General features: G+C 63.1%; 107 protein-coding genes (1 of these 107 cut by a window edge). 37 read left to right on the top strand and 70 right to left on the bottom strand.

All coding sequences use genetic code 11. The features are described from left to right. The 3 genes from NDB2M1_RS00695 to NDB2M1_RS00685 all read right to left on the bottom strand — a co-directional run. Nucleotides 1–1,413: the 5' portion of an ATP-dependent helicase gene (locus tag NDB2M1_RS00695; RefSeq protein WP_072378680.1), read on the bottom strand. The gene continues 876 nt to the left of window position 1, outside the view; 1,413 of the gene's 2,289 nt are visible here — the first part of the coding sequence; its start codon is at nt 1,411–1,413; its stop codon lies off the left edge, out of view. A gap of 59 nt (nt 1,414–1,472) precedes the next feature. Further along, on the bottom strand, nt 1,473–1,709 hold the full coding sequence (locus NDB2M1_RS00690) for a hypothetical protein (protein ID WP_143146570.1): 237 nt from the start codon (nt 1,707–1,709) through the stop codon (nt 1,473–1,475). A 183-nt stretch (nt 1,710–1,892) separates the two neighbouring features. Then, nucleotides 1,893–2,891, bottom strand: a complete 999-nt coding sequence (locus tag NDB2M1_RS00685; RefSeq protein WP_253185735.1) for a methyl-accepting chemotaxis protein — start codon at nt 2,889–2,891, stop codon at nt 1,893–1,895. 130 nt (nt 2,892–3,021) lie between these two features. Here NDB2M1_RS00685 and NDB2M1_RS00680 point away from each other — a divergent pair, with 130 nt between their 5' ends. After that, the gene (locus NDB2M1_RS00680) at nt 3,022–4,305 is read left to right on the top strand and encodes an MFS transporter (RefSeq protein ID WP_054122433.1); all 1,284 of its coding nucleotides are present in this window, start codon (nt 3,022–3,024) and stop codon (nt 4,303–4,305) included. 134 nt (nt 4,306–4,439) lie between these two features. Here NDB2M1_RS00680 and rsmD read toward each other — a convergent pair whose 3' ends face one another. Genes rsmD through NDB2M1_RS00665 form a run of 3 tightly spaced genes read right to left on the bottom strand, consistent with a single transcriptional unit; the run spans nt 4,440 to nt 7,263 of the window. Next, on the bottom strand, nt 4,440–4,988 hold the full coding sequence (gene rsmD / locus NDB2M1_RS00675; protein WP_072378676.1) for a 16S rRNA (guanine(966)-N(2))-methyltransferase RsmD: 549 nt from the start codon (nt 4,986–4,988) through the stop codon (nt 4,440–4,442). Then, nucleotides 4,988–6,076: a pseudouridine synthase gene (locus NDB2M1_RS00670; RefSeq protein ID WP_083554654.1), complete on the bottom strand. Its 1,089-nt coding sequence runs from the start codon at nt 6,074–6,076 to the stop codon at nt 4,988–4,990. Before NDB2M1_RS00670 ends, rsmD begins: the two co-directional genes overlap by 1 nt. Before the next feature lie 35 nt (nt 6,077–6,111). Next, a complete protein-coding gene (locus NDB2M1_RS00665; RefSeq protein ID WP_072379968.1) occupies nt 6,112–7,263 on the bottom strand; it encodes an aromatic ring-hydroxylating oxygenase subunit alpha in 1,152 nt (383 codons plus the stop codon). Between the two features lie 221 nt (nt 7,264–7,484). Between NDB2M1_RS00665 and NDB2M1_RS00660 the strand changes: the two genes are divergently transcribed. Then, complete coding sequence (locus tag NDB2M1_RS00660; protein ID WP_072378674.1) at nt 7,485–9,191, top strand: AmpG family muropeptide MFS transporter; 1,707 nt, start codon at nt 7,485–7,487, stop codon at nt 9,189–9,191. A gap of 73 nt (nt 9,192–9,264) precedes the next feature. On the opposite strand, the gene NDB2M1_RS00655 is transcribed toward NDB2M1_RS00660, so the two are convergent. From NDB2M1_RS00655 to NDB2M1_RS00590, 14 genes are all read right to left on the bottom strand, one after another. Next, nucleotides 9,265–10,572, bottom strand: coding sequence for a bifunctional folylpolyglutamate synthase/dihydrofolate synthase (locus NDB2M1_RS00655; protein WP_072378672.1), 1,308 nt, complete (start codon nt 10,570–10,572; stop codon nt 9,265–9,267). Nucleotides 10,573–10,733: 161 nt separating this feature from the next. Further along, complete coding sequence (gene accD / locus NDB2M1_RS00650; protein ID WP_072378670.1) at nt 10,734–11,582, bottom strand: acetyl-CoA carboxylase, carboxyltransferase subunit beta; 849 nt, start codon at nt 11,580–11,582, stop codon at nt 10,734–10,736. Then, nucleotides 11,579–12,394, bottom strand: a complete 816-nt coding sequence (gene trpA, locus NDB2M1_RS00645; protein ID WP_072378668.1) for a tryptophan synthase subunit alpha — start codon at nt 12,392–12,394, stop codon at nt 11,579–11,581. The genes accD and trpA overlap by 4 nt, the downstream gene beginning before the upstream one ends. Further along, the gene (locus NDB2M1_RS00640; RefSeq protein WP_072378666.1) at nt 12,391–12,702 is read right to left on the bottom strand and encodes a cupin domain-containing protein; all 312 of its coding nucleotides are present in this window, start codon (nt 12,700–12,702) and stop codon (nt 12,391–12,393) included. Before NDB2M1_RS00640 ends, trpA begins: the two co-directional genes overlap by 4 nt. Continuing rightward, the gene (gene trpB, locus NDB2M1_RS00635) at nt 12,699–13,913 is read right to left on the bottom strand and encodes a tryptophan synthase subunit beta (protein ID WP_072378664.1); all 1,215 of its coding nucleotides are present in this window, start codon (nt 13,911–13,913) and stop codon (nt 12,699–12,701) included. The genes NDB2M1_RS00640 and trpB overlap by 4 nt, the downstream gene beginning before the upstream one ends. Before the next feature lie 46 nt (nt 13,914–13,959). Continuing rightward, nucleotides 13,960–14,610 carry a phosphoribosylanthranilate isomerase gene (locus tag NDB2M1_RS00630; protein WP_072378662.1) on the bottom strand — a complete coding sequence of 217 codons (651 nt, stop codon included), beginning with the start codon at nt 14,608–14,610 and terminating at the stop codon, nt 13,960–13,962. A 149-nt stretch (nt 14,611–14,759) separates the two neighbouring features. Continuing rightward, the gene (locus tag NDB2M1_RS00625) at nt 14,760–15,521 is read right to left on the bottom strand and encodes an SIMPL domain-containing protein (RefSeq protein ID WP_072378660.1); all 762 of its coding nucleotides are present in this window, start codon (nt 15,519–15,521) and stop codon (nt 14,760–14,762) included. 80 nt (nt 15,522–15,601) lie between these two features. Next, nucleotides 15,602–16,117: a GNAT family N-acetyltransferase gene (locus NDB2M1_RS00620; protein ID WP_072378658.1), complete on the bottom strand. Its 516-nt coding sequence runs from the start codon at nt 16,115–16,117 to the stop codon at nt 15,602–15,604. 11 nt (nt 16,118–16,128) lie between these two features. Further along, nucleotides 16,129–16,803, bottom strand: coding sequence for an orotidine-5'-phosphate decarboxylase (pyrF, locus tag NDB2M1_RS00615; protein WP_072378657.1), 675 nt, complete (start codon nt 16,801–16,803; stop codon nt 16,129–16,131). Then, complete coding sequence (locus NDB2M1_RS00610; RefSeq protein ID WP_054120474.1) at nt 16,800–17,096, bottom strand: DUF1049 domain-containing protein; 297 nt, start codon at nt 17,094–17,096, stop codon at nt 16,800–16,802. The genes pyrF and NDB2M1_RS00610 overlap by 4 nt, the downstream gene beginning before the upstream one ends. A gap of 64 nt (nt 17,097–17,160) precedes the next feature. Then, on the bottom strand, nt 17,161–18,474 hold the full coding sequence (gene purB, locus NDB2M1_RS00605; protein WP_072378655.1) for an adenylosuccinate lyase: 1,314 nt from the start codon (nt 18,472–18,474) through the stop codon (nt 17,161–17,163). Between the two features lie 72 nt (nt 18,475–18,546). Further along, nucleotides 18,547–19,251 carry an NRDE family protein gene (locus NDB2M1_RS00600; protein WP_072378653.1) on the bottom strand — a complete coding sequence of 235 codons (705 nt, stop codon included), beginning with the start codon at nt 19,249–19,251 and terminating at the stop codon, nt 18,547–18,549. Continuing rightward, entirely contained in the window at nt 19,251–19,994 is a 744-nt protein-coding gene (gene radC / locus NDB2M1_RS00595) for a RadC family protein (RefSeq protein ID WP_072379966.1), read from the bottom strand. Before radC ends, NDB2M1_RS00600 begins: the two co-directional genes overlap by 1 nt. Nucleotides 19,995–20,058: 64 nt before the next feature. Further along, nucleotides 20,059–20,565, bottom strand: a complete 507-nt coding sequence (locus NDB2M1_RS00590; protein WP_072378651.1) for a MarR family winged helix-turn-helix transcriptional regulator — start codon at nt 20,563–20,565, stop codon at nt 20,059–20,061. Between the two features lie 130 nt (nt 20,566–20,695). On the opposite strand from NDB2M1_RS00590, the gene NDB2M1_RS00585 reads away from it, so the two are divergent. The 11 genes from NDB2M1_RS00585 to NDB2M1_RS00535 all read left to right on the top strand — a co-directional run bounded on the left by NDB2M1_RS00585 (nt 20,696) and on the right by NDB2M1_RS00535 (nt 30,215). Beyond that, the gene (locus NDB2M1_RS00585) at nt 20,696–21,178 is read left to right on the top strand and encodes a DUF417 family protein (RefSeq protein ID WP_072378649.1); all 483 of its coding nucleotides are present in this window, start codon (nt 20,696–20,698) and stop codon (nt 21,176–21,178) included. A gap of 61 nt (nt 21,179–21,239) precedes the next feature. Beyond that, a complete protein-coding gene (locus NDB2M1_RS00580; RefSeq protein WP_143146569.1) occupies nt 21,240–21,545 on the top strand; it encodes a hypothetical protein in 306 nt (101 codons plus the stop codon). Nucleotides 21,546–21,611: 66 nt separating this feature from the next. Continuing rightward, the gene (locus NDB2M1_RS00575; RefSeq protein WP_072378645.1) at nt 21,612–24,788 is read left to right on the top strand and encodes an intermembrane phospholipid transport protein YdbH family protein; all 3,177 of its coding nucleotides are present in this window, start codon (nt 21,612–21,614) and stop codon (nt 24,786–24,788) included. A gap of 134 nt (nt 24,789–24,922) precedes the next feature. Then, nucleotides 24,923–25,066 (top strand): YnbE family lipoprotein, encoded by a 144-nt coding sequence (locus tag NDB2M1_RS00570; RefSeq protein WP_171955320.1) that lies wholly within the window; start codon nt 24,923–24,925, stop codon nt 25,064–25,066. A gap of 1 nt (nt 25,067) precedes the next feature. Beyond that, on the top strand, nt 25,068–25,457 hold the full coding sequence (locus tag NDB2M1_RS00565; protein WP_072378641.1) for a YdbL family probable chaperone protein: 390 nt from the start codon (nt 25,068–25,070) through the stop codon (nt 25,455–25,457). Nucleotides 25,458–25,660: 203 nt separating this feature from the next. Then, the gene (locus NDB2M1_RS00560; RefSeq protein ID WP_054122333.1) at nt 25,661–25,978 is read left to right on the top strand and encodes an AtpZ/AtpI family protein; all 318 of its coding nucleotides are present in this window, start codon (nt 25,661–25,663) and stop codon (nt 25,976–25,978) included. 66 nt (nt 25,979–26,044) lie between these two features. Next, nucleotides 26,045–26,830, top strand: coding sequence for a F0F1 ATP synthase subunit A (locus NDB2M1_RS00555; RefSeq protein ID WP_072378639.1), 786 nt, complete (start codon nt 26,045–26,047; stop codon nt 26,828–26,830). A gap of 55 nt (nt 26,831–26,885) precedes the next feature. Then, entirely contained in the window at nt 26,886–27,113 is a 228-nt protein-coding gene (locus NDB2M1_RS00550) for a F0F1 ATP synthase subunit C (RefSeq protein ID WP_054122335.1), read from the top strand. 89 nt (nt 27,114–27,202) lie between these two features. Then, a complete protein-coding gene (locus tag NDB2M1_RS00545) occupies nt 27,203–27,694 on the top strand; it encodes a F0F1 ATP synthase subunit B family protein (protein ID WP_054122336.1) in 492 nt (163 codons plus the stop codon). Further along, nucleotides 27,687–28,244: a F0F1 ATP synthase subunit B family protein gene (locus NDB2M1_RS00540; RefSeq protein ID WP_072378637.1), complete on the top strand. Its 558-nt coding sequence runs from the start codon at nt 27,687–27,689 to the stop codon at nt 28,242–28,244. Before NDB2M1_RS00545 ends, NDB2M1_RS00540 begins: the two co-directional genes overlap by 8 nt. A gap of 162 nt (nt 28,245–28,406) precedes the next feature. Further along, nucleotides 28,407–30,215, top strand: coding sequence for a hypothetical protein (locus tag NDB2M1_RS00535; RefSeq protein WP_171955287.1), 1,809 nt, complete (start codon nt 28,407–28,409; stop codon nt 30,213–30,215). Here the strand turns inward: NDB2M1_RS00535 and NDB2M1_RS00530 are convergent. The 9 genes from NDB2M1_RS00530 to ribB all read right to left on the bottom strand — a co-directional run bounded on the left by NDB2M1_RS00530 (nt 30,196) and on the right by ribB (nt 39,310). Beyond that, entirely contained in the window at nt 30,196–31,086 is an 891-nt protein-coding gene (locus tag NDB2M1_RS00530; protein ID WP_072378633.1) for an ATP-grasp domain-containing protein, read from the bottom strand. The genes NDB2M1_RS00535 and NDB2M1_RS00530 overlap by 20 nt on opposite strands. A 142-nt stretch (nt 31,087–31,228) precedes the next feature. Then, nucleotides 31,229–32,281: a LacI family DNA-binding transcriptional regulator gene (locus tag NDB2M1_RS00525; RefSeq protein WP_253185733.1), complete on the bottom strand. Its 1,053-nt coding sequence runs from the start codon at nt 32,279–32,281 to the stop codon at nt 31,229–31,231. Further along, on the bottom strand, nt 32,281–33,045 hold the full coding sequence (gene gloB, locus NDB2M1_RS00520; RefSeq protein ID WP_072378631.1) for a hydroxyacylglutathione hydrolase: 765 nt from the start codon (nt 33,043–33,045) through the stop codon (nt 32,281–32,283). Before gloB ends, NDB2M1_RS00525 begins: the two co-directional genes overlap by 1 nt. 77 nt (nt 33,046–33,122) lie before the next feature. Beyond that, nucleotides 33,123–33,401: a BrnA antitoxin family protein gene (locus tag NDB2M1_RS00515; protein ID WP_054122341.1), complete on the bottom strand. Its 279-nt coding sequence runs from the start codon at nt 33,399–33,401 to the stop codon at nt 33,123–33,125. Next, the gene (locus NDB2M1_RS00510) at nt 33,394–33,642 is read right to left on the bottom strand and encodes a BrnT family toxin (protein ID WP_072378629.1); all 249 of its coding nucleotides are present in this window, start codon (nt 33,640–33,642) and stop codon (nt 33,394–33,396) included. Before NDB2M1_RS00510 ends, NDB2M1_RS00515 begins: the two co-directional genes overlap by 8 nt. A gap of 100 nt (nt 33,643–33,742) precedes the next feature. Continuing rightward, a complete protein-coding gene (gene rpsA / locus NDB2M1_RS00505; RefSeq protein ID WP_072378627.1) occupies nt 33,743–35,446 on the bottom strand; it encodes a 30S ribosomal protein S1 in 1,704 nt (567 codons plus the stop codon). 213 nt (nt 35,447–35,659) lie between these two features. Beyond that, entirely contained in the window at nt 35,660–37,399 is a 1,740-nt protein-coding gene (locus NDB2M1_RS00500; protein WP_072378625.1) for a methyl-accepting chemotaxis protein, read from the bottom strand. Nucleotides 37,400–37,615: 216 nt separating this feature from the next. Next, entirely contained in the window at nt 37,616–38,035 is a 420-nt protein-coding gene (gene ribH, locus NDB2M1_RS00495; protein WP_072378623.1) for a 6,7-dimethyl-8-ribityllumazine synthase, read from the bottom strand. A gap of 6 nt (nt 38,036–38,041) precedes the next feature. Beyond that, on the bottom strand, nt 38,042–39,310 hold the full coding sequence (gene ribB / locus NDB2M1_RS00490) for a 3,4-dihydroxy-2-butanone-4-phosphate synthase (protein ID WP_072378621.1): 1,269 nt from the start codon (nt 39,308–39,310) through the stop codon (nt 38,042–38,044). A gap of 260 nt (nt 39,311–39,570) precedes the next feature. Here ribB and NDB2M1_RS00485 point away from each other — a divergent pair, with 260 nt between their 5' ends. Together NDB2M1_RS00485 and NDB2M1_RS00480 are read left to right on the top strand one after the other, a co-directional pair. Continuing rightward, nucleotides 39,571–42,522, top strand: a complete 2,952-nt coding sequence (locus NDB2M1_RS00485) for a TonB-dependent receptor (protein WP_072378619.1) — start codon at nt 39,571–39,573, stop codon at nt 42,520–42,522. Nucleotides 42,523–42,638: 116 nt separating this feature from the next. Continuing rightward, complete coding sequence (locus NDB2M1_RS00480) at nt 42,639–43,031, top strand: DUF1801 domain-containing protein (protein WP_072378616.1); 393 nt, start codon at nt 42,639–42,641, stop codon at nt 43,029–43,031. Nucleotides 43,032–43,138: 107 nt separating this feature from the next. Here NDB2M1_RS00480 and NDB2M1_RS23340 read toward each other — a convergent pair whose 3' ends face one another. Further along, nucleotides 43,139–51,355, bottom strand: a complete 8,217-nt coding sequence (locus NDB2M1_RS23340) for a choice-of-anchor I family protein (RefSeq protein ID WP_072378614.1) — start codon at nt 51,353–51,355, stop codon at nt 43,139–43,141. Nucleotides 51,356–52,071: 716 nt separating this feature from the next. On the opposite strand from NDB2M1_RS23340, the gene NDB2M1_RS00470 reads away from it, so the two are divergent. The 4 genes from NDB2M1_RS00470 (at nt 52,072) to NDB2M1_RS00450 (ending at nt 56,056) form a co-directional block, all read left to right on the top strand. Continuing rightward, on the top strand, nt 52,072–53,034 hold the full coding sequence (locus NDB2M1_RS00470; protein WP_072378612.1) for a carbon-nitrogen hydrolase family protein: 963 nt from the start codon (nt 52,072–52,074) through the stop codon (nt 53,032–53,034). Between the two features lie 23 nt (nt 53,035–53,057). Next, complete coding sequence (locus tag NDB2M1_RS00465; RefSeq protein WP_072378610.1) at nt 53,058–53,483, top strand: VOC family protein; 426 nt, start codon at nt 53,058–53,060, stop codon at nt 53,481–53,483. Nucleotides 53,484–53,888: 405 nt separating this feature from the next. Beyond that, complete coding sequence (locus tag NDB2M1_RS00460) at nt 53,889–55,133, top strand: tyrosine-type recombinase/integrase (protein WP_082731127.1); 1,245 nt, start codon at nt 53,889–53,891, stop codon at nt 55,131–55,133. Between the two features lie 392 nt (nt 55,134–55,525). Further along, nucleotides 55,526–56,056, top strand: coding sequence for a helix-turn-helix transcriptional regulator (locus NDB2M1_RS00450; protein ID WP_066528256.1), 531 nt, complete (start codon nt 55,526–55,528; stop codon nt 56,054–56,056). A 228-nt stretch (nt 56,057–56,284) separates the two neighbouring features. Here the strand turns inward: NDB2M1_RS00450 and NDB2M1_RS00445 are convergent, their stop codons facing one another. Next, on the bottom strand, nt 56,285–57,220 hold the full coding sequence (locus NDB2M1_RS00445; RefSeq protein ID WP_066528263.1) for an AraC family transcriptional regulator: 936 nt from the start codon (nt 57,218–57,220) through the stop codon (nt 56,285–56,287). Between the two features lie 186 nt (nt 57,221–57,406). On the opposite strand from NDB2M1_RS00445, the gene NDB2M1_RS00440 reads away from it, so the two are divergent. Then, nucleotides 57,407–57,928, top strand: coding sequence for a carboxymuconolactone decarboxylase family protein (locus NDB2M1_RS00440; RefSeq protein ID WP_082731126.1), 522 nt, complete (start codon nt 57,407–57,409; stop codon nt 57,926–57,928). A gap of 23 nt (nt 57,929–57,951) precedes the next feature. On the opposite strand, the gene NDB2M1_RS00435 is transcribed toward NDB2M1_RS00440, so the two are convergent. From NDB2M1_RS00435 to NDB2M1_RS23375, 3 genes are read right to left on the bottom strand one after another with little or no spacing between them, the layout of a single operon-like run. Further along, nucleotides 57,952–59,511: an IS66 family transposase gene (locus NDB2M1_RS00435; protein ID WP_072378606.1), complete on the bottom strand. Its 1,560-nt coding sequence runs from the start codon at nt 59,509–59,511 to the stop codon at nt 57,952–57,954. Between the two features lie 31 nt (nt 59,512–59,542). Next, complete coding sequence (tnpB, locus tag NDB2M1_RS00430) at nt 59,543–59,899, bottom strand: IS66 family insertion sequence element accessory protein TnpB (RefSeq protein ID WP_062346370.1); 357 nt, start codon at nt 59,897–59,899, stop codon at nt 59,543–59,545. Beyond that, nucleotides 59,896–60,252 carry an IS66-like element accessory protein TnpA gene (locus tag NDB2M1_RS23375; protein ID WP_371328175.1) on the bottom strand — a complete coding sequence of 119 codons (357 nt, stop codon included), beginning with the start codon at nt 60,250–60,252 and terminating at the stop codon, nt 59,896–59,898. Before NDB2M1_RS23375 ends, tnpB begins: the two co-directional genes overlap by 4 nt. Between NDB2M1_RS23375 and NDB2M1_RS23005 the strand changes: the two genes are divergently transcribed. The 4 genes from NDB2M1_RS23005 (at nt 60,187) to NDB2M1_RS00405 (ending at nt 62,603) form a co-directional block, all read left to right on the top strand. Then, on the top strand, nt 60,187–60,897 hold the full coding sequence (locus tag NDB2M1_RS23005; RefSeq protein ID WP_253185732.1) for a nuclear transport factor 2 family protein: 711 nt from the start codon (nt 60,187–60,189) through the stop codon (nt 60,895–60,897). The genes NDB2M1_RS23375 and NDB2M1_RS23005 overlap by 66 nt on opposite strands. Before the next feature lie 87 nt (nt 60,898–60,984). Further along, a complete protein-coding gene (locus NDB2M1_RS00415) occupies nt 60,985–61,578 on the top strand; it encodes a ferritin-like domain-containing protein (protein ID WP_072378602.1) in 594 nt (197 codons plus the stop codon). A gap of 1 nt (nt 61,579) precedes the next feature. Then, nucleotides 61,580–61,993: a c-type cytochrome gene (locus NDB2M1_RS00410; RefSeq protein ID WP_066649002.1), complete on the top strand. Its 414-nt coding sequence runs from the start codon at nt 61,580–61,582 to the stop codon at nt 61,991–61,993. 31 nt (nt 61,994–62,024) lie between these two features. Further along, nucleotides 62,025–62,603, top strand: a complete 579-nt coding sequence (locus tag NDB2M1_RS00405) for a uracil-DNA glycosylase family protein (protein WP_318254616.1) — start codon at nt 62,025–62,027, stop codon at nt 62,601–62,603. Between the two features lie 866 nt (nt 62,604–63,469). Here NDB2M1_RS00405 and NDB2M1_RS00400 read toward each other — a convergent pair. After that, nucleotides 63,470–64,282, bottom strand: coding sequence for an AraC family transcriptional regulator (locus NDB2M1_RS00400; protein WP_058456591.1), 813 nt, complete (start codon nt 64,280–64,282; stop codon nt 63,470–63,472). 95 nt (nt 64,283–64,377) lie between these two features. Between NDB2M1_RS00400 and NDB2M1_RS00395 the strand changes: the two genes are divergently transcribed. Further along, the gene (locus NDB2M1_RS00395; protein WP_072378598.1) at nt 64,378–64,923 is read left to right on the top strand and encodes a carboxymuconolactone decarboxylase family protein; all 546 of its coding nucleotides are present in this window, start codon (nt 64,378–64,380) and stop codon (nt 64,921–64,923) included. A 69-nt stretch (nt 64,924–64,992) separates the two neighbouring features. Beyond that, complete coding sequence (locus NDB2M1_RS00390) at nt 64,993–65,364, top strand: SPW repeat domain-containing protein (protein WP_072378596.1); 372 nt, start codon at nt 64,993–64,995, stop codon at nt 65,362–65,364. A 287-nt stretch (nt 65,365–65,651) separates the two neighbouring features. On the opposite strand, the gene NDB2M1_RS00385 is transcribed toward NDB2M1_RS00390, so the two are convergent. Beyond that, entirely contained in the window at nt 65,652–66,209 is a 558-nt protein-coding gene (locus tag NDB2M1_RS00385) for a cytochrome P460 family protein (protein ID WP_066528270.1), read from the bottom strand. Between the two features lie 116 nt (nt 66,210–66,325). Here NDB2M1_RS00385 and NDB2M1_RS00380 point away from each other — a divergent pair, with 116 nt between their 5' ends. Together NDB2M1_RS00380 and NDB2M1_RS00375 are read left to right on the top strand one after the other, a co-directional pair. After that, entirely contained in the window at nt 66,326–67,252 is a 927-nt protein-coding gene (locus NDB2M1_RS00380) for an AraC family transcriptional regulator (RefSeq protein WP_072378594.1), read from the top strand. A gap of 348 nt (nt 67,253–67,600) precedes the next feature. Next, the gene (locus NDB2M1_RS00375) at nt 67,601–68,494 is read left to right on the top strand and encodes a LysR family transcriptional regulator (RefSeq protein ID WP_072378592.1); all 894 of its coding nucleotides are present in this window, start codon (nt 67,601–67,603) and stop codon (nt 68,492–68,494) included. Here the strand turns inward: NDB2M1_RS00375 and NDB2M1_RS00370 are convergent. The 11 genes from NDB2M1_RS00370 to trbB all read right to left on the bottom strand — a co-directional run bounded on the left by NDB2M1_RS00370 (nt 68,482) and on the right by trbB (nt 78,011). After that, nucleotides 68,482–68,709, bottom strand: a complete 228-nt coding sequence (locus NDB2M1_RS00370; RefSeq protein WP_066528277.1) for a DUF2274 domain-containing protein — start codon at nt 68,707–68,709, stop codon at nt 68,482–68,484. The two genes, NDB2M1_RS00375 and NDB2M1_RS00370, sit on opposite strands and share 13 nt — an antisense overlap. Beyond that, nucleotides 68,706–69,878 carry a TraB/TrbI/VirB10 family type IV secretion system protein gene (locus NDB2M1_RS00365; protein WP_066528280.1) on the bottom strand — a complete coding sequence of 391 codons (1,173 nt, stop codon included), beginning with the start codon at nt 69,876–69,878 and terminating at the stop codon, nt 68,706–68,708. Before NDB2M1_RS00365 ends, NDB2M1_RS00370 begins: the two co-directional genes overlap by 4 nt. Continuing rightward, entirely contained in the window at nt 69,875–70,756 is an 882-nt protein-coding gene (trbG, locus tag NDB2M1_RS00360) for a P-type conjugative transfer protein TrbG (RefSeq protein WP_371328181.1), read from the bottom strand. Before trbG ends, NDB2M1_RS00365 begins: the two co-directional genes overlap by 4 nt. Nucleotides 70,757–70,836: 80 nt before the next feature. Beyond that, nucleotides 70,837–71,520, bottom strand: a complete 684-nt coding sequence (gene trbF, locus NDB2M1_RS00355; RefSeq protein WP_066528281.1) for a conjugal transfer protein TrbF — start codon at nt 71,518–71,520, stop codon at nt 70,837–70,839. 5 nt (nt 71,521–71,525) lie between these two features. Further along, nucleotides 71,526–72,845, bottom strand: a complete 1,320-nt coding sequence (trbL, locus tag NDB2M1_RS00350) for a P-type conjugative transfer protein TrbL (RefSeq protein WP_066528283.1) — start codon at nt 72,843–72,845, stop codon at nt 71,526–71,528. Nucleotide 72,846: 1 nt separating this feature from the next. Beyond that, the gene (gene trbK-alt, locus NDB2M1_RS00345) at nt 72,847–73,173 is read right to left on the bottom strand and encodes a putative entry exclusion protein TrbK-alt (RefSeq protein ID WP_066528285.1); all 327 of its coding nucleotides are present in this window, start codon (nt 73,171–73,173) and stop codon (nt 72,847–72,849) included. Between the two features lie 4 nt (nt 73,174–73,177). Continuing rightward, nucleotides 73,178–73,936, bottom strand: a complete 759-nt coding sequence (gene trbJ / locus NDB2M1_RS00340) for a P-type conjugative transfer protein TrbJ (protein ID WP_143146568.1) — start codon at nt 73,934–73,936, stop codon at nt 73,178–73,180. A gap of 5 nt (nt 73,937–73,941) precedes the next feature. Next, nucleotides 73,942–76,419: a conjugal transfer protein TrbE gene (gene trbE / locus NDB2M1_RS00335; protein ID WP_066528290.1), complete on the bottom strand. Its 2,478-nt coding sequence runs from the start codon at nt 76,417–76,419 to the stop codon at nt 73,942–73,944. A gap of 4 nt (nt 76,420–76,423) precedes the next feature. After that, complete coding sequence (locus tag NDB2M1_RS00330) at nt 76,424–76,699, bottom strand: VirB3 family type IV secretion system protein (RefSeq protein ID WP_066528291.1); 276 nt, start codon at nt 76,697–76,699, stop codon at nt 76,424–76,426. Further along, the gene (locus NDB2M1_RS00325) at nt 76,699–77,031 is read right to left on the bottom strand and encodes a TrbC/VirB2 family type IV secretion system protein (protein ID WP_066528292.1); all 333 of its coding nucleotides are present in this window, start codon (nt 77,029–77,031) and stop codon (nt 76,699–76,701) included. The genes NDB2M1_RS00330 and NDB2M1_RS00325 overlap by 1 nt, the downstream gene beginning before the upstream one ends. After that, nucleotides 77,028–78,011, bottom strand: a complete 984-nt coding sequence (gene trbB / locus NDB2M1_RS00320) for a P-type conjugative transfer ATPase TrbB (protein WP_072379960.1) — start codon at nt 78,009–78,011, stop codon at nt 77,028–77,030. The genes NDB2M1_RS00325 and trbB overlap by 4 nt, the downstream gene beginning before the upstream one ends. A gap of 273 nt (nt 78,012–78,284) precedes the next feature. Here trbB and NDB2M1_RS00315 point away from each other — a divergent pair, with 273 nt between their 5' ends. Genes NDB2M1_RS00315 through NDB2M1_RS00305 form a run of 3 tightly spaced genes read left to right on the top strand, consistent with a single transcriptional unit; the run spans nt 78,285 to nt 82,392 of the window. Next, nucleotides 78,285–78,593, top strand: coding sequence for an XRE family transcriptional regulator (locus NDB2M1_RS00315; RefSeq protein ID WP_253185731.1), 309 nt, complete (start codon nt 78,285–78,287; stop codon nt 78,591–78,593). Continuing rightward, nucleotides 78,590–81,727, top strand: a complete 3,138-nt coding sequence (locus tag NDB2M1_RS00310; RefSeq protein WP_223806841.1) for an HsdM family class I SAM-dependent methyltransferase — start codon at nt 78,590–78,592, stop codon at nt 81,725–81,727. Before NDB2M1_RS00315 ends, NDB2M1_RS00310 begins: the two co-directional genes overlap by 4 nt. Then, complete coding sequence (locus NDB2M1_RS00305) at nt 81,727–82,392, top strand: hypothetical protein (protein WP_240884045.1); 666 nt, start codon at nt 81,727–81,729, stop codon at nt 82,390–82,392. The genes NDB2M1_RS00310 and NDB2M1_RS00305 overlap by 1 nt, the downstream gene beginning before the upstream one ends. A gap of 69 nt (nt 82,393–82,461) precedes the next feature. Here the strand turns inward: NDB2M1_RS00305 and NDB2M1_RS00300 are convergent, their stop codons facing one another. Next, nucleotides 82,462–83,589 (bottom strand): DUF3800 domain-containing protein, encoded by a 1,128-nt coding sequence (locus NDB2M1_RS00300; protein WP_072378584.1) that lies wholly within the window; start codon nt 83,587–83,589, stop codon nt 82,462–82,464. Nucleotides 83,590–83,627: 38 nt separating this feature from the next. Between NDB2M1_RS00300 and NDB2M1_RS00295 the strand changes: the two genes are divergently transcribed. Further along, nucleotides 83,628–85,208 (top strand): endonuclease NucS domain-containing protein, encoded by a 1,581-nt coding sequence (locus NDB2M1_RS00295; protein WP_072378582.1) that lies wholly within the window; start codon nt 83,628–83,630, stop codon nt 85,206–85,208. A 49-nt stretch (nt 85,209–85,257) separates the two neighbouring features. Here NDB2M1_RS00295 and NDB2M1_RS00290 read toward each other — a convergent pair whose 3' ends face one another. Together NDB2M1_RS00290 and NDB2M1_RS00285 are read right to left on the bottom strand one after the other, a co-directional pair. Further along, nucleotides 85,258–86,640 carry a hypothetical protein gene (locus tag NDB2M1_RS00290; protein ID WP_143146567.1) on the bottom strand — a complete coding sequence of 461 codons (1,383 nt, stop codon included), beginning with the start codon at nt 86,638–86,640 and terminating at the stop codon, nt 85,258–85,260. Nucleotides 86,641–86,742: 102 nt separating this feature from the next. Beyond that, nucleotides 86,743–88,188: a caspase family protein gene (locus NDB2M1_RS00285; protein ID WP_082745539.1), complete on the bottom strand. Its 1,446-nt coding sequence runs from the start codon at nt 88,186–88,188 to the stop codon at nt 86,743–86,745. Between the two features lie 468 nt (nt 88,189–88,656). Here NDB2M1_RS00285 and NDB2M1_RS00280 point away from each other — a divergent pair, with 468 nt between their 5' ends. Together NDB2M1_RS00280 and NDB2M1_RS00275 are read left to right on the top strand one after the other, a co-directional pair. Further along, nucleotides 88,657–92,115 (top strand): Eco57I restriction-modification methylase domain-containing protein, encoded by a 3,459-nt coding sequence (locus tag NDB2M1_RS00280; protein ID WP_143146566.1) that lies wholly within the window; start codon nt 88,657–88,659, stop codon nt 92,113–92,115. A 187-nt stretch (nt 92,116–92,302) separates the two neighbouring features. Further along, nucleotides 92,303–92,800 carry a hypothetical protein gene (locus NDB2M1_RS00275; RefSeq protein ID WP_072378579.1) on the top strand — a complete coding sequence of 166 codons (498 nt, stop codon included), beginning with the start codon at nt 92,303–92,305 and terminating at the stop codon, nt 92,798–92,800. A 69-nt stretch (nt 92,801–92,869) separates the two neighbouring features. Here the strand turns inward: NDB2M1_RS00275 and NDB2M1_RS00270 are convergent, their stop codons facing one another. From NDB2M1_RS00270 to NDB2M1_RS00210, 14 genes are all read right to left on the bottom strand, one after another. Next, a complete protein-coding gene (locus tag NDB2M1_RS00270; RefSeq protein WP_066531904.1) occupies nt 92,870–93,259 on the bottom strand; it encodes a CopG family transcriptional regulator in 390 nt (129 codons plus the stop codon). Beyond that, nucleotides 93,256–95,244 carry a conjugal transfer protein TraG gene (locus tag NDB2M1_RS00265; protein ID WP_066531901.1) on the bottom strand — a complete coding sequence of 663 codons (1,989 nt, stop codon included), beginning with the start codon at nt 95,242–95,244 and terminating at the stop codon, nt 93,256–93,258. The genes NDB2M1_RS00270 and NDB2M1_RS00265 overlap by 4 nt, the downstream gene beginning before the upstream one ends. 112 nt (nt 95,245–95,356) lie before the next feature. Next, entirely contained in the window at nt 95,357–96,058 is a 702-nt protein-coding gene (locus tag NDB2M1_RS00260) for an RES family NAD+ phosphorylase (RefSeq protein WP_066531899.1), read from the bottom strand. Then, nucleotides 96,045–96,482, bottom strand: coding sequence for an antitoxin Xre-like helix-turn-helix domain-containing protein (locus NDB2M1_RS00255; protein ID WP_066531908.1), 438 nt, complete (start codon nt 96,480–96,482; stop codon nt 96,045–96,047). Before NDB2M1_RS00255 ends, NDB2M1_RS00260 begins: the two co-directional genes overlap by 14 nt. Before the next feature lie 79 nt (nt 96,483–96,561). Next, nucleotides 96,562–98,307, bottom strand: coding sequence for a relaxase/mobilization nuclease domain-containing protein (locus NDB2M1_RS00250; RefSeq protein WP_066531898.1), 1,746 nt, complete (start codon nt 98,305–98,307; stop codon nt 96,562–96,564). 247 nt (nt 98,308–98,554) lie between these two features. Continuing rightward, nucleotides 98,555–99,256, bottom strand: a complete 702-nt coding sequence (locus NDB2M1_RS00245) for a lytic transglycosylase domain-containing protein (RefSeq protein WP_066531897.1) — start codon at nt 99,254–99,256, stop codon at nt 98,555–98,557. A gap of 3 nt (nt 99,257–99,259) precedes the next feature. After that, a complete protein-coding gene (locus NDB2M1_RS00240; RefSeq protein WP_066531896.1) occupies nt 99,260–99,589 on the bottom strand; it encodes a DUF736 domain-containing protein in 330 nt (109 codons plus the stop codon). Between the two features lie 4 nt (nt 99,590–99,593). After that, entirely contained in the window at nt 99,594–100,172 is a 579-nt protein-coding gene (locus NDB2M1_RS00235) for a S26 family signal peptidase (protein WP_066531894.1), read from the bottom strand. Continuing rightward, nucleotides 100,169–100,858 (bottom strand): DUF2840 domain-containing protein, encoded by a 690-nt coding sequence (locus NDB2M1_RS22835; RefSeq protein ID WP_253185730.1) that lies wholly within the window; start codon nt 100,856–100,858, stop codon nt 100,169–100,171. Before NDB2M1_RS22835 ends, NDB2M1_RS00235 begins: the two co-directional genes overlap by 4 nt. Further along, nucleotides 100,855–101,748, bottom strand: coding sequence for a replication initiator protein A (locus NDB2M1_RS00225; RefSeq protein ID WP_066531892.1), 894 nt, complete (start codon nt 101,746–101,748; stop codon nt 100,855–100,857). The genes NDB2M1_RS22835 and NDB2M1_RS00225 overlap by 4 nt, the downstream gene beginning before the upstream one ends. An 8-nt stretch (nt 101,749–101,756) precedes the next feature. After that, the gene (locus NDB2M1_RS00220) at nt 101,757–102,029 is read right to left on the bottom strand and encodes a helix-turn-helix transcriptional regulator (protein WP_066531890.1); all 273 of its coding nucleotides are present in this window, start codon (nt 102,027–102,029) and stop codon (nt 101,757–101,759) included. Between the two features lie 130 nt (nt 102,030–102,159). Further along, entirely contained in the window at nt 102,160–102,663 is a 504-nt protein-coding gene (locus NDB2M1_RS00215; RefSeq protein ID WP_072378575.1) for a DUF2285 domain-containing protein, read from the bottom strand. Then, nucleotides 102,641–102,934 (bottom strand): transcriptional regulator domain-containing protein, encoded by a 294-nt coding sequence (locus NDB2M1_RS23000; protein ID WP_233999622.1) that lies wholly within the window; start codon nt 102,932–102,934, stop codon nt 102,641–102,643. The genes NDB2M1_RS00215 and NDB2M1_RS23000 overlap by 23 nt, the downstream gene beginning before the upstream one ends. A 157-nt stretch (nt 102,935–103,091) precedes the next feature. Then, nucleotides 103,092–103,358 carry a DNA -binding domain-containing protein gene (locus NDB2M1_RS00210; protein ID WP_072378573.1) on the bottom strand — a complete coding sequence of 89 codons (267 nt, stop codon included), beginning with the start codon at nt 103,356–103,358 and terminating at the stop codon, nt 103,092–103,094. 220 nt (nt 103,359–103,578) lie between these two features. Here NDB2M1_RS00210 and NDB2M1_RS00205 point away from each other — a divergent pair, with 220 nt between their 5' ends. Beyond that, nucleotides 103,579–103,803 (top strand): helix-turn-helix domain-containing protein, encoded by a 225-nt coding sequence (locus NDB2M1_RS00205; RefSeq protein ID WP_072378565.1) that lies wholly within the window; start codon nt 103,579–103,581, stop codon nt 103,801–103,803. 49 nt (nt 103,804–103,852) lie between these two features. On the opposite strand, the gene NDB2M1_RS00200 is transcribed toward NDB2M1_RS00205, so the two are convergent. The 3 genes from NDB2M1_RS00200 to NDB2M1_RS22490 all read right to left on the bottom strand — a co-directional run bounded on the left by NDB2M1_RS00200 (nt 103,853) and on the right by NDB2M1_RS22490 (nt 105,499). Further along, entirely contained in the window at nt 103,853–104,173 is a 321-nt protein-coding gene (locus NDB2M1_RS00200) for a DUF736 domain-containing protein (RefSeq protein WP_066479338.1), read from the bottom strand. Nucleotides 104,174–104,785: 612 nt separating this feature from the next. After that, nucleotides 104,786–105,190 (bottom strand): hypothetical protein, encoded by a 405-nt coding sequence (locus NDB2M1_RS00195; protein WP_072379954.1) that lies wholly within the window; start codon nt 105,188–105,190, stop codon nt 104,786–104,788. Nucleotides 105,191–105,334: 144 nt separating this feature from the next. Next, nucleotides 105,335–105,499, bottom strand: a complete 165-nt coding sequence (locus NDB2M1_RS22490) for a hypothetical protein (protein ID WP_156443486.1) — start codon at nt 105,497–105,499, stop codon at nt 105,335–105,337. A gap of 641 nt (nt 105,500–106,140) precedes the next feature. Here NDB2M1_RS22490 and grrM point away from each other — a divergent pair. Then, entirely contained in the window at nt 106,141–107,214 is a 1,074-nt protein-coding gene (grrM, locus tag NDB2M1_RS00190) for a cyclophane-forming radical SAM/SPASM peptide maturase GrrM/OscB (protein WP_171955286.1), read from the top strand. Nucleotides 107,215–107,236: 22 nt separating this feature from the next. Further along, entirely contained in the window at nt 107,237–108,070 is an 834-nt protein-coding gene (locus tag NDB2M1_RS21875; protein ID WP_143146565.1) for a hypothetical protein, read from the top strand. 148 nt (nt 108,071–108,218) lie between these two features. On the opposite strand, the gene NDB2M1_RS00185 is transcribed toward NDB2M1_RS21875, so the two are convergent. From NDB2M1_RS00185 to NDB2M1_RS00175, 3 genes are all read right to left on the bottom strand, one after another. Further along, nucleotides 108,219–109,136, bottom strand: coding sequence for a DUF2493 domain-containing protein (locus tag NDB2M1_RS00185; RefSeq protein ID WP_066531875.1), 918 nt, complete (start codon nt 109,134–109,136; stop codon nt 108,219–108,221). A gap of 305 nt (nt 109,137–109,441) precedes the next feature. Then, nucleotides 109,442–110,500 carry a DUF7146 domain-containing protein gene (locus NDB2M1_RS00180; RefSeq protein ID WP_066531873.1) on the bottom strand — a complete coding sequence of 353 codons (1,059 nt, stop codon included), beginning with the start codon at nt 110,498–110,500 and terminating at the stop codon, nt 109,442–109,444. 1 nt (nt 110,501) lies between these two features. Then, a partial coding sequence (locus NDB2M1_RS00175; protein ID WP_253185729.1) for a strawberry notch C-terminal domain-containing protein occupies nt 110,502–112,426 on the bottom strand: 1,925 nt, incomplete at its 5' end.

Genomic DNA, 112,426 nt, shown 5'->3' with positions numbered 1-112,426 from the left:
CAGGCTGGCGAGCGTGGCGCGGGCGCGGGCGGGGAGTTCGTCGGTATCGCAAAGTTCGATCGCGGCGGCGGCCAGCGGAATCGCGCGCGCGCGGGCGTGGCGGTGGAGCTTTTCCAGCGTCTTGTCACCCAGCCCCCGCTTGGGGGCGTTGTAGATGCGCTCGAACGCGAGGTCGTCCTGCGGGGAGGCGATGACGCGCAAGTAGGCGAGCGCGTCGCGAATTTCGGCGCGTTCGTAGAAGCGGAAGCCGCCGACGATCTTGTAGGCGAGGCCGATCTGGATGAAGCGGTCTTCGAACTCGCGCGTCTGGAACGAGGCGCGCACGAGGATGGCGATGCGGTCGAGCGGCGCGCCTTCGCGCTCCAGCCGCTCGATCTCCTCGCCGACGCGGCGGGCTTCCTCGGGGCCGTCCCATACGCCGATGACGCGGACCTTGTCGCCGCCATTGACCTCGGTCCACAGCGTCTTGCCGAGGCGCTGGCTGTTCTCCGCGATGACCCCGCCGGCAGCGGCGAGGATATGCGGGGTGGAGCGGTAGTTCTGCTCCAGCCGGATCACCTTGGCGCCGGGAAAATCCTTTTCGAAGCGCAGGATATTGGCGACTTCTGCGCCGCGCCATGAATAGATCGACTGGTCGTCGTCGCCCACCACGCAGATGTTCTTGCGGCCCTGCGCGAGAAGGCGGAGCCAGAGGTACTGGACGGCGTTGGTATCCTGATACTCGTCGACCATCACGTACTTGAAGCGGTTCTGCCAGCTCTCCAGCACTTCGCGGTGCTGCTTGAAGATGGTGAGCATATGCAGCGTGAGATCGCCGAAATCGCAGGCGTTGAGCGCGCGCAGGCGGTCCTGATAGAGGGCGTAGAACTTCGCGCCCTTGCCGTTGGCGTAAGCCTCGTTGTCGAGTGCGTCGAGGTCCTTTGGGCCAAGCCCGCGGTTCTTCCATCGGTCGATCAGACCGGCCAGCTGGCGCGCGGGCCAGCGCTTTTCATCAAGGCCTTCCGCGACGATGAGCTGTTTCAAAAGCCGCAGCTGGTCATCCGTATCGATGATCGTGAAGGTGCTCTGCAGGCCGACGAGTTCGGCATGGCGGCGCAGCATCTTCGCGGCGACCGAGTGGAACGTGCCGAGCCACGGCATGCCCTCGACCGCCGGGCCGATCATGTGTCCGACGCGCTCGCGCATTTCGCGCGCGGCCTTGTTGGTGAAGGTTACGCAGAGGATTTCCGACGGCCAGGCGAGGCGCGAACGCAAGAGGTTCGCAAGGCGCGCGGTGAGCGCGGCGGTCTTGCCGGTGCCCGCCCCCGCGAGCATGAGCACGGGGCCTTCCGTCGTCAGCACGGCTTCGCGCTGCGGCGGGTTCAGGCCATCGAGCCAGGCATTTGCGGATTCGGTCGAAGGGGGCGCATGCATTCGAGAACGATTAGGGAACAGCGTCCCTCGCCGCAAGAGGCGGCGCGCCTCGGTTCGACTTATTTGTCCATGTACTCTTCGTAGTAATCATCGCGCGTATGGTACGAGGCCGCGCGGTTGTCCCGATCGTTGTGCTCCTGGAGCTCCCGCTCGCGCGCCTTGCGGGCAATCTTCTTGGCGGCTTCGGAGTTGGCGAGCGAGTTCACCATCACCGTGGTCCCGTAGCCAAGCATGGCGCAGGACGCGACAGTGAACAGCCAAACCATCAGGCATCCGGCAAACATGATCTTGATCACTTGCACCGGGACAATACTCCATATCAGTATTGCCTAATGAGCATGATGTGGTTGCAGATCGATTAACGGCTTGCTGCAAGAATATTCCAGCCATGACCAGATGCGGTGGTGGGGACGTGCGTCAATTCATCGATATGGCGCAATCTATGCCATCAGTTTAGTCCGGATTGGTTGAAAATTGTTCTAGAACTCGGCCCAGTCCTCGCTGCCAACAGGTTTGAGAGCCAGATTGCCGCTGACCGGCAGCGGTGCAGTCTTGCGCCGGGGACGGGCCGCCGGTGCCGCGTCGCGCGCATGGGCCGCCTTGGTGGCACCGGTCTGGAACCGGGTCGTCTGCGCCCGGAGCTGTTGGGCCACGGTGGCAAGCGTACGGGCGGCTGCCGTGCTCTGCTCCACCATGGCCGCATTCTGCTGGGTCATGCGATCAAGTTCGCTGACCGTGCCGGAGACTTCGGAAAGCATCAGCGACTGACGCTGGGCGGATTCGGTGATGCCCTCGACCAGCGTGCTGACTTCGGCGACACGTCCGACGATGTGGCGCAGGACTTCTCCGGTTTCGCTGACCAGTTGCACTCCGCGTTCGACGTGGCCGGTGGAGGAGGAGATCAGTTCACCGATCTCGCGCGCCGCCGTGGCGGAGCGTTGGGCCAGCGCGCGCACTTCGGTGGCAACGACCGCGAAGCCGCGACCGGTTTCGCCGGCGCGGGCCGCCTCGACCCCGGCGTTCAAGGCGAGCAGATTGGTCTGGAAGGCAATGCCGTCGATCACGCTGATGATCTGGGAAACGGCTTGCGAGGATTGCTGGATCGCGGTCATGGCTTCGACCGCACGTTGCACCACGGTGCCGCCATTGGCTGCCTCGCCGTTCGCTTCGGAGACGGCGCGATTGATCTCGGCGACCTGATGGGTGCTCTTTCTGACCAGCGTGGTGACCTGCTGCATGGCCGCGCTTGCTTCTTCGAGCCGGGCAGCAGGATCGCAGATCATCCGCTTGGCCGCGCTCATCACAAGCGCCATCAGCACGATCGCTAGTGCCGGAAACATCAGGGCAACGGAGGTGGCGAGGCCCCCCAAAGGCAGCAAGGCGCCTAGACTTGAAAGGCAGACGAGGAACAGCGTGATCAACCGCAGCGTGTCGAGCTTCTGGCGGATCGGGGCCTTTTTCTCGAACCATTCGAACATCATGGTTCCCTTTGCTTGCACTCCTGCTCACGCCTTCGCTAGCAACGCTTGTTGACGATAACCCTGCTCCTGACCTAGCGGCTTTTCCCAAAGCCCGGCGTTATCCTCCCATTGATCGGATGCTTGCCCGATGCCACCTGCCGACCTTCTGTCTGGCCAAGCCCATCCGGTGCGCACCCACGCGCGCGTGCTGCTGGCGAGCCTCGTCGGCACGGCGGTCGAATTCTACGATTTCTATATCTTCGGCACTGCGGCCGCGCTGGTGATCGGACCGCTGTTCTTCCCCGAGAAATCAGCGACGGCGCAGACGCTGCTGGTGTTCATGACGCTTGGGATCGCGTTCTTTGCGCGGCCGGTGGGGGCTGTGGCGTTCGGCCATTTCGGCGACCGGATCGGGCGCAAGTCAACGCTGGTGGCCTCGCTGCTGCTGATGGGCGTCTCGACGTTTCTGGTGGCGTTTCTGCCCGGCTACGCGGTGGCGGGCTGGGTGGCGCCGGCCCTGCTTTGCCTGCTGCGGTTCGGCCAGGGCTTTGGCCTGGGCGGCGAGTGGGGCGGGGCATCGCTGCTCGCGGTGGAAAACGCGCCGAAGGGCTGGGATGCGCGGTTCGGCATTGCCGCGCCGCTCGGGGCCCCGCTCGGGTTCCTGTTTGCCAATGGCCTGTTCCTCCTCCTGGGGCTCGGCCTCAGCGAGGCGGATTTCCTCAGCTGGGGCTGGCGTGTGCCGTTCCTGGCAAGTTCGCTGCTGGTGATCCTCGGGCTGTGGATCCGTCTGCGTATTGGCGAGACGCCGGCGTTCAAGGCCTCGCTCGAAGCTGCGCCGCCGCCGCGCGTGCCGCTGGGCAAGCTGCTTGCCGAACATCCCGGCGCGGTGCTGGCGGGCACCATGGGCGTGATCGCGTGCTTTGCGCTGTTCTACCTCGCGACGACCTTCGCGCTGGGCTTTGCCACGAAGACGCTCGGCTACCCGCGCGAGACGGTGCTGGCGATCCAGCTGGGCGCGGACGTGGTGTTTGCCATCGGCATCGTGGTTTCCGGCTGGTGGTCGGATGCCACCACCCCGCGTACGGTGATGGCGGTCGGCGCGGCGCTCACGGGGCTGGTCGGTCTCGGCTTTGGCAGCGGGCTGGCGGCGGGATCGCTGCCGGTGCTGTTCCTGACGCTCTCGGCCGCGCTGTTCGTGATGGGGCTGTGCTATGGCCCGATCGGTGCGTGGCTGCCGTCGCTCTATCCGGTCGAGGTGCGCTACACCGGTATTTCGCTGGCGTTCAACCTGGGCGGCATCGTCGGCGGCGCGCTGGCGCCGCTTGGCGCGGCGTGGCTGGCAGCGCAGGGCGGCGTGATGTGGACGGGGCTGGTGTTGACGGCGGCGGGCGTGGTGACGCTGGTCGGCGTGCTGGCGGCGCCGCGTCAGTAAGAACCCCTCCGACCCGCTTCGCGGGCCACCTCCCCGTTTGTCCCTTCGGGAAAAACAGGGAGGATCGTTTCATTCCTCCCCATTTTTGCGAAGCACAAATGGGGAGGTGGCCTGCCGAAGGCAGGTCGGAGGGGTTATTCCGCCACTCGCATCAAGGTCAGCCTTGCCTTGCCGACCTTGCGCTCCGCATCGATTCCGAGCGTGCGCACGCCGGATGGCTCGTCCGCATGCGTTTCAAGGCTGACCCACGTGCCAGGGCCGATCCAGCCGAGGCGCTGCAGCCGGTCGATAGCGACAGCGCCCGCGCCCGAGCCATAAGGCGGATCGAGCAGCACGACATCGAGCGGCGCCGGCGCGGGGCCGAGCGCGAGGACCGAGGCGGCGCGCACGTCGCACTGCGCCTGCGCATGGAGCGCGGCGATATTGGCACGAAGCGCGCGGATGGCGGCAGGGTCCTGCTCGACGAACAGTGCCTTGGCCGCGCCGCGCGAGAGCGCTTCGAGGCCGAGCGCGCCCGAGCCCGCGAACAAGTCGGCCACGGTCAGGTCTTCCCAGCTGCCGAGGCGGCTGGTGAGCATCGAGAACAGCGTCTCGCGGGTGCGGTCCGCAGTCGGCCGGGTGGTGTCGCCTGCCGGGGCCTGCAATTTGCGGCCGCGCCAGGTGCCGGCGATGATCCGCAGCATCAGCGCTTCCCCTGCGGTCGGTTGCCGGGACGTGGACCCGGGCGGCCACCCGGTCTTTGCGGGCGCTGCGGCTTCGAGACCAGTTGCCCTGCTTCAGGCGAGAGGCGCTTGCGTTCGGGGCGGGCGCGGCCTGCGGGCGCGGACTTGGCCACAGGTTCAGGCGCAGGCTTCGGCGCGCGCGGGGCTGGCGCGCGTCCGGCATGGATCGCCTGCTGGTCACGCGTTGCCTTGTCGCTCGCAAGGCCCTTGCGGAAGCGCTCTACAACGACTTGCGGCACTTCCTCCGCCGCGCCGCGCGGCAGTTCGCCGAGATCGAACGGACCATAGCGCAGCCGCAGCAGGCGCGAGACTTCGAGGCCGAGATGCTCGAGCACGCGGCGGACTTCGCGGTTCTTGCCTTCGGTGAGCGTCAGCTCGATCCACTTGTTGCGGCCCGCGCTGCGTTCCATGTTGGCGTTGATCGGGCCGTAGCGCACGCCTTCGATCTCGATGCCGTCCATCAGGCCATCGAGCATCTCCTGCGTGACATCGCCGAAGGTGCGCGCGCGGTAGGTGCGCGGGACGGCATTGGCGGGGAGTTCCATCGCACGCTTGAGCTCGCCGTCATTGGTAAGGAGCAGCAGGCCCTCGGTGTTGATGTCGAGCCTGCCGACCGGCATCACGCGGCCCGCGCCCGGCGGCAGGGCATTGCGCAGCGCGGTGTAGATCGTCGGGCGCCCGGTCGGATCGCGCTCGGCAGTGATCAGCCCGGATGGCTTGTGGAACATGAACAGGCGCGGCGGTTCGGCGGCGGCGACGGGATTGCCATCGACCGTGACGCCCTTGAGGTTCTTGAGGATCGTGGCCGGGGTGGTGATCGCCTCGCCGTCCAGCGCGACGCGGCCCTCGGCGATATAGCGCTCGATCTCACGGCGGCTGGCGACCCCGGCGCGGGCGAGCAGCTTGGCGATGCGATCGCCTTCGCGCGGGGTGCCGTCGTCGGCTGGGGCGCGGGTCTGCGGCGTGGCTGCTGCCTTGGGCGTCTTGTAAGGTTTGGGAGCCGCGGGCCTTCCCGGGCGGCCGCTCCTGTCTTTGGGGGGAAATGCCATGGCTTGCCCCTTACGCTGCGCGTGCCCGCGCGTCATCAACCTTCATGCAGGGCAATCTCGCGCTGGCAGATCTCGTGGAAGCGGCGGATACCGCCTTCCAGCGTGCCAAGTGTAAGCTGGGGCACGGCGCCGGTTGCGAGGCCCTGCTGGCCGAGTTCGGCGGCGCGGAAGTCTTCGGAGCCGAACACCTGCCCGTCGAGCAAGTCCCAGCTGCGGCGCCAGTGGTCTTCGGCCTTTTCCGTCTGCGGTGCCTCGGCGATCAGCATGAAGTCCTCGACCAGCGTCAGGTCGTGGGCCTGCGGCATGATCGTCATCAGGTTCACGTAGTCCGGGCTGATGACGATGACCGTGGCGGGGAACAGCTGGTAGGCAAAGGTGGCGACACGGCGCAGCGCAGGCCAGTCGGCCAGATCGACGCCTTCGAGTTCGGTCGCGCGGCCGACCAGCGAGCGCATGTGCGGCCCGACTTCGTCGCCTGCCGTCACCCCGTCCTTGAAGTAGGGGCCGATGGTGCGGGCGTGGAGGCGCTGCACGTGGTAGCTTTCGAGGAACGCGTCCATGATCAGCTTCCAGTTGGACGCGACCCGGTGCGTGCGGCGAGCGTAGAGGTGATGCGAGGCGAGGTCTGCGGCGGCGAAATCGGCGCTGATTGCTGTCGCAAGAGTGAAGTCGGCCTCTTGCGGCGCGAACCAGATAAGGCCGCCCGCTTCGAGGCTGGGCAATTCGATCAGGCCGTGGGCGGATTGATCGAACGCCGGGAAGGTGTCCGGGCGGGGCAGGGCGAGCAGCTTGCCCTCGGTGCTGTAGGTCCACGCGTGATAGGGGCAGACGAGGCGCTTGGTGCATTGCACCTCGCCGCCTTCGACAAGCCGCGTCCCCCGGTGGCGGCAGACGTTCATGAAGACATGCGCCTTGCCCGCTGCATCGCGGGTGAGGAGCAGGGGCCTGCCGGTCGCGTCGTGCGGGACGGCCATGCCGGGATCGGGCAGCAGCGCGGAAGGCGCGAGGACCTGCGGGAAGCGGTCAAACAGCGCGGCCTTTTCGCGCGCCCAGTGGGCTGGATCGGTATAGACGCTGGCGGGCACGTGGCTGATGGCCGCGCCCTTGCGGCCCGCACCTGCTGCCACCAGCCGCGCGAGGTCCAGCTGGCCATCGGTGGGCCGCTTGGTGCTTTCAGTGGTGGCCATTTCGCGGCTCTCCCCCGGTTTCATCGCTCTCCGGTGCTAGGCATAGCGCAATTTGGCGCTAAGCATGCAGGTAAATGCATGGCCCGATTACGATATCGGATCATTGTTCGGCCAGGGATACCCCAGTCCCGTTCGTGTCGAGCGAAGTCGAGACACCGCACGCCGCGCCCGGTGTCTCGACTTCGCTCGACACGAACGGAGGGGGAAGTGTGAGGAACTGAATGGCATCGAGCGCCGCCGAGGTTGAGAAGCCACCGCGCCCGAAGGGCTTCAAGCTGCTGATGGTGGCGCTGGCGACGCGCAAGTCGGCAACGATGCTGGGCTTCGGCTTTGCCTCGGGCCTGCCTTATGCGCTGCTGCTCGGCACGCTCAACGCCTGGCTGGGCGAAGTGAAGATCGACCTTGCCACCATTGGCGTGCTCTCGTGGATCGGCCTGTCTTACTCGTTCAAGTTCCTGTGGTCGCCGCTGGTGGACCGCATGGCGCTGCCCGGCCTCGAAGCGCTGGGGCGGCGCAAGAGCTGGATCTTACTGTGCCAGATCGTATTGGTTCTGGGCTTCGTGGGCCTTGCGCTGACTGATCCGGCCAAGGCCATCGGCACCTTCGCGCTGTTTGCGTTCCTCGCCGCGCTGGCCTCCGCGACGCAGGACGTGGCGGTGGACGCGTGGCGCATCGATGTCGCGGACGAGGATACGCCGGTCGAGCTGCTCTCCTCGATCTACCAGTTCGGCTACCGCATCGCCTCGATTGTCGGCGGTGCGCTGGCGCTGGTGCTGGCGGGGCGGATGTCATGGCCGCTGGTCTATCTGCTGATGGCAGGGCTGATCGCGCTGATCGGTATTGTGACCTTGCGCGCGCCCGACACACCACGCCCCGAGCAAGGCACGCTCCACGCCGCGCTGGCGCAGCCGGGTGAATTGACGCCGCGCGCGCGAGGTATTGCGCTGTTCATCGTCGGCACCAGCTGGGCCTGGGCAATCGCGACAATCGTGCGCTTCATGGTGATCATGCTGAGCCCGCTGGGGCCGGGCGAGAAACACCCCTCGGTAGGCGATTTCACGCGCCAGATGGGCCCGCTGATCGTGCTGGCGACCGTGGCGGTTCCGCTGCTCGTCGCGGCGGTGACCAATGCGATGCGCACGCAGGGCCGCGCGGTGCTGACGGCGCCTGATACGCGGCATTCGGCGGTGCGCACCGCGGCGAACCACCTCTACGTCGCGCTGATCGCCCCGCTGGCGGAACTGGTGGCGCGGCTCGGCTGGGGGGTGCTGGTGGTGATCGGGATGATCCTCACCTACACGCTGTGCTACAACGTGTGGTCGAGCTTCGCCTTCCCGTTCTACCTCGATTTCCTGCACTATTCGAAGGACGAGGTGGCGTTTGCCTCCAAGCTCTTCGGCATCTTCATGACCATCGCGGGGATCAGCCTCGGCGGCTATCTGTTCCTGCGGCTGGGGCGCATGCCGACGATCCTGATCGGCGCGATCCTCCCGATGTTGGGCAACTTCGTCTATGCCGACCTCGCCGAAGGCGCGGTGCATATCGATGCGGTGGGCAAGGCGGTGGGCCTGCACGCGCTGTTCGGCCTGTTCGGCTTCGATCCGCGCATGATCCGGCTGCTGCTGGCGATCAGCTTCGAAAACATCTCGACCGGTATCGCGGGTGCGGCCTTCGTGGCGTACCTCTCGGGCATCGTCTCCAAGCGCTATACGGCGGTGCAATATGCGCTGATGTCTTCGCTCACCTTCCTGATCGGCTCGCTGGGGCGCGGGATCGCGGGCGAGGCGTTCGATCTCTACGGCTATGCCACGGTGTTCCGCTGGACGGCGGCGGCGGGGCTGGTGGCGGTGCTGTTCGTGTGCCTCGAATGGGTGCGCGTGGTGCGGGAGGCTGGCGCTGCGCGCGATCCCTCGACAAGCTCAGGATGAGCGAGGTTTTTGATTTTCCAGTTGAACCACCCCCGCTCGTGCTGAGCTTGTCGAAGCACGCTGGCGCCCCGTCTCAGTCCGGCGCTTCGTCGTTGCGCCTGAGCACATCGCCCGCGAGGTAGAGCGAGCCGGCGATCAGGACATCGCCTTTGCCTGGCAGTGCGGCGAGGGCGTCCGCGACATTGGCAAAGCTCGCCACAGGCAGCGCGGTGAAGGGGGCGAAGTCTGCGGGCGTGTGTGCATCGTGGCCGGGGGCGGGGACTATGGAGACCGAGGCGAGCTTGCCTTCCAAGGGGCGCAGGATGGCGCTGGGGTCTTTGCTGGTCAGCATGCCCATCACGAGGTGGAGCGGCGGGCTGTCCGCGAAGTGGCGGGCGATGGCTTGGCCTGCATCGGGATTATGGCCGCCGTCGAGCCAGACGGTGCGGTTTCCGGCGAGTGCGGTGAGCGGGCCAGCACCGAGGCGCTGGAGGCGGGCGGGCCAGCGGGCAGCGCGGATGCCGCTCGCCATGGCTTCGGGGGAGACCGGAACCGCGCTCTGGTGGCGAAGCATGGCGATGGCGAGGGCGGCGTTGTCGGCCTGATGGGCGCCGGCGAGGGTGGGGAGCGGTAGGCTCAAGCTGCCCTTGGCGTCGCGGTACGCGATGGTTTCGCTGGTTTCTGCCCACCAATCGCGACCGCGCAAGGCAACCGGCGCGCCGATATGGCTGGCAGTGGCGAGAACGCTGGCGAGCGGGCTGTCCGCATAGCTCTGCACCACCAGTGGCGCGCCGGGCTTGGCGATGCTGGCCTTTTCGAAGGCTATGCGGGCGAGGGGCTCTTCCGGCGTTCCGGCTTCGGGGACGAGGAGGAAGGCCTCGTGATCTATGCCGAGGGTCGCGATGCCGCAGACGGCAGGGTTTTCGAGGACGTTGGTGGCATCGAGCCTGCCGCCGAGGCCGGTCTCGATGACGCAGGCATCCGCCGGGGTTTCCGCAAAGGCGAGGAACGTTGCGACGGTGGTGACTTCGAAGAAGCTGGGGCCAAGGTCTGCGGACGCATCGAGCACGCGTTCGAGCAGGTCGGCGAGGCTTTCGTCGCTGATGAGCTTGCCCGCGACGCGGATGCGTTCGTTGTAGCGCACGAGGTGCGGCTTGGTGGCGGTGTGGACGACGAGGCCCTGCGCTTCGAGGATCGCGCGCAGGTACGCGCAGGTCGAGCCCTTGCCGTTGGTGCCCGCGACGTGGAATACCGGTGGCAGGCGGCGCTGCGGATTGCCGAGGCGGGCGCAGATATCGCGCACGGTATCGAGGCCGAGACGGCCCTGCGGGAGCGAGAGCGCGCCGAGGCGGTCCAGTTGCGCCTGGACGCGGGGGTTTTCGGAAATGGCGAAATCGCGCAATTACCCCTCCGTCAGCCCTTCGGGCTGCCACCTCCCCATTTGCCCCTTCGACAAGCTCAGGGGAAAATGGGGAGGGCGAAGAAAAGTCTGTCTGTTTTAGGTCCTCCCCATTTTTGCGAAGCACAAATGGGGAGGTGGCCCGCGCCAGCGGGTCGGAGGGGTCAAGCCGCCTGCGCGGCCATCAGATAGCCGATGGTGCGGGCGAGGGTGGCCTTCAGCATATGGCGGCTGACCACCATGTCGATCATGCCGTGCGCGTGGAGGTATTCGGCGCGCTGGAAGCCTTCGGGGAGCTTTTCGCGGATCGTGTCCTGGATCACGCGCTGGCCGGCAAAGCCGATGAGCGCGCCGGGTTCGGCGATCTGGATGTCACCCAGCATGGCGTAGCTCGCGGTGACGCCGCCGGTGGTGGGATCGGTGAGAACGACGATGTACGGGAGGCCCGCGGCGCGCATGCGGTTGATCGCGACGGTGGTGCGCGGCATCTGCATCAGGCTGAGGATGCCTTCCTGCATGCGCGCGCCGCCGGCCGCCGTCACGGCCACGAAGGGGCACTTGTTGGCGATGGCGGCTTCCGTCGCGGCGATGAAGGCATCGCCCACGGCCATGCCCATCGAGCCGCCCATGAAGCCGAAATCCTGCACGCCGACGACGGCCTTGTGGCCATCGATCTTGCCGACAGCGGCGGTCAGCGCATCAGGCTGCGGATTGGACGCGCGCGCGGCCTTGAGGCGGTCGGTATAGCGCTTGGTGTCGCGGAACTTGAGCGGGTCTTCGCGCACCTTGGGCGCGGGCAGAATTTCAAAGCCAGCGTCGAGCAGCTGCGCGAGGCGCGTCTCGGCGCCGATGCGGCCGTGGTGATCGCAGCGCGGGCAGACCGAAAGGTTTTCCTCGTACTCCTTGGTGAACAGCATTTCGCTGCACGAAGGGCACTTGATCCAGAGGTTGTCCGGCGTGTCGCGCTTGGGCGCGAAGGGCAGCGAATTGCGGACGCGGGTCAGCCAGCTCATGCTTCTACCTTTCGTGCCGTATGGACGGCCTTGGCTAGCGCGGAAACAAGATCGCGTACAGGTCCGGCCGCGTTCTCGCCGTGCTCGGCGATGAGGTCGATCAGCGCCGAGCCGACGACAACGCCGTCCGCTACCTCGGCGATGGGACCGGCCTGTTCGGGCGTGCGCACGCCGAAGCCGACAGCGACGGGGATCTCAGCCGTCTGCTTGATGCGGGTGACGGCTTCCTCGATCGAGGCGAGCGCGGCCTGCTGCATGCCGGTGATGCCCGCGACCGAGACGTAGTAGAGAAAGCCCGAAGAGCCTTCGAGCACGGCAGGAAGCCGCGCGGCGTCGGTGGTCGGCGTGGCGAGGCGGATCGGCGAGATGCCGTGGGCGCGCAGGTTCGGGCCGAGTTCGCTATCTTCCTCGGGCGGGATATCGACGCAGATGACCCCGTCGACCCCGGCCTTGGCGGCCTCGGCGGCGAACCATTCCGGCCCGCGCGTGATCATCGGGTTGGCATAGCCCATGAGGACCAGCGGCACATCGGGGTGGCGCGCGCGGAAATCGGTGGCCATCTGCAGGATATCGGCAGTCTTGGTGCCGGCGGCGAGGCTGCGCAGATTGGCGCGCTGGATCGCCGGGCCATCGGCCATCGGATCGGTGAAGGGCATGCCAAGCTCGATCACATCTGCGCCGCCTTCGACGAGCGCGTCGAGGATCGCGGGCGTGGCGGCCGGCGTCGGATCACCGGCGGTGACGAAGCAGACGAGGGCGGGGTGGCCCTTGGCGAAGGCGGCGGAAAGCCGATTTGGGGCGAGGCGGGTCATTCAGAGTCCTTGCGTTCGACCACGAGTATGCGCGCGTCCCCGATGGGGTGCGCAACATGCTCGTCCCCGGATTCCACGCTCACACCCTGGCCTGCAGCGAGCCGGACAATGTGTTCGCCTGCCGCATCGCGGTAATGCATGTCCACTTCACCGTCGAGGACGACGAAGACTTCCGGACCGGTATTGCGGTGCCAGCGATAGGGCTGATCGGTCCAGTGGAGCCGCACGGTCACGTCGCCGAAATCGCTGAGCAACTGGCTGGCCCACGCACGTTCACCCACGAAATCTGTGGCGGCGAAGGGCTTCACAGCTTCACCCCCAGATGCTCCGCGACCGAGAAGATGTCCTTGTCGCCGCGTCCGCACAGGTTGGCGAGGATGATCGCGTCCTTGTCCATGGTCGGCGCGATCTTCTTCACCGCGGCGATGGCGTGGGCGGGTTCGAGCGCGGGGATGATGCCTTCGGTGCGGCAGAGCAGCTGGAAGCCGTCGAGTGCTTCGGTGTCGGTCACCGAGGTATACTGGACGCGGCCGGTTTCCTTGAGCCAGGCGTGTTCGGGGCCGATGCCTGGATAATCGAGGCCCGCCGAGATCGAGTGGCCTTCGAGGATCTGGCCGTCCTCGTCCTGCAGCAGGTAGGTCTTGTTGCCGTGGAGCACGCCGGGGCGGCCGCCCGCGAGGCTGGCCGCATGGAGCTGGTCGAGCCCGTGGCCTGCGGCTTCGACGCCCATCATTTTGACGCTGGGATCATCGAGGAAGGGGTGGAACAGGCCGATGGCATTGCTGCCGCCGCCGATGGCCGCGACGAGGAGATCGGGGAGACGGCCGACGCGGGAGAGCATCTGGGCGCGGGCTTCCTTGCCGATCACGCTCTGGAAATCGCGGACGAGCTCCGGATAGGGGTGCGGGCCGGCGGCGGTGCCGATGATGTAGAAGGTGTTGTGGACGTTCGCGACCCAGTCGCGCAGCGCCTCGTTCATCGCGTCCTTGAGCGTGGCGGCACCAGCAGTGACGGGGACGACTTCGGCGCCCAGCAGCTTCATGCGGAACACGTTGGGCTGCTGGCGGGCAACGTCGGTCGCGCCCATGAAGATCGTGCAGGGCAGGCCGAAGCGCGCGCAGACGGTGGCGGTGGCGACGCCGTGCTGGCCCGCGCCGGTTTCCGCGATGATCCGCGTCTTGCCCATGCGGATGGCGAGCAGGATCTGGCCGATGCAATTGTTGATCTTGTGCGCGCCGGTGTGATTGAGTTCGTCGCGCTTGAACCAGACTTGCGCGCCGCCAAGCTCTTCCGTCAGCCGGGGCGCGAAATAGAGCGGGCTGGGGCGGCCGACATAGTGCTCGAGGAGGTCGTCGAACTCGGCATGGAAGGCGGGATCGGCCTTGGCCTTGCGGTATTCCGCTTCCAGATCGAGGATCAGCGGCATCAGCGTTTCGGCGACGTAGCGACCGCCGAACTGGCCGAAATGGCCCTGTGCGTCGGGCTGGTTGCGGAAGCTGTTGGGGATGGGCGCGTTCATGGCGCCTCGCTTGGCAGAGGGGCGCGCGCTTGTCCAGATTCGTGGGCTAAAGGGTAGCGCAGCGCGCCGCTTCGCAGAAGGCGCGGATCAGGGCCACGTCTTTCACCCCCGGTGCGCTTTCGACGCCCGACGAAACATCGACCAGCGGAGCCTTGGTTGCGCGAATGGCTTCGGCGACATTGGCGGGAGAGAGTCCGCCAGCAAGCCCCCACGGCAGCGGGCCCTTGTGCGCGGCAAGCAGCGTCCAGTCGAACACGAGGCCAAGGCCGCCGGGCATCGCGGCGCCCTTGGGGGGCTTGGCATCGAACAGCACGAGATCGGCGGCGCCGGTGAAAGCCTGCGCACGCTCGACATCGGCCTTGGCCGCGACGGGGAGGGCTTTCCAGACGGGGAGGCCGAATGCCTTGCCCACGGCGGCGACGCGCGCCGGGTCTTCCTCGCCGTGGAGCTGGATCACATCGAGACGGGCGGCAGCGACGAGTTCGGCGAGCAGGCCGTCGGTCGGGTCTACGAAAAGGCCGACCACCTTGGCACGTCCTGCAGCGCGGGCGGCGAGCGCGGCGGCATCGGCGGGGGCGAGGTGGCGCGGGGAACGCGGGAAGGAGACGAGGCCGATGTAGTCGGCGCGTGCGGCAATGGCGGCATCGACGGCGGTGGGGGTGGTCAGGCCGCAGATCTTGATGTGGGGGGCGGGCATGGGGTTCGGATAGGGCGAGCGCGTCTGGCGGTCAAATGGCTGTGGGTGCCGGCGTGCCCACCCCCGACCCCTCCTGCGGGGCGGGAGGGGCGATCAAGCGCTGTCCGGCTCCCCTCCCGCTTGCGGGAGGGGTCGGGGGTGGGTTTAGCTTACTGCCCCAGCTCGAACGTCACCGTGACATTTGCGCCCACCTGCACCTCGCCGGCCGCAACCGGGCTCGGTGCGGCCTTGGCCATCATCGCTTCGGCGCGGGCGTACATCACCATCGGCTGCGGGGCATAGCCGCCGCTTTCGCTGATGGTGAGGATGCGCTTGACCGTCAGCCCCGCCGCCTTGGCATAGAGCTCGGCCCGCGCGCGGGCTTTCTTCATCGCCTCGATGCGGGCTTCGTCGCTGGCGGCATCGGGATTGTCGAGCTGGAACGAGGGGCCGCTCACCTGATTGGCACCGGCAGAAACCAGCGTATCGATGGTCTTGCCGTAATTGCCGATCTTGCGCTGCTTCACCTCGACCTGGTTGGTTGCCTGATAGCCGATGATGACGGGATCACCGCTGACGTTGCCGTTCGCATCAGCGCGCGGCTGGCCGTAGACCGGGTTCACCGAGAGGTTGCTGGTCTGTATATCGCGCTCGGCGATGCCCGAGGCCTTGAGCGCGGCGATGACGGCATTCATCTGCTCGGCATTCTGCGAGAGGGCAGCGGATGCGGTCTTGGCCTGCGTGGTGACGCCGGCGCTGAACACGGCAAGATCGGGGGTGCGGGTGGAGCGGCCATCGGCGCTGACCGTGAGAACCGCGTTGCCGGGGGCGACGACCGGGCCGGGCGAGACGGCCTGCGCCATCGCAGGCGTTGCGGCGCCAGCGGCAGCAAGCGCGGCGGCCATCAGCAGCGAGGTGGAGGCAGTGGTCATCGGTTGGTCCCCTTGAAAATCTATCCCGCATGTGGGGGGTGGCGGCTTTCGCAGGGCTGAACCGCGATGACAGGAGTGCTTCAGGCGATGGGCCGAACCAAGCTGCGGGCCAGCACGATCATCGCAAACCGCGTGGGATCACCATAAGGGAAGGGCCTCGCTTCGCCGGTGCGGGCATAACCGCGCCGCTCATAGTAGGCGATCAGGTCCTCGCGCCGGCCGATCACGGTCATTTCCATGGTGTTCGCGCCGAACTCGCGCATCGCGAGCGCCTCTGCCTCGCCGATCAGCCAGCGGCCAAGACCACCGGCCTGGATTGCCGGATCGACGCAGAGCATGCCGAGATAGGCAAGGCCTTCGCTGCGGTCGGTGATCGTGACTGTGCCGACGAGCGTGCCCTCCTGTTCGGTAAGCAGCACGCGTCGCGCGGGATCGGTGAGCGCCTCGGTCAATTCCGCGTCGCTGGTACGATCATCGTCGAAGAGGTCGGCTTCATGCGTCCAGCCCTTGCGGGCGGTGTCGCCGCGATAGGCGCGCTCGATCAAGGCGCGAAAGGCGGGAAGATCGCTGAGCGCGGCCAGTCTCCAGGTACGCATGGCGGCAGGGCTCAGAGCGTGGCTTCGATGGCGCGCGCGGCGGCGACCGGATCATCGGCGCGGCTGATCGGGCGGCCGATGACGAGGACACTGGCACCATCGCGGCGCGCGGCGGCGGGGGTGACGATGCGCTTCTGGTCCGCCGTGTGGCCCGTATCGGGGCGCAGACCGGGGACGACGAAGAAGCCGTTCTTCCAGCGCTTGTGGATCGCGCCGACTTCGTGGCCCGAGCAGACGATGCCGTCGAGCCCGGCTTCCTGCGCGAGATCGGCAAGCCGCAGGGCCTGATCGTGGGCATTGGCGGAAACACCGACGGCGGTCAGGTCGTCATCATCGAGGCTGGTGAGCACCGTGACGGCGACGACCTTGCAATGTTCGCCTGCGGCGGCCTTGGCGTCTTCCATCATCGCGCGGCCGCCGCTGGCGTGGATGGTGACGATGGCGGGCTCCAGCACGTGGATCGACTGCATCGCGGCGGCGACGGTGTTGGGAATGTCGTGCAGCTTCAAGTCGAGGAAGATCGGCAGGCCCAGCTTGGCGACTTCATGCACGCCGTGGTGGCCATGCGCGCAGAAGAATTCGAGGCCGAGCTTCACCCCGCCGATATGGCCCTTGACCTTCTGAACCAGCGCGAGCCCGGCATCGAGGCGGGGCAGATCGAGCGCGAGATAGACGGGGTTGCTCATGATGCTTCGCTTGCTTTCCGGGCTTCAAGGCTGGTTGAGGTGAGCGAGGCGCTGCCCGCCAGCGTGGTTTCGAGGTTGTTGATGCGGCGCTGCAGGCGCCAGCGCATGGTGCGGTGGACCAGCCACATCGGTACGAGGCCAAGGAGAAACGCGGCGATCACCAGCGCAGGCAGCTTGGTATCGAGCACGAGGCCCTGCCACACGACGAGTTCGACCGGCTGCCAGTTCGCCGCCGAAAACGCGGCGAGCGCGGCCACGATCACCAGCCACAGGATCGAGCGCAGCGATTTCATGCGAGGTCCCTCCCGTTCTTGGCGCCCAAGCTAATCCGCTTTGGCGCGCAAGGCGAGTCCCGCGTTATTCCCCGAAAACCCGCGCAAAGATCGTGTCGACAGCCTTGAAGTGGTAATCGAGGTTGAACTTGTCCTCGAGCTCCTGCGCGCTCATCACCGCGCTCACTTCGGGATCGGCCTTGAGCAGTTCGAGCAGCGAGAGCTGGCCATCCGATTGCCACACCTGCATCGCATTGCGCTGGACGAGCCGGTAGGAATCGTCGCGCGTCAGCCCCGCCTGCGTCAGCGCCAGCAGCACACGCTGCGAGTGGACGAGGCCGCCCATGCGGTCGAGGTTCTTCTGCATGCGCTCAGGGTACACGAGCAGCTTGTCGATCACGCCGGTGAGGCGCGCGAGCGCGAAATCGAGCGTGATCGTGGCGTCCGGGCCGATGTAGCGCTCGACCGAGGAGTGCGAGATATCGCGCTCGTGCCACAGCGCCACGTTCTCCAGCGCAGGCGTAACGGCGGAGCGCACGACGCGGGCGAGGCCGGTGAGGTTTTCCGTAAGCACCGGGTTGCGCTTGTGCGGCATGGCCGAGGAGCCCTTCTGGCCGGGCGAGAAGTACTCCTCGGCTTCCAGCACTTCCGTCCGCTGCAGGTGGCGCACTTCGGTCGCGAGGCGTTCAATGCTGCTGGCGATCACGCCGAGGACCGCGAAGAACATCGCATGCCGGTCGCGCGGGATGACCTGCGTGGAGACGGGCTCGACCGCGAGGCCCAGCTTCTCGGCGACATGGGCTTCGACTGCCGGGTCGATATTGGCGAACGTGCCGACTGCGCCCGAAATGGCGCAGGTGGCGACTTCGGCGCGGGCGGAGACAAGCCGCGCACGGCAACGGGCGAACTCGGCATAGGCCTGCGCCAGCTTGAGGCCGAAGGTGGTCGGCTCGGCGTGAATGCCGTGGCTGCGGCCGATCGTGGGGGTGTACTTGTGCTCTATCGCGCGGCGCTTGATCGCCTCCAGCAGCGCGTCGAGGTCGGCGATCAGGATGTCGGCGGCCTGCGTCAGCTGCACGCCCAGCGTGGTGTCGAGCACGTCGGAGCTCGTCATGCCCTGGTGCATGAAGCGCGCTTCGGGGCCGACTTCCTTCGCCACCCAGTCGAGGAAGGCGATGACGTCGTGCTTGGTGACAGCCTCGATGGCGTCGATCGCGGCAACGTCGATCTTTGGACCCGTCGCCCACCAGTCCCACAGAGCCTTGGCGGCAGATGGGGGCACGACGCCAAGTTCGCCCAGCTTCTCGGTCGCGTGGGCCTCGATCTCGAACCAGATGCGATAGCGCGCTTCCGGCTCCCAGATCGCGGTCATCGCGGGGCGGGCGTAACGGGGGACCATCGGCGACTCCTCAAGCAAATGCGTGGGCAGAGCCGCTAGGGGGAGGGGGGCGGGAAGGCAAGAGGGCGCGGGTCAGGCCTTGAAGGCGATTGCGGTCTCGCCCGCTGGTTCGCCTTCCGCAGCGAAGCGGCGCTCGATGATCCGTGCGGTGCCGTCCGAGGCGATCAGCAGCACGGTCGAGCAGCGCGTGCCGTAGACCGGATTGCAGATGAAGACGGGGGAGAAACGCGGTTCCGGTCCGGTGCCGGGAAGCTCGGTGCGGTCGGCCAGCGCGGCGAAGAGGGGGGCCGGATCGTCCTTACCCGCAGCAAGCCAGGCGCCAAGCGCGGCCTCCAGTGCGCGTGTCTTGGCCCATGGCGCGTCATGCGCGCCGTTGGAGAGGCCGTGGATGCCAGGCGCGAGGGGGAGGCGGTGCACGTCCGGGTGGTTGGTGAGATGCCACGCGTTCCCGGCATCGGCCATGAACAGATTGAACGGGTTCATCGTTTCCGGTGCGGCGGGATCGTGCCCGGCCAGCCAATCGGTTACCAACGCCCCGCGCGAGGCAAGCTCGGGCCTTGGATAGCCTTCGACGCGCAAGTTGGTGACGAGGGCGAAACGGCCCGCCGCGTTGACCCCCAGCCACGTTCCGCCCGCCTGCAAGTCACGTCCGGCGATCGCACCATTCGGCCAGCGCGCAAGCGGCGCGGTCGGGCGTTCGTGAAACTCGTCGCGATTGCCGATCACGACAAGGCGCCAGCGCGGATGCGCACGGAAGGCGGCAGCGGCGACGCACATCAGATCAGGCCCTTCGCCTTCAGGCTGACATGGCCCTGCCGCCCGATGATCACGTGATCGTGGACCGTAATGCCCAGCAGTCGCCCGGCTTCGATGATCTTCTGAGTGATCTGGATATCCGCGCGGCTGGGCTCCGGGCTGCCGGAGGGGTGGTTGTGGACGAGGATCAGCGCGGCGGCGCCGATCGCCATGGCCTTGGCGATGATCTCGCGCGTGTAGATCGCCGATTCGTCGAGCGTGCCGTCGCTGACGATCTGGTCGAGGATCAGGCGGTTCTGCGTGTTGAGATAGAGCACGCGCACCCGCTCGTGGTTGAGGTGGGCCATGTCGATGTGGAGATAGTCGAGCAGCGCCTGCCAGCTCGAGAGCACCGGCTCCTCGCGGACAGTCTGGCGGGCGAGCCGGCGGGCGGATACCCCGACAATCTTGAGCGCGGCGGCGGCGGCATCCTTGATGCCGGGCACTCCCATCAGCGTTTGCGCATCTGCGTTCAGGACACCTGCGAGACTGCCGAAGCGCTGGAGCAGCATGCGGGCATGCGGCTTCACATCCTGCCGGGGGATGGCCGTCATCAGCAGATATTCGATGACTTCGTGATCGCCGAGCGCATCGTCGCCGCCATCGAGCAGCCGTTTCCTGAGCCGGGCGCGGTGGCCGGAGGGATCGAGGCCCGCCTCGCGCACGCGGTCCTTCTCCGACTTTTCGCGGCTAGGCTGCGGGAAAAGGCTGGGCGGTTCGTCCATGGTCGCGCCGGACATTGCCCGCGCCGGGTGCAGGGCGCAAGCGCGCCAAATCGACCGATTTGGCTCAGTCGCCCGTCCCGCCGAGGCAGATATCGACCGGGCAGCGCGTGCAGACGTTCTCGTCGCAGAGGCGGCAAACGCGCAGCGCGTCGTCCGGACCCGCGACCAGCGCGGCGAGCAGCTTTTCCGTGGTGCCGATGAAAGCCTCCCGCTCCGCATCAGGCAAAGCGGCAAGCGCCTGCGCGATGGCCTCGTGTCGGCCTTGCGCGATGGCTGCAGCGGCGGTTTCGCCCTGCGCCGTCAGGTGAAGCGCAACGCGTCGGCCATCCTCCGCGCTGGCGCGGCGCTCGACCAGTCCACGCGCCGCCAGCCGGTCCACCAACCGCACCGCGCCGGGGTGCGAGAGGCCGACGCCGATGCGCAGCGCATCGATGCTCATGCCCGGCAGATGCGCGATCAGCTTCAAGGCAGCCGCCGCCGGGCCCGGCTCGGGCGCAGCAGCTTCAGCCGCGCGGGTGATTGCATCGCCGATGGCCACGGCGAGCGCGCCGACGAGATTGGTGTCACGCATGGAACTCATTCCCGCCAGTTATATGCTTCACGCATAGACTTCAAGTGCGAATCGATTTATATGATTGGCGCACACAAAGTGCGCCGACGGGCATCCCGCTCCTCGGCATGATGACCTGAGGAGAGTACCCATGTTCCTGTCCCCCACCTTCGAGGCCCGCCTCGGCAAGACCGGCGCCGGTATCCTGCGCTACAGCCTCGTGTTCTTTTTCCTCGCGTTCGGGCTCTATAAGTTCACCCCGCACGAAGCCGCCGGGATTGCCCCGCTGATGGCGCATTCGCCGTTGCTGTTCTGGGCCGGCCCGACGCTCGGCGAGCAGGGCGCTTCGAACTTCATCGGCGTGATCGAGATCGCGCTGGGCCTGATGGTCGCGACCCGCAGCTTTGCTCCGCGCATTTCGGCGCTCGGCAGCCTCGGCATGGCGGGTGCGCTGGTCACCACGCTGAGCTTCCTGTTCACCACCCCCGGTCTCGATCCGCAGTCGAGCGACGCGGGCTTCCTGCTCAAGGACCTGACCCTGCTCGGCGCAGCGCTGTGGAGCGCGGGTGAAGCCTTCGCGGCGGCGCGCGTTGCACCGATGCAGGGCGGCCGGTTCGCCATGGAGGCGGCCTGACACTGCAGCTCCGGAGGCGGCGACCACGGCGCTTGCGCCGGTCGCCGCTATCCCGGTGTGGGTGCCGTTTCTGGCCGCAGTGGTCACGCTCGATCTGATAGCCGACGTGATATCCAAGGAATTTTCGCTTCATGGCGGCAGTTGGCGGATGGCTCTTGCGGCTTCGTTCGTTGTTGCCGGTAACCTGACCTGGCAATTCATGCTGCGGACAAGCGGGGTCGGGCTGGCCCGGGCGGGCCTGCTGTTCGCGGTCGGCGTCGCGGTCGGCGCGACTTTGATCGGCGTATTCGGTTATGGCGAGGGCCTGACCGACAAGCAGAAGATCGGCGCCGTGCTCGGCGTCCTCGTGCTCTTGCTGCTCGGCTGAACCCGCCACCATGCTTTGCGAGTCCGTGCATTGCGTCGGCCCGCCTGCTGGGCGACAAGGCGGGCAATGGCGGACGAGACCGAGCCTCTGAACGAATCGGCGGGAGGCCTGCCGGATGCCCCGCGCGGCCGCAAGCGCCGCCGGATCGCGCTGGTTTCAGCCGGAGCGCTGGCTGCCCTCGCGATTGGCCTGTGGTCGGCGCGCGAGCAGATCGCGGGCGGTCTGATTGACCGCCAACTGGCGCAACTGAACCTGCATGGGCGCTACACTATCGAAGGCATCGGCGCGGACCGGCAGGTGCTGCGCGACATCGTGATCGGCGATCCGGCCCATCCCGATCTCACCATCGCCCGCGCCGAAGTGCGCATGGCCTATGGCCTTACCGGTCCGCGCATTGGCCAGATCATTCTCGAGCAGCCAAGGCTTTATGGCGCATACCGCCAAGGCCATCTGAGCTTTGGCGCGCTCGACAAGGTGCTGCTCCCCAATGCGCCGGCAGGAACCGCGCCGGGACTGCCCGATCTCGATCTGCGGGTGATCGACGGTCGCGCCTTGCTGGAGACCGACTTTGGTCGGCTGGCCGCGAAAGCGGACGGCGCCGGCAGTCTGGCGGGCGGCTTCAAGGGTACGCTCGCGGCGGTGATGCCCGGCGTTGCGGCAGCCGGCTGCAGCGGCGAGAAACTGAGTGCTTTCGGGCAGGTCTCGGTTTCAGATGGCAAGCCGCGCTTTGCCGGGCCAGTGCGGCTGGCAGGCCTCGATTGCGGGAAACAGTTCGCAACCGGGCCATCGACACTCGCGCTCGATGTGACGGGTGACAAGGATCTCGGCGGCGCGACGATCAAGGGCAAACTCAACACCGGCACGCTGACCGCGCCGGGTTTATCGGCCGCGCACCTCATGCTGGGCGGCGAGCTGGCGTTCAGGCTCGGCATGCTGCGCGGCCATGTGCTGAGCGAAGTGAAGGGCCTGCGCACCGCAGGACTGACCGCCGGCACGCTGGGTGTCGATGGCGATCTCGACATGAAGTCGGGCGGGCAGAACCTCGTCTTCCGGGGTGCCGTCTCCGGTCGCGATCTGGCCCGGGGCGCCGCGACGGAAGAGGCGCTCGCCGGTGCGCAGACCGCAGCGGAAGCGACGCTTGCCGCGCCGCTTCTCGCGAAGATCCGCGGCGCGCTGACCCGCGAGGAACGTGGCAGCCAGCTCGCGGGCGATGTCGTGCTGCGGCATGACGGCGCGCGGTGGAGCCTTGTCGCCCCCAGCGCAGCCCTGCGCGGCGGCAGCGGTGCGGCGCTGCTGTCGGTCTCGCGCCTGCAGGTCGCGTCGGAGCCGGCCAAGTTGCCCACGCTGACCGGCAATTTCGTGATGGCGGGCGAAGGGCTGCCGCCGATCACCGGGCGCATGGAGCCGGGTGCGGGCGGCCGCCCGGCGCTCAAGCTGCGCATGGCGGAGTACCGCGCCGGTGGCAACATGCTGGCGCTGCCGCTGCTGGAAATCACGCAGGAGCGCGGCGGCTCGCTGAGCTTCAGCGGGACGGCGCTGGCTTCGGGCGCGATCCCGAGCGGGGCGGTGCAGGGGCTCAGCCTCCCCATCGCGGGCACAGTCAGTCCGCGCGGCGATCTCGCGCTGTGGCAGCGCTGCATGACGCCTTCGTTCACCAGCCTGCAACTGGGCGCCGTCACGTTCGACAAGCGGCAACTGACGGTCTGCCCGGCGGGCGGACGCGCCATCGTGCAGAGCGGTCCGCGCGGTGTTTCGGCGGCACTCGGCATCAATGCGCTCGCGCTCAGCGGGCGGCTGGGCGAGACGCCGCTGGTGCTGAACAGCGGTCCGGTCGGCCTCGCGTGGCCCGGTACGCTCACAGTGCGCGACGCCACTGTGGTGCTCGGTTCGGCGGACACGGCGACCCGGCTGAAGCTGACCAACCTCGTCGCGCAGCTCGGCAAGGGCTTCGCCGGCACGTTCGACGGGGTGGACGCAAGGCTTGCCGCCGTGCCGATCGACATGGCCGATGCCGCCGGGGACTGGCGCTTTGCCGATGGCGTGCTGACCCTGAGCGGCGTGCGCTTTGCCGCTTCGGACCGCTTCCAGCCCGCGCGGTTCAAGACGCTGGCGGGGGAGGGCGGCGCCCTCTCGCTCAAGGACAACCGCATCCTTGCCAATGCCTTGCTGCGCGAACCGGATTCGCAGCGCGAGGTTTTGCGCATAGCGGTACGGCATGATCTCGGCACCGCGCGCGGACATGCCGATCTGACGGTCGATGGCCTCGTCTTCGATGAGGGCAAGATCGTGCCCGGCAAGGTCGGCGGGTTGCAACTGCGCGATCTGGCGCCGCAGTTCCGCGGTGTGATTGCCGATGCGGATGGCACCGTGCACGGCAAGGGCGTGGTCGACTGGACCGCCGAGAAGGTGACCAGTTCCGGCAGCTTCAGCACCGCAGACTTCGATTTCTCGGCCGCGTTCGGCCCGGTCAAAGGCCTTTCCGGCACGCTCCAGTTCACCGATCTCATCGGCATGGTGACCGCGCCGCACCAGATCCTGCACGTGGCCTCGGCCAATCCCGGCATCGAAGTGACCGATGGAACAATGGATATCGAACTGCTGCCCGAGCAGGTGGTGCGCATCAACAGCGGGCTCTGGCCGTTCCTCGGCGGCACGCTGCGGCTGGCACCCGGCGATCTGCGGCTTACTGTCAACGAGCCGCGCCGGTTCCGCATCGAGATGGACGGGATCGATGCGGGCAAGTTCCTCGAGCGGATGGAACTCGCCAACCTTTCCGCCACCGGCGTGTTCGACGGGCATCTGCCGCTTGAATTCGACGCCAACGGCGGGCGCATCACCGGCGGCGAACTGGTCTCCCGCGCGCCCGGCGGCACGGTCTCCTATGTCGGCGCGCTGTCGTACAAGGACTTGTCCGCGATGGCGAACTTCGCCTTCGACGCGCTGAAGTCGCTCGATTACTCGAAGATGACCATCGGCATGGACGGCAATCTGGCCGGCGATGTCGTGACGCGGGTGGAGTTCACCGGGATCAAGCAGGGCAAGGACGCCAAGCAGAACTTCATCACCCGGCAGGTCGCGCGGGTACCGATCAAGTTCAACGTCAACATCCACGCGCCGTTCTACAGCCTGATCAGCTCGATGAACCCGCAGCCGCCGCCGGGCGCCTTCCGCAGCCTGCCGCCCGGAACCTTTCAGCCTCCTGCCAGCGGCGTTCAGCCCCCGGCAAGCAGCCCCAAGCCATAAGGAGCCAGCAATTGACGCGGTCAAGCAACCCTGCAACCAAGTGGCCCATCCAAGGCGAGGGGCAAGATGGCATGGCGGGGACAAGCAAGCGACTGAGGCGATTGTGCCTTGCGACCGTGGTGGCGCTGGGCTCGATGCTGACGGGGGGCTGCATCACGGTGAAAGCGCCCGAGAAGCCGATCGTCATCGAGCTCAACATCAACATCAAGCAGGAAGTGGTCTATCGCCTGGCCGGAGACGCCAGCCAGACGATCGACAAGAACAAGGACATTTTCTGAGATGGCACGTTTTTCCAGGAACCTCGGGCTCGCAGTGGCCGCCGTCGCGGTCCTCGGCATGATCCCCGCCGCCGCGCTGGCGCAGCGCGATCCCGCCTATGCCGCCGCGCGCGCCGCCGGGCAGGTGGGCGAGAAGGTCGACGGCTACCTCGGCTATGTCACCCCGCCGAGCCCCTCGCTCAAGGCGGTGATCGACGAGCTCAACATCAAGCGCAAGGCGGTCTACGCCGAGAAGGCGGCGGCTGCACATGCCACGGTCGAGGAATATGCGCTGACTTCGGGCTGCCTGCTGATTTCGCAGACGCAGCCGGGCGAGAAGTACCAGGGCCCGGACGGCAGCTGGCAGACGCGTACTTCGTCCCCGCCGCTGCGCGATTCGCGCTGCCCCTGAGGATAAATCGCGCGAATTTTGGAGGGGCCGGAGCCTGCGAGGGCTGCCGGCCCCTTCGCACATGCCGCAAATCTGCGGTTTACAGCCACATCGGGCGCGGTTGACTTGCCAAGCCGCCCTTCCTAAAGGGCCGGTGCCCTTGACGGGGGACCGTTTCCCGCGCCACGCCGTTTGTGCTGCATCTCAGCAAACAGAAGGTTGGCATGGTTGACGACCCCTCCGGTGAGGACCCCAAGGGCGCGGATGCCCGGATCGCATCGCTCGAAGCGCGGCTTGCCGCAGCCAGAGCCAGCGAGGCGGAGCGCACGCGCAGCGGCCAGCAAGGCGCCGACGCGGGCTACCGCCTCGGCAACCGCGTTCTGGCTGAACTGCTGGGGGGAATGATCGGGGGTGCGGCGGTCGGCGTGGCCATTGACTGGTTCGTCGGGCGCGGCCACTGGGGCCTGATGGTGATGCTGTTCCTCGGGATCGCAGTCGCCTTCAGAAACATCATCCGGATTGCGAACCGGCGTTCCGATTGACCCCTTCGTTCAGGGGGCCGCATTGGAAGGCCGTTTTGGCATACTAGTGAAACGGGATTTTCGCGCGTGGCAACCGAAGCCAAAGTTGATCCGATGCACCAGTTCACGATCGAGCCGCTGTTCGGCACCGATCACTGGGCCCTTGGCGGTTTCAACATCGCGTTCACCAATTCTGCGCTGTGGATGCTCATTTCCGCGGTCGTTCTCTACGCTTTCATGCTGGGCGGGATGAAGCGCGAGCTCGTCCCAGGCCGCTGGCAGATGATGGTCGAGAGCATGACCGGCTTCATCGAGAACATGCTCTCGGCGAACGTGGGCAAGGAAGGGCGCAAGTACCTGCCTTACGTGTTCTCGCTGTTCATGTTCATTCTGTTCGCGAACCTGCTCGGCCTGCTGCCGCTCGGTCTCGTCGGCCTGCACCCCTTCACCTTCACCAGCCACTTCACCGCGACGGGCGTGCTTGCCATCCTCTCGTTCTCGATCGTGCTGGTGGTCGGCTTCACCAAGCACGGCCTGCACTTCTTCTCGCTGTTCGTGCCGCACGGCACGCCGCTGCCGATGATCCCGCTGATCTTCGTGATCGAGCTGGTCTCGTTCCTCGTGCGCCCGTTCAGCCTCGGCCTGCGTCTCTTCGTCGCCATGATGGCCGGCCACGTCCTGCTCGAAGTGCTCTCCAGCTTCGTCATCGGCGGCGCCAATGCCGGCGCCTTCTTCATGGGCCTCGTCTCGATCCCCAGCTTCATCCTGATGGTTGCCATCTGCGCGCTCGAGATCCTCGTCGCCGGCATCCAGGCCTACGTCTTTGCGCTGCTCACGTCGCTCTACATCAACGACGCCGAGCATCTGCACTGAGTTTTCAAGTACATCGTCCATCCATCTGAATTTTTGAGAAAAGGGAGTTTAAGTCATGGAACCTGCAAGCGCCAAGCTCATCGGTGCGGGTCTCGCTGCGATCGGCGCCGGCATGGCCGCCATCGGCGTGGGTAACGTCTTCGGTTCGTTCCTCGAGAGCGCGCTGCGCAACCCGGGCGCGGCTGATGGCCAGCAGGGCCGCCTGTTCATCGGCTTCGCGGCCGCCGAACTTCTCGGTCTGCTCTCGTTCGTCGTGGCGATGATCCTGATCTTCGTCGCCTGAACCATGGACAAGGGCGGCGCTCCGGCCTGAGCGCCGGCGCAGCCGCCCTGCCATCGTTTTTTCAGCGTTCAGATCGCCCGGGAACCCCAATGCCCCAGATTTCGCAGCTTGCCGCGACCTACTCCAGCCAGATTTTCTGGATGCTGGTCATTTTCGGCGCCGTCTTCTTCCTCGTCGGCCGGGGCATGGCGCCCAAGGTTCTCGAGACCATGGAAGGCCGCGACCAGAAGATTGCCGCGGACCTCGCCGCTGCCGAAGCCGCGCGCCATGAGGCGCAGGCCCAGGACGATGCGTGGAAGGCAGCCGCTGCCAAGCAGCGCGGGGAAGCCCAGGCGCTGATCGCCGCCGCCAAGGCCGAAGCCGCCAAGGCCGCCGAAGTGCGGCTCGCCGCAGCCGGTGCCGACGCGGATGCCAAGGTCACCGCTGCCGAGGCGCGCATTGCCGCGGCTCGCGAAGGCGCTCTGGCTGAAATCGAAACCGTGGCGGCCGATGCCGCAGCCGAAATCGCCGCCCGCGTTGCCGGGCTGACGGTTGCGGCCGATGCCGCCCGCGCGGCGGTGAAGGACGTTCTCCATGGCTGATTTCGCGCTGCTTGCCCACGCTGCCAACGCGGTTGCCGAACATGGGGCCGAACACGCCGAACCGATGGCCTTCGGGTTCATCACTCCCGGCATGTGGGTCGCACTCTCGATGACCGCGTTCCTCGCGATCGTGATCTGGAAGAAGGTGCCCGCCGCGATTGCCGGTGGTCTTGACGCCAAGATCGTCACGATCCGCCAGCAGCTCGATGCCGCCAAGGCGCTGCGCGCCGAAGCGGAAGCGCTGCGCGCGGAATATGCCAAGAAGATCGCCGGCGCCGAAGCCGATGCCGCCGCGATGGTCGAGCATGCCCGCCACGAAGCCCAGGCGATCATCGCCAAGGCCGAGGCGGACACCACTGTCGTGATCGCGCGCCGCGAGAAGATGGCGACCGACAAGATCGCCGCAGCTGAACGCGCGGCGGTCGACGAACTGCGCGCCCGGGCTGCTGCTGCCGCTGCCACGGCGGCTGGTCAGCTGATCGCCCAGCACCATGGCGCGAGTGCGGACAAGGCGCTGGTCGATACCGCCATCGCCGGTCTCGCCAACTGATAACCACATTGGATCATTCCCCGCCCGGTGCGGCGGGGCATGGTTAACTCTGTCCTAAGGGTTTTCGCCTAGTCCGGCCTTCATGAGAAGGATCGGAACAGGATGCCGGGCATGAGCCGCGGGTTTTTCCGGCAAATTGCGTTGCTGTTTCTGGCGTGTCTGATGCTGAGCCTCGGAGCCGGGCGCGCCGAGGCTGCCAGCTGTTTCTACGCGACATCGCAGGGTTCGACCGGGCCCGCCAACTGGAACTCCTACTGCTGGCTCGATTTTTCCGGCTATAACGACACCGCCGCGCGAAACGGCGGGCAGGCCATGTCGTACACGCTGCCCGACGGCACGGTGATGACCTTCACGCTCACCATCAGCGGCGCGGGAATCACCGGTGCGGGGGCTCCGTCATGGGGTGGGGCCGCGGTCGGCAACACGGCATTCCTCGGCATCGGCGGTCGCCCGATCCTCTATCAGACGGCGGCCGGCACGACGACGGCGACGATCTCAAACATCGTGCTGACCCCGCCCGCCGGTGTCTCGCAGATCACCAGTTACATGTTCGTGGCGGCGGACGGCGAATCGTCGAACGAGGGCGAATCGCTGCGCTTCGTGACCAATGGTGGCAACTGGATCGCGCTCGACAATTCCGGCCCGATCAGCGGCTCAACTTATCCGACCAGCGCCGGGCTCGGCACCAATACCTTCACCGTCACCGGCGTCCCGGGCACCGTCGGCGCCAACATCGTCGGCTCCAGCACGCCGACTTCGCTGACAACCACGATTGTCGGCGGCGGCCTCCAGGGCGTGATGTTCGCGGTGCGCTTCGCCTCGATCCGGCTCAACCTCCAGTTGACCGGTGCGCGCGCAGCCTCGGCGGATCAATTCACCTTCAACATCAATGCTACTTCGGGCGGCGCCACGCTCGCCACCGGCACGTCGAGCGGGACGGGCAACGGCCCGTTCACCGCGGCGACGCTCACCACTGCATCGGCGCTCCCGCTGACCCTGACGCAGAGCATGGCGGCGGGCAGCCTGAACCCGCTCACCGACTACCGCTCCAGCCTGACTTGCACCAATTCCGTGAGTTCCAGCACGCCTTTGCCAAGCGGGGTACTGACCACCAACTACAGCTTCGGCGCATTGCAATTCGGCGATCTCGTCACCTGCACGTTCACCAACACGGTGTTCCCGCACATGCAGCTGACCAAGGCGCTGGGCACTGGCGGGCGGCGGTTCAACACCGACCAGTTCGTGATGAACATCAACCAGGGCTCAACCACGATCGCCACGACGACGACGACAGGGACGACCACGACGGTGACCAACGCCTCCACCCCGCAAGTCATGGGCGCGGCGGGTACGGCCTATACTTTCACCGAACTCGGCGCAGGCTCGACCAGCCTCACGCAGTATACCTCGGCGATGACCTGCACGAACGCGTTCACCGGCTCGTCGACCGCGCTGCCCAATGCGGTCGGTGGCACGGTCACGCCGCAGATGGGTGACGTGATTTCCTGCACGATCACGAACACCCGCCGTGCGACGAATGCCACGCTCACGCTGGTGAAGACATCGAGCGTGCTCTCGGACCCGCTCAACGGCACGACCAATCCCAAGATGATCCCGGGCTCGATCGTGCAGTATTCGATCCTCGTCTCGAACACCGGGCCGACGGCGGTGGACAACAACACGGTGCTGCTGATCGATTCGTTGCCGAGCCAGATGCGCGTCGGCACCGCCGCGACGCCGACTTTCACGCAAGGTTCGCCCACCAGCGGCCTGACCTTCAACGCGACCAACGATATCCGCTACTCGAACGCGGCAACCGCGCCGACGACCTACGCAGGCTGCACTTATACGCCGACGTCGGCCTATGATGCCTCGGTGCGGTTCATCTGCGTCAATCCGAAGGGCACGATGGCGGGATCAACCGGCACGCCGCCCAACTTCACGATCTCGTTCAGGGCGCAGATGCAGTGATCTTGCGCAGCCCGGCGAGCAGGCGCGGCCCAAGCTCCGGGCCCTGCAGCGGATAGAGGAACGGCTCGATCACTTCGGCTTCCATCAGCAGCAGCGCGCCATCGGGCCCGCGTACCAGATCGATGCGTGCATAGAGCGGGGCAGGGAAGGGGAGGCCTGCGATCACCTTCTGCGCAGCGGCCAAGTCGTCCGGCGTCGGCGTGACCGCCGTATCCCACCCGCCATAGAGCGACTGCACGCGGTAGTCGCCGGGGGCCGGGCGCTTGATCAGGCCATGGCTGAACTCACCATCGATGAAGATCAGCGAGTGTTCGCCCTCCTCGACGATGCCGGGGAGGAACGGCTGGACCAGCGCGGCATGGCCCATGCGCCAATCGGCTGCGGGCGGATTGTCGCAGGTGAAATCGAACTGGCCTTCAGCTCCCGCACCGACGCGGCGCTTCACCACGAGGCGGTCGCAGCCGAAGTGGTCGAAGGCCGCGAGGATCTCGTCGCGGCCCGGGTTGTCCAGCAGCAGGGTGGGGATCGTGGCGACACCGCGCTCCGCCAGTTCGGCGAGGTAGCCTTTGTCGATGTTCCAGCGCACGACATCGGGGCTGTTGCACACCGGCACGCCCAGTGCGGCGATGGCATCCAGCTTGGCGAGAAAGGCGTCGCGGTTGTCGAAGTAGTCCCACGGTGTGCCGATCAGCGCGGCATCGAAGGCCGCAAAAGCATCTAGCGGGGCCTGCCAGTCGATGTCGGTCACGCTTTCGCCGGGGCGCAGCGCGGCGACAATGGCGTCCATCTGCTGGTCATGCTCGAAGGCATCGGGGCGGCGGTCTGGGGCGCCGGGCAGCGTGGTGCTGCAGGCGAGGAAGGCGATGTTCATGGGTGAGGCTCTCTCGTTGTGCAATCCCCTGATCCGCTCATGCCGAGCTTGTCGAAGCATCATCCGCGACGCTTGTGCCAGCGCCCTTCGACAAGCTCAGGGTGAGCGGATTTGGGGATTGGAATTCTGGTCTATGGGTGCGTCAAGGCCGCGTCGATCCGCGCACGATAAGCCGAACCGGCACGCGGCGCGGGGTTTCAGGTTCGCCCGACATCGCGGCGAGGAGGCGCTCGACGAGCAGGGCACCGGCGGTTTCGAAATCCGATTCGATCGTGGTCAGCGGCGGGGTCGACCAGGCGCCCGCACGCACACCGTCGAAGCCGACGATGCCGACTTCATCGGGCACATGGTAGCCGCGCTCGCCCAGTTCCTTGAGCGCGCCCAAGGCGATCTCGTCGCTCACTGCGAAAATGGCGTCGAACGCCTCGCCGCTTTCGGCAAGCCGCGCGGCGGCGCGGCGGCCCTGTTCCTCGCGGGGGAGGCCGCGTTCGATGCGCTGGAGCACCGGCGTGCGGCCCGCATCGCGCATCGCGGCGGCATAGCCGTCATAGCGCTCCTTGAACTGGCGCTGCGGCGAGGTTTCCGAGCCGATGCAGACGATCTTCTCATAGCCGCGCACCAGCATGTGCCGCACCGCCAGCGCCGCGCCCGCCTCGTTGTCGCTGCGCACCCAGGGGAAGCTGTCATTCGGCGCGCCCCAGCAGACCCAGTTGGTGGCCGGATCAAGCTCGCCGAAATAGTCCCACGCGGGCGTGTTCTCGCTCGTGCCGATGACGATCATGCCATCGGCCTTGCGGCGCTCCTCGTAGTGGCCCCAGAAATTCTCGGCGCTGTCCTGAAAGCTCACCAGCACTTCGTAGCCGCGCGCGGAGGCGGCGGCGCAAGTGCTGCCAAGGAGAGCGAAGTAGAACGGATTGAGGTCCTTGCGGTCCTGCCCGGCGCGGCAGATCATCACCACCGCGAGCGTGCCGGTCTTGCCCCGGCGCAGGCGCGCGGCGTTCTCGTTGACCTGGTAGTTGAGCCGCGCGGCCGCGGCGATCACGCGCTGCCGGGTCGGTTCGCTGATCGAGGTATCCCCCGCCAGCGCGCGGCTGACGGTCGACTGGCTGACACCGGCTTCCTCCGCCACGTCGAACGAGGTGACGCGGGTGATGCGGCGGCCAGCAGCAGTGGCGGTATCGGTCGTCGGGGCCATCAGCGGAAGTTATCCTTGGCGCTGCGCAGCGCGGCAAAGGTTTCGATAGGCGAAGCGCCGCCCCAGCGTGCCTGCAAGGCCGGATCGTCGGCACGCAGGAAGGGATTGGTGGCAAGTTCGCGGTCGAGCCGGGTGGGAACGGTCCATTCGCTGCGGCTGCGCTTGTCGGCGATCTCGGCTGCATAGGCGGCGAGGGCGGCGTTGTCCGGATCGGCATGGAGCGCGAACTTCGCGTTCGAGGCGGTGTATTCGTGCGCGCAGTAGAGCGTCGTCTCGGCAGGCAGGGCCTTCACGCGCAGCAGGCTGGCCCAGAACTGGTCCGGCGTGCCTTCGAACATGCGCCCGCAGCCCAGCGCGAAGACGGCATCGCCGACGAAGGCAATGGCAGCTTCGGGGAGGTGATAGGCGCAGTGGCCCAGGGTATGGCCGCCGACATCGATCACATGGGCCTGCCAGGCACCGAACGCCACCGTATCGCCTTGTGCCACCGTGCGGTCGATCCCGGCAATGCGCGCGGAGTCGGCTGCCGGCGCGATCACCTTGCACCCCGTCGCCGCCTTGATCGCCTCGTTCCCGCCCGCATGATCGGGGTGCCAGTGCGTGTTCCAGATCTGCGTGATCGTCCAGCCCCTGGCCGCCGCCTCGCGCAGATAGGCTTCGGCGTCGGGCGTATCGATGCACGCCGTCTCCCCGCTCGCGCTGTCGTGCAGCAGATAGCCGTAATTGTCGCTGAGGCAGGCAAACTGGTGGACTTCGAGCGTCATGGGTCCTCTCGGGCGTCTTTTGCCGACGAGCCTAGCGGAGAGTGTGCGGCAATGCAAAAGCCCGCCCGGCGAACGCCTCAGGCTTCCAGCGCGGCCCGCAAGGCCTTGTTCATGCGCGCCTGCCAGCCAGGGCCAGTTGCGCGCCAACCTTCCAGCACATCGGGATCGAGGCGTAGGGTGACCGACTTCTTGGCGTCTGCCTTGGTCGTGCCAACCGGGCGTCCCCGTTTGCCCGGGCCGAAGGCATCCCGGATGGCAGCCGGGATCGCATCACCCTTCAGCGCATGGGCAAAGTCCACCTCGGTCCATTCGGGGTTCTCGTCGTCAAAGAGAACGGTCGGGTTCGGTTCAGACATAACGGCGCATCTCCTTGGCATGGGCACGACGCAAACTGATCACACGGATTGTCTCTCCACGCATCGTTCCGGCCACGCAGCAGGCCTCGCCGTCGATGTAGCCGTAGAGCCGGAAGCGGGGCTCGGAAAAACGGTCATCGGCGATATAGGCCCGAACATCGAGCTCGGCAGCGCGGGCAAGCGACAGGCCGTGCTTGGCAAGGTTCGCCAAATCCTTCGCTGGATCGTACTCGAAATCCACGATTTAATTGTAGTTGCAGTTAAATCAGAATGCAATGCAAAAGCCCGCCCGGATCGCTCCGGACGGGCTTTTGCTTTGCCTGGCGGCGGTAAGCTGAGACTTACTGCTTGGCCTTGAGGGCCGCGCCGAGGATGTCGCCCAGCGAAGCGCCGGCTTCGGACGAGCCGTACTGCTCGACGGCTTCCTTCTCTTCGGCGAGCTGACGCGCCTTGACCGAGAAGTTGGGCTTCTTCGAGCGATCGAAGCCGATGACCATGGCATCGAGCTTCTGGCCGACCTGGAAGCGGTCCGGACGCTGCTCGTCGCGGTCGCGGCCGAGATCGGTGCGCTTGATGAAGCCGGTCGCGCCGTCTTCGCCGGCCTGCACTTCGAGGCCGCCATCGCGGACTTCGAGGACAGTGACGGTGACGACTTCGCCGCGGCGGAGCGAGTTGCCGCCCGCCGAAGCGCCGCCGGCCGCCGGAGCGCCCTTTTCAAGCTGCTTCATGCCAAGCGAGATGCGCTCCTTCTCGACATCGACGTCGAGCACGATGGCCGAAACCTGCTCGCCCTTGCGGTGCAGCGCCAGCGCGTCTTCGCCCGAGATGCCCCAGGCGATGTCCGACATGTGGACCATGCCGTCGACGTCGCCGTCGAGGCCGATGAACAGGCCGAACTCGGTCGCGTTCTTGACTTCGCCTTCCACGGTCGAACCGACCGGGTGCGCTTCGGCGAAGGCTTCCCACGGGTTCTGCTGGGCCTGCTTGAGGCCGAGGCTGATGCGGCGCTTGTCGCTGTCGACTTCGAGCACGAGCACATCGACTTCCTGCGAGGTCGAGACGATCTTGCCGGGGTGGACGTTCTTCTTGGTCCACGACATTTCCGAAACGTGGACGAGGCCTTCGATGCCCGCTTCCAGTTCGACGAAGGCGCCGTATTCGGTGATGTTGGTGACAACGCCGTGCAGCTTCGCGCCGACCGGGTACTTGGCGGCGACGCCATCCCACGGATCGCTTTCAAGCTGCTTCATGCCGAGGCTGATGCGCTGCGTGTCCTGGTTGATGCGGATGATCTGGACGCGCACGGTATCGCCGATCGCGATCACTTCCGACGGATGGTTGACGCGCTTGTAGCTCATGTCCGTCACGTGGAGCAGGCCGTCGATGCCGCCGAGGTCCACGAACGCACCGTAGTCGGTGATGTTCTTGACGACGCCGTCGATGATCTGGCCTTCCTTGAGGTTCTGGATCAGGCCCGAACGCTGCTCGGCGCGGGTTTCCTCGAGGACGGCGCGGCGCGAGACCACGATGTTGCCGCGGCGGCGGTCCATCTTGAGGATCTGGAAGGGCTGCGGCATGTCCATCAGCGGGGTCACGTCGCGCACGGGGCGGATATCGACCTGCGAGCCGGGGAGGAACGCGACGGCGCCGTCGAGGTCGACGGTGAAGCCGCCCTTGACGCGGCCGAAGATCACGCCTTCGACGCGCTTGCCTTCGCCGAATTCGTTCTCGAGCTTGTCCCACGCGGCTTCGCGGCGGGCACGGTCGCGGCTGAGCATGGCTTCGCCGTCGGCGTTCTCGACGCGGTCGACGTAGACTTCGACTTCGGCGCCGACGACGAGGCCGTGCGGCTGGCCGGGCATGGCGAATTCGCGCAGCGGCACGCGGCCTTCGCTCTTGAGGCCGACGTCGATGACGGCCTTGTCGTTCTCGATGGCGGTGACGGTGCCCTTGACGACCCGGCCTTCAAAACCGCCGTTGGCGGCGCCGCCGAGGGTCTCATCGAGCATCGCGGCGAAATCGTCGCGCGTGGGATGGGATGCCATTGGAATAAGTATCCTGTTATCGCTGTTTCCGGCCAGGCGGTTGTATCCGCCGGTCTTTCACCGGATGCCGCCCCATGCGGATCCGGGCCAAGGGGCCGAACCATCTGCCGGGCCGAATGCCGTGGCAGATATCCGAAGCAGAAGGATCGCTCCCGCTGCAGACCGGCGGCCCCTATGTCAGGGATGGGTAAAAGGCAAGCGAAACCGCGCCTCTCAGGCCGCCAAGGAGCGGGGATACTGTGTCGTGGTGCGGGCCGAAGTGCGGAAGCGCGCAACGGCGGTAGCAAGTTCTCCGGCCTCGTCAGCCAGCGAACGGGCGGCCGCAGCCGTTTCCTCGACCATTGCCGCGTTGCGCTGGGTCATCGAGTCCATGCCCGAGACGGAGACGCTGACCTGATCGAGGTTGATCGACTGCGCCTGAGTGGCTTCAGCGATCTCGCTGACAAGGGTGGCAAGTGTATCGACACGTCCGACCAGCGTGTTCAGCGCTTCGCCGGTCCGGCTCACCAGACTTACTCCGCCGGATACCTCGCGCGAGCTGGTCGCAATGAGCGTGCGGATCTCGCTGGCTGCATCGGCGCTGCGCTGGGCGAGGGCCCGCACTTCGTTGGCGACAACGGCAAAGCCCCGTCCGGCATCTCCGGCGCGCGCTGCTTCCACGCCCGCGTTGAGGGCGAGCAGATTGGTCTGGAAGGCGATCGAGTCGATGAGATCGACAATGCGGCCGATCTCCTGCGAGGAGCGTTCGATCGCACCCATGGCCGCCATCGCTTCGCCGACCAGAGTGCCGCCGGCTTGCGCGTCCTGTGTGGCCAGACCGATTTCAGTCTCGACTTCGCGGGTGCGGTTTACCGTCGACGAGACCAGCGCCGCGACCTGCTTCATGGCTGCGCTCGATTCCTCGACGCTGGCAGCCTGGCTCTGGTTGCGCGTGGCAAGATCGCCCGAGGCAGTCCGGATCTCAGCCGCACCCGTGCTGACGCTGTGTGCCGTTCCGCCGACGCGGGCCAGCACGCTGTCGAGACGCTGCGCAGCGGCATTGTAAGCCTCGCGCAGTTGCTCGTATTCAGCGGGGAAGGGAGGCTCGATGCGGTGCACCAGATCGCCTTCGGCCAATTGGCCGAGCGCCGTCCCCATCCGTTCGACGACCAGCGCCTGCTTAGTGGCATCTTCGCGCTGGGTGCGGGCCGCGCTGCGGAAGACTTCGATGGCGCGGGTCATTTCGCCGATCTCGTCGCTGCGGTGCTCGCTGCAGCGACCCGCCTCAAGATCGCCCGCGGCCATTGCCGACATCACATCCGCCGTCGCGGCAAGGGGATCGAGCACATGGCGGCTGAGCAGGCGGACCGCTCCGACAGTCAAGGCGACGGTCCCCGCACCGGCCAACGCCATGACGATGAGGAGCGCAAAAACGGTCGTCGTACTGCTGGAGACCAGCGCATTGCGCGCGGCGGTCGCATGTTCGGTCAGCAGCAGGATCGCGCTGCGCTCGCGTTCAAAGATGGCATCAAGCTTCTGCTTGCTGGCCTCGGCTCCCGCTGCATCGCCCCGGCCGAGCGCGGGAAGCAGCACAGTGTTCACTTCCTGCCAGAACGCATCGGCTTCCTTCGCGACCGAAGTCCGCAGCTCGCCGGCGAGCGCCGGATCGACATCGTCCCCCGTCCAGCGTGCGAGGCTGGCGCGGTATTGCTTTTCGAGTTCGGCGAGGTCCGCGCGATTCTGGGCGAGATGGGCTGGATCATCGATCGCCTGCCGTGCCTTGAGCGCTGGCTCGACGATATAGAGCGGCGGGGGAAGAATATCGGCGGTGAAGCCGGTCACGATATCGATCCGGTTCTGCACCGTGCCGCCGACTCGGATGTGCTGTACCGCCAGACCGATCAGCACAAGCAGCAAGGTAACTGTCCCAGCGAGTGCCAAGCCGCCCCGGCGGCTCTTGATCCTGATCGACATGGCAAAGGTACTCCCCTGTTCTCATGGCCGTGCGACTCATTATGCGGCCACCGAGGCAGGGGATAACGTTGTTCTAGAACCAAACGTTTGAATGGTTTCAAAGGTGCACTCCCTAGCAGGGGAGTACCCGAATTTTAACGATTGAATCGGGAAAACCTGCCCAAAGGTGCAGGTTTTACAATCCAGCAACACTTTGCAATTTTTTCGCCGGTCTGATCATGCGAACTTGCTGCGCAGCGCGAGCAGCGCCAGCGCCGCCTTGGCCGCCTCGCCGCCCTTGTTCTTCTGCGCGGGATCGGCCCGGACCAGCGCCTGTGCCTCGTCCTCGACAGTGAGAATGCCGTTGCCCACCGCAAGTCCGTCCATCGTCAGCGCCATCACGCCGCGCGCGCTTTCGCCCGCGACGATCTCGAAGTGATAGGTCTCGCCGCGGATCACCACGCCGATCGCGACATAGCCGTCATAGTGGCCGGACTGGTCCGCCAGCACGATCGCGCCGGGAATCTCCAGCGCGCCGGGCACGGTGATCACATCGACCTTGTGGCCTTCAGCTTCCAGCGCGGCGCGGGCGCCGGCCACCAGCATGTCGTTGAGGTGGTCGTAGAAGCGGGCTTCGACGATAAGGAACTTGGCCATGCGCGCTTACTCCGCGGTGATCGGCTGCTCGCCGACGATGTTGAGCCCGTAGCCTTCGATGGCGACGATATTGCGGTGGGAATTGGTCAGCAGCACCATGTCGTGGATGCCGAGATCGGCCAGGATCTGCGCGCCGATGCCGTAGCTGCGCAAGTCCATGTCGCCGGTGCGGCCCGCGATCTCGGCCTGCAGGCTGTCGCTGTCGCCGGGCATGAGCACGACGATCACGCCCGCGCCCGCCTTGCCGATCTCGCTCATCGCGCGCTGCAGGCTGCGCTTGCGCGGGCCGGGCTGGCCGAGCACGTCGCTCATGATCGAGATGCCGTGCATGCGCACCAGCGTCGGCGCATCGGGGCGGACCGCGCCCTTCTGCAGCACGAGGTGGACCACGCCGTCGATCTTGTTGCGGTAGGTCTTGATCGTCCAGTCGCCGCCGTAGTCCGAATGGAACGGCTGCTGGTCGATGCATTCGACGAGGTGGTCGTGGCGGCGGCGATACTCGATGAGATCGCGGATCGTGCCCATCTTGAGGCCGTGGCGCCGCGCGAAGGGGACGAGGTCGTCCATCCGCGCCATCGTGCCGTCGTCCTTCATGATCTCGCAGATCACGCCCGAGGGATTGAGACCCGCCAACCGTGAAATATCGACCGCGGCTTCGGTGTGCCCCGCACGGACAAGCACGCCGCCATCGCGTGCGATCAGCGGGAAGACGTGGCCGGGGGTGACGATGTCGTCCTTGCTCTTGGCGGCATCGATGGCGACGGCGACGGTGCGCGCGCGGTCGGCGGCGGAAATGCCGGTGGTCACGCCCTCGCGCGCCTCGATCGAGACGGTGAAAGCAGTTTCGTGCCGGGTGCCGTTGTTGCGGCTCATCAGTTCGAGCCCGAGCTGCTCGGTGCGGGTGCGGGTGAGGGTGAGGCAGATCAGGCCGCGGCCGTGCGTTGCCATGAAGTTGATCGCGTCCGGCGTCGCCATCTGCGCGGGGATAACGAGATCGCCTTCGTTCTCGCGGTCCTCATCGTCGACCAGGATGAACATGCGCCCATTGCGCGCCTCGTCGATGATTTCCTCGATGGGGACGAGGGCAGGGGTGTCGTCGCTCTCGCTCAGCACGCGTTCGAGCTTGGCGAGCGTATCGGCGGTAGGGTTCCAGCCGGGCAGGCCCGCATCGCGCAGGGTGTTGGCATGGAGCCCCGCCGCGCGGGCGAGGCCGGAGCGGGACATTCCGCCCTCGATGACGAGGCGGCGGATGCGGTCGATAAGTTCGCTGGACATGACCAGCTTCTCTCACATCACAATGTGATACGCAAGAGGGGTGATCACATCGTGATGCGAATATACCAAGTTGATTCGCGATTCCAACCATTTCGGGGGTGAAAGGGTTGCTGTCGGGTCACACCTTGGTGCCACCTGCCGCTACGGAAAGGACAAAATTTAATTGAGCGGTTGACAACGCAGGTCTTCCGCTATGTTCTGTAGGCAGAAGGTCGACCCTCAAAAATGATGGGCGTCCGCTGAAGAGAGAGGACATTGATATGAGGGGTAAACTTACCCTGCTCGCAGGTGTGTGCGCAGCAGCCGTCGCTTCGCCATCGTTTGCTCAGAACGCGCAGAGCACCGCCGGCGACAACGGCACGGCCGTCCAGGAAATCATCGTGACCGCGCAGCGCCAGTCGCAGCGCCTCCAGACGGTGCCGATCGCGATCAGCGCCTTCACCAAGGAAAACCTCGACAAGCAGCAGATCCGCAACCCGCTCGATCTCCAGCTGTCGCTGCCCAACATCACCTTCACCAAGACGAACTTCACGACGTCGAGCTTCACCATCCGCGGCATCGGTGACCTCTGCACCGGCGTGACCTGCGACAGCGCGACCGCGATTCACGTGAACGACGCGCCGCTGTTCTTCAGCGGCCTGTTCGAAGGTGAATTCTACGATCTGCAGCAGGTCGAAGTCCTGCGTGGTCCGCAGGGCACCCTGTTCGGCCGCAACGCGACCTCGGGTGTGGTCAACTTCCGCACCGCCAAGCCCGATCTCAACGGCTTCGGCGCTTCGGGCGACGCGGAATACGGCAATTACAACTCGGTCCGCCTGCGCGGCGCGATCAACATTCCCCTCACCCAGACCCTCGCGGTGCGCGCGGCCGGCTTCTACCTGAAGCGCGACGGCTACACGCAGAACCTCTACAACAACACCAAGATCGATGACCGCAACATGTATGGTCTGCGCGGGTCGCTGACCTGGCAGCCGTCCTCGTCGACCACGATCGACATCATGGGCCAGTACTTCCGCGAGAAGGACAGCCGCATGCGCATCCAGAAGCAGTACTGCCAGGAAGATCCGACTGGTATCCTGGGCTGCCTCAACACAACGCGCGGCACCAGCACCACCAACGGCAACGCGCTGCTCGCCAACGTCCTGACCAGCCGCGAATTCTTCGCCATCCGCGGCCTGCCGCAGGCGTTTGCGCTCGGCAGCATCTACGGCCCGCAGGTCTACCGCAACGAGATCAACCCGGCCGATCCGCGCGTCGTCAACACTGATTTCGCCCCGACCTACTTCACCGAAGAAACCATCATTCAGGGTACCTTGAAGCAGGACATCGGCGAGAAGTTCAGCCTCCGCGTCGAGGGCAACTACCAAAACACCAAGGTCGACTCGCAGCAGGACTACAACAACGCGGTTGCTGATCGCTCGACGTTTACGCCTGCGCTCGGTGCCCTTGCAGCGGCAGGCGCTGGTCTCCTTGGGCCCGGCCTCAAGACCTACCTTGCCCCGGTCGCCAACGCGCTGATCCCGCAGGGTCCCGGCGGTCCGCTCTGCACGTCGCTCGGCGAAGAAACCGGCACCGGTGTTTTCGGCGGCCATAGCGCCTGCGCCAGCACGCCGCTCGATTTCGACCGTTCGATCCAGCGCCAGAATGCATGGACGGCGGAAGCGGTTCTCACCTCGAAGTTCGATGGTCCGTTCAACTTCCTGCTCGGCGGTATCTACGGCCAGTACAAGGTCACCGAGAACAGCTATTATGTGAGCTCGTTTGGCCTTGACTACTTCGCAGGCGTTGTCGGCGCGTTCTCGGCTCTGGGCGCAGGTGCGCCGCCTGCCTATCTCGCAACGCCGACCTATCGCAACAATACGCCGGCCTACAAGCTGACCACCTACGGTCTGTTCGGTGAGGCCTACTTCAAGTTCAACGACCGCATCAAGCTGACGGCCGGTCTGCGCTATAACAACGACAAGAAGACCGTTCGTGCGCGCACCACGCTGTTCAACTTCCTCGCGCCGGTCGGCAGCACCAATGCCTATGATTCGCCGTTCCTCGCCGCCTCGTACGACGCGGATGCGGGCATTGCCGGCAACCAGCCGTTCCAGATCCGTGACGTGAAGTTTGGTGAGGTTACCGGCCGTGCGGTGCTCGACTTCCAGATCACGCCGGACAACCTGGTCTACGCCTCGTATTCGCGCGGCTACAAGTCAGGTGGTATCACCCCGCCGCTGTCGCCGATCTTCGCGGTCCCGGAAAGCTTCACTCCCGAGTTCGTGAACGCGTTCGAAATCGGTACGAAGAACACCTTCGCGAACGGCGCGCTGCAGCTGAACCTCACCGGGTTCTACTACCAGTACAAGGGTCTCCAGCTCTCCCGCATCGTGGCGCGTACCTCGGTCAACGACAACGTCAGCGCCAACATCTACGGTATCGAAGCCGAAGCGATCATTCGCCCCAGCCGCCAGCTGACGATCAACACGAACTTCAGCTACCTCAACACCAAGGTGTCGGAAGACAAGCTGCTGTCAAACCCGCGCGACTTCGGCAATGGCCGCAAGGATGCGGTGATCATCAAGGACATCACCAACACCGCGAACTGCGCCGTCGGCTCGAACTCGGGCAATGTGGCGGGCGTGAATGCCTTCGTGAACACGGCCAACACGCTGATCAACAACGGGGCGATCCCGGGTGTTCAGGCTGGTGCCGGCCTCAAGCCCACCACGCAGTTCCCGGCTGGCGGCGGCATCGCCTCGACCGGCGCCTACTCGATCTGCGCCGTGCTCAGCGCGCTGGCTCCGACGCTCGGCAATGCGCCCGGCATCGGCGGTGTGACGGTGTACTCGTCGGGCATCCCGACCAACATCCGTGGCAACAAGCTGCCCGGCGCGCCGAACATCAAGTTCTCGGCCGGCGTGCAGTATGCAGCGCCGATCGGCAACCTGACGCTGACCCCGCGCTTCGACCTCAACTTCACCGGCAAGTCGGAAGGCACCATCTTCAACGGTGTGGTCGACAAGGTCCCGTCGTTCACGCAGCTGAATGCCCAGCTGCAGCTCGATGGTCCGGACAAGAAGTGGTTCATCCGCGGCTTCATCCAGAACATCACCAACGACAACTCGGTGACCGGTCTCTACGTGACTGACCAGTCCTCGGGTAACTTCACCAACGTCTTTACGCTGGAACCGCGCCGTTACGGTATCGCCGCCGGCTTCAAGTTCTGATCGTTCGGGGGGAACCGGCCCGGTGCCCAAGCGGGCGCCGGACGGTCTGAGGCGGGCGCCGGAGGGAAACTTCCGGCGCCTTGCTTTTGCGCGCATGTCGCGGGCAAGATCGCCGGGTGGATCCGGTCTTTCATTTCCCTGCCGCGAGCGAAGCGGATGCCGGCGTCGCGCACTGGTTCGCTGTGCCGGACCCGCTGCGCGCGTTGCTTCTGCCCTGGCATGCTGCCGCGCGCGCCCGCGGGCCGGATACGCGCGAACTGCTCCACGATGGCCGCCCGACGATTTGCGCGGGCGACGGCGCCTTTCTCTACCTCGATGCCTATGCGGCACATGGCGCGATCAGCTTTTTCTTCGGGGCCGAGTTGGCCGATCCGGCGGGCCTGCTCGAAGGTTCCGGCAAGCGCATGCGCCATGTGAAGCTGCGGCCCGGCCGCATGCCTGAGGAGGCCGCCTTGAGCGCGCTCATCGAAGCCGCATACCGCGACATAAGCCGTCGCATCAGCCCATAAGGAAGCGGCACACCGCGCTTGTCCGCACGGTATGCCGCCATAGTTCGGGATTTTTACGGGCGGGCGGGGCGGCATCGTGTGGGATGCCGACCCGCCCCTTCAGGAGATCAGATCAGGATCAGGTCCGCCGCCGTCACCGCGTGGTTGTTGTCGAGAATGATCTCGAACTCGGCGAAGGTGTTGTTGCCGCTGATGTTGCCGAACAGCGCGACCTTGCCGCCGTCCGTGCCCAGCCGCAGCTGGCCGAGGCCGGTAAAGGCTGCCGAACCGATGAAGGTAAAGCTCTGGATCCCCGCCGTGTTCGCGTCGGCGTCGATCCCCGTCAGGTCGATCAGGTCCCCGGTCTGGAAGTCGAGGATGCGATCGGCCAGCGTGCCCAGGCGGCTCTCGGTCGCAGCCTTGAACACGAACCGGTCGCTGCCGCCGCCGCCGGCGAGGACATCCGTGCCCGCACCGCCGATGATCACGTCGTTGCCGGCGCTGCCGGTGATCGTGTCATTGCCCGAGCCGCCTTCGATCGAGCCGATGCCCGTCAGCGCCACCCCGGTGAAGTCCAGCGTATCGGCCGCTGCGCTGCCGAGGACCTTCACCCCGGTCTGGCTACTGGCATCGATCGCCTCGATACCGCTCCAGCCAGCCGTGTTGAGCGAGAGGCTGTCTGCAGTGATCCGCACGGTGTCGCTGCCGGTGCCACCGACGATCGTGTCGCGGCCCGAGGTGGCGCCGATGAGGAACACGTCGTCACCGCCGCCGCCGTTGAGCACGTCGTTGCCGGTACCGCCGTCGATCGTGTCGTTGCCGTTGCTGCCGGTGATCGTGTCCACGCCGCCGCCGCCGGAGATCAGCGCGATGCCGTTGAGCGTGGCGCCCGAGAGGTCGATAGTCTCGGCCGCGGCGCTGCCCGCGATGGTGACATTGGCAAAGCCGCCCGAGGAGAACACCTCGACATTGGTGATCCGGGCGGCGTTGAAGATCACGCCGTCGGCATCGGCGACAACCGTGTCGTTGCCGGTGCCGCCGTCGATCGTGTCGCGGCCCGCCGTCGCGCCGATGACGAAGGTGTCGTCGTCGGCGTCGCCGTACATCGTATCGTTGCCGGCCCCGCCGGTGATCGTGTCGTTCCCCGCCCCGCCGCGCAGCTCGTCGTTGCCGAGACCGCCGATCAGGATGTCATCGCCCATACCGCCCAGCAGTGTGTCGTTGCTGAGACCGCCATCGAGCGTATCGTTGCCGTCGTTGCCATCGAGCGTGTCGTTGCCGGACCCGCCGAGGATCGTGTCGGCCCCGGTGCTGCCGGTGATCGTGTCGTTGCCGTTGCTGCCATCGATCCCGGTGATCCCGCTCAGCGTCACGCCGCTGAAGTCGAGGGTATCGGCCGCGAACGACCCCTGGATCGAGACACCGGTGAAGGCGCCGCCCGAGATCGTCTCCACCCCGGTGAGCGAGGACAGCCCGATCACGGTGTTGTTCGCGGTGGCACGAATGGTGTCGTTGCCGAGACCGCCGTTGACCGCGTCGAACCCGCTGTTCGGATCGACCAGGATCAGATCGTTGCCCGCGCCGGTCGAGATGGTGTCGTTGCCGGTGCCGGCGTTGACGGTGTCGTTCCCGGCACCGATGGTGATCACATCGTTGCCGCCCAGCGTGTTGATCGTCCAGTTGGCATTGGCGGCCGAGGTGAAGGTGTTGGCCGCCGCCGTGCCGGTGTAGCTCTGCGCGGCGAAGGGGGTGAACACCACATTGGCGCTCGCCGTGGTCAGGCCGCCCTGGCCGTCGCTCACCTTGTACCCCAGCGTCATCGTGCCGGTGAAGCCCGAGTCCGGTGTGATCGTGAAGGTGCCGTCGCCGTTGTCGGTCACCGTCCCGTTCGAGGCGGTGAGGTTGACAACGCTCAGCGTATCGCCGTTGCCATCGGTGTAGCCCGTCAGCAGCGCCGCGGCGCTCACCGTATAGGCGGTCTGCTGCGTGCCGTTCGCCAGCGTCGCGGCAGTGCCCGTCAGCACCGGCGCATCGTTGTAGTACTGCTTCATGAGGAGCAGCTGGCCGCCTTCGACGAGGGTGGCGAAGTTCGCGCCCGAGTTGGCGAGGGTTGCCGCGGCGTGGTTCTGCACGTCGAGCAGGTAGGCCTTGTGGTGGGCATCGCCGAAGGTGGCGGTCACGTCGAGCACGCCCGAGCTTTCCTCGTCCTGCGTGCGGAAGTCCGCCCCGCCGGAGAGGAAGCGCGCCGGATCGTGCTGGGCGAGCTGGGTCAGCGTGTCGGTGACCGGATCATACTGCCAGACCTTGCCGATGTGGGCATTGTTGCCGACGTCTTCCTGCAGGATCACCTTGCCCTGGAAGTCGACGGTGATGTTGTCCAGCATCTGCTGGCCTTCGGTGCCATCGAGCACCGCGACGATCGTGCCGCCCAGTTCGGGCTGGGTGATGTCGGTGAAGGTGAACTGGTAGAGCCGCGAGGGCGAGCCGAAGCCATTGGTGGTGACGAAGTAGCCGCGCGCCGGGTTGGTCGGATCCCACGCGATGTCTTCGGGGCGCAGGAAGCTGGTGACGCCCGCCGCCTCGCTCGCCGCATCGAGCTGCGCGCCGGTCGTGCCGCGCACGTCGCCCAGATCGACGAGGCTGAACGTGCCGCCGGGGATGGCGGTGTTCGATTCGTTGTTGTTGGCGGTCGCGTTGTCGAGGTTGTCGACCTTGATGCCGTAGAGCTTGCCGTTGGTGAGGCCGGCCTTGTCCACCGCGCTGCCGGTCGCCTGCTTGGTGCCGATGTAGACGTAGACCTGGCCGTTGGTGCCATCGTCGGTCCCCATCACGATCGTCTTGTCCTGGGTGAACGTGCCGTTCGCCACCGCGTTCTCGTGGCTGAACTTGCCGAGCGCGGCGAGGTCATAGGCGGTGCCGTTCTCGGCGCCGCTGGCGATCACACCCAGCACGCGGCCTTCGACACCGCTTTCCTCGCCGGTGAGGAAGATCTTGTCGGTCGTGCCAAGGCCCGTCGCGGCGTTGTAGAAGGCGTTCTGCGGGGCAAGGTCGGCCGAGCAGAAGCGGCTGAACGCGACCGTGGCGGTCTCGTAGGCGCCCAGCGTGGGGTTCCAGATCTTGACGGTCGAGAAGGCATCCTGGCCCGAGATCACCGAGAGGTCGGTCTTGTCGATGATCAGCTTCGAGATGTAGGCACCGGTCGCCCCATGGTCGCGAACCGTGCCGCGGTTGCTGGCAAGCTCGTGGTTGACCAGCACGGTGACCGTGCCGTCGCCGTTGTCGAACATGCCCAGGCCGTCGGGGATCCCGCCGAACAGGTAGGTGCCGCCATTGGTCTTGCTGGTGGCATCGCCGGTGGTGATGATCGCCTGGAAGGTGACATCCGAGCTGACCGGGAGAAGGTAGGGCGTCTGGCTCGAACGCGTGTCGGCGACATCGGTGACGGTGACGGTGAGCGTCTGCGTGTCGGTGGCCGTGCCGTCGCTCGACGAGACGATCACTTCATAGACGTTGTTCTTGTCCGCATCGGCCGCCCGCTCGAAGTTGGGCGCCTGCTTGAACGAGATCACACCCGTCGCAGCATCGATCTGGAACAGCGAGGCATCCGCACCGCCGGCGATCGCGTAGGTCAGCGTCGTGCCGGCATCCGGATCGGTGGCCGTGACGGTGGTGACCGCCGCGGTGTTCTCCGCGATCGAGAGCGAGGCTGTGTCGCCGCTGCCGTTCGAGGTGATCGTGGGCGCTTCGTTGACGTTGGTCACCGCAATCGCGACGTCCTGCTCGGTCGTGTTGGTGCCGTTCGAGGCGACCACGCGCACGTCGTAGACGTTGTTGGCGCCGGCATCCGCCGGGGCCTCGAAGTTCGGCGCGTTCTTGAAGGTGACGACGCCGGTGCTGCTCACATCGAACAGCGCCGCATCCGCACCCGTCAGCGAGTAGGTGATCGTGCCGGTGAGGCCGGTCGAGTTGCCAAGGTAGGCGGCGGCGGTGTCGTTCTCCGCGAACGAGGCAGCGGCATCGGCGAGCAGATAGTCGCCCACCAGCACGGTATCGCTGCGCACCGCCTGGTTCTGGATGCGCGTGTCGAGCGTCTGCGGGGTATCCGCTTCGTTGTAGGCGTTGGCCTTGGTGGCGTAACGCTCCTGGAAGTATTCGGCGAAGGCCTGCTGTTCGCCGATGGCGTTGGCGGGCACGACGGCCGGATCGGTGAAGTTCAGCGACGAGCTGACCGGCGCGGAGAGCGTGCCGTCATTGAGCAGGAAGCGGAAGTTGGTCGCGTTCGCCTTGACCAGGTAGCCGTCGCCGCCGTTGGCGGTGAAGTTGAGCGCAACCGCGGTGATCACCGAGGGCGCACCGGCCACGACCACGCCGTTGTCGGCGATGACCGCGGTGATGTCGCCGTTCTCGTTGACGAGGACGACATCCTGCACGCGGCTGCCCGCCGCCTTGGTCGGATCGTACGAGAAGCGCACGCCGCCGATCTGGATGAAGCCGCCGTTGTTGGGATTGAGCGCATTGGGCGAGTTGAGGATGTTGAGCAGACCCTGCGCGGTCGTGTCGAACACCATCAGCTTGTTGTCGAAGCGCAGCGCGTTCTCGACATCGAGCTGGCTGACTTCGCCGTCGACCGAAGGCGGAACCTTGGTCACCGTCCCGTCGCCGTTGTTCAGGATCGTGCCGATCTGCGCGCGGATGCCGCCGCCGTTCTTGATCGAGACGATCGCATGCTCGCTGGTGAGACCCAGCGCATCGCGGGCGACATCGGCGTTGGCGTCGGCCGAGACGTTGCCGAGGTTGGTTTCCTGGTTGCGGACCTGGATGCGCTCGCCTTCCAGGTAGACGTTCGTGTAGCCGTAGATGTTGCCATCCTTGGCATCGATCACCGCCTTGACCGCATCCGTCAGCTGCTTGACCTGGTTGCCGCGCGTACCGGCCGCAAAGGCGGTGTCGGACAGATCGCCGTCGAGGTCGTTCCAGGCCGCGGCCACATTCGCAGCGGTCGAGGCATAGGCACCATTGACCGCGGTGTTGTTCGCCACGCTGTCGAGCAGGATGTCGCCGTTCTCGTCGAAGTCCACGACGAGGCGGCCGAGGTAGGTGTACTCATTGTCGGTGTTGACGATCAACGTCGGCTTGCCGTCGGCTCCTGCCGTCACGATCGGATAGGTATTGGCAAAGTCCGCGCTGTGGCCCGGGAAGTTGACCGCCACGTCGTCCGCATCGCCAAGGCGGGTGTTCGAACCCGCAGAGAGGATGATGTCGACGCCGTTGAGGAGCGGCGCGAGCTGCTGCTCGAAGGTGATCTGCTGCAGGTGGCTCAGCAGCACGATCTTGTTGACGCCCTGCGCGCGCAGATCGTCGATGACCGGCTGCAGCTGGGCCGCCAGCAGCGCCATGTTGTTGGTCTCGCCATTGGCACCGGGGCCGAACGGGAAGCCGAGGATCTCGGCACCCGTGGGCGAAGAGATCGATTCAAGGATCTGCGTGGTCACGCCGACCAGACCGATCGTCTGGCCACCTTCGTTGATCACCGCCGAAGGCGCGATCCGGCCCTTGAGGTCCTGCGCCTCTTCGTTGGCCAGCACACCGGTGCCCACGGTCTGCGTGAAGCGCGCGTTGAGCGGATCGGCGGTGAAGCCGGCCGGGTTCAGCACCAGGTTCGCCGAAATCGACGCATAGTTGGCGCCGACCCAGCCGCCGCCGGGCGCGATCGAGGACAGATAGACGTTGGACCCCAGATCCCACTCGTGGTTGCCGATGCCGGTTGCCTCGACCCCGATGAGGTTGTGGATTGCGGTATCGACAACACCCGGCGCCGGGGTCGTGCCCGGGGCGGTGGAGATGGTCGAACCCGTCACGCGGTTGATCACAGAGATCAGCGAGGGATCGGTGCCCGCCGCGAGGAACGGCCCCGGCAGGAAGGTGTCGCCGCCCGCCAGCGTGATCGAGTTGGCGTACTGGTCCTCGAACCGGTCGGCGAGCGCGGCAAGGAAGGGCGCCGTCTCGGGCGCGAGCGTGCCTGCCTCGCCATCGGAGAGGTGCAGCAGCTGCAGCGTGTAGCGCTCGACCACGTTGGTCACCGTGATCGCGAACGACTGGCTGTCGCTGGCAATGCCGTCACTGGCCGTCACCACCACGTCATAGACATTGTTGCCGCCCGCATCGGTCGGCGCCTCGAAGTTCGGCGCGTTCTTGAACGTCACCGCGCCCGTGGACGCGTCGATGTCGAACAGCGCGGCATCGGTGCCGCTGAGGCTGTAGACCAGCGTCGTGCCCGCATCCGCATCGCTCGCCTGCACGGTGGTGACAGTCGTCGTGTTTTCCGCGACCGAGATCGCTGCAGTGTCACCGCCGCCATTCGAGGTGATCTGCGGGGCATTGTTGAAATAGGCCGCGACGCTGACGGTGCCGCCGCTGAACGAGAAGGTCTCGACATTGGTCAGCGTGTCGGTGCCGTCCGGCGAGGTCGCGCGGGTATCGACCACGGTGATCGTGCCGCTGGAGCGGGTGATCGTGTAGTCGGTGATCGCGCCCGAGAAGCCTGCGGTGTCGTTGTCGGCGCCGCCGTCGATGGTGTCGTTGCCCGCACCGCCGATCAGCAGGTCATTGCCGGCGCCGCCGTTCAGCGTATCGTTCCCGCCGAAGCCCTTGATCGTGTCGTTGCCGCCGCGGCCGTTGAAGGTGTCGGCGTCGTTGCCGCCGTTGATGGTGTCGTCGCCCTCGCTCTGGGTCTGCACCGAATAGAGCGTGACGGTGTTGGAGATTTCATTGCCGCTGACGAGCAGCGCCTGACCCGTCGGGCTGTCGGCCGCCGAGATGAACGTCTGGACTTCCGGCCCGAGGTCGGTCGGGGCTTCCTTCTGATAGCCGACGAACGAGGCGTTGGCGGGATCGGTCACGTCATAGACCATCATGCCGCCGACGCGCTCGAGCCCGACGAAGGCATAGGTGCGGCCATTGATGACGCCGATGGTGACGCCTTCGGGCTCGGGGCCCTTGTCGTCCGAACGCGTGTCGAACGAAGAGCCTGCGACGCTCTGGTTGCTGTTGAAGGCCGGGACGCCGTTGTTGCCCAGCGCGGAGGTGATCGCCTCGAACTCGCCGCCGGTCTCGCGCACTTTGGTGATCGTGCCATCGGCGTTCTGGCGGAAGATCGAGATGCCGCGTCCGCCGAGCGTGTAGATCACGTCGTAGTCGCCGTCGTTGTCGGTGTCGCCGATGCCCGACAGCACGTTGAGACGGCCGAGGTTGGCGTCCTGCTTGAGCGTCGCGGCATTGGGGAAGGCGGTCGGGTCGAGCACGTAGGACGCGCTGCTCAGCCGCAGCGAGTCGGTGAGCGCATCGGGAACGCGCGCGTCGCCTTCGTTGGCGGTGACGAAGTAGGTGGAGCCGCCGACCGTGAACGAGGCGATCGCATCGGGCTGCAGCAATCCGCGCAGGCCGGTCCAGTTGCGCAGGTTGATCGAGGCCGTGCCGCCAGCCCCGTCGCGGTCGCTGGTGTCGATCTTGTTGCCCGAAAGGCTCCAGTCGACATAGCCGAGCGGCTGGATCGCGATGGGCTTGGTGGCGGTCGGATCGGTGAGGTCGATCACCGCGACGCCGTTGACTTCCTGCAGCGTCACATAGGCGCGCGTGCCATCGGGCGAGACGGTGATGTATTCAGGCTCGATGTCCGCAGCGGCGGTCTGCCCGGCAAGAATGTTGAGCCCCTGCGAACGCAGCGTGGTTTCGCTGCCGTTCAGATGGTCGAAGCTGATCGTGTTGACGACGCTGGCATTGGCCGCGCCGGTGCTCAGATCGATGATGCTGATCGAACCGGTGGGGTTGGAGGTTGATGATAGCCGCTCGGCTTCGTTGGCGACGAGGATCTTGCTGCCATCGGGCGTGAAGGTCACCTGATCGGGCAGCACGCCGACCTGGATGGTCTTGATCAGCGAGTTGTCGGACGCATTGAACAGCGCGATGTAGCCACCCTCGGTCTGCACGGCGTTTTCATAGGCGACCGCGATGACGCCGTTCTTGACGGCCACGCTGTTGACGCCGCCCGTGCGGTAGCCCGTCAGGCCCGTCAGCGAAATCGCGCCGACAGTGGCGATCGAGGCGGGGGCATTGGCATTGTCGGTGATCTGCGAGATCACGACCGTGTTGGCGTTGATGTTGGTCGAGTAGACCTTGCCGTTCTCGAACGCGACGCTCTCGGCCCCGGCGCTTGAACCGCTGAATGCGGAACTGACATTGCCCAGCCGAACCAGAACGACATCGTTGGTTGCCGTGGGCGAGGTTACCCCCTGCAGGTTCGAAGCGGCTTCATCCAGAATCACCGTACCGTTGATCGTCGTAGGCATTATGCGGCTCCAGCAATAGAATTTCGATGAATAGGAAATGTCTTGTGCAAAGGCGCAAAGGCCCCAACGAACAACTAATCAATTGTTCGATAGAGCTTTAATGAGTTGCGATGTCGACGCCGAACAAGTGGCATCATTAATCACCCCGCCCGCACAAATTCGTCAAATCTGTCAAATTTGTAATGATTTTCCTATAAAATGTTTGAATTTATTCGGAAAAAATCACCAACATGAATATTTGTTAATGAAGTGGTAATGTCGATTCGTGAAACGACGGTGACACCAGATCGGTCATCCGCGATGTCGGGCGCGGCCATGGCATCAATCCAGATCAGGCAGGCGTGCAGGATGCCCAAGTTGGTGCCAAGTTAAGTTCTTTACAAATCGCCGGATGATCACCGCGAGCGTGCTTCAGGGTGCATCAATTCGGACGTGCAACTACCCATCCTGAAAACCAGGTGGTTTCAGGTGCATCGAGCCGGCTCGAAACTAGGTTATGTCCCCCGAGGCGCGGTCAGGTATCGCTCCTCGAGGATTGGATAGTGGTCGCCGATGTCAGGCTGGTTACAATTTTCACTAGCCAGATATACGTAGAGACACGGGGATGAATGAGCTTGCCCCGTCTGCTGCCAGACGCGGCAAGCTGCCTGAATGGGCATTTCCCAGGACTGCCATGCTCGCTATGCCCGGGCACGTCGCACCGAACGGAGTACGCAATGTCGCAATCGAAAAGTCTGATGGTCGGCGTCGCCCAGATTGCTCCGGTGTGGCTTGACCGCGAAGCGACTGTCGCCAAGGTCGTGGAATGGATCGGGAAAGCGGCTGACGCAGGGTGCGGCTTCGTTGTCTTCGGCGAGGCGCTTATTCCCGGCTACCCCTTCTGGATCGAGCATACCGACGGCGCGCGGTTCAATTCCCCCAGCCAGAAAACGATGCATGCCCACTACCTTGATCAGGCGGTGCAGATCGAGGCCGGGCACCTCGATGCGGTCTGCCGCGCTGCTGCAGACCGGCAGATCGCCGTCATGGTCGGGATCATCGAGCGCGCGGCCGACCGGGGTGGTCACAGCGTCTATTGCTCGCTCGTGCATATCGGGGCGGACGGCGTGATCGCCTCGGTCCACCGCAAGCTCCAGCCCACCTATGAGGAACGGCTGAGCTGGGCGGCCGGAGACGGGCATGGCTTGCAGGTCCATGACATCGGCCCGTTCCGCGTCGGCGGGCTCAACTGCTTCGAGAACTGGATGCCGCTGTCGCGCGCCGCGCTCTATGCACAGGGTGAGGATCTGCATGTCGCGGTCTGGCCCGGCAATCTGCGCAACACGGAAGGAACCACCCGGTTCCTCGCGCAGGAGGGCCGCAGCTTCGTGCTGGCCGTCTCCGGCTTGCTGCAGCGCGCCGATATCCCCGCAAATTCGCCGATGGCCGCGATGCTGGAGACGTGCCCCGATGTGCTGGCCGATGGCGGCTCGTGCATCGCGGGCCCGGATGGTGCGTGGATCGTCGAGCCGGTCGTTGGCGAAGAAGCGCTGCTCACCGCCACGCTCGATCACACACTGGTCTTGCAGGAGCGGCAGAACATGGACATCGCCGGTCACTACGCAAGGCCGGACGTGACCCGGCTGGTCGTCGATCGGCGTCGGCAGTCCCTTGCCAGCTTTATCGATGATCCCGCCTGAACTTTGACGGCCATGGAGGCTTCATGACTGAGCTTACGCCCTTCCACATCGCCTTTCCGGTCGACGATCTCGACAAGGCGCGGGCATTCTATGGCGAAGTCCTCGGCTGTCCGGAGGGGCGCAGCTCGGACCACTGGATCGACTTCGACCTGTTCGGGCACCAGATCGTGGCGCACTGGAATCCGGCGCACCGGAAGGCGCCGGCCATGGCCAATCCGGTCGACGGGCACGATGTGCCGGTGCCGCACTTCGGCGTGGTGCTCACCATGCCCCAGTGGCACGCCCTTGCCGATCGGCTGCGCGCGGCAGGAACCGCATTCGTGATCGAGCCGACGATCCGCTTTCGCGGGCTGCCGGGTGAGCAGGCGACGATGTTCTTCCTCGACCCGGCCGGGAATGCGCTGGAATTCAAGGCTTTCGCCGATATGGCCTCGCTCTTCGCCACCTGAACTGGCCACGTCAGCCCAGCTGCATCACCCCGATACCCGGATCACCGCGCATCCGATCCCGCTCCGGCGCTCGGCGTCAGGCGATCACACTACGCTGGCTGCGATCTTGCGAAGGGTTGGCGCACCACCGAACGAGGCGAACAACATGGCTGCTGTGCTTGCCGGAAATGCCACGCCCGCAGCCGGGGTCAGCAAAATCGATCCAACTGTTCGAAAGGTTTGGTGGACGCACTAGGGCTCGAACCTAGGACCCGCTGATTAAGAGCGGAGCTTTGTGCCCTTTTCGTTCCTTTCCAATACTACGCCAAACTACGCTCAAGGGCTTGAAACGGTTGGAATAAATCCGCCGTGGATTACCCTTCGCTACGCCATCGTAATCCCGACATCTGATTACGTGGCGATTACGTGGACGAGCGTCAGATCATGCCGAATCAATCAATCACACTGCGAACAATCCAGTCGGTCACACCGGACCCGCACCGCGACATTTACGTGTGGGACCCCCGGCTAAAGGGTTTCGGACTTCGCGTCACGCCAAGAGGAGCACAATCGTTTGTGTTCCAGTATCGGGTCGACGGCGGGCCTGCCCGACGCAAAACGATCGGGCCCGTTGGTAGTCCATGGACGCCGGCCACGGCGCGCAAGGAAGCCGAGCGATTGCTGGTCCAGGTCTATCAGGGGATCGATCCGGTCGAAGCCAAACGCGAAGCCAAGCGGAAGAAGGAGACGCTGAACTTTCGGACCTACAGCGAAAGGTTCGTTGAGCTCTATCTCAAGCCGAACTGGCGGGGGACGTGGGGCTCGGCGCAATGCACGATCAACAACGTGTTTATTCCACGCTGGGGGAACCGACCCGTCCACGAGATCACCCGCGCCGATATCGTGAAGGTGCTGGACGAGTATTCTGATCGCCCTGCGCGACGCAAGGAGATCCACTCGCTCCTGCGCAAGTTCTTCAACTGGGCGACCGACCGGCAGGATATCGATGTCTCGCCGCTGGCCGGGATGAAGGCTCCGAAGGCCGTTCCATCGCGGCGCAGGGTGCTCAGTGACGAGGAGATTGTCGCCTTGTGGAGGGCGACCGAGAATTCCGGATGGCCGTGGGGGCCGTTCGTCCGGATGCTGATCCTGACGATGCAACGGCGTCAGGAAGTTGCAGAGATGGACTGGTCCGAAATCGACATCGATGCGCGTAGATGGACCTTGCCGGCCGATCGGGCGAAGAATGATCAGGAACATGTCATACCGCTGACAAGCCTCGCTTTGGCAGAGCTGCAGCTGCTTGGCCCGAAGCGCAAGGGCCTCGTATTCACGACCACTGGCACGACCCCCGTCTCGGGATTCTTCAAGGGAAGGGCGGCTCTCCACAAGGACATGATCGCGCACCTGAAGGCGAAGCAGATCGAGGACGGAGGAGACCCCGACCAGGTAGACGTTCCGAACTGGCGACTACACGATATCCGCAGAACCGGCGCAACCCATCTCCAGTCGCTGAGAGTCCCCGTCGAGGTGACAGAAAGCGTGCTCAACCATATCAGCGGAACAAGGGCAGGGGTCGCGGGGATCTACAACCGCTACAAATATGACGATGAGAAGCGCACCGCTCTCGATGCTTGGGACGCGAAGCTGCGGTCCATCCTGTCGACATAGGCCAATGAGACGCATGGTCTGATTCCAGACCATGGCTAGCTGCGCCTCTCGGCCCGCGTCGAACGCAGCGGAGCAGCACGGCAGTGAAACAAAAGGGGCACCGCAGATACCGTTGACATTTGTCAACAGATAGGCGATAAGGAGGTCGGTTGAATGGCTAGGCCACGCCATCCGAACAAGGAGATTGAAGCTGCTGTTGCCCATGCGGAAACACTGGGCTGGCGGGTCGTTCCGATCAGTGGCCACGCCTGGGGGCGGCTCTACTGCGCTTGGGCTGACCGGGACGGTTGCATGGTCTCGGTGTGGAGCACGCCGCGTAATGCGGAGAACCATGCCAAGGCTATACGACGGGATGTGTCGCGGTGCCCGCACGGGCAAGCGGAGTGAGTGAGATGAAGACGCATGAGTTCACGATTGTCGCCTCCGGCCTCGATCCCGAGGCGGACGGCTACGAAGACCGCTTCTTCGAGGCCGGTTGCGACGACGCGACGCTTTCGTTCCAGAAGGGCGTGATCATCGCCGAGTTCGCCCGTCAAGCTGTGTCATTTTCCAAAGCTGTCACAACCGCTTATAAGGATATACTCAAAACGGGTGCCAAGATCGAACGGGTCGAGCCGGATTATCTGGTGAACCTCAGTGACATTGCCGAGCGCTCAGGTCTCACCCGTCAGGCGATCTCGCTCTATACCAAGGCGGAACGTGGCTCAGGCTTCCCCAATCCGGTTGCACGCGTCACCTCCAACAGTCCTCTCTGGGATTGGCTGGAAGTCACCGAGTGGCTCCACGCCCAGGCAAAAATCGACCGCGAAGCGGTGGTAGAGGCGCGGATTGTCAAAGAGGCCAATCGCTTTCTCGAGTTGCATGACGAGCAGTCTGATAACTTCACGCGGCGACTGGAATTGCACGAGGATGCGGGACCCTAGGCGTATACAGGTCTGACGCCCATGCACCAATCCGATGGTAACGCACCACCCTATTGCTCAGATGGAGCATTTGCCGTATCTTTCCTCACCGGCTGATTAGATCGCCTATCAATAGCTTGAATTCGGGCAAATACATCGACATTCTAACAGCCATGAACAGGATCGACAAGTTGATTAATCAAAAGCAAGCATTAGTTTGTGCAGTCGACCGCGATGGCTTCGCCACTTCTACGCTGCGTTGCTGCTCATCCTTCGCTCTTTGGGCGAACAGCCGAAGCGCTCTGAAAACGCACGGGTGAAGGCGGCAGCCGAGCGATAGCCAACGCGATTGGCAACCGTTTTTATCGGGACATTGCTTTCCGCGAGTAGGTTGAGCGCACGCTGAAGCCTCCAGTCCACTATATAGGCCATCGGGCCACTGCCAACCAGCTCGCGAAAGCGCTCGGCGAAGCGGCTGCGCGACATTCCCACGGCCGCCGCTAGGCTTTCGACAGTCCATCCATGGGCGACATCACCGTGAATAAGGCTGAGTGCTTTGCCGATCTGAGGATCGTAGACAGCGGACATCAAACGGCTGATTTCGGGCGCCTGCGCGATGCCGGCGTGTATCGCCTCGATGAACAGCGCCTCGGACAGGCGGCTGACGCTGGCTGTGGCTCCCGGTTCGCCCTCAAACATGCGGCGCACAAGCAGGCGCAGAACGTCGTCAAGCATGGGCCGTGATGCACGGTCCGCTGCGGTAACATGCAACAAGTCCGGTATCGAACGCAGCAACGGGTGGTCTGCACCATCGGCAAAGGAGAAATGGCCGCATACCATTTGGCAGGATTCGCCGGCTTCGCCGCTCCCGACGATGAACGGCCCCGAGCCCGTGAAGCCTGCTTGCTGTATGACATCGCCAAGCGGTTGCCCTTCAACGGTTTCGCTGCTCGACAGCAAATGGCCAGCGCCGCCGGGAACAAGGGCAAGATCGCCAGCTCGCAACTTTGTGCGCGTCCCATCGGCGAGGGTGACGTAGCACGTCCCTTGTACCACCAGGTGAAAGCGCGCTGCACGCCTGTAGCTAGGGACGGCGATACTAAACGCCGGGTAAAAATCGGTGCGAAAGTAAATTGCGGCTTTCAGTGCTACTGTGTCGAGCACGTCGCTGAGTACATCGGTCATGCTGGTTGCATAGCACCGGCGTCCGCTAAATCCACAAGACTATTCGTGAAACGTTGCAGGTCATCCCAATGAATTGACCAGAAATCGTAAAATGGCGCCACGGCATTGCGTTACCTCCCACCGAAGCGCAACCAAGCATCGACGGAACTGCTAACCCTTCGCCAGGAACCGCCCCGGAGATTTGTAGTGGAGACCATTCCCCAGACTGATGCCGCGTCTGCGCCGTCGAAAACCCAAGACCTGCTGTATGCGGTGAAGAAGCAGATGGGCGGCTTGCCAAAAATTTTTGCCACCATGGCGCAATCACCGGCCGGGCGCAGTGGTTGTCCTGGAGTTGCCGGGGCACTCGCCGCAGGAAGCCTGTCAAATGTGAACCGCAAGCAGATTGCGCTCGCTGTCGCCGGTGCCAATGCGTGCGATTATTGCGCTTCGGTGCATACGGGACGCGGCAAGGGAGCAGGTCTTTCGTCCGACGAAATGGCCAGGAATTTGATTGGCAGATCGTCATATCCCAAGACCGCCGCTCTGTCGGGCGTCGCATGCGAAGTCGTTCGCCTACGTGGCCAGACAACGGCAGCTCAACTCGCAACGCTCACCACGCCGGTTCCGATCATGAGGCCGGTGTCGAGACTGTCGCGAACATCACACTCAGCATTTTCACGAACTACTTCAACCATATCGCGGGGACCGAAAATGATCTCCCGCTGATGCGTTCGCGGTAAGCGCTGTTCTCAGGCCACGGCGGTCCACGGCATGAGCTCACCGACGGCGTTCGCTGGGTGACCCGCAGCCAGCTTGGTGAGGGTTTCCGCCAACCAGGCGTGCGGGTTGATGCCCGAGATCTTGCAGTTCTCGATGAGCGTGGCGATCACCGCCCAGTTGTCGCCGCCCTCGTCAGAGCCTGCGAAGAGCGCATTCTTGCGATTGAGGGCCAGCGGCCGGATCGACCGCTCGACGGTGTTGGAATCCAGCTCGACGCGGCCGTCGTCGAGGAACATCGACAGACCGCCCCAGCGGGTCAGCGCGTAGCGGATGGCATCAGCAAGCTTGCTCTTGGCACTGACCTGCCGGAGGCGTGCCTCGAGGTAGACGTGCAGGTCATCGGCGATGACGCGGGCTCGTTCGGCGCGCACGGCGCGGCGCTGCTCCGCGGAGGTGCCGCGAACCTCGTCCTCGATCGCGTAGAGCATAGCGATCCGGCGCAGCACCTCGGTCGCAACCGGCGACTTGTCCGCCAGCTCGTAGAACTTCCTGCGCACGTGTGACCAGCAGAAGGCGAGCTGGATCTGCTGCCGCCGCTTGGCGAGCGCGGTGTAGCCGCCATAGCCATCAACCTGCAGGATGCCGGCGAAGTCACCAAGATGCGCCTCAGCGCGTTCGCCTTTACGATCGGCGGCATAGACATAGGCCACCATCGGTGGATCGCCGCCGCCCCATGGTCGGTCATCACGGGCGTAAGCCCATAGCTGACCGGTCTTGGTCCGCCCGCGCCCTGGATCGAGCACCGGTGCGGTGGTCTCGTCGGCAAACAACCGCTCCGATCGTCGCAATCGTTCGAGAATGTGATCCCGCAAGGGGCGTAGGTACCAGGCTGTCCGGCCGACCCAGTCCGCCAAGGTTGAGCGGTCGAGCTGGATGCCCTGCCGCGCGTAGATCTGGGCCTGACGGTACAGCGGCAGGTGATCGGCGTACTTGGCGACCAGGACCTGCGCGATCAGCGCCTCGGTGGGGATGCCGCCGTCGACGATCCGCGCCGGGGCCGGTGCCTGAACGATCGCGCCCTCGCACGAGCGGCAGCCATAGCGCGGGCGGCGCGTGACCAGCACGCGGAAGGCGGTCGGCACCACGTCGAGGCGCTCGGCCACGTCCTCACCGATCTGGTGGAGTGCGCCGCCACAGCAGGGGCAGGCCTTATCCTCAACGTCGACGACCTGCTCGATCCGCTCCAGGTGAGCAGGCAGCGAGCCGCGGTTGGCCTTGCGCGTTCGCTCGCCACCGGCCTTGCTGACTGCTGCTTCACGGGCTGCGCGGGCCTTACCAAGTGCCGTCTCTACATCTTCCAGGCCGAGCTGGAGCTGGTCGGGATCCAGTTGCTCGGACCGCGCGCCGAACCGGTGACGCATGAACGCATCGATGATCGACTGGAGCCGCTCGATCTCCGCATCGGCCTCGCCCTTAGCGAGTACCAAATCTGCGGCAGCGGCACGTTCGGCTGCCACCAAGCGGACCTGTTCCAGCGCGAACGCACGGAGCGCTTCGACGTCCTCGGGAAGGTCCGCATCGATGAGCATGACGAGAGTGAATCAGCCGAAGTACGCCCCGTCAACCGGCAATCTGTGGCGCGATCGGACGGCGCCCGCCGTGCACCCGGCGCCAGTCCAGCCCCTCCAGCAAGGCGGCGAGTTGAGCGGCCGTCAGGCGCATCACACCGTCCTGGACCCCCGGCCAGCGAAAGCCTCCTTGCTCGAGCTTCTTGGCCATCAGGCAGAGGCCAGTGCCATCCCACCACACCAGCTTGACCCGGTCCGCCCGCTTCGCCCGGAACACGTAGATCACGCCAGAGTAGGGATCGCCGCCGTACTCCTTGCCGACCAGCGCGGCGAGCGCGTCGGGGCCTTTGCGGAAATCCACCGGGCGCGTGGCGACCATCACTCTCGCACCGGCACCAGGTCCGATCATCGCGTTGCCCGGAGCGCTTCGATCACCGCAGCAATCAGGCTCGCATCGGCGTCACGGCCAATCTTCACCGCCACTCCATCGATCTTCAACTCGACGGCTGCCGTGCTCGTTCGCCGTCGGCGCCGCGAACGACGTGTGGGAGCCGGATCAGCTGCATCAACCGCATCGATCACGGCAGGCACAAAGACAGGCGCTTCCGACCGTCGCGTTGCTGGAATGAGGCCCTCAGCCTCGAACTGCTTCCGCAGATCCCGCCGCCAAGCGTAAACTTGCGACGGAGCCAGTCCGTGCCGACGCGCGACGGCGCTGACACCTTCACCAGCGTAGCACTCGGCAACGATCGAGGCCTTCACCTCGGGTGGCCAGTCCCGCCGCTTGCCAGCACCCGTGAAAACCTCAAATCGCTGCGCGCCCTTGCTCACAGGATCATCACCCGAGATTATCATAGTAGCAGCGCGCCCCAGTCCGTCAGAACACAAAGACTCGGCGCTGCTTCCTACAACCGCAAGGTGGGGTCAGGGCTCCGCTTACCGTTCGCGGAGCGCCTTGTTTGTTTAGGCGACCCGAACGGGCCGGTTCGCCGCCCCCAGCGAACCGGCCCAACTCGGTCTTCAATCACATTCAATCCGAAGGAAAAGCCAATGACCAATCCAATAGAAGCTGCCGAAAGCGCATCAAACGCGCTCACCGCTCAGGGCAGAATCCTTGAGTCGATCGACCAGTACTATGCCGACAATTGCGTATTCATCGAACCCGATGGCGCAAGCCGCACTTCGAAGGCTGCAGAGCGCGCACATCTTGAAGGCTTTTTCGCGAGCCTGAAGAGCTTCGAAAGCGCGACGTTGCACGGCCAGGCCGTCGGGGACAATTTCTCGGCGAGCGAATGGACGTTCAAGATGACGGCCGGTGATGGCAGCCCGATCATCTGGCACGAAACGCTCGTGCGCACCTGGCGGGACGGCAAGATCGTCTCAGAAAAATACTACACCCAGGCCTGATCTCGGGCGACCCGATTGGCTCCGTTTCGACTTGAATCCCGGCGCACAGCGCGCGGGTAATTTACTACTCCAACAGAGGGAAATCTCATGTCCAATGAAAATGAAGTTGCCATCCAGTCCCGCCGTGCCCTGTTCCGTTCAGCTGGAATTGCCGCGGCTGGGTTTGGGCTCGCCACCCTTAACGCACCGTTGCTGGCCGCGCCACGCAAGATAGCGCGCCGCGGCGATACCGTCAGCTCAGATGTCGGCGTGATGCAGGGTGCTCTTGCACTTGAACATGAAGGTATCGCTGCGTATCGCATTGCCGGCGGAAGCGGGCTGCTCAGCAAAGGCGTGCTCGACGTTGCGTTGGTTTTCCTCGGCCATCACGAGGGGCACCGCGATTCACTTGCCAAGCTGATCGCGACGGCTGGTGCAAAGCCTGTCGAACCCAAGACCGATGCCGAGTATATTTCGGCACTTAACATCGGCGCGCTCAAGTCAGAAGGCGATGTCATTAAGTTTGCTGCCGGCCTCGAACAGGGCGCGACGAACGCCTATGTCGGCCAGATCGCTGCGTTGCAGGACCACAAGCTGGCACATCTCTTCGCGCAACTTAGCACAGACGAAGCGGTTCACTGGGCCATTCTCAACAACGCGGCGGGCGGCGCGATGCCCAAATCTGCGTATCTGTTCGGCTGATATGGCAAGTCGCAAACGCATCGAGGCCGGGGTCGCGGTTTGCGCGATCCTGGCCGGGGCCGGACTGGTGTTTGCCCCCACCGCCGCGCCGGCGCAAGCGGTGGGCAATCTCGCAAATGGCCAGGCGCTTTATCGAGCAAAATGTGGCGGATGCCATTCCATCGAGGCAAACCGTATCGGCCCGGCGCACCGCGGTCTCATTGGACGTCGGATCGCAACGGCACCAGGCTATGCTTATTCTCCGGCACTCAAGAAATTGACCGGCGTTTGGACGCCGGCGCGGATCGATTTATGGCTGCAGGGACCCCAAAAAATGGCGCCAGGCTCGAAAATGTTTTCGACTGTCTCCGACGCCGCGCAACGGCGCGACATTATTGCTTATCTTGCCGCAAACTCGTCCGTGGACCGGAGGTAGCGGGACGCCTGTTATGAGATCGTCAGACTGCTTGCTGGAAGACATTCGAGCGTGCACCCTGTGCGCTGAGCATCTGCCAGCCGGACCGCGCCCGATCGTTCAGTTCAGCGCAACCTCAACAATTGTCATCATCGGTCAGGCGCCCGGCGCGCGGGTCCATGAGAGCGGCACTGCCTGGGATGACGCAAGCGGCGAGCGGCTGCGCGAGTGGACGGGGCTGACGCCCGATATTTTTTACGATCCGGCGCAGGTCGCACTTGTGCCGATGGGCTTTTGCTATCCCGGCACCGGGAGCAGTGGCGATTTGCCGCCGCGCCTCGAATGTGCACCAATGTGGCATGATCGCGTCATGGCCGTGCTTCCACCCGCGCGATTGACGCTGCTCGTTGGAAGCTATGCACACCAGCGCTACTTGGTCGAGGACAAAAAACAATCGCTGACTGAACGTGTTGGTAAATTTCACGAGTACCTGCCGCACTACTTTCCGCTTCCGCATCCATCCTGGCGTAGTATGGGCTGGATGAAACGCAACCCATGGTTCGAGCACAATGTTCTGCCAATGTTGCGCGATGCAATTGGAATGCGAATAGGCACTGCCCCACACGAGTAGGCTTGTCAGTGTTTTAGGCGACCGCCAGGCCATTGGTAGGCGCTTGGATCCCCTCGTGGGGCAATTTGGCGAACGAGGGCTTCTCGGTTCGGTGCTGGGCTACCCATGCGGAAGGGCTGGGCTGGCGGGTCGTTCCAATTAGTGGCGATGACTGGGATCGGTGTTATTGGCGCTGGGTTGACCAAGACGGCTGCATCATTCCGGTGTGTCGGCGGTGATAGCAGGCGATCAAACAGGTTTGCTGTCGGGCGACGGGTTCATTTCCAGCAGGGTGCCGCGTCCGCGAGGCTATCGAACAGGTCATACCAATGCAGTCGTGTCTACCGTCCATAGTTGCCGTGGCTTTCAAAGTGAGGCGACCGCCAATGGGCAAGTGACAAGCGGTCGGAAAAGGGCGCATTTAATGTGGTGGAGGGGTCTCCACTTTGCGGGATCTTCTGCGAATAAGTCAGACAGGAAGGTGACGATGGAGCAGGTACCGGCTGTTGAGTTGGATTTGGCAAAGCCGGTTGGCTAGGTTCACGGCGTCAACACACAGTGCAATGTGCCCTGATTGGGACGCACAGCAATGTTTTCGAGCCCAGCGATGCACCATTCGGGGTCATAACGCGCCTCCGTCCCGTCTGAGCGCCATATCCAATGATCCCCATTTATGTCCTAGTTCGATCCGTCTTTCCGGCATGCGGTCCTATCAGCGATACTGATCGGCCAAGGCGGAAGGTGCTCGCTCAATCGAACGCGCGCGCAATGCTGGTGTTGGGTACCGCAGCTTGCATCCTAGCCCAGCATTCAGCCATGCCGCCGCGCGATCCATGTCCAGGCGGTCACGCGTTCACTGCCGCATCCATGTCTACCAACTGATCATGTTACCTTAATCTCTGCTTCACTTGGCGCGGTGCTTCGCCCGTGACGCGAGCGAACACCCGTGAGAAGGCTGCGGCACTATCATATCCGACGCTGTCGGCCACGGTCTTGACCGGCTTGCCTGCGGCAAGAAGGTCACGCGCAATCGTCATTCGCCACCGGGTCAGATAGTCGATCGGCGTCCGCCCAACGCAGGCGCGAAAATGCGTGGCAAAACGGGTGCGCGACATGCCGGCCACCTCTGCCAGATCATCAAGAGTCCACGAATGCCTTGGCTGTTCGTGCATCGCCGTCAGCGCCTTGGCCAATCGCGGATCGGCAAGGCCGCCCAGCACACCATCATTCACCAGGCCACTGGCGACAACATGACGCACTACCAGGATCAAGAGATAGTCGAACAAATGGTCGATGGCGGCCTGACGCCCATTATTGTCGCCAAATCCTTCGACAAGCAGAAGATCGCAGGCGGGCCCCAGCGTCGGGTTCTCGGCCAGCGGCAGGATGACAAGGTCGGGCAGTCCTTCGCCAATCGGGTTGCCATTATCGCCGCCCAGATCGACCTTCGCGCAGACCAGATCAGCCCCGCCTTCCGCAGCGCCAGTGAACCGATGCGCCTGTCCGCGCGGGAAGAAGAGCAGCGTTGGTTCGTTCAGAATGAGATCGGCCTCGCCAGATCGGCTCAGCGTCAACGCGCCGCTCTTGAGAAGGTGGAGGTAGCCGCAATCGGCAAATTGCGCGGTCGTACACAAGTTGCCGGTAAAGAATGTCCGGGCGCTCGGGGCAGTGTGGGCAAAGAGAGCGGCAAAGATGTCCATGTGAACGATCTGCAATGAAGTTGGCACCAATCTGCACCGATAACAGCCGATAGAGGCGTTGTGCAAGCCCGCACTGACCAACAGAGGAAACGCAAATGCCCCGCATCAACCCCGTAGAACTCGCCACTGCCGACACCGGCGTCCAGGCCACCCTCGGCGCTGTTAAGGCGAAGATTGGCATGGTCCCGAACCTTTTTGCGACCTTCGCTCATGCTCCTGCCGTGTTGAATGGCAACCTCGCCTTCGCAGATGCACTGGGAAGTGGTGTGCTGACCGCTGCACAGCGCGAAATCGTTGCGCTTGCCGTCGCCCAGTACAACAGCTGCCACTATTGTCTGTCGGCGCACACGCTGCTCGGGAAAGGTGCCGGCCTTTCGCCAGAGGCTATCCGCGCCGCCCGTCTGGGCAAGGGCCAAGATCCCCTCGACGATGCGATCGCGACGCTTGCCTTGCGCATCGTTGAAACACGCGGTCACGTGACCGACAGCGATCTGTCAGCAGCCCGCCTTGCTGGCCTCGACGACGCCCGCATCGTCGAAATCGTCGGTAACGTCGCGCACAATGTTCTGACCAACTTCATGAACAACGTCGCCCAGACCAAGATCGATTTCCCGGTCGTCGATGTGGCGGTTGCGGCCTGATCATAATGCGTGCGGGCCGGTGCAGGACATCGGCCCGCTCCTCAACCACTTCCATAGGGAACCCTTGCCATGAAACTGCAATTCCTTACCCCTGCGCTGCATGGCGTGCTTGACTATGTCGCCGCTGCCGCCCTTATTGCGCTGCCATTCCTGCTCGGCTTTGAGGGTATTGAGCTTTGGCTCTCTGTTGCCGGTGGGGCGGGCTTGATTGCCTACAGCCTGCTCACTGACTATGCATTCGGTGCGGTCAAGCTGGTGTCGTTCGATGCACACTTGTTGCTCGATCTTGCCGCAGGAGTAGCCTTCATTGCCGCGCCATTCTTGCTTGGCTTCACCGCTCTGGCTTCGATCTACTACCCGGTTATGGCAGCTGGCGTGATCGCGGTGGTTACCTGTACCTCGCGAGCCAACCAATCAGGCCGAAAGAACGCCGCTGCCTGAGCACGTCTATCAAGGACACAAGAGTTGTTATCAACAATGCCACCCTGCATGCCCCGATCACGGCATGCAGGGTTTGCCACGTCTGGAGTTTGGCGCTCCACGACCTGAGCCATAGCCCAACGCCCTCAGCGCCATGATTTAGTCGGCAGAAAAATTACGGGTACGGAACTCAATTCCTCACTATTCTGACCTTTGCAGAATCAGCCAACAGCGTTGAGCCCGTGAAAGCGGGCCCGCTTGTCGCAAGGCGAGGCGGTGTGCGGATCCCAACAGAGGCACCGCTCCGCTTATTTCTTGAGCACCGGATAGCCATCGACATAAATCGAGTCAGTCGCATTGGCTGGCAAGTGGCAAGTCAGACAATCGGTCTTGTAATCGGTCGATTTCGTCTTGGTCGGGGCGCCCTGATCAAACCATGCCCAGCCCCAGCCGTCGCCCCACAACTTGTTGTCGGGATGGCTGTTCTTGCTGTCCTTCACCATAACGAACCAGCCTTTCAAGGCTTTCGTATGGCTGACAGTGCCCGTTGTCATTGGTCCCGTCGTCGCCTCGAACACCTCTTTTACTAGCGTCGTGCCGTCCGCGAACGTGCCGGTAGCGCGATGCCCGGCTGCAGCACCGGGCGAGGCATAGACGATATGCATCTCCTTTGATCCGGGTGTGCCATCGGCCGCCACAGCCCAAGTGCCGAGATATTGATAGGTATCACGATAATCGGCAGGTACGCGCAAGGTGCCTGCGGCGTCAGCGCCGCTATTTTCCGCTCTCGTTTCGGTCGCCTCGCTACACCCGGCCAACAAAAGCGCCGAGGCTGCAAACAGCAGCGAACCCTTCGGAATGTGCATGAGATATCTCCCTGTTGACGTAGGCATTCGCTAACGCAATGCTTGTCTCTTCATGATGAAAGCCATGTAGATCAAATATTTGTGCAGAAGGGCTCTTTCTCTTGTCCAAACGTCTCTTGTCGCGAATCGACCTTGATGCGCTGTTCGATCAACTGCGTGTCGAGCCGATCGCTTTTTCCGAATGCTTCATTGCCCCCGCTTGGGCGTTGGCCTTTTCAGCCACCCCGGCATCAGGTCTTCACTATGTGTTGCATGGCGAAGGTGAACTGGTGTTAGGGTCGGGCGCGCCTGTTCCCTTCGGCCCGGAAACGCTGCTTGTTACCCCGCGGGACACCCCTTACCGCATCCAGGCGCGGTCTACTCCAGAGGCACGGACAGGTTGTGGAGGTGTGGTCGCGGTAACCATCGACCTTGGACAACCCACACTGAAGCGCTGGCAGGCAGGAAGTGACGAGCCAGCGCTGAAGATCGTCTGCGGCCATTTCCGTGCAATACAGGCTGGCGATCGCGACTTATTCGGTGCGCTTGATGCACCGGTGGTGGAGCATTCCGGCAAAGATAGTGTCGGCAGTCTGATGCCATTGATCCGCACCGAACTCAGTGGGAACAACACGGGCGGCCGGACTATGGCCGCAGCGATGCTGCGCCAGGTTTTGGTGATACTGTTGCGCCGCGGGCTCGCCGAACAGCAGAGTTGGCTTGGTGCGCTTGATCTGGTTAGCGATGAGCAGGTGATGCGTGCCTTCAGCGCCATGGTGCATGAGCCCGGTGCGGCACACAGTGTGATGTCCCTGGCGCAGCTGGCATGCTTAAGTCGGTCGGCCTTCATTAAGCGGTTCCAGGCGTCGTTCGGACACCCTCCCGCCACAGTGCTGCGCGAACTGCGCTTGCTCGCTGCGGCAGACCGGTTGCTGCGTAGCCGCGCATCCGTCGAGCAAGTCGCGCGCGGCGTGGGCTATGCGAGCCCAAGCAGTTTTTCGCGTGCCTTTACCACGCGTTTCGGCGTTAACCCGGCGGCATATCAGGCGAGCGCCGAAGAATGAGGCGCTTGATCTCCGCACAGATAAATCTCTTGCGGCTAACGTGTTGTTTTATTCATTTTGGCGGAGGCATATAATGTAAATGTTGAAAAAAAATTGTGGCGAAACGCGAACATAGGTGTTCGCCTAGTCGCTCGTCTCAACAAATGAAGATCCGTATGAAATTGTGAAGTAATGGCCTGATGTAACATAAGCGGTTGCGTTGTGCTCCCATAATTCAATCGGGCCGCGCCATAGCATCGCGCAGCGGTTGTTCGTCGCTCGATGTAGCTTGGATAAAGGAACCTAGGGGCTTCGGGCTTTTGGTGATAGCGCGAAGCACGGGGATAAAGATAAGGGTCGCAAAGCCTTATGATCGAAGTGCGTCAGCTCAGATTTGCGGTAGCCACCGCCGATGCCCAGAATTTCTCACGCGCCGCCGAAGCAATGCGCATCAAGCAATCGACCTTGAGCAGACGAATAGCCGCCCTGGAAGCGCGCCTCGGGATCAAGCTCTTCGAACGCAGCACGCGCGGCGCAATACCGACCGAACAAGGCAAGGCGTTCCTCAGTGTTGCCCGGCGCATTCTCACCGATATCGACAATCTTCAGACGACAGCCCGCGCGGTCAGCTATGGCGAGGAAGGCAGGATCGCGGTCGGCTTTTCTGCGTCCCTGATGGCCGGCAATATGCGCGCGACCATTGGCGAATATATGCGGCGTCACCCCGATATTCAGTTTGACGGGATCGAAGCCGATCCCGAGCGGATGCTCAGCGATCTGAAGGCCCGGATCATCGACGTCGCGCTGATGCCATCGGACGCGCACGACGCCGGCATCTCGCGGCGCTCGGCATGGTCGGAGCGATTGCTTGTTGCGTTGCCGAAAGACCATCAATTGGCCACATCAGACCGGATTCACTGGAGTGATTTGCGCCGACAGGTTCTCGTGCTGCCCAGCCAAGGCGTGGGGCCCGCCATGGCCCGCAATCTGAAGTGTCGATTGTCAGATCAGGGCTATCGTGCCCACCTGATCGTGCAAGACACAAGCCTCGAAAGTGTTCTGAGCACGGTCCCGTTCGGGCGGTACGTCACGCTTGCCACCGAAGCCTCGATCGGGGTGCAATGGCCGGAACTGACGTTCCTCGAGATCATGGATCAGGGCGGCCCTGCGCGGCTCGACTATGCGTTCTACTGGCGCGAGGATAACGACAACCCAGCGCTGAAGCGGTTCTTTGAACTGCTCAGCGAACGCTACCCGGCCTGACCCGAGCGCCGCAATCTGGCGAAGGACCGGTCGGTCGCGATGAAGCGCTCGATCATCGGCGGGATCAGCCGCTCGGGTGTGGGAGCATCTTTGGTATCGCCGCCGTTGATCGCCAAGCCATAGGAGAGCAGTTCGCGGTGAAGTCGGGACGAGAGCTCGATGGTTACCTTGACCGGCTTTTCGTCGGCCAGGTCGGCCAATTTCAATCGGGTCATGACTCGTCTCCCAATATCAGATCACGGGTCACGAGTACGCGCACGGGAAAACCCGGACGGATCGTCAATGTTGGCCGCACATCGAGCTCGCGGCTGACGACCTGTTCGCCCGCGCGGCCGATGCTGTCCTGCGAGCCTCGGCGCAGCGCGCGGGTGAGATTGTCGTCATTGCCCGCGCCAAGCTCGCCGCCAACACCCAGCAGGGTCGAGACCAGCGCGGCCCGCAGAACGCCGCCCCAATGAAAGTCCACGCCGTCCTGCAGCCCGGCAAAGCCGGATGGGTCGCCGCCGGGTTGGCGTTCGAGCACGATCGACCGGCCATCGGGCAGGATCAGCCGGTTCCATGCGAGCTGCACCCGGCGCTGTCCGAAGGACACGTCGGCATTATAGTCGCCGATCAGCCGAGACCCTTGGGGGATGAGCAGGATGCGGCCGGTGACGCTGTCATGGACAGGTTCGGTCACCTGCGCGGTGACCTGACCTGGAAGATCAGAGCGGATCCCGGTGATGAGTGCTGCAGGAATGATGCTGCCCGCCTGCAAGACATGGGTGCCCGCTGGCGGCTCGATCCGACTGGCTGATACCGTCCGGCGCTCGGCGGGGCGGTCGGCAAAAGCAGGGCGCGGCGCCTCGGCAGCGAGCTGGGGCACCGGCGGCCCACCGCCGGCATCGGCAACTTCCGATCCGTCACCGACAGCAGCTGCTCCCGCACCGCCACCAAAGAACAGGCGGCTTTCGCGAGCGGCGCTGCGTTCCTGCAGCAGCCGCTGGCGTTCCGTCTCGGCTGCCGTTTGCGCAGGCGTTGGCGCAGGGCCAGTGGGCGGCGCAGCGCCGATCGGCGGAAGCTCGGCGACATCCCCGCGCTGTTGTGCCGCCAGGATCGGCGCGCCGAGATCGCCGGGCAGGGGCGGGCCCAGCTTGGGGACATCACCATAGTCGCGAGGGGCATCGGCCAATGCGTCGGGCTGCGCCGCGCCTTCGGTGTTGAGCAGCTCCTCGCGCTCGGCCTGGCTCGCGGGCTGCAGGGCATAGATCAGCGCACCGCCGACAAGGGCAAAGCCGCAAGCCGACGCGATGCCGATGGCCTTGCGCGACAGCCGCATGACGCGCGGCGGATCGCCGCGCAGCTTGACCGCCTCTTCTGGCGTTGGAGCAGCTTCGTCGCTCATGACGGCGACCTCCGGCGTTCCTTGCGGATCTCGACGCGCTGCTGCGAACGGCGGTCGCCAAGGCGCAGTTCGGCGCGCTCGAGCAGCCGGTCGACGATCATAAAGCGGCCGGACACGCGGTAGTTGAGGAGCTCGGCCTGATTGCCCTCGCCAAGCCCGAACAGCGGCGGCATCTGACCTTGCTCCACGCTTTCGGGAAACTCGATAAAGGTCTGCCGCCCGTCATCGAACACGCGCACCGGTCGCCAGGAGGGCCGATCGCCCAACAGGCGATAGCCAAAATTGAGCGCCTCGACCGGAATACTGGCAGCAATTGGTGCCGCGCGCGCCTCGGCTTCCTGCGCCTGTTGCAAGGCGATCAACTCGTCCTGCGGATAGGTCCAGGAGACCGACGCCATGTAGACCGACGGATTGGCACGCAGCTCGATGTGATAGGTGCGGCGGTCGGTGTTGATGACAAGGTTGGTGGTGATGTCGGAGCGGACCGGCTTGACCAGAATGTGGACCCGCGCATTGGCCCCGCGCCCGCTTACGGTGTCGCCGATCAGCCAGCGCACGGTATCGCCCGCAGCGACAGGTCCGGCGCCAACCAGCTGCTCGCCTTCCTGCAGCGCAATGTCGGTCACCTGTCCCGGCGCGGCATAGACCTGATAGAGCGCGCCGGGAGCCCAGGCATAGTTCTGGATCGCGTTGATGAACTGCTCGCCCTCGGGCTGCACGCGCGCGGCGGCGTTTGCCGCTCCCACCCGGTCCCTGGGGGCAGATGGCTGGGAGCGGCGCGCGGCGCGGGAGGGGACTCGCCGCGGTTCGGATTGCGTCTGCATTGTTGCGGTGGTCGCCGCCTCGACGACCACTGGCGCCAACTCTGCTGACACCATCTGTGCTGAAGCCGGACAGGCAGTTGTTCCAAGCAGGACGGAAAAGAGGGTCACTGCAAGGCGACCGGGAATGGGCGAGATCATGAGCCAAGTTCCTTTGACCAGTTGATGGCATTGACGAAGATGCCGAGCGGATTCTTGCGCAGGGCATCGGGGGTGCGCGGGGTCTGAACGGTGATCGTCAGGATCGCGGTCCAGCGACTGGTCTCGGCGAGGCTGCCATCGCGGTAGCGGCGTTCGACCCAGGCAACGCGGAAGCTGATCGGCGAGGCGCGGATGACGCTGGTGACATCTATCCCGACCTGTTCGCGGCCTACAGCCGCGAAGGGATCGTTGGTCCGGGCATAATCGTTGAGCACCAATGCGCCGCGATCGGTGACAAAGTCATAGGCGCGCAGCCAGTTCTGGCGGACAATGATCGGATCGTCGGGAATGCTGCGCACCTGCTCGATGAAGCGTGCCAGGTGGAATGCGATCTGCGGGTCGCTTGGGTCAAAGTCGCTGACCGCAGGGGCGACAGCCTGTGCTTCGCCAAGCTTGTCGACCTGCACCACCCAGGGAATGATCGAACCCTGAGAGCCTTGCCAGACGATCCCCGCAGTGAGACAAGCGGACAGGCCGAGCGCGCCGAAAAAGGCATAGCGCCAGCTTCGCGCCTGCACCCGCGCCGAGCCGATGCGCTCGTCCCATACCTGCGCTGCGCGGTGGTAGGGCGTTTCTGGTTCGGGGGTCTTGCCATAGCGGATCGAGGGTCGTCGGAACATGTGTGTCAGTCCTTTTCTGAGGTGTCGACCGAGGCGCCGCCGCCGTGGCTGTCGCCCGATTTGAGCGTGTGCGCGGCGATGCTCGCGCCATGGGAGATCGTCTGCCGGTCCTTCATCGCCTTGGCCCAGGCAGGCTGGCCCTGATCGGCAGCTGCGGGCGACGGGGGCGGCGGCGTGTTAGGTCCGGGTGTGATGCTGCCGCCGGTCTTGGTGATGGCGTCGCGGCTGCCTTCGCGGAAGGATTGCTTCACGCCGTCACCGGCCTTGCGCAGCGGCGATGTTGCAGCGCTGGCAGCATATTCGCCGACGGCACGCGCGCCGCCTGCGACCGCTGCGCCGCCCGACTTGCCTGCAGAGCCGAGAGCGTAGGCCATGGTCGCGCCGCCTGCAGCGCGCGACGTGCCTTGCGCGACATTGGAGGCAGCACTGGCCACCGCGCCGCCCGCCAGTTTTGCTCCGGCAACGGCACCGGCGGCAGCGCCGCCCGCGAGCAGCGCGGTGCCGGCTGCGGCGCCTGCGCCAAGCTGCGGCCCGCCCGAGACGATGCCATTAGCGATCCCGGGGCCAAAAATGCCGAGGCCGAGCAGCGCCAAGCTTGCCAGCACGATCGACAGCGCGTCTTCAATCGTGGGTTCGCCCGCGATAGCGGTAGTGAACTCGGAAAAGATGGTCGAGCCGATGCCAACGATCACCGCAAGCACCAGCACCTTGATGCCCGACGAGACGACATGGCCAAGCACGCGCTCGGCCATGAAGGCGGTCTTGCCGAACAGCCCGAACGGGATCAGCACGAAGCCGCAGAGCGTTGCCAGCTTGAACTCGATGAGGGTGATGAACAGCTGGATCGACAGGATGAAGAAGGCGATGATGACGATCGCCCAAGCGACCAGCAGGATCACGATCTGCAGGAAATTCTCGAAGAAGCTGACAAAGCCGAGCAGTTCGGAGATCGACTCCAGCAAAGGATAGGCGGCATCGAGCCCCACTTGCGCGACCCGGCCCGGCTGCAGCAGTTCGGCCGCTGTAAACCCGGTGCCACTGGCCTTGAGGCCAAGCCCGGCGAAACTTTCGAACACGATGCGCGCGAGGCTGTTCCAGTTGCCGATGATGTAGGCAAAGATGCCGACAAAGAGCGTCTTCTTGACCAGGCGGGCAAGAATGTCGCCCTGCTCGCCCCATGACCAGAACAGCGCTGCCAGTGTGACATCAATGACGATGAGCGTGGTTGCGATGAAGGCGACCTCGCCGCCCAAAAGGCCGAACCCGCTGTCGATGTAGCGCGAGAAGATGTCGAGGAAGCGGTCGACGACGGCGGTGCCACCCATGTTAGCGATCCCCCGTCATATCGAGGGCGGCATCCCCGCTGTTGTCAGTCACAGGGGGCACGACCGCCGCATCACGCTCGGCCTGCCCCAGGAACCGGCGGCGTTCGGCTGCCCAGGCTGCGGTGCAGATATCGACCGATGCCGCCTCAAGGCCGAGCGCTGCGCAATAGGCGAGGGTGGCCTTTGCATCGTCTCCGGCTTCATGTGCCGCAGCGATGACATCGCGTGGCGGCGGCGCAGGCTCTTCGCGCAGTTCGAGCACGGCCATGGTGATGGCAATGGCGACGAAGGCGCCGGCCCCAATCCGCGCAAAGAGCTTGCTGTCCATCGCCTCAGTTCCCGAACAGCCGGGCATTGCCCGGGACATAGGGCCGGCGATCGCCGAGGAAGCGGCGAAGCTGTTCGCGGGCCTGCGCCTTGGCGGCCGCTTGTGCAGCGGCGTCGAGCGATTGTGCCCGCGCGAGCGAGGCGACCGTAGCGGTCAGGTCCACGAGCTGCTGCGCCTGCACCGCCAGCAGCTGATTGCCAGCCTGCGCGGCCTGAAGCGCGCCGGTTGCCGACTGGCTTGAGCCAACGAGGCTGTCGATGGCGCCGCGCGTGCCGTCGATATTGCCGACCACGCCGGCCTGAACCCGTAGGGCATCCTCGAAGGCGCCGAGGCTGTTCTGCCACCGGGCTTCGGCGCCCTGGACCAGCATGCGCTGCGGCCCCGTCATCGCGCCCGCGCGATAGTTGTTCTGGAACTCGCGTTCGATCTGACGAACATCATAAGCCACGCGCTGCGCCTGTCCGAGCAAGGCCTGGGTCTGCCGGATCTGCGCTTGCAGCGGTTCGAGCACGGTCAGTGGCAGCGATTGCAGGTTGCGCGCTTCGTTGACGAGCGAGGTCGCCTGGTTCTGGAGCTGCCGGATCTGGTTGTTGATCTGCTCGAGCGTGCGCGCGGCGGTCAGGATGTTCTGGGCATAGTTGCGCGGGTCGAACACCACGCCGCCAATCTGTGCCCTGGCAGCGGTCGGCAGCATGGCGCCGACGCTGACCGAGAGAACCGCGGCACTGGCAGCAAGCATCGAGACGAATTTACGGGCTTTCATGGGCACTACTCCTGGGATTGGTCCGACCGCGGACCGGGCTTGAGAAGGGGCGAGGGGGCGGGCAGCAGCTCGGCTGCCCAGGCGAGGCCGCGATGGCGCAGCCAGCGCGCAGCAAAGTCAGCGCAGCCGTGCACGCCCGTGATCGCATCGATCGCGAGCTGGTCGGCCTTTGATGAGGTGGCGGTGAAGGCGAGCGCGACCTCGCCAAGGCCAAGTTCGAACAATCGGTTGCCGCGCGCCGACTGGCAGTAATAATCGCGCTTGGGCGCCGCCCGCGCGATGATCTCAATCTGCCGGTCGTTGAGGCCAAAGCGGCGATAGATTGCCAATATCTGCGGCTCAATCGCGCGTTCGTTGGGGAGGAAGATGCGGGTAGGGCAGCTCTCGATGATGGCAGGAGCGATCGCCGAGCTTTCGATGTCGGCGAGGCTCTGGGTTGCAAACACCACGCTCGCATTCTTCTTGCGCAGCGTTTTGAGCCATTCGCGCAGTTGTGCGGCAAAGGCGGGGCTGTCGAGGACAAGCCAGCCCTCGTCGATGATGATCATTGTCGGCGAGCCGTCGAGCCGGCCTTCGATGCGGTGGAACAGGTAGGAGAGCACGGCAGGGGCTGCGGCCGAGCCGGTCAGCCCTTCGGTCTCGAAGGCCTGAAAGCTGGCTTCCCCCAGATGTTCGCTCTCGGCATCAAGCAGCCGTCCGAACGGCCCGCCAATGCAATAGGGTGTCAGGGCCTGTTTCAATGCTTGTGACTGCAGGAGCACAGCGAGCCCGGTAAGCGTGCGCTCGGCAATCGGAGCGGTGGCGAGGGAAGTCAGCGCCGACCAGAGATGCTCCTTGGTCGCGGGATCGATAGTCACGCCTTCGGCAGTGAGGATCGCCTGAAGCCATTCGGCCGCCCAGTTGCGCTCTGCCGGTTCGTCGATCCGCGCCAGCGGTTGCAAGAGCACCGTGCCATTGCTGTCCTCAGCCAGGCCGGAACCCGTCAACGAGTTGCCGAGGTCCTGCCAGTCCCCACCGCAGGCCAGCGCCGCTGCACGGATCGATCCGCCGAAGTCGAAGGCAAAGACCTGGGCGCGATCATAACGCTGAAGCTGCAGCGCCATCAGCGCGAGTAGCACCGACTTGCCTGCCCCGGTCGGCCCGACGATCAGCGTATGCCCGACATCGCCGACATGAAGCGAAAACCGGAACGGGGTCGAGCCTTCGGTCCGCGCATAGAATAATGGGGCGGCGTTGAAGTGTTCGTCCCGTTCCGGCCCGGCCCACACAGCCGACAGGGGGATCATGTGGGCGAGGTTGAGCGTGGAGATCGGCGGTGTCCGGACATTGGCGTAGACATGGCCGGGAAGCGATCCGAGCCAGGCCTCTACCGCGTTCATGCCTTCGACGATCACGGTGAAGTCGCGGCCCTGGATGACCTTCTCGACCAGACGCAGCTTCTCCGCTGCCAGCGCCGGATCCTCGTCCCAGACGGTGACGGTGGCGGTGACATAGGCTTGGCCGACAAAATCCGATCCGAGCTCCTGCAGCGCAGCATCGGCATCGGCGGCCTTGTTCGAGGCATCGCTGTCGAGCAGCGTCGAAGCCTCGTTGGTCATCACCTCCTTGAGGATGCTTGCGACCGACTTGCGCTTGGCGAACCATTGCCGCCGGATCTTGGCGGTCAGTTTGGTGGCATCGGTCTTGTCGAGCATCACTGCGCGGGTCGACCAGCGATAGGCGAAGGCGAGCCGGTTGAGCTCGTCGAGCAGACCCGGGAAGGTGCTGCTGGGAAAGCCGACCACGGTCAGCGTGCGCAGATGCGCGCGACCGAGGCGCGGCTCGAGCCCGCCGGTCAGCGGCTCATCGGCCAGCAGCGCGTCCAGATGCATCGGGATCTCGGGAACGCGGACGCGGTGACTGCGGGTGGAGACGCAGCTGTGCAGGTAGGTCAGCGTCTCACCGTCGTCGAGCCATGCCACCTCGGGCACAAAGCCATCGATCAGACGCAGCAGGCGCTCGGTGCGGTCGACGAAGAGGTCGAGCAGTTCTTTGGGATTGATGCCCTTTTCGGCCTTGCCCTCGTAGAGCCAGCTTTCGGTGCGGGCCGCATCTTCGGCGGGCGGCATCCACAACAGGGTCAGGAAATAGCGGCTCTCGAAATGGGCGCCTTCCTCGGCAAATTGCGCTGCGCGCTCGCGCTCGACCAGCGCCGAGGCCGGATCGGGAAAGTCGCTATCGGGGTAATCCAGCGCCGGGCGGCGCACCGCCTCAACGAAAATGGCCCAGCCTGAACCCAGTCGCCGCAGCGCGCTGTTCAGGCGCGCGGTCGTAGCGATCAGCTCTGCGGGCGTCGCGCTGTCGAGATCGGGACCGCGAAAGCGGGCCGAGCGCTGGAAGCTGCCGTCCTTGTTGAGCACCACGCCGGGTGCGACCAGCGCGGCCCAGGGCAGGAAGTCGGCAAGCCGGTCGGCCTTGTTCCGGTATTCGCGAAGCGAGAGCATGGGCTCAGACCCTCAGGAAAGTGGGAAAGCGCAGATGCCGCCGCGCGACATCGACGAATTGCGGATCGCGCCGCGCCGCCCAGACCGAGACCATGTGCCCGAGCGCAAAGATCACCACGCCGGCGATCCACAGGCGCAGGCCCAGCCCAATCGCAGCGGCCAGCGTCGCATTGGCGATCGCCAGCCCGCGCGGTGCGCCGCCGAGCAGGATATGCTCGGTCAGCGCGCGGTGAACCGGTACGACAAAGCCCGGCACGGCTTCCGGCGGCATGGTCTCCATCAGACGAGAGCCCCGCCGCCGAACGAGAAGAACGACAGGAAGAAGGAGGAGGCGGCAAAGGCGATCGACAGGCCGAACACAATCTGGATCATCCGTCGCGCCCCGCCCGAGGTGTCGCCGAAAGCGAGTGCCAGGCCAGTCGCAATGATGATCATGACCGCAACGATCTTGGCGACAGGCCCCTGGATGGATTCAAGGATCGACTGGAGCGGCGCTTCCCACGGCATCGACGAACCCGCCGCGTGAGCAGGGCCCGCGATGGAAAGAGCAACAAAGCTGCCGAGCATGGCAGCGGAGAGGCGGGCACGGGCGCGCGATAGGGTCTGGATCACGATGAAACTCCTGTGGCTGGGGGTGTGATGGGGCGGATGGTGTAGTCGCTGTGGGCATCGAGGCCGGTGACCTCGGCGAGTTCGGCAAGGCGCCGTCCGGTCCCGTCGCGGACAAGGACAGCGATGACGTCGATGGTCTCGGCGATCAGGGCGCGCGGCACAGTGACGACGCTTTCCTGGATCAGCTGCTCCATGCGCCGCAGGACCCCAAGCGCGGATCCTGCGTGGATCGTGCCGACGCCGCCGGGATGGCCGGTGCCCCAGGCCTTGAGCAGGTCGAGCGCTTCGGCACCGCGCACCTCGCCGATCGGGATTCGGTCGGGCCGCAGCCGCAGGGCCGAGCGGACCAGGTCGGAGAGCGTGACCACGCCGTCTTTGGTGCGCAGCGAGACGAGATTGGGCGCGGCGCATTGCAGCTCGCGGGTGTCTTCGATCAGGACCACGCGGTCGTCGGTCTTGGCAACTTCGGCCAAGAGCGCGTTGGTGAGGGTGGTCTTGCCGGTCGACGTGCCGCCAGCGACCAGAATGTTCTTTCGGGCCGCAACGGCGCGAACCAGCGCGTCGGCCTGCCATGGAGAAATGATCTTCGCTGCGACATAATCAGCGAGCGTGAATACCGCGACAGCGGGCTTGCGGATCGCGAAGCTCGGCGCAGCCACCACCGGCGGCAGCAGACCTTCGAAGCGCTCGCCCGTATCGGGAAGCTCGGCCGAAACGCGCGGTGCCTTGGCATGAACCTCGGCTCCGACATGATGCGCCACCAAGCGGATGATCCGTTCGCCATCGGCAGCGCACATCGCGCTTCCCGTATCGGCGATCCCGGCTCCGAGCCGGTCGATCCAGAGCCGCCCGTCGGGATTGAGCATGACCTCGATGACCGAGGCATCTTCAAGCCAGACGGCGATCTCCGGCCCGAGCGCAGTGCGCAGCATACGCGCTCCGCGCGACGATGCTTGCGACGGGATGGGGATCACGCTCATAAATTGCCTCGTGTCGGCGAGGCAACCGATCATCGGCTGCGCTCGTGAGACGGATCAAAGAGACATCAAAGCGGGTGAATGCAACAGCGAGTTGCGGGCGGCGTATCGTAGCGGAAAGGCAGAAAGGCTAGCGTAGTTAGAGCCTCAAATGACCGCTAGGTTGGACTGTGCTGACTGTCCGGTTTTAGGAGCGCAAACGCGGTAACTCGCCATTCGTTCAGAGTGGCGAACCGGGTAGACACTCATCTTTTTATGTGCCATTCTCATAAAAACATGAGGATTGCCAAGTTCGAAATGTCGTATGACGATTTCATATCAGAGTTGGGAAAGGCGGGTCTGAGCGTCCGGGACTTCGCCGCACTGTTGGGCATGAGGGCAAATTCCGTTTCAAATTATTCGAAGCGCGGCGAGGTGTCCTCGCATCTCGGAATAATCGCGGCGCTCCTTGCTGAGCTTCGCCTCAATGGTATCCCCTACAATCCCGTTTTCAATCGCGTCGATGTGAACAAGAAAAAGTCTCGCGGAAGCGCGACAAAGGGTAAATTCGGTGGTGATCCGCAAACGCAGATGGAGTTGTCGTGACTGACCGTCCTGCTCTGTCGCTTGATCGCACGCATGAAGTACTTGGCTGGCCCGAGCCGGATGCCATTATGCATCCGTCCGGAGCGGGCGCGTCGGTGTTCGCTTCGCTAGTTCGAAACAAGATCGGTCGTGCGCTTCATAGGGTGTGCGACGGCGATGAAACCCGAGTCGGGGTCCTCATGGCCAATCCTGATGCACGTTCATCCGAACCACCTTTGGCTGTCGTTGCCGAGTTCCGGAACGGTCCCAGCGAGGCCAGTCTTAGGGAGCTACAGCGGCTGTGTTGGAACTTTTCTCATGTCCCCATACTGGTCACGATCGAGCCATCGCTGTTGCGGGTATGGAGTTGCTGCGAGGCACCCGACCCGAACCGCGCGCTCGAAGATTACCTGGTGCGCGACCTGCGAGCGGACGAACTCCACGCCGATAGCGCGCATGCCCTTGAGTTGCAGGCTGCACGGGCGCTGCATTGGATTAACTTGGTGTCCGGCGCATTCTTTTCCGAACACTCGACTCGCTTTGATCGCGATGGTCGCGCCGACCAGATGCTGCTTGGTAACCTACGGCACATTCGTGGGCAGCTCTCACAGCTGGGGCTAACGAATGACGATATTTGCCATGACCTTCTCGCACGGATTATTTTCGTGCAGTTCCTGTTCGATCGGAAGGATCAGGATGGAAACCCGGCGCTGACCGTTGCAAGCCTGCACCGGCTGCAACGGGAGGGTGTACTTGCAAAGGTGCATGACTCTTTCCACGGGCTGCTTTCCGATTATGCCGACACCTATCACCTGTTTGACTGGCTCAATGCCAAATTCAATGGGGACTTGTTTCCCGGTAAGGGTGCAACAGCGGAGGAGCGCGCAGTTGGCTGGGCAACCGAAAAGCAGGTCGTCAAACCGAAACACCTTTCGCTCTTGGCGGATTTTATCCGGGGCGATCTGGACATGCCTGCCCGGCAGATGTGTCTCTGGCCACAATATGCTTTCGACGTCATCCCGCTCGAATTCATCAGTAGTATTTATGAGACGTTCGTTACGGAGCGTGCTGCGCGCGACGGCATTTTTTACACCCCACCATACCTTGTCGATTTCGTCCTTGACGAAGTTCTTCCGTGGGATGGTGCTGAATGGGATCTCAAGATCATCGATCCCTCATGCGGATCGGGTGTCTTTTTGGTCAAAGCCTTCCAGCGGCTTGTTCATCGGTGGAGGAATGCGAATCCGGACAAGCTAATTCGAGCGGAGACTCTTCGGCGCTTGCTGGAGCGAAACATATTCGGTGTTGATATCGATCCGCACGCCGTTCGCGTGGCATGTTTCAGTCTATACCTGGCGATGTGTGATGAGATAGAGCCGAGGCATTATTGGACCCAAGTGATATTTCCGACGATGCGCCAGCGCAGGCTGATTTGCGCGGACTTTTTTGATGAGAGCCATGAAGGCTTTCGGTCAAAGGACGATGAACAGTCCTATCATCTGGTCATCGGCAACGCCCCTTGGGGCGACGGCGTTATCACCGATATCGCCAAGGTCTGGGCGAGCGATCCCTCGCACAAATGGCCGGTTGCCAACAATGACATTGGCGGCCTGTTTCTGGCGAAGGCCGCAGTACTTTCGAAGCCTGAAGGCAGGATTGCCTTGATACAATCGGCAAACTCGCTCCTATTCAACATTAGCGGTCCGGCAGTAGAATTTCGGAAGGCGCTGTTCTCCCAGCACAGAGTGCGGAAGATCTATAACCTGTCCGCGCTGCGGTTTAGCGTCTTCAAGCGAAAGACGCATACCAAAGAGACATCGGTATCGCCTTGTTGCGTCGCTATCCTTGAGCGAACCGCGCCATCGCGGGAAGACGTCATAAGCTACGTCAGCCCCAAGCACACCGTGCCTCTACTGGACGAGTTCACAATCGTCATCGAGCCGCAAGACCGCAAAACGCTGACAGTCGCCGAGGCGATCGAAGATCCCGCGATATGGTCAAAGCTGATGTGGGGAACGAGGCGCGACCTTCAACTCGTCGATAAGTTGAATACTTTTCCGACCGTGGAAAAAATTGATGGCTTGGTAAGTCGGCAGGGCGTGAAGTTTGGCGATAGGAAAAAAACCATCGCTGCGTATAAAGATATGCAGATATTTAACGATAGGATGTTTCCCTTTGATAGTACGTTTCCGTTCTTAGACGTCGAGGGATTTCCTCGGTTTGGCAATGTAGCAGTGGATTCCCGTGCTTCTACGGATGTTGCGGCCTTTGCATGGCCGCAGCTTATCGTAAAACAGAGCTGGAATAAGCCGAGTGGTCGCTTTCATGCCCGGTTGACTCGTTCTGCGCGTCAAACCGGACTTCTCTGCAACGAAAGCTACTATTCCCTGCATTCAGCCTGCCGCAGTGATCTTGAAGCGGCCTGCTTGGTTTTCAACAGCTATCTGGCTGTATATTTTCTTCTACTTACGAGCGGCAGGTTTGTGTTCATCCCCAAGCCGTCGAAGTCGGAGCTTCTCGGCCTGCCCCTGCCGCCGCGCGCTCCCGACCAACTCGGTGAAGTCCGCTCTCATGCGGAGATCGATCCAATCGTGTTTGAATTGTTCAACCTCAAGGACGCTGAACGCGTGCTTATCGAGGACATGATGGGCTTTACGCTTAGCGACTTTCTTGAAGGTGAGCGGTCGATCGGGAGACAAAGCACCAACGCGGATCACAATGGCGATGAATTGCACCTCCGATCCTATTGCAGCTTCTTTATAAGGGTGCTGAAGGCGGGCTTCGGTGCAGACAAGCCGATCGCTGCGACGATTTTTCAATCTGATAAAGAACGCATGCCGTATCGATTGATTGCCTTCACGCTGGGTGGTGAATCCGCCGAGTCAATCGATGTGAAGAGGATTGGTTCGGCAGAACTGCTGAACGAGTTTCACCAACTGAATCTTGGTTCAAAGGGCAAAGACGGCGGTATCTACAATCAGCGTTTCGTTCGCATCTACGACGCGAGCAGCGGCATACCTACGGTGTTTATCATCAAGCCCGATCAGAAGCGGTTCTGGACCCGTAGCACCGGGCTGCAAGACGCAGACGAGGTTGCTCTCGATCTGTTTACATGGGGGCGGGAAGCGGATGAGAGGCCCGAGGCGGTTCAATGATGTCTGTCGCCGCAGCAGGGACTTTGCCACGCTCAGTCGATCCTGCCTTCGTCCAATTGGCACGATCATGGGTTAAAGATCCTGCACGGCAATTTCTCGCATTCATTTGGCTAGCGTACGAAAATCTTGTCACGTCCGAACCGACCATTGACGGGCGGGACTTGGAGAGAAGCATCACCCAGCTCTTGGAACCGCGTGTGAGAGACGCGATGACTGGGGATGAACCCTTCTACGTCCAGCACGGCCCCTTCGAGCGTGAAACGATGAGAGCCCCGCCCGCTCAACCGCCCGAATACGACTTGGCCTTCGTACTTCGGGCCGACGAACGGATCATGTGGCCGCTTGAAGCCAAGGTGCTTGAGACGCCGGGCAGCGTGGCCGCTTACGTGCGTGACGTGACTGACGAATACCTGACATGCCGATACGCGCCGTTTTCGGAATCGGGGGCAATGCTGGGCTATCTTCTGGCCGGGACGCCTAATGACGCGCTCAAAGCGATCGCCGGGAAGCTGGGAGTTGCGCTTGAGGAGGTGACCGATTTGCCCACGGAAACGAATAGGTGGTCGAAGCATGTGCGGACCGTACCGGCTGGAAAGCCATATCCTCCCGAATTTTGGTGCTATCACTTAATTTTGGAATTTCCGTCCTTGCATCGAAGTCATTGAAGCCGAGGTTCCTCCTTGGAAGGCTATACTCAGCGAAATCGATTAAACCCGTGGGCGAACGATTCAATTTCATCTCTCAAAAGTGAGAGCTTCACCCTCAAGTACGAAGCTGGCGCGATGGCGATCCTTAGCGGAGATAACGTATTGCGCGAACGCCGGGCATTCGTCGGCTGATGCGTCGAGCAATCGAGCCAGAAGCCTGAGACTGCGCCGCTGTTGATTCGTTAAGTTGGCCATCTCCTCCTCGAGTTCGTCGAGCGGCGTGCGATTGAGATGGCTGAACAGCTTGCCAAGTAGTCCTGCTACAGGGTCAGACAACTGCACGCCTGGCTCGGACTGGGAATTGGCAAACCGGAAGTGGCGGAGCGGAACGCCGTTGTCGTTCAAGGGGAGCGATTCGAGATATGCCTCGATCTGCTTTTCGTCGTCGAGGATGTGCTGCGCCTTCGTGAAGAGACAAAGCCGATTCAAAAAGAACGAGCCAAAGCCGTCGATAAGGACGTTGGGCGTCTCGTCTTCCAGATAGGGCAGGGACTCCAGTCCCCTGGACGCCTGCAACAAGCCCTTCAACATATAGAAGGGGAAATGCTCGAGCAGCGGCTCGCGATGCTCGACCAGGTCCCGCAGCTCGGCAATGAAGGCCGACCGGCGCTCGCGTCCGACATCTGGGTAGTTGTAGCGGCCGAGCAGCTCGGCGGTGCCGTCTACATCGTCGCACAGCACGGTATAGAGGCTATCCTTAAGGAGCAAATGCGCCGCCATCAGCACCGGCTCGCCGACTTCTGTGACGATCGAATCCACGATGTCGACGATCGACCAATAAAGCAGATCGATCACTTGATAGTGCAGCAGAAACTTTTTCGCCGTCAGCCAGTCGAGTAACGTCTCGACCTTCGATGAGGCGAGCAGATCGAGGAAACCGCCGGCGCCTAAATGCTTCAGCTTGATCTCTTTCACCGATGGCTGGAGGCGCAGCGCTGCATGAAGCTCGGCGAGGGCGATCGGCCGCGGCGAACCTCGATGAACGATCCCGCCCAGCACGAAACAGTCCGGTCGGCGGATATTCATCCCGGCCGATGTGAGATGCAGCTTTCGGACGTTGTTTGTCTCATCGTAATAGAAGGTATAGCGCTCATCGACGTTTGGCAGGTCGTAAGCCGCCAGAATGGAATCTCTCATCTCGTTTACGTCGATCATTCTCCCTCGATACATCGATCTCGGCTATCAACCGAGTCATGAACAGCTCGCCGGATAAAAATGCACCGAAGCCGGTATTGAACCTCTTTTCCAATGAAGACGAGTTTCGAGACCATCTAGCCGAGCGGATGGAACTCATTGAGCCTGGGCTTGTGCATCTCAAAACCGAGTACGTGCTCGACAACGCCAACGGATCTGGGGGACGCATCGATATCCTTGCTCGCGATGCGTTCGATCACATCGTTTGCGTCGAGATTAAGCGCAGCGACAACAGCGCTCGCGGCACACTGAATGAGCTGAGCAAATACGTTACCCTTCTCGTGGAGCGAGACAGGGTCCCGAGAGAGATGATCCGTTGCGTCGTCGTCTCGACCCATTGGAGTGAACTGCTCCTGCTGCTGTCATATTTTGCGTATTCGGCCAGCGTCGATGTCACGGCGCTGCAGGCCAAGTCAGAAGCCGGTGCTGTAGTTCTGCGGCCGATTGCGCTCAAGACGCTGCGATTCCTCCCGCAGCTCAGTCCCGACATGGACTTGATTTGGTTCGACACAAGCGAGCCGCGGGAGCGCTACGTCGCCTTTATCAGGTCACGCGCATCTCGATTGCAGTTCGTGCGGCTCGCCCTGCTGCTGTTCGAACCCAAGGAGCCGCTGGGAGCGGGACGATCGCCCTATCCCATGATAATTTGTGTATGGCGCGTGCCGGACGGAGTCCACGATCGCATCGAGGCGATAATTGGCAAACGGATCGGGGAGGACTTCCCCTATGCGGCCCGCGGCTGGGAGCCCGAAGCAGATGCGAAGGGCTGGATTGGCGACGTCCCGCACGATCAGCTTCCAGAATTTGCCAACGGCTGGACCCACGGAAACCCGGAAATGCTCCATGCGCTGCAGGAGCGCTACGCGCTGCATCGCGTTGAACGGGTCGGCGACTGGCCGAAACTCGAATTCATCAACGATGACGCCAGGATCCTGAGCGCGGCCTTGGCCGTGTCACCGCTCGGGGGGAGCGAGCGACCGAACCGGCACAGCTACCGCGCGACTGTCACGCCTGCCGTTGCAACGTCGTGGAAGATGGCAACGGACGCTTTCCTCGGGTTCATCGCGTTCGAGCCGGTCTGGCATGAGGCGGCGCGCGCGTATCTGGAGCGGCTTTCGGGTAGCGACGTTAGCGTCGATTTGCACGCCTTCGACAAAAAGCATCTGGCGTATGCAATCCACCAAGCTCAGTCGCATAAGCAAACAATGCTAGGCTATTTCGAGATCATCGTACGCGTAGGCGACACCGTGCTCAAGGGGCTGCATGGATACTATACCTGGGACGGCAAGACCTGCCCGGCCGATGCACGAGCAACGATAAACCAGGTCTATGGTGACGTCGTCTGGGCGAGGCTGAGTATGGAAAGTGCGGTCGATAACGGCCGATACGAGTCGGCCAACGAACTCCACGGCTTCTTGCCGGTCGTTGACTGGCTGCACGAAAACGGATCGCTCCACGGCAGCCCGCCACCCTTTCGGCATTCGATCCAAGATTTCCTGACCGCCAACCCCGAGTATTGCCGCCAGGTCTCGGACGTCCTTAAGCAAGTAGGCCGCTTGCCGACTGATCCCTCGGCGTAGTCCGCTGTGCCCAGTTCGGTCAGCGGCGAGACTGAGGCGGGGCTCCCGACTATGATCGGTCGAGCGGATACTGGCTGGCCGGATCCCAGTGGACGCCGCGATTGATCTTGATCTCGGGAGTCAGCAGCATGTGATATGGTAGCGGCTCGCGTGTTCCATGACGTCCTACGCGATAGGAGGCCGAGGTTTCCTCGATCGCCCAGCTCTCATCCGACCGTGTTGTGACTTCAGGCGCAACATACTCGCCGTAGACCCATCGCAGGCGCGTATCGCCCGGATCGAAGTCGAGCATCTCAAGCTTGTTGCGGAAATGTCGGACGCCGTCAGCCGTGCCACCCGCCCAGGATTCAACGCCGACATGAACAACACCGGGCCGATCCTTGGGAAGCTGTGCGGCCGCTTTCGCCACTGTTGATCGGAAATGCCGCGCCTTCTGGCGGATCGCCTCCCGCGATTGATTACGCCACCCAATAACACTGGCGTGATAGACCATGTCCGCCCAGAATGGACGGCTGAGGCTCGGTCGCCACTTCCCGGCCATTGAATGCGCGAAGTCGTGGTCATACTGGCCGATAAGCAATTCTATCATTCTGCTCGAACCGTAGTAAACCTCGTCCTTGGCAAGAACGCGATGCGCCAGCGACCAGTCAATTTCGCGGATAGTGCCTATGCCATGGCCATCGCGCCAATAATTCGGCCCAACGCCGTTCAGATAGTCCGATGCATGCCGGGCAAGGTAATCGTCAGGGATCGCACTTAGCTCGGCATCGTACGCGACCTGCATGTAGATTGACCGATAGGCTTCTAGCGAAAGCCGATGGACGGGCTGAGCCAGAACCTGGCCGCGAGTACGTTCCCGCGCATCGTAACTCGAACGGTCCATACGCTTGCACTCAACAGCCCAGCGCTGCCGCCCCTTGCTAACATTGAGGTCGTGGGTCTTGGCGACTCCGGGTCGCTCAGGGACAAAGACTGTATTCCAACCGTCCCGTCGGTATGCAAGCGCGACCAGCAGCTCGAACAGTCCGCCATCGGGCTGGCTCCGATCGGCGTTCATCAGCCGGGCGGCCCGGTCTTCGGCGCCGCCAATCGAAAGCAGCGTGGTCAATTCCTCGCCAATCCGGGTAAAGGTCGGCACCATGCGAACCGCTTCTTCCGGCACCCAGTTCAGGCGATCCGCCGCGTAAGCATTAGCCTGGAAAACGTACCAAGCGGCAGTATCCGCCGGATCATAGAATGGGACGGGATTGCCACGCGCCCAGCTCTCTTTCGCCGCAAGAAAGCGGTCGCGGGTCGCTTCAAGCCGCTGGTGCCAGGTTCGACGCTGGACAAGCTCTGCGAGCCATGCGCTGGCGAGCAGCACATTGTCGTCGCGCCAATCCCATCCGGTCTTCGGCGCCGTCCATTCGGGATCTTTAGGACTTATTCTCATGCTTGCTTTCACGCATACCATTAAACTGGTGTAAGGCGTCCGCGTTCAGCCCAAGGTGTGTGCTGGCATCATGAGAACGTGGCGGGCTGGGCGATGCCGAGCTTACTTGCGTACGGTCCAGCCTAGCGCAATCCGCAGCACCGGTTCTTTCGCCGCCGAATTTGGCGAGTAAGTCAATTTGAGATTGCGCGCGGGCACCGCTAAGTCCTCTGACAACCTTTCAGCGAGTTCGTTTGGTGCAATTGCAAAGTAAATGGGGTCGCCTTCGTCGGTGTCCCACGCGTCATCGCTAACTTTCAGGACGTCGACACCGCCGATGTAGATCGCGTCAACGCGCGGGCCACTCTTCTTCTGAATGGTCGAAATCGTTACTGCCAGATCCTGGCCCTTACCGGGGACAACATGGTAGTCGGCATTGGCAGCGATTAACGCATCAGCAATGAAATCGAAGCTGGTCCTGAAGGTGGGGACGCGCTGCAGATCGAACACCGTGTCGAAGAACTTGCTCTTGATTTTGGTTCGAAGCTTTCCCGAAGCGTCGAAGAAAATCTCGAACAGCATGCCGTCCAGAATTGCCTTGCGCTTCGCCTCTTCATAGGTCGCGGTTCTCGCGACAAAGTCGTTAACATACGATGTTGCTGCGGCCGACGTCCCACATGCGGCCTGATAGATATTGCGACCGAGCACGAAAAGGCTGTCTGGGGCCATCTTGTTGGCCGCCTCGGGCGTAAGGAGTGCCAATGCGGGGTTTTGCCTGTACCAGTCGTGCGTCTTCAGTCCCGCTATGATCTTGTGCGACTTCTTCGCGACGTCGAGGACGAAGAGCCCGTCTGCCAGTGCCGTTCCATCATATTCGGTGATAAGTTTGCCGAGACTCATGTTGAAGTAGAATTCGCCCGCAAGCGATGTATGCTCCCACGAAGTTTGCCTGCTCTTGGTTGCAGCGGCGACCGTGTTTCTAACGCGCTTGAACATCGTTTCTATAGAACAGTCGGGCGCGTCAATGTGGTCAAGCAGTGCGGCCGTGTAGGTTCCGTTTCGACCATCGCCGTCGCCTGCGGTCTCGCCAGGCGACGTCGCGAAGCCGATAATTGTTCCCTTGGGCGCATAGACAGAGGCGAGGCCGCGGGTCGCGGCGCTGCGCTGCCACTTGCGCTCCCAGGGGTTATTGCGGCACGCATCAAGAATGATAATCTTCGTTGCTGCCGTTGACTTCGACATCACGTCCACGACCTTATCCAATGAAAGCGAGCTGTGCTTGGCGTCGGTCTCGCTGTCCATGTCCGTATCAAGCGCTAGCAGATAGTTGCTTCCCTCGATCTGCATGCCGTGTCCGGCAAAAAAGAACAGACCGACATCATGCTTATCGAGTGACGCGCGGAACAGTTTAAGGCTCTTCTCCATTTCCTTCGCAGTGCAGTCGGTCACAACGATCGCTTCGAACCCATAGCCTTTTAGCTTAGCGCCGAAGTCGTCGGCGTCGTGCACCGGGTTCATCAAGTCGTGGCCGTCTGGATAATCGGCATTGCCGATTACGAGGGCAGTCATGCTACGCTTCAAGAACTTTCTCCTGCCGGTAAGGTCGCCTTCTGAGATGCCGGTTGTAAGTTCATTGTACAACAAGGCGATTAACTTCTACTGGCGAAAAGCTCATAATCGCGCCTCAGCATTTACGTTCTGTAGCACCGCGGTTGAGCGGCAGCTGTCCAATGACGACCAGACGCACACGATCCGCGACGGAAACCTACCGATCGTATGCCCCCTAGCCAACTTCGAGATGAACGGACGGCCGCTTTCATAACTCATGAAGGGGTAGCTGTACGGCAGGAAAGTTGGCGCCTGCCGTCGATGTCCCCAATCGCATTTTGCATAGCGCCAATCATACGAGATGTCGTCTGACAATAACAATTCGCTAGGCATCGCAGCGCGATGAAATCTACGCCTGAACCTCCCCGCCAAGGAATCGCTTCATTCCTCCGTCAAAACTGGCTAGCTCGGGCTGACGGGAGGCGGCGGGTGCATCAAGGTGCTTTATTCACAACAGATTGGCTGACGGAAGGGGTCACGGCGACGCCGCAGTGGCAGGCGCTGGATGATGCTCGAATTACGCAATTGTGGGCGCAATCACGCCATTTGCTCGATGAACTTCTAAAGCGCAAAAATCCCACCGAGGCCGATACCGAGCAGAAGTTGATTTACCCGTTACTTGGGCTGCTGGGCTGGGATCATATTTCGGTTCAGCAAAATCTTACCGTCCGCGGGCGCAAAGATGTGCCGGATGCGCTGCTGTTTCCCGATGCAGATGCCGATGCCACCGCTAGTGGGCTGGAGCCGTGGCAGCGGTTCCGCCATGGCTCGGCGCTAGTGGAGGCCAAGCGCTGGGGGCGACCGCTCGATCGGCAAGGCACGGGCGATCAAGGTGTCCCGTCCACCCAAATCATGCACTACCTGCAGCGTGCCAGCGTGGTTACCGAAGGCCGGATGCCATGGGGCATTTTGACCAACGGGCGAAATTGGCGACTGTATTACCAAAACGCGCTTTCGGTTGCCGAAGACTTTTTCGAGATCGACCTTGGCAAGCTGTTCGGTTTGCCTGGTTGCACACCCGAACTTTTTGACGTCGGCATGTCCCCCGAACACGCCTTCCGCCTGTTCGTTCTAGCGTTCGGGCGTGAGGCGTTCCTGCCGACCGACCAAGGCCGCAGCTTCCATCTAATCGCGCTTGATGAAACGAAACGCTGGGAAGAGCGTGTCCGAAAGGATCTCGCCGAAACCGTCTTCTCGAACGTGTTTCCCAAGTTGATCGCAGCGATTCCCTTGGCCGACCCCAATCGACCTGCCGAGATCAATGCGGCCTATGCAGAGGAAGTGCGCTCCTCCGCGCTGTTCCTTCTCTACCGGCTGTTGTTCATTCTCTATGCCGAAGACCGCAATCTTCTGCCCGATGAGACTGGCCCCTATTCGCCTTATTGTCTCACCCGGCTGCGGCAGGAAATCGAGCAACTGGATAATGAGGGTCGCAAGCCCCTGGAGCGGAGCCACGCCTACTGGTCGCGGCTCGAAACGATCTTCGGGGCTATTGCCGAGGGCGACGACAGCCTTGGCATCCCGCCCTATAATGGTGGCCTATTCGATGCGGCGGAATCTCCGCTGCTCTCGCGTATCCGCTTGCCCGACACCGTGTTGGCTGAAGTCATATTGGCACTGTCGCACCGCCGCGAAGACGGGAGACTGCGTTACATCAACTATCGCGATCTTTCGGTGCAGCAGCTGGGTTCAATCTATGAATCCATCCTCGAATATGGCGTGGAGCCAGATCTTGAGGCCCGCAGCGTCAAGCCGCGAGCCGACAATCAGGCCCGCCATCGTTCCGGGTCCTATTACACACCCGAGCCACTGGTTTCGCTGATTATTGAGAAAACGGTCGGCCCGGTAGTTGCGGAAAAACGGGCAGCATTTGAGGCGGCCCACGGACAAGGGCTGAAAGGCGCGGAACTCGCCCAGCATGATCCAGCGATGGCGCTGCTCTCTTTGCGGATTGTTGATCCCGCAATGGGTAGCGGGCATTTTCTGGTCAGCCTGGTCGATTGGCTCTCGGACAAAGTGCTGACCGCGATTGGGGACGCCGAGGAAATTGCGGGCGATAGCTATGCGTCGCCGCTGGTTCAAAACATTGCTGGCCTGCGTGAAGCCATCCTAGCCAACGCGCGCGACCATGGCTGGCCGATTGTCGAGGACCAGCTCGAGGACCGCCACATCGTCCGGCGCATGGTGCTCAAACGCTGCATCCACGGCGTGGATCTCAACCGCATGGCGGTTGAGCTGGCCAAGGTCTCGCTCTGGCTACACAGCTTCACAGTCGGCGCACCGCTGTCTTTCCTCGATCACCATCTGCGCTGCGGCAATTCTGTGCTGGGCGGATGGGTGCGCCCAACAATGGATTGGTTACAGGCGCGCGGATCGCTGATCGCCAACAATCATCTTGCCCCGCTGGCCAATGTCGTGCGGCATATGGAAACCATTGAGGGGCTGACCGATACCGACCTGACCGAAGTGCACCAATCAAAGCAGCTCTTCGGCACCGTCGCGGAATCGAGCCGCCCGCTGAATGCCCTGCTGTCGCTGGTCAAAGCGGACGATCTGATGGGCGTGCTGGAAACCAACGTAAAGCGTCCGCGCGAGACAGCAGCAGCAATCCGCGCCGATGGCGATAAACGCATCGCCGCCATGCCTGAAAAGACTGACAAGGAAAAAGCTGCCAAGGCCAAGGAAATCGAACGGATCGACCGCGCCGTCACCCGCGCCGCAGAGGCCGAGCGCAAGTTCGATCGGGCCGAAGCATTGAAGCTGGTGTTCGAAGGCAGCTTCGGCGACCCGAGCCGTATCGCCAGCGGCGATCTAGCGATCATGGACGGCGATAGCGATGACGGGGCACAGGCCAGCCTGATGCCCGAAGTCAGGCCCGATGATCGCCGCCGCACAATGGCCAGCGGGATCATTGGTGATGCGCTGGGCCATGTGGCGCAGCAAGATTTCTTCAACTGGGAAATCGCTTTTCCCGGTGTCTGGGCAGAGCTTTCATCGAACGCACGCACCGGCGGCTTCGATGCCGTCATCGGCAATCCGCCCTATGTCCGGCAGGAAGAAATCAGCGCGATCAAACCCGCGCTCGCCAAGAGCTTTTCGACCTATGCTGGCACGGCCGACCTCTATGTCTATTTCTATGAACAGGGGATCAAGCTGCTGCGGCCCGGCGGGCGGATGGGCTATGTCGTTACCAACAAATGGCTTAAGACTGGCTATGCAGAGGAACTGCGGCGACTGTTCGCCGAAGATGTCTGGATCGAATTCCTCGCCGATTTCGGCCATGCCAAGCATTTGTTTCCTGATGCAGATGTTTTCCCCTGCGTCATCAGCGTGCGCAAGCCGCTCGGCGAGGACGTGCCCGAAGAGTTCGATCTGGCCGTTATCCCGCGTGACGAGGTTCCGCGTGAAGGGCTGGCGCTGGCGGTGGATGCCGCGACCTACCGGGCAGCGCGATCAGACCTGACAGCAGAGCCCTGGGTGCTGGAGCCGCCGGATGTCGCCGCGCTGCTGCGCAAAATCCGCGAGCGCGGCGTGCCGCTGTCCGAATATGCCGGGGTCAGCCCGCTTTACGGGATCAAGACCGGCTTCAACGAAGCCTTCCTGATCGATACTGCGACGCGTGACCAACTGGTCCGTGACGATCCGGCGGCATCGGAGATCATCAAGCCCTACCTGCGTGGGCAGGATATTGGCCGCTGGTCGCCCGAATGGGCAGGGCTGTGGATGATCTTTGCTCGGCGTGGAGTCGACATTGAACAATACCCCAGCGTCCTGAGGCATCTGCAAGGCTACCGCACTCAGCTGGAACCCAAGCCGGAGAACTGGGTGCCTCCGACAAAGGGGGGCGGAATGGCCGGGAAGGAAAGCAGGGACCTACAAATGGTATGAAATTCAAGACTCCGTCGATTATCATGAGCGGTTCAACGAGCCCAAAATACTCATCCGGCGCATTGCGTTCTACGCGCAAATCTGTGCCGATAATGGCGACAACCTCCTGAATGACTCGGCTCTGATATTGCCGACCACGGACCTTTGGCTACAGGTTTGCATGAATGCCCCAACCGGTTGGTACTTCATGTTCAAGAAGTTCCCGCACAAGAAGGACGAGGCGTTGGCACTCGACATTCCGTACGTGAGGAACTTCCCAATTCCACCGCTGGCTGATGATCAGCGAGATCGTGTCGCGGAATTGGTAGCTCTGGCAAAGCAATCGCAGGATGCGATAAATCGTGCGGAATCGTCATTGGCCGATTGGCTTCAGATCGAGTTTTCAAATGTGCAGGTCAATACCGCCCTCCGCCAAGCCAGCCTCCTCGACAGCGATGGCTTCATTGCCGCTGTCCGTGCCGCTTTGCCCCGCCGCCAGTCGCTGACGCCCACCCAGCTGCGCCAGCTCCGCGATGCCTTTGCCGAAACCGCCGAACCCGCCCGCACCGCGCGCGGCGAACTGCTCGCCCACGAACGCGCCCTCGCGGCCATGGTTGAGCGTGCCTACGGCCTGACGGAAGAAGAAGTCGCGCTGATGTGGCGCACCGCTCCGCCTCGTATGCCCCTTCCGCCTCCTCTTGGTTGACGGCTTGGCAGCGTCAACGCTTAGCTGAATGGCAGAGCGACCCAATTATCAGCGGGAGGAGAGGTCGTTTTAGAGTCGAAAATCGCCCAACCGGGACCGTCCCTCCAATCGGCGCGCGAGTGCTTCAACAAACCCCTCATACCGCTCCTTGCCCTGCGCTTGCGCCGCGGCAAGGCCACTATCGGGCAGGGGCGGATTGGCGGTAAGCCAGAACCGCACGAACAATGCCAACGCCTCTGTGGTGATCTCGGTTTGCTGATCGAGTTGTCCGAGGCGCCGGTCGATGCGGTCAAGGCGGCGGCTGAGCGCCGCTTCGAGCTGTTCAGGGTTGTCAGGCGACATGAATGACCGAAGAGCGGCCTCCACGACATCGGGCTGGCCGACACGCCTCCGCATCGCGAATTCGGCAAGTTGGTCGATCACATCAGGCGGCAGCCGAAACGTACGCTTCAGCTTCACAGTTCGATCCCGTCGCCGAGGTCGAGCGAGGCCTGTCGGGCGCCGCGCTCCATAGTGCGCCGGATGTGGTCGTTGTTTGCGGCTGATTGGTCTGTGTCTGCGCCGTCAGATTCGGCAAAGTCGAATTCCGCTGCAGGAGACTTGGGCCGCGCAACCACTTCGACATGTTCGGGCAGGTCAGGCTCGCGCCGCAAGCCGCCATTGGCAGGATCGATCCTGCGACTACCGTCTTCAGATGACTTGGGGTCTGGCTCGATAGGGGGCAGAGCACTCCAGTCATCGGTTGCGCGCGCCTCGGCGGGTTGGCCGCAGTTCTCGGGTGCGGGCAACACTCGAGACTGCAGCCGCCGATCAGCGTAGTAGCGGGCCTTCTTCGCCTTGATCGGCGGTGCCCCTGACGAGAGCACGACCTCGTCGGTCTGCGGCAGTTGCAAGATTTCGCCCGGCGTAAGGAGTGCGCGCGCCGTTTCAGATCGTGAGATCATCAGGTGACCAAGCCAGGGTGAGAGCCTGTGCCCGGCATAATTTTTCATCGACCGCTGCTCGGTGGTCGTGCCGAGAGCTTCAGAGACCCGTTTGGCTGTGCGCTCATCGTTGGTCGCGAAGGCAACGCGAACATGGCAATTGTCGAGGATGGCATTGTTTTGCCCGTAGGCGCGCTCAATCTGGTTCAGGGACTGTGCAATCAGGAAAGCCTTGAGGCCGTAGCCCGCCATGAAGGCGAGGGCGCTTTCGAAGAAATCGAGCCGGCCGAGGGCAGGGAACTCATCCAGCATGAGCAGAACACGCTGGCGCTTGGTCGCAGGATCGAATTCTTCTGTAAGGCGGCGGCCGATCTGATTGAGGATCAGGCGGATCAGTGGCTTGGTCCGGCTGATGTCGGACGGCGGCACGACCAGATAGAGCGAAGTCGGTCGGCCGCTTGTGAGATCGGCGATCCGCCAATCCGAATGGCTGGTGACCTTTGCTATAACCGGATCGCGATAGAGGCCTAGAAACGACATGGCGGTCGACAGCACGCCTGATCTCTCGTTGTCAGACTTGTTGAGCAGCTCGCGCGCAGCGCTGGCAACGACCGGGTGCGGGCCTGCTTCACCCAGATGCGGGGTGTCCATCATGGCATAGAGCGTGTTCTCAATGGTCTCGTCGGGGTTGGAGAGGAAAGCCGCAACGCCAGCGAGCGATTTGTCAGCGCCGGCGTAAAGCACATGAAGGACGGCCCCAACCAGCAACGCGTGGCTGGTCTTTTCCCAGTGGTTGCGCTTCTCGAGACTGCCTTCGGGATCGACCAGGATGTCTGCGATGTTCTGCACGTCGCGCACCTCATTGAGGCCGCGGCGCACCTCCAGCAGCGGATTGTATGCGGACGATTCAAGACTGGTTGGATCGAAACGCAGCGTGCGGCTGAACGTGCTGCGAAAACCGGCAGTAACATCCCAGTTCTCGCCCTTGATATCATGCACGATTGCCGAGCCTGACCAGGTCAGCAGGGTCGGGATCACGAGGCCGACGCCTTTGCCGGAGCGTGTCGGCGCAAAGCACAGAACATGTTCAGCCCCGTCGTGGCGAAGATAGTTGTTCTGGAACTGTCCGAGCACAACCCCGCTGTCGGCCAATAATCCGGCTTTGCGGATGTCATCGCGGGTTGCCCACCGGGCAGTGCCATAGGTGTTGGCGTTGCGGTTCTCGCGGCCGCGCCAGACGGACATCGCGATGGCCACCACGATTGCCAAGAACCCGCCCAAGGTGGCGATCATTCCCCCCGTGTCGAAAATCTGCGGAGCGTAGGCATCATAGGAGAACCACCACCAGAACAGGTCATAGGGGCGATAGACCGGATGGCCGAACAGTCGGAACCAGGGCGCACCGAGTTCTGGCTGGAACCCAAGCGCCGAGGCTGTCCATTGGGTTGCGGACCAGACGCTCGCAACAATGATGATCAGCACCGCGAGGATCTGACCCCACAGGATTTTGGCAGCCGACATGGCGCAACTCCGCATCGTTCACGCTTACGTCGGTGAGCTTTGGAGAAGTTGGCAAGGGGGGAGTTGGGGCTTGCAGCCCTTGGCGTAGAAACGGACAGGCTGGCGCAGATTGCTAGATCGGCTCCCAGGTATAATCCGGCGTGCCCGACCAGGTCAGCCGAACCATCGCGCCTTGCACCACCGACTGCACGACATTCGGCCATAGTGCGGCGATGCAGGTGCCGCCCGCATGGCGGACCGAGGGGTAGATGATGCCATTGTGGCCCTCGACTCGCGCCTGCGCGGCGAGAACATTGCCAGCAGCATAACCGGTCGCGGGGTCGGCATCGAGCGCGGGATGATCCGCTGCCTCGCGCAGGTCGACGAACACGCCGGCCATACTCGCGAGCATTTCGCCATATTCAACGACCGCGTTGAAGTCGCCTGCGTCAGCGAGTGCCTTAGTCAGGTGGTGCCCGACTTCGGCAATACATGTTTCAACCGCCAGCGCCGCATACCAAGCGCCGCGGTCTGCAGGGTTGAAGCGCATCGGCTCGCGCGGTTTGGCATAGGCGAAGCTGGCATTGATGAAGCGGGCATGAGGCACGCCATGAACCAGTTCTTCGGGGCTGAGTGCGCCAAGCCCGCGTTCCTCGGCAACTAACCGCCCGCTGGTCGCGCCTTCGATCTCGGCGAGCAGCGCCAACTCGTCGGGGTCGTCGGCCAGCGGCGCGAGTACGGCTTCGCGCAGCCGCGCGCTCGCCACAAGCCTGATGGTGCGGGGGAACGCCTCACGCACCAGCGGCAGCGCAGACTGCGGCTCAGAGCCCGCCACGCAGAGCGTCGATATACTGCCGGGTCTCAAGCATCCGGGGGATACCGCCTTCGATCATCGCTTCGACCGGCGACTTCGCGCCGAACACCGGCGCCCGGTTGGGTAGGCGCGGCCAACGGTCGGCCATCGCATCGGCGAACAGCAGGTGCAGCCCCTTGAACACACCGATCAAGGCCGAGGCACGGGTCAGCTGGTCCTGGCTCAAGGTGCCATCCCATTTGCCGGCCTTGATCCGGTCCCATGTGCTCTCGGACACGCCGAGCAGCGCGGCACCTTCGGCATTGCTGCCACCCCAGGCATCGACGAGCCGCAACACGGCCTTGACCGCCGCGCCGGTCAGACGCTTGCGGTCGCCGTCGCTCGAAAAGGTCTGCAGGCCTGCTGCTGCCGGGGCCGTTTGATGGGTGATTGCTGCGCTTGCCATGGTCGTTTCTCCTGACGCGAACATACGCATCACATGGTGCGTTTGTCAAGATTGGACTGGTACCGGTCAGCTTGCCACATCATATCTCGATCGACCTGCTTCGGCCCAGTGTCCATTCGATGCCACCACCAGACCGCGGCTGGCCGCTCACATAGTGCCCGAGATGCCGATCGAGCTGCTTTGACCAGGGGACTAGCGAAAACCCAAGGCCATCGTCGATCATCGCAAAGCGGCCCGAAGCGAGTTGGATGCGTTGGCGATAGACGCCTGACATCTCACCGGATGATCGGCTTTGGCGGTGTGGCAAGCCATGTTCACGCGAAAGTGCTGCACCAGCGTCGGCAAGGTCGCGCTCGCGCAAGGTGCCAAGCAGATTGCGGGACAGGGCGAAGCGGTCACCGCGCCGCTGGGCAAGACCCTCGCTTTCCAGATAATCGAGCCGGCGCGTTTTCGCTGCTTCGACTTCGCTGCCAAAGCCTGGACCGAGCGGCAGCGGCTCCGATGCAATCAATTGCTTGTCGAGCCAGGTGGCTCCGCGGCTGCGCTCCTGGGTAGCAAGATCGCGATCGGAATGGGTCAGGAGCGAGGATTGCTCGCGGCCGCGCCGGTCAGTCCAGGAGCGAAGCTCGACGATTGCGCCCGGCGCAGCATCACCGGTCATGTCGATGTCGGAGAATTTGCAATGATGGACCCTGCCATCCACGCCATCGACCACGGCGTAGGCCTGACCGGTCAACTCATTGTGCAGGCCGCGCTCGACCAGTCGCCCGATGACGGGCTCGCTCGCCCTTTCATCATGAAGGGCAAATCGACCCGCTTCAGCGGCAAGGCCGTGCCCGGTCATGGCGCGGTGCATCCTCTTGATCATATCACCTCTGGTGCCAAGCTCCCGCAAAGTCTGCTCGAGTGTTGGCTTCAACCGCCAGCAGCCAGGCGCAATCTTGTCTGCCAGGCCCATGCGTTCGAGTTTTGTGGCGCGGCCGATGAGATGCTGGTTGGCCGGGTTGGCGATCCGCTGCGGATCGGGGCGCAGGTCGACTACGCCGCCGAGGCCGTCACCAAGCGTTTGCAGCTGGCGATCAAGACCGGTCCAGCGATCGGCCTGCACCTCGCGGGCCAAGCTTCGATCAATGTCCTGCTGGGTCCGTGCGCCCAGTTCCATGGTCACCAGCTGCGCGGCACGAGCCCGCATGCCCTCGCTGATGTAGCTGCGGTCGATAACCAGGTCGCGGCCATCGTCGGCCTTGCCGCGTACCAGAATGTGGATGTGGGGATTGTCGGTGTTCCAATGGTCAACGGCGACCCAGTCGAGACCTGTGCCAAGATCCCTTTCCATCTGGCTCAGCAGGTCTCGGGTAAAGCTCCGCACATCGGCCAGTTCGGCCGTGTCTTCGGGCGAAACAATGAAACGGAAATGGTGACGGTCATCGGCGCAGCGCTCGGCGAAGGCTCCGCCGTCGACGGTCTCGTCGCCGCTGCCGAACAGCGCCGCATCCTTCCCGTCGCGGGTCACGCCATCGCGCTTGAGATAGGTCAGGTGCTTTGCCAGCGGCGCGGCAGTGAAGCGAGCCCCGCGATGCCGCACGATCCTCGCCTTGACGATCACACGGCGCTGACTTGCGCGGGAGCTTGCCTGCAGGCTTGCGATGCGGCCTCGGGCAAGGCGACCTGTGCTACGTCGCGATGCGGAACCACCCGCCCGGCCGCCGCAGCCTGACCGGTTGGCAAGTGCCCGCAGTTGGGCTTTGAGTGTGCGCGCTTTGCCTTGGCCGGAACTGCGATCTCGGATGCGCCCAGGCCTGATTTCCAGATCGTCATCACTCATGAGGTCAAGCGATGCGATACAGCGGCTGGCTCGTTGAACGGCGGAATTGCGACAATTATCGAGACTGGAGCCAGCCATGGGGCAGGGCGGCTGGCTGTGAAAATCCCGCAATTCTGCGGCCCCACACCTCGGCGGCTGGCTCCGCTTTCATCTTGCCATCCTCCTGACCCATCCTTTCCTGTCACTCCGCTTCCGCACAATTTTGCGCCAGGCCACGCCATGACGCGCCAGATGCGCAGGAGGCCCATCACTGGTCGCGATTCCCCGAGACGGGAACGAAAAGGCCGCCGTGCGGACGCAGCGGAGCAGGGGGCGCAGCCGCCGCTTCTTTGCCGATGTCCGCGCTCGGTGTTGCCTCAGCCGCGGCAGTTCGCGCCGCGAATAGTCGGCTTTGTGTCCACGCAATGCGCTGTGGCTGCACAGTTGGCGCGCTGGCGACGACAGTGGCCGTGTTGTCCGATTGCAGGATAGGTGCGATCTTTGCGACATAAGCGCGGGTCTCGGCAGGAAGCGGGCGGCCGCGATCGCGCCACTCCTGATAGCGCCCGGGGCCTGCATTATACGCGGCGAGCATGCCGTAGGCGCCGTAACTGTCGTACATTTCGCGAAGATAGCTGGTGCCTGCCAAGATGTTGTCGCGCGGGTCGAACGGATCGCTGCCGAGACCGAAACGAGCGCGCTGGCGCGCCCAGGTTCCGGGCATGAGCTGCATCAGCCCCATCGCTCCGGCCGACGATACCGCGCCGATCCGGCCAGCGCTCTCGGCCCGCATGACCGCATAGATCCATTGCTCCGGGATGCCGAAACGCAGCGATGCCTCGGCGACGTGCACTGCAATGTCGACGGTGCGCGGCGCTGCCGGTTCGGCAGTGTCCTGCCCAAAGGCAGGCGCGGCACCGAACATAGCGAGCGCAGCCCACGTGGCGAAGCCCAGGCGGCGTAGCTGCATGGCTCAGTTCGCCTTTTCGCGCCGCGCTGGACGCGACCACACCAAAACATGGCCATTGTCATCGCCCTTGAACAGGTTGGCGCGTAGCGGTTGCGCGAACGCAGGATCATCAATCTGCAAGCTGACATAGTCGCCCGCCTTCTCTCCGACATGCTTCCAGCCTGCGCCGACTTCGCGCGCGTCTTCATCTTCGCCAGCAACCACACGGAAGTCCGGAGCGTTCTCACTGTCCGATGGGTCTGCCGGGACGAGTGAGATCTCAATGCTGAGCGACAGCGTCTGCAGTTGCCCGCTGTAGCCGCCGTCGGCGGCACGAAAAGTTCCGATACGCATGGGTTCAATCTCCTTGGGTTGAGGGTAAGGAAGTGTCGGCGGCGCGCGGGTCGGCAAACCAGACGTGGTCGCCGTTGCCCGCCTCATCGGTCCAGACTGGGGCCGCGCGACCAATGACATGGGTCGGACGCAGCACGCCGAAATAGCGCCCATCGAAACTGTCGGGCGCTGCCGGGTTCATTACGAATAGCTCGCCGGTGCGCAGCACATGGCATCCCGCCCAAGTTGGCAATGGGCGCGCCAGACGGTCGCGCGGACGCGCCGCGCCGACATATTGGCCGTCAATCGTAATGCTCAAAGCATCACGGCAGACGCGCTGGCCGCGCACAGCTGCGATGCGCTTCAGCAGCGGCATGCCTGTCGGGAGATAATGCCGTTCGGCGAGCAAGCGGCGCAGTTCGGGCGGCGGCTCAATGGCGACCCGCTCGCCGACGTGCAGGCTCGCCCTGCCACGGATGGCGTAGAGCCCGGTGGGGACCGAGGCGGTCGCATTCCACACGGCGAAGCGCGCGACTGGCACGGCCAACGTCGTGAGCGTTGCGCAACCTACGACGGCTGCAAATATCATGCTGCGGCGTTTCATGACAGAAGTGCCTTGCGCTGGAGCCAGGCTTGGTGCCGCGCGGGGCCGTATTCACGCGGTGTAAGTCGGCCCGCCATCCTGTTGTGGATGTGTCGCCAATGTTCCGGAGCAACATCGCAGGCGTCTATGCCTGACGCTTCGATGGCATCGATCAGCCGGAAGATTTGCGCGACTTTGGGCCAGCCATGGACCGAAAGCAGCAGCTCTCCGCCGGGGTCGACCTGCGGCACGGTTGCGCAATGCTCGCCTAAGCAGACAGCTTGTACGACGTCCAAGGTTGAACGGACGGTGCCATAGTCGTTGGACGCCCAGCGGACCAAGGCGAACACCTGGCCCGCCATATAGCTCTCGATCCGCTCGCTACGGCTGACGATCCGTTCGGCAATGGGCCTACCGAATTTGATCCAGTCCTCATGCTGGCCCTCGCGCCAGACCAGTGTCACATGGGTCAGCTGTGGGTCATTGCCGATCCTCGTGTCGGCAGGCCTTTCGGGCGTCGCACCGCTTTTTGTCCACAGGCTCGCAGCCGTTAGCAAGAATCCGAAGGATTCTTTGTTAGGATAGTTAAGGGCGCAAATTGCTGAAGTTTTCCGGGGCTTTGAACGACGTTTCGGTTCCCGATAGTCCGAACTTCCGGTTCCTGATGGTCCGAGTGTGGCGGTTCCTGATAGTCCGTGCTGCATCATGACATATCCACAGGGTGATGGTTGGTGGTCCGCAGACCGAGACGGCGCATTGCGGCGTCGAACGGGTCGGGCCGGACAGCGACAAAGTGCAGCCGTTCGCGGCCGAGTGCATGTTCGATGGTGAGCGTGTATCCCGGCAGCGCTTGGCGGCGGACGATGTCGCGCAGCTCGAATGCGAAGCGTTTCGGCGGCGAGAGCGCACCTGACTTCATGTGCAGATGCTGGAAGTCGAAGCTCCAGCCTCCGCGCTGTTTGCCCCCATGCTTGCGCACGAGGCGGTAAAGCCAGCGCTCCAGACCACCGGTCAGTGCGAAGTAGTCGGCATCAATGGTGAGCACGAGCGCCTGATCGATCACGCCTTCGTAGAACCAGTCAGGGATGATCATCTCGATCCCGAGCGCGCGACCCGAATGGTCGAGACGCTCTTTCCACTCATTGATCCACGAAAAGCGGTGCCGCCGCCGCGCGTCACGCTGGCGGATAGAGGTCGCGATGGTGGTCGATTGCAGGCGATCCAGCCCGGCCTTCAGCCGCTCGTAGCTGGCTTTGCCAGTGCCCCGCCTGGTGAAGGCAAGGATCTCGTGAGGTGTAGCGGCGATCAGCCGCGAGGTGGGCCGACCGGCATCGCGCGCTTCGACGATCTGGCTCGCTACCCAGATGAGGACATCAGCGTCCCAGATAGTCGCCATCCCATGTTCGGCTGTCGCCTCGACGAGGATCGAAACATCGCCCATCCGGAAATCGATCGGACGGACTCGCTTTGATTTGGCGAGGCTGAAGAACGGCCAGGCCATCAGGTCCTGCGCGTCGCGCGCGGCAATATCGCGGCCCTGGGACACGAACAGGTCAAGCTGCGCTGGCTTGGCTGGGAAGGCGGACAGGCGTCGCATGGCGTGGCTCAGCGCCGGACCGGCGGAGTGTAGCCATCAAGACGCTTGGCTGGGTGGACGATGCCTTTGCCGGGATCGCTGGTTGACCGCCGCAACCCTTGCTCTGCCCATGCGTCGAGATCGCTCACGGCATAGACGATCCGGCCACCGAGCTTGCGATAGACCGGCCCCGTCCCGAAACAGCGGTGCTTTTCGAGTGTGCGGGCCGAAAGCCCGAGGTGCACTGCAGCATCAGGCGTCCGCAAAAATCGTGCAGTCACGGGGGTGGGTCTGGCATCCATGGCAAGGCTCCGGCGAAGGTTGGCAGCAGCAGCGGGCTGTCGCTGGGGTTCGCGAGCTTTGGCGGAGGATTGGCATGGGCAGGGAGTGACCGAATGGGGGTGCCGCAATCTGTCACCCCGAATGTCTCGGTCAGCGGTGTAAGAGAATATCGCGATATCCGCAGGAGACGAGGCTACGCGCTTGGGCGATCAGCCGAAGAACCTGCCGCCGCTCGCTCGAGGCTTTCCAGGTCGCTCCGACAAGAGGACAGTGATTGGGGAAAATCAGGCCGTAGGCGACGTCACGTGAAGACGCACCCGCCCCTAGCGCGTCGTGAATGGCAAGGAAGCGGCTCAACCGCAGCCGTTGATTGTGCGTGATGACGTGAGCGCCGTGGGATGCGGCGCTGGAGGCGCGCGTTATCAGATGCATACGCGTGACAGCTGCGATGCGCAGTTCGTAGGTCTCATCGCAGGGTATCGAGACGGCGGGAACGGGCAGGGCGGCTCGGTATCGAACGCAAAGTCGCAGTCTGCAACTGCCCCTCGTGTAAACGATATGCTTGCCGTCGGATGTCGATGCCCTTCCCAGCGGCTTCCAACTCGACAGCCACATCAGCGGGAGGTCCGGGTTAGCGGTTTCGACGATGATCACGTCGGGCGATGCGCTGGGCGACCAAAGTGCCGGGCACTCGCGGGGGTTTGCTTGCGGGTCCGTGGGGAAAGCTCAAGCCCCATCGCCGGGACAGGCCCTCCTTTTCATGGTGTTCGACTGATGGGAAGCGAGCAATGCGCTCTTGGGTTTCGGCATAATCGCGGCGGTAATCAGCATTACGATGCAGGAATTCCTGCGCGAAGTCCGCATGGTCGTGATCGCGATACTGATCTGCGGTCGATGGTGACCGCCATGACGAACCACCGGGCATATAGACCCCTGCAAAGCACAGGCAAGAAGGCCAAGCTTCAAGTCTTTGTTAACCCACGGTAAGCCGCAAGTATCAAAATCTGGGGATGCTTATGCCCGGAGGCGCAGAAATCCTGACGGAGCGTTTAGGGCAAGGGGTCCAATCCGTGTCCGAGAATTCAGCCTCTTTGCCTTTTAACGAGCAGATGTCGGTAGCCGTGGGACGTCATCCAGCGTGCTCGTTCGAGGTGGGTCTCATGGAACTGACGCGCCCGGTCCGGTTCCAGGGCAGGATCGATCCCAAAGATGATCTGCACAACTTCGGTCCATTCCGCACCTTCGTCGGCGGCGTCAAGTAGCCGTAAATACGTGACAAAATGGCGCTCGTCGTACGGCGTTACCGTATTCGAGTGAGGCGGGCTGTCTTCAAAGGGAACGATCATCATGGTCCGAGCCTTTGGTTCCGACTCGTTTCTGCATCCACAGTCTCTTAGCACCAAGACCCACCAAAATGGCAAAAACTTGGCTTGTTCGACAACGGGCAGAGAATTGTACCGTCTCGCGGATAACCCGTGCGCGTTGCCAGCCTGCTGAACCCAGCCGAATTCCAGTCTTGAAGAGTATACTCCGTGGTTAAATACTCTGCAACGGTGGTGAGTTCGTGCAATGAAATTGCGCGAGGTCCTGGCTGCGAATCTGAAACGCTATCGGTTGGCTGCTGGCCTGTCGCAAGAGGAGCTTGCACATCGGGCCCATCTCGATCGGACCTATGTCAGCAGCCTTGAGCGTGGACGCTACAGTGCCTCGGTCGACAAGCTTGAGCATCTTTCCATAGCGCTCGGCATTGAAGCCTCAGAACTCCTTGTAAAAACGACGTCAGCAGATCCATGACAAAGGCGATGCCCCGCCCGGCAGGTGCCGGGCGGGGCTGGCTGTGCGGTCAGTCGCCGTTGGTGCGGCGCGCGCGCGACCAGATCAGATTGAAGCTCTTGCCGTCTTCGTCATCGAATAGGTTGGCAAAGATAGGAGCGGTGAAGCTGGGATCGTCGAGCTTGACCGAGAGATACTCGCGGCCTTCGTTCGAGGTCTTGGTCCAGGCGGCGCCGATTTCCGCGCGGCCGACGAAAACCCGGTGCGACGGCGCATTTTCGTTGTCGCTGGCTTCGGGGACGATGCGGACGTTCTTCTGCTGCACCGACATGGTGACGATCTCGCCCTTGTATTCGTTGCCGGTCTTGGTGAAAGTTCCGATGTTGGCCATGATGCATTCCTTCAAGTTGGTCGAACCCGCGCCCATCGCGGCCTCGATGGCTGGTTGAAGGCAGGGGCTTGCGCCCGCTGCACCGGAACGGCCGAAACGCAGTGGAGGACGACGGCCAGACGGCTTTCTTGCCTCGCGAGGAATGGGCGGCACGCCCAGGGGAAGAAAGTTGGCGCAGACGGCGTTGCAGCAAGGGATCAAGCGGCGAAGCCATCCCCTGCCAACCAAGGCCATTGAAGAGGCGGCATTGGGCTCGGGTCATACTTGACCGGGAGAAATGGCACTTCCCGGACTTCCAAGACCGAAATGCGATGAGAAAGGTGTCATCACCCGGTGTGCTTGCTAGTCGTCACCGCAATCGCAGATATCGGCAACGGCCATGAGCCAATCCGGGCCTTATTGAGATCAGCGCAATCGGTCCGCCACTGGCCAGCTCAAAACCGGCTGCGAATTCTCGGCCTCGCTCCGACCGCGCAAACGCCCAGACCAAGCTGACCCAAGAAGAGGGATGCAGAAACTGCCACTCGAACACAACGCCTGCCTCGAACTGGCCGATTTGGCCGTGCGAGCCCCGCCAGGCACCTGCCAGGCGGGCCTTCGAAAATGGCAAAGCTAGGGACGGGCGCGGCTCCATTGAGTCCAGGATGCAGCCGCGATTATCGCAGCGCCAAGCAATGACAAAGCGTGTTGCCATGCGCTTGGCGGCATGCTCGCCGCAGCAATGCCGTGGACTGCGTGATAGCCCGCAATGGCTGCGGGCGCGGCAAAGGCGAAGCCGACCGCAGCACGTGTCAGGTCGGACTTAGCGAACGCCAGTGTTAATTGGGCTGCAGCAAGCAGAATGATCGCGGATATGGCTGCGGCGGCGAGCGCAGTGAGAATGCCGCTATCGGTGCGGTAAGTCGCCGAACCCGCAAGAAACGCGACGAACAGCGGAAGCGCGTAGATCGAAAGGCGGAACAGAAGCGCGCAGCACAGGAATACTGCGACGATTATCAGGGCAAAGCCGATCAGCATGGCGTCCTCCTTGGAACCAAGGGCAAGGGACGCGCTCTCCACCTCCACCGCAGCGCAATGTGCAGGAAATTCATAGCAGAGATGCGCGACGGCTGGAATACCCGAAGGGCATCCAGCCATGCGGCGCAACGCAATCTGACGCGGTCAGGGATTGAACGGGTCATATTCGTGAATCACGCTGTCGGCATCGCCGTCGAATTCAGCCGTGGGAACGGCGGCGTAGCCGTTACCGGCGTGGAACAGGGTGACGCAGACCATCATGGTACGGGAGAGGCTCCAGGCGTGACGCTGTGCGATGGTGAGTGACATGTTCGAGCTCCTGTCTCGGAGCAGGGACCATCCCCGCTCGACAGGCCCCGGACAGACGGCGCAAAGCCGCAATCACCACGAAGGTGCAGCCGCAGTGGCCGCACGCGCAGCGTAGCGGACCCTTTACGGGTTGATTGAAGGAGGCTTGGGGTCGGCCAACGGATTGGCCTTTGAGAGCGGTGTGGTTTCCGAGGTGGCAAATCGGTCGTCTTCTGCACGCATGTTCGAATGCATTCCAAATGGGACAGATGTCTTCAGCTGAAAACTCAGAGCAAGCCCAACGACAGCAATGATGAAGTGAGCCCCAGCTATTGGATCACTTGCAAACCTAGGCAGTGGTGCTAGGCTACCAGCTTGACTCAGTAAATGAGGGGGTTGGCATGAATATGCACACACGGATCGCGCATTTTAAGCAAAAACTCGTCGAGCAAGGGTTAATAGATTCTGAAAGCAAAGGAGGTGAAGATCCTCGCAAATCTCACCCCACAGATCGAGAAATTCACGCCTTCACGCAATGGAAAGATAGTAACCCCAGGCCTTGGAATGATTGGCGCGATTTCACGAACTTTAAAGACTGGGAATCATGCGGCTACTAGATCATGGTAAATCACGTCAATCCCGTGGATTTGCTCATATTGCAGATGACCGAGTTCTGCAATATTGATTGCTCATATTGCTACCTACCTCATAGATCTTCAAAAAAGAAAATCACCAAACCAGTCATAACAGCTTCGCTTGAGCGTGTGTTCGAAAGCGCTGCCCAAGATAGGCCGTTTACATTGGTTTTCCACGCTGGAGAGCCGCTTACGGCGCCGCTTGATTTATTCCAACATGCTGCGGATGAAGCCCGACGCCTTTCGAATGAAAGAGTGTCTGTAAAGCTAAACGTGCAAACAAATGGGACATTGATAAATAAGACTTGGTGTGATTTCTTCATAAAGAATGACGTAAAAGTTGGTGTAAGTATAGATGGCCCGCAAGCTCTTACGGATTTGCATAGAAAATATAGATCTGGAGCTGGTGCATACGCGCCTGCGATTGCCGGAATACAGCTTCTTAAAGAAAATGGCATTCCATTTCATATAATTGCAGTTTTAACAAGTCATTCCTTGCAATTCCCGGGTGAAATCTATAGCTTTTTTAAGTCTATAGGCCCGACGTCCGTCGGATTCAATATAGATGAGCAAGATGGCATAAACAAAGACTCATCAATTTACGCCTGTGACGAAGCTCGTTACAGAGAATTTTGGAAGACTCTTTTCCGAATATGGGTCGATGATAACAGGTCCCTAGAAATTAGGGAATTTAAGGGAATTCTTGATCTTGTTGCTCACGGAGAGCAATCTGTGGATTTCATAAATTCCAATCAAACCAATCGAGCGTTCTCGATTGTGACTGTCAACACGGACGGTGGGATTTCGACATTTTCTCCGGAATTAATAGCCATCGATGGGGAGCAATCGTTCGTCTACGGAAACGTCCTCTCTGACAGCTTTGAGTACATACTAAGAAATCCAAAATTAATCCAAGATATTTCACAAATAAATCAAGGCGTAACGGCGTGCAGAGATAGTTGCGATTATTTCTTTTTCTGCGGTGGAGGGTCTCCATCAAATAAAATTGCAGAAACCGCATCGTTTGAAGCCACGCAGACAGAATATTGTAGGTTTGGAAAAATTGTCATTGTCGATGAAATTATGAAGTCATTTGATTAAATAGGTCAGGTGGTAATTCTACATGAGCCAGGTATCCATTTTGCTGCCGAAATTCGTTAGATCCAATTTGGATGATTTCATTGCGATTGCCGATGGGGTGGAGCAAGTCTGGGGTGCCTGCCCTTCCGGCGAGGTTCCATATGAGGATGGCGCGCTGATCCCCGCAGGGGAATGGAGGTTGCCGATGCCTGACGACCGGCTGGAAATTTCTCTAGCTCCGTCGAGCAGTAGTCCATTTGTTGCAATGATGGATTTGAAAGATGTGACAGAACCGTTGTGGACATTTGGCTGCGTCACACGAGAGAATATTAAAGATGTAAGGAAGAATGCGGCTGTCGAAATATGGTATGAATCTGTACTTTGGCCTTACATTCAGGAAATTTGGGGTGATATTGATTTGCGCTACAATGGGGCAAATGAGAATCCTCCAAATTGCATTACGACGACCGTCAATTACAGAACGGATAAATACCTTGGGCTTCATTTGGATACATGGGAAGTCATACCAATTTTAGATAGGAGGGGTTCTCTCTATAGACTATGTATTAATATAGGATTTGATGACAGGTATTTCATATTCGGCCTTACGCCAACCGACGAGTTTATGACTGACGACTATGAAAAATACTATTATAGCGGAAAGCTAAGGTACAGCTATACGGATCAAATCCGCGATCGAGCGCCAGATTTTGGGATGCGGCTTTGCCGACTCAGAATACCTCCTGGATTTGCCTATATTGCTCCAACTGACCTACTCTTGCATGACGCGAGCACGGTAGGCGTCTCCAACTTCGGTGCAAGCTTTGCAGTTCGTGGCGCATTCCAATCATCAGAAAATGATTGGTCATTGGACTAAAATGAGGCTGCGAATTGAATTTGCCGGATTATGCGCTTTCCCTTCGGTACCTTAGTATCACAGCCGCTCAAGGACGTGGCCTGCGCCGCTGAAGCCCGCTTTCGGCTCCGCCGCTAAGTGCGAATTTTCATAGATCGGGGCGAGGCGATCATTCAATCACCCACACAGAAATCCCCAGCTTGCGGGCCTTGTCGACCAAATTGGCATTGATACCATTGCCCGGGCAGGCGACCACAGCCTTGGGCAGCGCTTCGATCATCTGATCGTTGCGGCGGAACGGTGCGGCCTTCTTGAACCGCTCCCAGTCGGGCCGGAACGGGATGTGGGTGATCTTGCGTGCCCGTGCCCAGAGCGAAGCGATGTGTTCGCCGCCGGTGGGATTGCCGCCGTGGAACAGGACCATGTCGGGATATTTGGCGAGAACCTTGTCGAGCACAGCCCAGATGCGGTTGTGATCCTGATAGGCAGGGCCGGAGGTGAACGCGATGCGTGTGCCGGTGGGCAGCATGGGTTCGATTTCCGAACGGCGCTTGGCGGCAAGAAAATCCCGGCTGTCGATCATCGCGGCGGTCATAGTGCGATGGTTGACGAGTGACCCGGTGCGCGGGGTCCAGGCCTTGCGGAAATGCAATTCGAACTGGTCTCCGGCGGCATCGCGCATAAATTCCATCGCATTGCGGCGTTCGATCAGACCAATGCCTTCGCGGATGAGGCGCTCAAGTTCGACCGACCTAACCTCGGAGCCATCCTGCTCGCGCTGGCTGCGCTTCTGGGCGTCTTCATTGTCGTCGAGCTCGCGCTGGATCCGGCTTTCGGCGCGGTGAAATAGGTTGGCGAGCGACCAGCATAGGTCCTCGAGATCTGGCTCGATCCGCGTGTCGATCATGGTGGCGATGAGGGCATCAAACATGTCGGCGACGGCGCCAGCGGCGATGCGTTCTTCGGGAAGCGGTCGCGGATCGGCTTCATCGGAGAAGGGGCGATAGCCGTAGAGGGCGATTTCATCGAGGAGATGGGCTGTGGCTGAAGTTTCGTGTTCGGGTTCTGAATCGGGCGTGATGGTCATTGCGTTGGTCCTTGGGGCTTTCGGACCGGGCACCTTGCCCGGCCTTCATGGGCGTCCCTCTGACCGGCTGACGCGAGGCTGCATCCGCATGGACCGAAGCGCAGCGGAGGATGGCGGGCGGGCGGCTATTTTGGTTCGCGATGGAAAGGCGCGGATGCGCCGCCGGAAAATAGCCGCATGACCGCCATTGCGGCCTCGCGGCAGCCGGTCTCTCGGACGCCGCTCGAAGAAGGCCGGGCTGGGCCAGGTCTTGGCTCAAATCCCATGCACGCGGCCATCGCCCCATCTTCCAACCCCGTATCGGCTCAGCCAATGTCGACGGAAAAGCGTGTCTGATCCTGCTGTCGGAGATGATGGCGGACCCGTTCCGTCAGTGCAGCAACGCCATGCTGGCTAAGGTCGTCATTGAAGTCAGCGAGGTCCGGCATGAGTGATACAAGTTCGATCCCGGCTGCCTGCGTGCGGTCGGTCAGGGTGCCAAACGCCGCGTCGCCTGCCACATCGCGGTCACGCGCGATATAGAGTCGCCGGAGTGTCGGCGGGAACAAGATCGCTGCGAGGTGTGCTGACGATGTTGCGGCTGCCATCGGCATGGTTGGCAGAACTTCGCGCAACGACAGCATGGTTTCGATGCCTTCGCCTGCGATCATGACATCATCCGCAGTTCCGAATCTTACGGCGTTGCCGAGGATGTTGCCCATCGCCCTGCGCGGCGATGCGACTTTGGCCTTCGCGCAGCCGGATGGATCGAGCCAGGTTCGATGGGTGCCGGTCTGAACGCCGTCGTTGTCGGTGACTGCTGCGATCAGCGCCGGAAAAGCGGCTGCAGTTTCTGGATCATCGTCCTCATTTGGTCTGTAGTAGCATCGCGGGTGAAAGCGCAGGGCTGGCAGGTCCGATACGCGTGTGATGCTACGTGATCGCAGGTAGGTGCTCGCGATCGATCCGGTCAGTGGTTTCGAGGCGGCAAACAGGCGTATGGCAGCGGTCGTGGATCCTGCGCGCGCGGGCATGGCGAATGACGCGGCACTGCGCTGATCGTCCGAAGCCGATGGTGGCAGGCTAAGGAAGCGTTCGGCTTCCTCAATGGTTTCGGAGAGACGCCCATGCCGCTGGTTGAGCCGGATGAGGTCGACGAGATCGCCATGTTCACCGGTTGCGGCATCGACCCAGTTGCCGATCGCGCCGCGCTCGGTTTCGAAAAGGCGGACATAGAGACTGCGCCCGGGCGTTCCGGCGACATCGCCAACCATCCAGTAACGGCCTTCACGCCTGCCTGCGGGCAGATAATGGCGGCAAACGGCCTGCACATTCTGTGCAAGCCGCTCCGACAACTCTGCCGCGCGCGTGGAGAGCTTGGCCATTTCAGGCCGCCTTCCGGTCGGCGATGCGCGTCAAAGGGTGCCGTTCGAACAGCCGCTCGATCACTGCCGACCCTGTCACCATGTCGTCAGGGACGAATAGACGCAGCTTCCAGCTGATGATCTCGGAGAACAGCCCCATGGCCTTGAGCCGGTCGACCGCCGTCGATCCGAACCCGGTGAGTTCAATCCGATTCATTTGCATTAGCCGAGACCGGCGCAGTTGCAGCCCATCGGCAAGGTCGAGCACCGCGTGCCCTTCACGCAGCAATGCGATTGCCTGTGGTGGAGAAAGGATTGGCACGTCTGGCCTGGCTGTCGCATTCGCTGCCCATGCTGCCGACACCCTGCGGCCGACAATGCGGGTGCCATCGTCGGTCTGGAGCCGGTAGACACGGGTTGATTCCTCGGGAAGCTGTTTCCAGATCGGCAGCAGCAGGCCGGTGACGATGTGCAGTTCGCTTGTCGTGAACTCATCGACTTGTGCCACCTCGTCTTGCCAGACTGCCCGGAATGTCCGCTCGTCCACCTCCTCCCAGTGGGTCTCGGGAAGGTGGGTCAGGGCGAAGTTCAGCCGCTCCATCGGCCGGATCAGTCGGATGCGGCGCTCAACCTCGCCATCGTCGAGCATAAGGCTGCGGGCGGGCAGCTGGACTGCAGCGCGCCGCGAGCGGGCATTGACCAACAGCCGCGCGCCGGGTTTTCGCAGCAGTTCGAGCGCCCGTTCTAGCGGCACGGGTTGGTTGCGCTCCTGCATTGCAATGCTGAGCAACCGGGTCTCTGCGCCCGTGGCCGGATGGACGTAGATCGGTTCGCTGGCTGTGATGGTAAAGCTATCTGCGGTGAGCGTTTCCAGCCCGAGATCGTAACTGCCCGCCGCAATTGCGCTTTCGACCTTAGCGCTGAGCAACTGCTCAAACACCGTGAACAGCACATTCTGCATCTCGATGGTGAGTGCCAGTAGCCGGTTCAGGAAGGTCGTGATTGGCGGCAGTTCGTCCTTGAGGCACCCGCTTCCGTCGGTCAGCGACAGGCCGGTCATGCTCTCGAAGGTGGCGAGCGAGCACTGCTCGACCTTTCCGGCATAGATCAGCACATAGAGCTGGCGCAGGGCATCGCGGGCATAGGAGCTTTCGAGATTGTCCTCGGGGCGGAACAGCCCCTGACCACCGGTCTGCCGCTGTCCGCGCGTGATTGCACCCAGAGTGTCGAGCCGCCGCGCGATTGTTGAGAGGAAGCGTTTCTCGGCCTGGACATTGGTAGCCACCGGCCGGAATAGCGGCGGCTGCGCCTGATTGGTGCGGTTGGTGCGGCCCAGGCCCTGGATCGCGGCATCGGCCTTCCAGCCTGCTTCCAGGAGATAGTGATGGCGGAGCCGCTGGTTTCTCGCGCCCAGATCGGCATGGTAGCTGCGTCCTGTGCCACCGGCATCGGAGAAGACAAGGATCTGCTTGCGGTCCTCCATGAACGCCTGCGCTTCGGCGAGGTTGGCATGGGCTGGCCGGTTCTCGACGGCGAGCCGGTCCCCATTGGCATCGAGTTTGCGGACGATCCGGCGCGAACGGCCGGTCACCTCGGCCACCATATCTGTCCCGAACCGTTGGACAATCTGATCGAGTGCGCATTGCACCGGTTCCAACGATGCCAGTTGCTCGATCAGCCGGTCGCGCCGTTCAATAGCCTCGCGGCACTGCACGACATTACCGTTTTCGTCATAGGCCGGGCGCGACGCGAGATTGCCATCACCGTCGGTGAAGCTTTCATGAAGCTGGGTCGGGAAGCTGTGGAGCAAATAGTCCAGAACGTATTCTTTGCAGTCGACATTTATGTCGAGCATTGCGGCCGGAGGCGTGGGATTGCGTCGATTGGTCATGATTTTACTCCAGATAATTGCTCTTTCTTCGGCCTCACCAAGTCGAAGGAGCCGCT

Origin of the sequence: Novosphingobium sp. NDB2Meth1, assembly GCF_900117425.1 — a bacterium.
Taxonomy (GTDB): domain Bacteria; phylum Pseudomonadota; class Alphaproteobacteria; order Sphingomonadales; family Sphingomonadaceae; genus Novosphingobium.
This window is presented reverse-complemented; position numbering and strand designations above follow the sequence as displayed.

What these genes read in the sequence shown, in the direction of transcription:
- trbB (WP_072379960.1), bottom strand. Translation starts at nt 78,011, where the DNA reads ATGAGCGTGATCCCCATCCCGTCGCAAGCATCGTCGCGCGGAGCGCGT.
- NDB2M1_RS22835 (WP_253185730.1), bottom strand. Translation starts at nt 100,858, where the DNA reads ATGATGCAGCACGGACTATCAGGAACCGCCACACTCGGACCATCAGGA.
- NDB2M1_RS00660 (WP_072378674.1), top strand. Translation starts at nt 7,485, where the DNA reads ATGGCATCGAGCGCCGCCGAGGTTGAGAAGCCACCGCGCCCGAAGGGC.
- NDB2M1_RS00400 (WP_058456591.1), bottom strand. Translation starts at nt 64,282, where the DNA reads ATGGACATCTTTGCCGCTCTCTTTGCCCACACTGCCCCGAGCGCCCGG.
- NDB2M1_RS22490 (WP_156443486.1), bottom strand. Translation starts at nt 105,499, where the DNA reads ATGTCACTCACCATCGCACAGCGTCACGCCTGGAGCCTCTCCCGTACC.
- NDB2M1_RS00330 (WP_066528291.1), bottom strand. Translation starts at nt 76,699, where the DNA reads ATGGAGACCATGCCGCCGGAAGCCGTGCCGGGCTTTGTCGTACCGGTT.
- trbL (WP_066528283.1), bottom strand. Translation starts at nt 72,845, where the DNA reads ATGGGTGGCACCGCCGTCGTCGACCGCTTCCTCGACATCTTCTCGCGC.
- NDB2M1_RS00450 (WP_066528256.1), top strand. Translation starts at nt 55,526, where the DNA reads ATGAAGACGCATGAGTTCACGATTGTCGCCTCCGGCCTCGATCCCGAG.
- NDB2M1_RS00500 (WP_072378625.1), bottom strand. Translation starts at nt 37,399, where the DNA reads ATGTCGATCAGGATCAAGAGCCGCCGGGGCGGCTTGGCACTCGCTGGG.
- NDB2M1_RS00540 (WP_072378637.1), top strand. Translation starts at nt 27,687, where the DNA reads ATGGCTGATTTCGCGCTGCTTGCCCACGCTGCCAACGCGGTTGCCGAA.
- NDB2M1_RS00240 (WP_066531896.1), bottom strand. Translation starts at nt 99,589, where the DNA reads ATGCGTATCGGAACTTTTCGTGCCGCCGACGGCGGCTACAGCGGGCAA.
- NDB2M1_RS00235 (WP_066531894.1), bottom strand. Translation starts at nt 100,172, where the DNA reads ATGAAACGCCGCAGCATGATATTTGCAGCCGTCGTAGGTTGCGCAACG.
- trbF (WP_066528281.1), bottom strand. Translation starts at nt 71,520, where the DNA reads ATGTTCCGACGACCCTCGATCCGCTATGGCAAGACCCCCGAACCAGAA.
- NDB2M1_RS00620 (WP_072378658.1), bottom strand. Translation starts at nt 16,117, where the DNA reads ATGCGTACCTGGAGACTGGCCGCGCTCAGCGATCTTCCCGCCTTTCGC.
- NDB2M1_RS00570 (WP_171955320.1), top strand. Translation starts at nt 24,923, where the DNA reads ATGCTGACGGGGGGCTGCATCACGGTGAAAGCGCCCGAGAAGCCGATC.
- rsmD (WP_072378676.1), bottom strand. Translation starts at nt 4,988, where the DNA reads ATGCTGCGGATCATCGCCGGCACCTGGCGCGGCCGCAAATTGCAGGCC.
- NDB2M1_RS00600 (WP_072378653.1), bottom strand. Translation starts at nt 19,251, where the DNA reads ATGTGCGTCGCCGCTGCCGCCTTCCGTGCGCATCCGCGCTGGCGCCTT.
- trpB (WP_072378664.1), bottom strand. Translation starts at nt 13,913, where the DNA reads ATGAACGCGCCCATCCCCAACAGCTTCCGCAACCAGCCCGACGCACAG.
- NDB2M1_RS00185 (WP_066531875.1), bottom strand. Translation starts at nt 109,136, where the DNA reads ATGACCATCACGCCCGATTCAGAACCCGAACACGAAACTTCAGCCACA.
- radC (WP_072379966.1), bottom strand. Translation starts at nt 19,994, where the DNA reads ATGGACGAACCGCCCAGCCTTTTCCCGCAGCCTAGCCGCGAAAAGTCG.
- grrM (WP_171955286.1), top strand. Translation starts at nt 106,141, where the DNA reads ATGACCGAGTTCTGCAATATTGATTGCTCATATTGCTACCTACCTCAT.
- NDB2M1_RS00575 (WP_072378645.1), top strand. Translation starts at nt 21,612, where the DNA reads ATGGCGGACGAGACCGAGCCTCTGAACGAATCGGCGGGAGGCCTGCCG.
- NDB2M1_RS00365 (WP_066528280.1), bottom strand. Translation starts at nt 69,878, where the DNA reads ATGAGCGACGAAGCTGCTCCAACGCCAGAAGAGGCGGTCAAGCTGCGC.
- NDB2M1_RS00670 (WP_083554654.1), bottom strand. Translation starts at nt 6,076, where the DNA reads ATGGCATTTCCCCCCAAAGACAGGAGCGGCCGCCCGGGAAGGCCCGCG.
- NDB2M1_RS23000 (WP_233999622.1), bottom strand. Translation starts at nt 102,934, where the DNA reads ATGCCCGGTGGTTCGTCATGGCGGTCACCATCGACCGCAGATCAGTAT.
- NDB2M1_RS00385 (WP_066528270.1), bottom strand. Translation starts at nt 66,209, where the DNA reads ATGCACATTCCGAAGGGTTCGCTGCTGTTTGCAGCCTCGGCGCTTTTG.
- rpsA (WP_072378627.1), bottom strand. Translation starts at nt 35,446, where the DNA reads ATGGCATCCCATCCCACGCGCGACGATTTCGCCGCGATGCTCGATGAG.
- NDB2M1_RS00680 (WP_054122433.1), top strand. Translation starts at nt 3,022, where the DNA reads ATGCCACCTGCCGACCTTCTGTCTGGCCAAGCCCATCCGGTGCGCACC.
- ribH (WP_072378623.1), bottom strand. Translation starts at nt 38,035, where the DNA reads ATGGCCAAGTTCCTTATCGTCGAAGCCCGCTTCTACGACCACCTCAAC.
- NDB2M1_RS00465 (WP_072378610.1), top strand. Translation starts at nt 53,058, where the DNA reads ATGACTGAGCTTACGCCCTTCCACATCGCCTTTCCGGTCGACGATCTC.
- trbJ (WP_143146568.1), bottom strand. Translation starts at nt 73,936, where the DNA reads ATGAAAGCCCGTAAATTCGTCTCGATGCTTGCTGCCAGTGCCGCGGTT.
- NDB2M1_RS00530 (WP_072378633.1), bottom strand. Translation starts at nt 31,086, where the DNA reads ATGAACATCGCCTTCCTCGCCTGCAGCACCACGCTGCCCGGCGCCCCA.
- gloB (WP_072378631.1), bottom strand. Translation starts at nt 33,045, where the DNA reads ATGACGCTCGAAGTCCACCAGTTTGCCTGCCTCAGCGACAATTACGGC.
- NDB2M1_RS00445 (WP_066528263.1), bottom strand. Translation starts at nt 57,220, where the DNA reads ATGACCGATGTACTCAGCGACGTGCTCGACACAGTAGCACTGAAAGCC.
- NDB2M1_RS00370 (WP_066528277.1), bottom strand. Translation starts at nt 68,709, where the DNA reads ATGACCCGATTGAAATTGGCCGACCTGGCCGACGAAAAGCCGGTCAAG.
- NDB2M1_RS00200 (WP_066479338.1), bottom strand. Translation starts at nt 104,173, where the DNA reads ATGGCCAACATCGGAACTTTCACCAAGACCGGCAACGAATACAAGGGC.
- NDB2M1_RS00375 (WP_072378592.1), top strand. Translation starts at nt 67,601, where the DNA reads ATGATCGAAGTGCGTCAGCTCAGATTTGCGGTAGCCACCGCCGATGCC.
- NDB2M1_RS00285 (WP_082745539.1), bottom strand. Translation starts at nt 88,188, where the DNA reads ATGACTGCCCTCGTAATCGGCAATGCCGATTATCCAGACGGCCACGAC.
- NDB2M1_RS00305 (WP_240884045.1), top strand. Translation starts at nt 81,727, where the DNA reads ATGTCTGTCGCCGCAGCAGGGACTTTGCCACGCTCAGTCGATCCTGCC.
- tnpB (WP_062346370.1), bottom strand. Translation starts at nt 59,899, where the DNA reads ATGATCGGACCTGGTGCCGGTGCGAGAGTGATGGTCGCCACGCGCCCG.
- accD (WP_072378670.1), bottom strand. Translation starts at nt 11,582, where the DNA reads ATGAGCTGGCTGACCCGCGTCCGCAATTCGCTGCCCTTCGCGCCCAAG.
- NDB2M1_RS00590 (WP_072378651.1), bottom strand. Translation starts at nt 20,565, where the DNA reads ATGCGTGACACCAATCTCGTCGGCGCGCTCGCCGTGGCCATCGGCGAT.
- NDB2M1_RS00665 (WP_072379968.1), bottom strand. Translation starts at nt 7,263, where the DNA reads ATGGCCACCACTGAAAGCACCAAGCGGCCCACCGATGGCCAGCTGGAC.
- NDB2M1_RS00220 (WP_066531890.1), bottom strand. Translation starts at nt 102,029, where the DNA reads ATGGATGCCAGACCCACCCCCGTGACTGCACGATTTTTGCGGACGCCT.
- NDB2M1_RS00390 (WP_072378596.1), top strand. Translation starts at nt 64,993, where the DNA reads ATGAAACTGCAATTCCTTACCCCTGCGCTGCATGGCGTGCTTGACTAT.
- NDB2M1_RS21875 (WP_143146565.1), top strand. Translation starts at nt 107,237, where the DNA reads ATGAGCCAGGTATCCATTTTGCTGCCGAAATTCGTTAGATCCAATTTG.
- NDB2M1_RS00610 (WP_054120474.1), bottom strand. Translation starts at nt 17,096, where the DNA reads ATGAAATCGCTGCGCTCGATCCTGTGGCTGGTGATCGTGGCCGCGCTC.
- NDB2M1_RS00255 (WP_066531908.1), bottom strand. Translation starts at nt 96,482, where the DNA reads ATGGCAAGCGCAGCAATCACCCATCAAACGGCCCCGGCAGCAGCAGGC.
- NDB2M1_RS00210 (WP_072378573.1), bottom strand. Translation starts at nt 103,358, where the DNA reads ATGATGATCGTTCCCTTTGAAGACAGCCCGCCTCACTCGAATACGGTA.
- NDB2M1_RS00300 (WP_072378584.1), bottom strand. Translation starts at nt 83,589, where the DNA reads ATGATCGACGTAAACGAGATGAGAGATTCCATTCTGGCGGCTTACGAC.
- purB (WP_072378655.1), bottom strand. Translation starts at nt 18,474, where the DNA reads ATGGTCCCCCGTTACGCCCGCCCCGCGATGACCGCGATCTGGGAGCCG.
- NDB2M1_RS00515 (WP_054122341.1), bottom strand. Translation starts at nt 33,401, where the DNA reads ATGTCTGAACCGAACCCGACCGTTCTCTTTGACGACGAGAACCCCGAA.
- NDB2M1_RS00625 (WP_072378660.1), bottom strand. Translation starts at nt 15,521, where the DNA reads ATGACCACTGCCTCCACCTCGCTGCTGATGGCCGCCGCGCTTGCTGCC.
- NDB2M1_RS00525 (WP_253185733.1), bottom strand. Translation starts at nt 32,281, where the DNA reads ATGGCCCCGACGACCGATACCGCCACTGCTGCTGGCCGCCGCATCACC.
- trpA (WP_072378668.1), bottom strand. Translation starts at nt 12,394, where the DNA reads ATGACCCGCCTCGCCCCAAATCGGCTTTCCGCCGCCTTCGCCAAGGGC.
- NDB2M1_RS00290 (WP_143146567.1), bottom strand. Translation starts at nt 86,640, where the DNA reads ATGAGAATAAGTCCTAAAGATCCCGAATGGACGGCGCCGAAGACCGGA.
- ribB (WP_072378621.1), bottom strand. Translation starts at nt 39,310, where the DNA reads ATGTCCAGCGAACTTATCGACCGCATCCGCCGCCTCGTCATCGAGGGC.
- NDB2M1_RS00245 (WP_066531897.1), bottom strand. Translation starts at nt 99,256, where the DNA reads ATGCAGCTACGCCGCCTGGGCTTCGCCACGTGGGCTGCGCTCGCTATG.
- NDB2M1_RS00225 (WP_066531892.1), bottom strand. Translation starts at nt 101,748, where the DNA reads ATGCGACGCCTGTCCGCCTTCCCAGCCAAGCCAGCGCAGCTTGACCTG.
- NDB2M1_RS00545 (WP_054122336.1), top strand. Translation starts at nt 27,203, where the DNA reads ATGCCCCAGATTTCGCAGCTTGCCGCGACCTACTCCAGCCAGATTTTC.
- trbG (WP_371328181.1), bottom strand. Translation starts at nt 70,756, where the DNA reads ATGGTGTCAGCAGAGTTGGCGCCAGTGGTCGTCGAGGCGGCGACCACC.
- NDB2M1_RS00415 (WP_072378602.1), top strand. Translation starts at nt 60,985, where the DNA reads ATGTCCAATGAAAATGAAGTTGCCATCCAGTCCCGCCGTGCCCTGTTC.
- trbE (WP_066528290.1), bottom strand. Translation starts at nt 76,419, where the DNA reads ATGCTCTCGCTTCGCGAATACCGGAACAAGGCCGACCGGCTTGCCGAC.
- NDB2M1_RS00485 (WP_072378619.1), top strand. Translation starts at nt 39,571, where the DNA reads ATGAGGGGTAAACTTACCCTGCTCGCAGGTGTGTGCGCAGCAGCCGTC.
- NDB2M1_RS00250 (WP_066531898.1), bottom strand. Translation starts at nt 98,307, where the DNA reads ATGAGTGATGACGATCTGGAAATCAGGCCTGGGCGCATCCGAGATCGC.
- NDB2M1_RS00265 (WP_066531901.1), bottom strand. Translation starts at nt 95,244, where the DNA reads ATGTCGGCTGCCAAAATCCTGTGGGGTCAGATCCTCGCGGTGCTGATC.
- NDB2M1_RS00685 (WP_253185735.1), bottom strand. Translation starts at nt 2,891, where the DNA reads ATGTTCGAATGGTTCGAGAAAAAGGCCCCGATCCGCCAGAAGCTCGAC.
- NDB2M1_RS00565 (WP_072378641.1), top strand. Translation starts at nt 25,068, where the DNA reads ATGGCACGTTTTTCCAGGAACCTCGGGCTCGCAGTGGCCGCCGTCGCG.
- NDB2M1_RS23340 (WP_072378614.1), bottom strand. Translation starts at nt 51,355, where the DNA reads ATGCCTACGACGATCAACGGTACGGTGATTCTGGATGAAGCCGCTTCG.
- NDB2M1_RS00535 (WP_171955287.1), top strand. Translation starts at nt 28,407, where the DNA reads ATGCTGAGCCTCGGAGCCGGGCGCGCCGAGGCTGCCAGCTGTTTCTAC.
- NDB2M1_RS00560 (WP_054122333.1), top strand. Translation starts at nt 25,661, where the DNA reads ATGGTTGACGACCCCTCCGGTGAGGACCCCAAGGGCGCGGATGCCCGG.
- NDB2M1_RS00205 (WP_072378565.1), top strand. Translation starts at nt 103,579, where the DNA reads ATGAAATTGCGCGAGGTCCTGGCTGCGAATCTGAAACGCTATCGGTTG.
- NDB2M1_RS00410 (WP_066649002.1), top strand. Translation starts at nt 61,580, where the DNA reads ATGGCAAGTCGCAAACGCATCGAGGCCGGGGTCGCGGTTTGCGCGATC.
- NDB2M1_RS00195 (WP_072379954.1), bottom strand. Translation starts at nt 105,190, where the DNA reads ATGCTGATCGGCTTTGCCCTGATAATCGTCGCAGTATTCCTGTGCTGC.
- NDB2M1_RS00295 (WP_072378582.1), top strand. Translation starts at nt 83,628, where the DNA reads ATGAACAGCTCGCCGGATAAAAATGCACCGAAGCCGGTATTGAACCTC.
- NDB2M1_RS00395 (WP_072378598.1), top strand. Translation starts at nt 64,378, where the DNA reads ATGCCCCGCATCAACCCCGTAGAACTCGCCACTGCCGACACCGGCGTC.
- trbK-alt (WP_066528285.1), bottom strand. Translation starts at nt 73,173, where the DNA reads ATGGACAGCAAGCTCTTTGCGCGGATTGGGGCCGGCGCCTTCGTCGCC.
- pyrF (WP_072378657.1), bottom strand. Translation starts at nt 16,803, where the DNA reads ATGAGCAACCCCGTCTATCTCGCGCTCGATCTGCCCCGCCTCGATGCC.
- NDB2M1_RS00275 (WP_072378579.1), top strand. Translation starts at nt 92,303, where the DNA reads ATGTTCAAGAAGTTCCCGCACAAGAAGGACGAGGCGTTGGCACTCGAC.
- NDB2M1_RS00315 (WP_253185731.1), top strand. Translation starts at nt 78,285, where the DNA reads ATGAGGATTGCCAAGTTCGAAATGTCGTATGACGATTTCATATCAGAG.
- NDB2M1_RS00180 (WP_066531873.1), bottom strand. Translation starts at nt 110,500, where the DNA reads ATGGCCAAGCTCTCCACGCGCGCGGCAGAGTTGTCGGAGCGGCTTGCA.
- NDB2M1_RS00435 (WP_072378606.1), bottom strand. Translation starts at nt 59,511, where the DNA reads ATGCTCATCGATGCGGACCTTCCCGAGGACGTCGAAGCGCTCCGTGCG.
- NDB2M1_RS00585 (WP_072378649.1), top strand. Translation starts at nt 20,696, where the DNA reads ATGTTCCTGTCCCCCACCTTCGAGGCCCGCCTCGGCAAGACCGGCGCC.
- NDB2M1_RS00470 (WP_072378612.1), top strand. Translation starts at nt 52,072, where the DNA reads ATGTCGCAATCGAAAAGTCTGATGGTCGGCGTCGCCCAGATTGCTCCG.
- NDB2M1_RS00630 (WP_072378662.1), bottom strand. Translation starts at nt 14,610, where the DNA reads ATGCCCGCCCCCCACATCAAGATCTGCGGCCTGACCACCCCCACCGCC.
- NDB2M1_RS00550 (WP_054122335.1), top strand. Translation starts at nt 26,886, where the DNA reads ATGGAACCTGCAAGCGCCAAGCTCATCGGTGCGGGTCTCGCTGCGATC.